General features: G+C 74.2%; 99 protein-coding genes, 2 tRNA genes, 1 other RNA gene and 1 riboswitch (1 of these 103 running past the window's edge). Of the genes, 54 read left to right on the top strand and 48 right to left on the bottom strand.

Annotation, left to right across the window (positions count from 1 at the left end; all coding sequences use genetic code 11):
* Positions 1 to 84: 84 nt before the first annotated feature.
* Entirely contained in the window at positions 85 to 399 is a 315-nt protein-coding gene (locus BM093_RS15645) for a hypothetical protein (protein ID WP_093343564.1), read from the top strand.
* A gap of 72 nt (positions 400 to 471) precedes the next feature.
* Here the strand turns inward: BM093_RS15645 and BM093_RS15640 are convergent, their stop codons facing one another.
* Both BM093_RS15640 and BM093_RS15635 read right to left on the bottom strand, forming a co-directional pair.
* A complete protein-coding gene (locus BM093_RS15640) occupies positions 472 to 786 on the bottom strand; it encodes a DMT family transporter (protein WP_093343631.1) in 315 nt (104 codons plus the stop codon).
* A 20-nt stretch (positions 787 to 806) separates the two neighbouring features.
* Positions 807 to 872: riboswitch (guanidine-III (ykkC-III) riboswitch) on the bottom strand.
* 61 nt (positions 873 to 933) lie between these two features.
* Positions 934 to 1,269 (bottom strand): YnfA family protein, encoded by a 336-nt coding sequence (locus tag BM093_RS15635; RefSeq protein WP_093343561.1) that lies wholly within the window; start codon positions 1,267 to 1,269, stop codon positions 934 to 936.
* Positions 1,270 to 1,324: 55 nt separating this feature from the next.
* Between BM093_RS15635 and BM093_RS15630 the strand changes: the two genes are divergently transcribed.
* The 7 genes from BM093_RS15630 to BM093_RS15605 are packed head-to-tail and all read left to right on the top strand — an operon-like array spanning position 1,325 to position 6,773.
* Positions 1,325 to 2,248 (top strand): metal ABC transporter substrate-binding protein, encoded by a 924-nt coding sequence (locus tag BM093_RS15630; RefSeq protein ID WP_093343559.1) that lies wholly within the window; start codon positions 1,325 to 1,327, stop codon positions 2,246 to 2,248.
* Complete coding sequence (locus BM093_RS15625; protein WP_093343556.1) at positions 2,245 to 2,967, top strand: metal ABC transporter ATP-binding protein; 723 nt, start codon at positions 2,245 to 2,247, stop codon at positions 2,965 to 2,967. The genes BM093_RS15630 and BM093_RS15625 overlap by 4 nt, the downstream gene beginning before the upstream one ends.
* The gene (locus tag BM093_RS15620) at positions 2,964 to 3,854 is read left to right on the top strand and encodes a metal ABC transporter permease (RefSeq protein ID WP_425439163.1); all 891 of its coding nucleotides are present in this window, start codon (positions 2,964 to 2,966) and stop codon (positions 3,852 to 3,854) included. Before BM093_RS15625 ends, BM093_RS15620 begins: the two co-directional genes overlap by 4 nt.
* Positions 3,851 to 4,267 (top strand): cupin domain-containing protein, encoded by a 417-nt coding sequence (locus tag BM093_RS15615; RefSeq protein WP_093343553.1) that lies wholly within the window; start codon positions 3,851 to 3,853, stop codon positions 4,265 to 4,267. Before BM093_RS15620 ends, BM093_RS15615 begins: the two co-directional genes overlap by 4 nt.
* 41 nt (positions 4,268 to 4,308) lie before the next feature.
* On the top strand, positions 4,309 to 5,142 hold the full coding sequence (locus tag BM093_RS35135) for a ferric iron reductase (RefSeq protein ID WP_143105398.1): 834 nt from the start codon (positions 4,309 to 4,311) through the stop codon (positions 5,140 to 5,142).
* Positions 5,143 to 5,165: 23 nt separating this feature from the next.
* Positions 5,166 to 6,200 carry an iron-siderophore ABC transporter substrate-binding protein gene (locus tag BM093_RS15610; RefSeq protein ID WP_177238501.1) on the top strand — a complete coding sequence of 345 codons (1,035 nt, stop codon included), beginning with the start codon at positions 5,166 to 5,168 and terminating at the stop codon, positions 6,198 to 6,200.
* 51 nt (positions 6,201 to 6,251) lie between these two features.
* A complete protein-coding gene (locus tag BM093_RS15605; RefSeq protein WP_093343548.1) occupies positions 6,252 to 6,773 on the top strand; it encodes a DinB family protein in 522 nt (173 codons plus the stop codon).
* 12 nt (positions 6,774 to 6,785) lie between these two features.
* Here BM093_RS15605 and BM093_RS15600 read toward each other — a convergent pair whose 3' ends face one another.
* Positions 6,786 to 7,862 carry a YeiH family protein gene (locus tag BM093_RS15600; protein ID WP_093343546.1) on the bottom strand — a complete coding sequence of 359 codons (1,077 nt, stop codon included), beginning with the start codon at positions 7,860 to 7,862 and terminating at the stop codon, positions 6,786 to 6,788.
* A 53-nt stretch (positions 7,863 to 7,915) separates the two neighbouring features.
* Here BM093_RS15600 and BM093_RS15595 point away from each other — a divergent pair, with 53 nt between their 5' ends.
* Positions 7,916 to 8,815 carry a LysR substrate-binding domain-containing protein gene (locus BM093_RS15595; protein WP_093343544.1) on the top strand — a complete coding sequence of 300 codons (900 nt, stop codon included), beginning with the start codon at positions 7,916 to 7,918 and terminating at the stop codon, positions 8,813 to 8,815.
* Positions 8,816 to 8,828: 13 nt separating this feature from the next.
* On the opposite strand, the gene BM093_RS15590 is transcribed toward BM093_RS15595, so the two are convergent.
* The 4 genes from BM093_RS15590 to BM093_RS15575 form a co-directional block, all read right to left on the bottom strand.
* The gene (locus BM093_RS15590) at positions 8,829 to 9,110 is read right to left on the bottom strand and encodes a helix-turn-helix domain-containing protein (protein WP_093343542.1); all 282 of its coding nucleotides are present in this window, start codon (positions 9,108 to 9,110) and stop codon (positions 8,829 to 8,831) included.
* 100 nt (positions 9,111 to 9,210) lie between these two features.
* Positions 9,211 to 9,705: an STAS domain-containing protein gene (locus BM093_RS15585; protein WP_177238500.1), complete on the bottom strand. Its 495-nt coding sequence runs from the start codon at positions 9,703 to 9,705 to the stop codon at positions 9,211 to 9,213.
* 19 nt (positions 9,706 to 9,724) lie between these two features.
* Positions 9,725 to 10,327 carry an Asp23/Gls24 family envelope stress response protein gene (locus BM093_RS15580; protein ID WP_093343538.1) on the bottom strand — a complete coding sequence of 201 codons (603 nt, stop codon included), beginning with the start codon at positions 10,325 to 10,327 and terminating at the stop codon, positions 9,725 to 9,727.
* On the bottom strand, positions 10,324 to 10,878 hold the full coding sequence (locus BM093_RS15575; protein WP_093343536.1) for an RNA polymerase sigma factor: 555 nt from the start codon (positions 10,876 to 10,878) through the stop codon (positions 10,324 to 10,326). Before BM093_RS15575 ends, BM093_RS15580 begins: the two co-directional genes overlap by 4 nt.
* Before the next feature lie 266 nt (positions 10,879 to 11,144).
* Between BM093_RS15575 and BM093_RS15570 the strand changes: the two genes are divergently transcribed.
* A complete protein-coding gene (locus tag BM093_RS15570) occupies positions 11,145 to 11,789 on the top strand; it encodes a dihydrofolate reductase family protein (RefSeq protein WP_093343534.1) in 645 nt (214 codons plus the stop codon).
* Between the two features lie 60 nt (positions 11,790 to 11,849).
* Here the strand turns inward: BM093_RS15570 and BM093_RS15565 are convergent, their stop codons facing one another.
* Together BM093_RS15565 and BM093_RS15560 are read right to left on the bottom strand one after the other, a co-directional pair.
* Positions 11,850 to 13,277: an ArnT family glycosyltransferase gene (locus BM093_RS15565; RefSeq protein ID WP_093343532.1), complete on the bottom strand. Its 1,428-nt coding sequence runs from the start codon at positions 13,275 to 13,277 to the stop codon at positions 11,850 to 11,852.
* 294 nt (positions 13,278 to 13,571) lie between these two features.
* Positions 13,572 to 13,660 (bottom strand) — tRNA-Ser (locus tag BM093_RS15560).
* Between the two features lie 80 nt (positions 13,661 to 13,740).
* On the opposite strand from BM093_RS15560, the gene ffs reads away from it, so the two are divergent.
* Positions 13,741 to 13,835, top strand: an RNA gene (gene ffs, locus BM093_RS15555) — signal recognition particle sRNA small type.
* An 87-nt stretch (positions 13,836 to 13,922) separates the two neighbouring features.
* Complete coding sequence (locus BM093_RS37325) at positions 13,923 to 16,859, top strand: DNA polymerase III subunit gamma and tau (protein WP_425439162.1); 2,937 nt, start codon at positions 13,923 to 13,925, stop codon at positions 16,857 to 16,859.
* Positions 16,860 to 16,910: 51 nt separating this feature from the next.
* On the opposite strand, the gene BM093_RS15545 is transcribed toward BM093_RS37325, so the two are convergent.
* Positions 16,911 to 17,708 carry an N-acetylmuramoyl-L-alanine amidase gene (locus BM093_RS15545; RefSeq protein WP_093343529.1) on the bottom strand — a complete coding sequence of 266 codons (798 nt, stop codon included), beginning with the start codon at positions 17,706 to 17,708 and terminating at the stop codon, positions 16,911 to 16,913.
* Between the two features lie 128 nt (positions 17,709 to 17,836).
* On the opposite strand from BM093_RS15545, the gene BM093_RS15540 reads away from it, so the two are divergent.
* On the top strand, positions 17,837 to 18,151 hold the full coding sequence (locus BM093_RS15540; RefSeq protein WP_093343526.1) for a YbaB/EbfC family nucleoid-associated protein: 315 nt from the start codon (positions 17,837 to 17,839) through the stop codon (positions 18,149 to 18,151).
* Between the two features lies 1 nt (position 18,152).
* A complete protein-coding gene (recR, locus tag BM093_RS15535; RefSeq protein WP_093343523.1) occupies positions 18,153 to 18,770 on the top strand; it encodes a recombination mediator RecR in 618 nt (205 codons plus the stop codon).
* A gap of 142 nt (positions 18,771 to 18,912) precedes the next feature.
* Here the strand turns inward: recR and BM093_RS15530 are convergent, their stop codons facing one another.
* A complete protein-coding gene (locus tag BM093_RS15530; RefSeq protein ID WP_093343520.1) occupies positions 18,913 to 19,116 on the bottom strand; it encodes a hypothetical protein in 204 nt (67 codons plus the stop codon).
* Between the two features lie 283 nt (positions 19,117 to 19,399).
* On the opposite strand from BM093_RS15530, the gene BM093_RS15525 reads away from it, so the two are divergent.
* Positions 19,400 to 20,308, top strand: a complete 909-nt coding sequence (locus BM093_RS15525) for a helix-turn-helix domain-containing protein (protein WP_177238499.1) — start codon at positions 19,400 to 19,402, stop codon at positions 20,306 to 20,308.
* Between the two features lie 47 nt (positions 20,309 to 20,355).
* The gene (locus BM093_RS15520) at positions 20,356 to 21,285 is read left to right on the top strand and encodes an ABC transporter substrate-binding protein (protein WP_218162785.1); all 930 of its coding nucleotides are present in this window, start codon (positions 20,356 to 20,358) and stop codon (positions 21,283 to 21,285) included.
* Between the two features lie 317 nt (positions 21,286 to 21,602).
* On the opposite strand, the gene leuA is transcribed toward BM093_RS15520, so the two are convergent.
* On the bottom strand, positions 21,603 to 23,399 hold the full coding sequence (gene leuA, locus BM093_RS15515) for a 2-isopropylmalate synthase (RefSeq protein WP_093343514.1): 1,797 nt from the start codon (positions 23,397 to 23,399) through the stop codon (positions 21,603 to 21,605).
* A gap of 286 nt (positions 23,400 to 23,685) precedes the next feature.
* Between leuA and BM093_RS15510 the strand changes: the two genes are divergently transcribed.
* Entirely contained in the window at positions 23,686 to 23,991 is a 306-nt protein-coding gene (locus tag BM093_RS15510) for a hypothetical protein (protein WP_245773542.1), read from the top strand.
* A 30-nt stretch (positions 23,992 to 24,021) separates the two neighbouring features.
* Here the strand turns inward: BM093_RS15510 and BM093_RS15505 are convergent, their stop codons facing one another.
* Positions 24,022 to 24,207 carry a zinc transporter Slc39a7 gene (locus tag BM093_RS15505; protein ID WP_093343509.1) on the bottom strand — a complete coding sequence of 62 codons (186 nt, stop codon included), beginning with the start codon at positions 24,205 to 24,207 and terminating at the stop codon, positions 24,022 to 24,024.
* A 64-nt stretch (positions 24,208 to 24,271) separates the two neighbouring features.
* Positions 24,272 to 24,481, bottom strand: coding sequence for a hypothetical protein (locus tag BM093_RS15500; protein ID WP_093343506.1), 210 nt, complete (start codon positions 24,479 to 24,481; stop codon positions 24,272 to 24,274).
* Between the two features lie 26 nt (positions 24,482 to 24,507).
* Between BM093_RS15500 and BM093_RS15495 the strand changes: the two genes are divergently transcribed.
* From BM093_RS15495 to BM093_RS15485, 3 genes are all read left to right on the top strand, one after another.
* The gene (locus BM093_RS15495) at positions 24,508 to 25,086 is read left to right on the top strand and encodes a CGNR zinc finger domain-containing protein (protein ID WP_093343504.1); all 579 of its coding nucleotides are present in this window, start codon (positions 24,508 to 24,510) and stop codon (positions 25,084 to 25,086) included.
* A 200-nt stretch (positions 25,087 to 25,286) separates the two neighbouring features.
* Complete coding sequence (locus tag BM093_RS15490) at positions 25,287 to 26,552, top strand: aspartate kinase (RefSeq protein ID WP_093343503.1); 1,266 nt, start codon at positions 25,287 to 25,289, stop codon at positions 26,550 to 26,552.
* Between the two features lie 15 nt (positions 26,553 to 26,567).
* A complete protein-coding gene (locus BM093_RS15485; protein WP_425439161.1) occupies positions 26,568 to 27,641 on the top strand; it encodes an aspartate-semialdehyde dehydrogenase in 1,074 nt (357 codons plus the stop codon).
* Between the two features lie 42 nt (positions 27,642 to 27,683).
* Here BM093_RS15485 and BM093_RS15480 read toward each other — a convergent pair whose 3' ends face one another.
* Positions 27,684 to 28,712 (bottom strand): endonuclease/exonuclease/phosphatase family protein, encoded by a 1,029-nt coding sequence (locus tag BM093_RS15480; protein WP_177238498.1) that lies wholly within the window; start codon positions 28,710 to 28,712, stop codon positions 27,684 to 27,686.
* A gap of 471 nt (positions 28,713 to 29,183) precedes the next feature.
* Entirely contained in the window at positions 29,184 to 30,431 is a 1,248-nt protein-coding gene (locus tag BM093_RS15475) for an MFS transporter (RefSeq protein WP_093343497.1), read from the bottom strand.
* Positions 30,432 to 30,522: 91 nt separating this feature from the next.
* On the opposite strand from BM093_RS15475, the gene BM093_RS15470 reads away from it, so the two are divergent.
* From BM093_RS15470 to arsC, 4 genes are all read left to right on the top strand, one after another.
* Positions 30,523 to 30,990: a Fur family transcriptional regulator gene (locus BM093_RS15470; protein WP_245773541.1), complete on the top strand. Its 468-nt coding sequence runs from the start codon at positions 30,523 to 30,525 to the stop codon at positions 30,988 to 30,990.
* Complete coding sequence (locus tag BM093_RS15465; RefSeq protein ID WP_093343491.1) at positions 30,987 to 32,483, top strand: catalase; 1,497 nt, start codon at positions 30,987 to 30,989, stop codon at positions 32,481 to 32,483. Before BM093_RS15470 ends, BM093_RS15465 begins: the two co-directional genes overlap by 4 nt.
* A 134-nt stretch (positions 32,484 to 32,617) precedes the next feature.
* Positions 32,618 to 33,955: an L-fucose:H+ symporter permease gene (gene fucP, locus BM093_RS15460; protein ID WP_093343488.1), complete on the top strand. Its 1,338-nt coding sequence runs from the start codon at positions 32,618 to 32,620 to the stop codon at positions 33,953 to 33,955.
* A 10-nt stretch (positions 33,956 to 33,965) separates the two neighbouring features.
* Positions 33,966 to 34,310, top strand: coding sequence for an arsenate reductase (glutaredoxin) (arsC, locus tag BM093_RS15455; protein ID WP_093343485.1), 345 nt, complete (start codon positions 33,966 to 33,968; stop codon positions 34,308 to 34,310).
* A gap of 1 nt (position 34,311) precedes the next feature.
* Here the strand turns inward: arsC and BM093_RS15450 are convergent, their stop codons facing one another.
* The gene (locus tag BM093_RS15450; RefSeq protein WP_093343482.1) at positions 34,312 to 34,758 is read right to left on the bottom strand and encodes a hypothetical protein; all 447 of its coding nucleotides are present in this window, start codon (positions 34,756 to 34,758) and stop codon (positions 34,312 to 34,314) included.
* A gap of 84 nt (positions 34,759 to 34,842) precedes the next feature.
* On the opposite strand from BM093_RS15450, the gene BM093_RS15445 reads away from it, so the two are divergent.
* On the top strand, positions 34,843 to 35,778 hold the full coding sequence (locus tag BM093_RS15445) for a TetR/AcrR family transcriptional regulator (RefSeq protein ID WP_093343479.1): 936 nt from the start codon (positions 34,843 to 34,845) through the stop codon (positions 35,776 to 35,778).
* Here the strand turns inward: BM093_RS15445 and BM093_RS15440 are convergent, their stop codons facing one another.
* Positions 35,779 to 37,617 (bottom strand): prolyl oligopeptidase family serine peptidase, encoded by a 1,839-nt coding sequence (locus BM093_RS15440; protein WP_093343621.1) that lies wholly within the window; start codon positions 37,615 to 37,617, stop codon positions 35,779 to 35,781. It lies immediately after the preceding gene.
* A gap of 77 nt (positions 37,618 to 37,694) precedes the next feature.
* Between BM093_RS15440 and BM093_RS15435 the strand changes: the two genes are divergently transcribed.
* Positions 37,695 to 38,096, top strand: coding sequence for a hypothetical protein (locus BM093_RS15435; RefSeq protein ID WP_143105393.1), 402 nt, complete (start codon positions 37,695 to 37,697; stop codon positions 38,094 to 38,096).
* 12 nt (positions 38,097 to 38,108) lie between these two features.
* On the opposite strand, the gene BM093_RS15430 is transcribed toward BM093_RS15435, so the two are convergent.
* Positions 38,109 to 38,705: a TetR/AcrR family transcriptional regulator gene (locus BM093_RS15430; protein ID WP_093343473.1), complete on the bottom strand. Its 597-nt coding sequence runs from the start codon at positions 38,703 to 38,705 to the stop codon at positions 38,109 to 38,111.
* 166 nt (positions 38,706 to 38,871) lie between these two features.
* On the opposite strand from BM093_RS15430, the gene BM093_RS15425 reads away from it, so the two are divergent.
* Positions 38,872 to 40,038: an LLM class flavin-dependent oxidoreductase gene (locus BM093_RS15425; RefSeq protein ID WP_093343470.1), complete on the top strand. Its 1,167-nt coding sequence runs from the start codon at positions 38,872 to 38,874 to the stop codon at positions 40,036 to 40,038.
* 89 nt (positions 40,039 to 40,127) lie between these two features.
* Here BM093_RS15425 and BM093_RS15420 read toward each other — a convergent pair whose 3' ends face one another.
* The gene (locus BM093_RS15420) at positions 40,128 to 40,559 is read right to left on the bottom strand and encodes a DUF1707 SHOCT-like domain-containing protein (RefSeq protein ID WP_245773540.1); all 432 of its coding nucleotides are present in this window, start codon (positions 40,557 to 40,559) and stop codon (positions 40,128 to 40,130) included.
* Positions 40,560 to 40,615: 56 nt separating this feature from the next.
* On the bottom strand, positions 40,616 to 41,578 hold the full coding sequence (locus tag BM093_RS15415; RefSeq protein WP_245773539.1) for a zinc-binding dehydrogenase: 963 nt from the start codon (positions 41,576 to 41,578) through the stop codon (positions 40,616 to 40,618).
* Positions 41,579 to 41,715: 137 nt separating this feature from the next.
* Here BM093_RS15415 and BM093_RS15410 point away from each other — a divergent pair, with 137 nt between their 5' ends.
* From BM093_RS15410 to BM093_RS15390, 5 genes are all read left to right on the top strand, one after another.
* Positions 41,716 to 42,411 carry a TetR/AcrR family transcriptional regulator gene (locus BM093_RS15410; protein WP_143105392.1) on the top strand — a complete coding sequence of 232 codons (696 nt, stop codon included), beginning with the start codon at positions 41,716 to 41,718 and terminating at the stop codon, positions 42,409 to 42,411.
* A 140-nt stretch (positions 42,412 to 42,551) separates the two neighbouring features.
* Positions 42,552 to 42,743, top strand: coding sequence for a hypothetical protein (locus BM093_RS15405; protein ID WP_093343464.1), 192 nt, complete (start codon positions 42,552 to 42,554; stop codon positions 42,741 to 42,743).
* An 88-nt stretch (positions 42,744 to 42,831) separates the two neighbouring features.
* On the top strand, positions 42,832 to 43,770 hold the full coding sequence (gene whiA / locus BM093_RS15400) for a DNA-binding protein WhiA (protein WP_177238497.1): 939 nt from the start codon (positions 42,832 to 42,834) through the stop codon (positions 43,768 to 43,770).
* A gap of 94 nt (positions 43,771 to 43,864) precedes the next feature.
* On the top strand, positions 43,865 to 45,106 hold the full coding sequence (locus BM093_RS15395) for an ATP-grasp domain-containing protein (protein WP_093343458.1): 1,242 nt from the start codon (positions 43,865 to 43,867) through the stop codon (positions 45,104 to 45,106).
* Between the two features lie 53 nt (positions 45,107 to 45,159).
* Positions 45,160 to 47,184, top strand: a complete 2,025-nt coding sequence (locus BM093_RS15390; protein ID WP_093343455.1) for a hypothetical protein — start codon at positions 45,160 to 45,162, stop codon at positions 47,182 to 47,184.
* Here BM093_RS15390 and BM093_RS15385 read toward each other — a convergent pair.
* Complete coding sequence (locus BM093_RS15385) at positions 47,099 to 48,202, bottom strand: GlxA family transcriptional regulator (RefSeq protein ID WP_093343452.1); 1,104 nt, start codon at positions 48,200 to 48,202, stop codon at positions 47,099 to 47,101. The two genes, BM093_RS15390 and BM093_RS15385, sit on opposite strands and share 86 nt — an antisense overlap.
* A gap of 63 nt (positions 48,203 to 48,265) precedes the next feature.
* Here BM093_RS15385 and BM093_RS15380 point away from each other — a divergent pair, with 63 nt between their 5' ends.
* A complete protein-coding gene (locus BM093_RS15380) occupies positions 48,266 to 48,814 on the top strand; it encodes a hypothetical protein (protein WP_093343449.1) in 549 nt (182 codons plus the stop codon).
* 34 nt (positions 48,815 to 48,848) lie between these two features.
* Here the strand turns inward: BM093_RS15380 and BM093_RS15375 are convergent, their stop codons facing one another.
* The 4 genes from BM093_RS15375 to BM093_RS15360 form a co-directional block, all read right to left on the bottom strand.
* A complete protein-coding gene (locus BM093_RS15375) occupies positions 48,849 to 49,904 on the bottom strand; it encodes a class I SAM-dependent methyltransferase (protein WP_177238496.1) in 1,056 nt (351 codons plus the stop codon).
* Positions 49,905 to 50,092: 188 nt separating this feature from the next.
* Positions 50,093 to 50,941, bottom strand: coding sequence for a phosphotransferase family protein (locus BM093_RS15370; RefSeq protein WP_093343446.1), 849 nt, complete (start codon positions 50,939 to 50,941; stop codon positions 50,093 to 50,095).
* A gap of 85 nt (positions 50,942 to 51,026) precedes the next feature.
* A complete protein-coding gene (locus BM093_RS15365) occupies positions 51,027 to 51,353 on the bottom strand; it encodes a GYD domain-containing protein (protein WP_093343443.1) in 327 nt (108 codons plus the stop codon).
* 113 nt (positions 51,354 to 51,466) lie between these two features.
* Entirely contained in the window at positions 51,467 to 51,670 is a 204-nt protein-coding gene (locus BM093_RS15360; protein WP_093343440.1) for a hypothetical protein, read from the bottom strand.
* Between the two features lie 213 nt (positions 51,671 to 51,883).
* On the opposite strand from BM093_RS15360, the gene BM093_RS15355 reads away from it, so the two are divergent.
* Both BM093_RS15355 and BM093_RS15350 read left to right on the top strand, forming a co-directional pair.
* Complete coding sequence (locus tag BM093_RS15355; protein ID WP_143105391.1) at positions 51,884 to 53,155, top strand: sensor histidine kinase; 1,272 nt, start codon at positions 51,884 to 51,886, stop codon at positions 53,153 to 53,155.
* Positions 53,152 to 53,826, top strand: coding sequence for a response regulator (locus BM093_RS15350; protein ID WP_093343434.1), 675 nt, complete (start codon positions 53,152 to 53,154; stop codon positions 53,824 to 53,826). The genes BM093_RS15355 and BM093_RS15350 overlap by 4 nt, the downstream gene beginning before the upstream one ends.
* A 3-nt stretch (positions 53,827 to 53,829) precedes the next feature.
* Here BM093_RS15350 and BM093_RS15345 read toward each other — a convergent pair whose 3' ends face one another.
* Together BM093_RS15345 and BM093_RS15340 are read right to left on the bottom strand one after the other, a co-directional pair.
* A complete protein-coding gene (locus BM093_RS15345) occupies positions 53,830 to 54,735 on the bottom strand; it encodes a CPBP family intramembrane glutamic endopeptidase (protein WP_093343432.1) in 906 nt (301 codons plus the stop codon).
* Between the two features lie 88 nt (positions 54,736 to 54,823).
* Positions 54,824 to 55,885: a Gfo/Idh/MocA family protein gene (locus BM093_RS15340; protein ID WP_218162784.1), complete on the bottom strand. Its 1,062-nt coding sequence runs from the start codon at positions 55,883 to 55,885 to the stop codon at positions 54,824 to 54,826.
* 127 nt (positions 55,886 to 56,012) lie between these two features.
* Between BM093_RS15340 and BM093_RS15335 the strand changes: the two genes are divergently transcribed.
* The 3 genes from BM093_RS15335 (at position 56,013) to BM093_RS15325 (ending at position 58,134) form a co-directional block, all read left to right on the top strand.
* The gene (locus tag BM093_RS15335; RefSeq protein ID WP_093343429.1) at positions 56,013 to 56,603 is read left to right on the top strand and encodes a TetR/AcrR family transcriptional regulator; all 591 of its coding nucleotides are present in this window, start codon (positions 56,013 to 56,015) and stop codon (positions 56,601 to 56,603) included.
* 202 nt (positions 56,604 to 56,805) lie between these two features.
* A complete protein-coding gene (locus BM093_RS15330) occupies positions 56,806 to 57,444 on the top strand; it encodes an SDR family NAD(P)-dependent oxidoreductase (protein ID WP_342743010.1) in 639 nt (212 codons plus the stop codon).
* A gap of 150 nt (positions 57,445 to 57,594) precedes the next feature.
* Entirely contained in the window at positions 57,595 to 58,134 is a 540-nt protein-coding gene (locus BM093_RS15325) for a pyridoxamine 5'-phosphate oxidase family protein (RefSeq protein WP_093343426.1), read from the top strand.
* A gap of 89 nt (positions 58,135 to 58,223) precedes the next feature.
* Here the strand turns inward: BM093_RS15325 and BM093_RS15320 are convergent.
* A tRNA-Pro gene (locus BM093_RS15320) sits at positions 58,224 to 58,300 on the bottom strand.
* 37 nt (positions 58,301 to 58,337) lie between these two features.
* A complete protein-coding gene (locus tag BM093_RS15315) occupies positions 58,338 to 59,288 on the bottom strand; it encodes a metallophosphoesterase (protein WP_245773538.1) in 951 nt (316 codons plus the stop codon).
* 37 nt (positions 59,289 to 59,325) lie between these two features.
* On the opposite strand from BM093_RS15315, the gene BM093_RS15310 reads away from it, so the two are divergent.
* Positions 59,326 to 59,799, top strand: coding sequence for a GatB/YqeY domain-containing protein (locus tag BM093_RS15310; protein WP_093343603.1), 474 nt, complete (start codon positions 59,326 to 59,328; stop codon positions 59,797 to 59,799).
* A 253-nt stretch (positions 59,800 to 60,052) separates the two neighbouring features.
* Here BM093_RS15310 and topA read toward each other — a convergent pair whose 3' ends face one another.
* The 5 genes from topA to BM093_RS15285 form a co-directional block, all read right to left on the bottom strand.
* Entirely contained in the window at positions 60,053 to 62,962 is a 2,910-nt protein-coding gene (gene topA / locus BM093_RS15305) for a type I DNA topoisomerase (RefSeq protein ID WP_093343420.1), read from the bottom strand.
* Between the two features lie 237 nt (positions 62,963 to 63,199).
* Positions 63,200 to 63,790: a hypothetical protein gene (locus BM093_RS15300; protein ID WP_245773549.1), complete on the bottom strand. Its 591-nt coding sequence runs from the start codon at positions 63,788 to 63,790 to the stop codon at positions 63,200 to 63,202.
* A 66-nt stretch (positions 63,791 to 63,856) separates the two neighbouring features.
* Positions 63,857 to 64,459 carry a hypothetical protein gene (locus tag BM093_RS15295; RefSeq protein ID WP_093343408.1) on the bottom strand — a complete coding sequence of 201 codons (603 nt, stop codon included), beginning with the start codon at positions 64,457 to 64,459 and terminating at the stop codon, positions 63,857 to 63,859.
* 83 nt (positions 64,460 to 64,542) lie between these two features.
* Positions 64,543 to 65,154 (bottom strand): hypothetical protein, encoded by a 612-nt coding sequence (locus BM093_RS15290; RefSeq protein WP_143105390.1) that lies wholly within the window; start codon positions 65,152 to 65,154, stop codon positions 64,543 to 64,545.
* 136 nt (positions 65,155 to 65,290) lie between these two features.
* A complete protein-coding gene (locus tag BM093_RS15285) occupies positions 65,291 to 67,591 on the bottom strand; it encodes a sodium-translocating pyrophosphatase (RefSeq protein ID WP_093343402.1) in 2,301 nt (766 codons plus the stop codon).
* A gap of 335 nt (positions 67,592 to 67,926) precedes the next feature.
* Here BM093_RS15285 and BM093_RS15280 point away from each other — a divergent pair, with 335 nt between their 5' ends.
* Entirely contained in the window at positions 67,927 to 70,551 is a 2,625-nt protein-coding gene (locus BM093_RS15280) for a DEAD/DEAH box helicase (RefSeq protein WP_245773537.1), read from the top strand.
* Between the two features lie 392 nt (positions 70,552 to 70,943).
* On the opposite strand, the gene BM093_RS15275 is transcribed toward BM093_RS15280, so the two are convergent.
* From BM093_RS15275 to ssd, 7 genes are read right to left on the bottom strand one after another with little or no spacing between them, the layout of a single operon-like run.
* A complete protein-coding gene (locus BM093_RS15275; RefSeq protein ID WP_093343399.1) occupies positions 70,944 to 71,372 on the bottom strand; it encodes an Rv3654c family TadE-like protein in 429 nt (142 codons plus the stop codon).
* Positions 71,369 to 72,112, bottom strand: a complete 744-nt coding sequence (locus BM093_RS35980) for a TadE family type IV pilus minor pilin (protein WP_177238495.1) — start codon at positions 72,110 to 72,112, stop codon at positions 71,369 to 71,371. Before BM093_RS35980 ends, BM093_RS15275 begins: the two co-directional genes overlap by 4 nt.
* A 40-nt stretch (positions 72,113 to 72,152) precedes the next feature.
* On the bottom strand, positions 72,153 to 72,347 hold the full coding sequence (locus BM093_RS15265; protein WP_093343396.1) for a DUF4244 domain-containing protein: 195 nt from the start codon (positions 72,345 to 72,347) through the stop codon (positions 72,153 to 72,155).
* A 55-nt stretch (positions 72,348 to 72,402) separates the two neighbouring features.
* The gene (locus BM093_RS15260) at positions 72,403 to 73,116 is read right to left on the bottom strand and encodes a type II secretion system F family protein (protein ID WP_093343393.1); all 714 of its coding nucleotides are present in this window, start codon (positions 73,114 to 73,116) and stop codon (positions 72,403 to 72,405) included.
* A complete protein-coding gene (locus BM093_RS15255) occupies positions 73,113 to 74,009 on the bottom strand; it encodes a type II secretion system F family protein (protein WP_093343391.1) in 897 nt (298 codons plus the stop codon). Before BM093_RS15255 ends, BM093_RS15260 begins: the two co-directional genes overlap by 4 nt.
* Positions 74,003 to 75,160: a TadA family conjugal transfer-associated ATPase gene (locus BM093_RS15250; RefSeq protein ID WP_093343388.1), complete on the bottom strand. Its 1,158-nt coding sequence runs from the start codon at positions 75,158 to 75,160 to the stop codon at positions 74,003 to 74,005. The genes BM093_RS15255 and BM093_RS15250 overlap by 7 nt, the downstream gene beginning before the upstream one ends.
* A complete protein-coding gene (gene ssd, locus BM093_RS15245; protein WP_093343597.1) occupies positions 75,157 to 76,248 on the bottom strand; it encodes a septum site-determining protein Ssd in 1,092 nt (363 codons plus the stop codon). The genes BM093_RS15250 and ssd overlap by 4 nt, the downstream gene beginning before the upstream one ends.
* A 674-nt stretch (positions 76,249 to 76,922) precedes the next feature.
* Between ssd and BM093_RS15240 the strand changes: the two genes are divergently transcribed.
* Complete coding sequence (locus tag BM093_RS15240) at positions 76,923 to 77,882, top strand: HAD family hydrolase (RefSeq protein ID WP_245773536.1); 960 nt, start codon at positions 76,923 to 76,925, stop codon at positions 77,880 to 77,882.
* A 612-nt stretch (positions 77,883 to 78,494) separates the two neighbouring features.
* Here BM093_RS15240 and BM093_RS15230 read toward each other — a convergent pair.
* Entirely contained in the window at positions 78,495 to 79,247 is a 753-nt protein-coding gene (locus BM093_RS15230; protein WP_093343382.1) for an oxidoreductase, read from the bottom strand.
* A 356-nt stretch (positions 79,248 to 79,603) separates the two neighbouring features.
* On the opposite strand from BM093_RS15230, the gene acs reads away from it, so the two are divergent.
* The 7 genes from acs (at position 79,604) to BM093_RS15195 (ending at position 86,719) form a co-directional block, all read left to right on the top strand.
* Positions 79,604 to 81,577 (top strand): acetate--CoA ligase, encoded by a 1,974-nt coding sequence (acs, locus tag BM093_RS15225; protein ID WP_093343379.1) that lies wholly within the window; start codon positions 79,604 to 79,606, stop codon positions 81,575 to 81,577.
* A gap of 72 nt (positions 81,578 to 81,649) precedes the next feature.
* Complete coding sequence (gene arfB / locus BM093_RS15220; protein ID WP_177238494.1) at positions 81,650 to 82,084, top strand: alternative ribosome rescue aminoacyl-tRNA hydrolase ArfB; 435 nt, start codon at positions 81,650 to 81,652, stop codon at positions 82,082 to 82,084.
* 127 nt (positions 82,085 to 82,211) lie between these two features.
* Positions 82,212 to 82,733, top strand: a complete 522-nt coding sequence (locus BM093_RS15215) for a phage holin family protein (protein WP_093343374.1) — start codon at positions 82,212 to 82,214, stop codon at positions 82,731 to 82,733.
* 18 nt (positions 82,734 to 82,751) lie between these two features.
* Positions 82,752 to 83,687 carry an alpha/beta fold hydrolase gene (locus tag BM093_RS15210; RefSeq protein WP_093343371.1) on the top strand — a complete coding sequence of 312 codons (936 nt, stop codon included), beginning with the start codon at positions 82,752 to 82,754 and terminating at the stop codon, positions 83,685 to 83,687.
* Between the two features lie 54 nt (positions 83,688 to 83,741).
* Positions 83,742 to 85,010, top strand: a complete 1,269-nt coding sequence (purD, locus tag BM093_RS15205) for a phosphoribosylamine--glycine ligase (protein WP_093343368.1) — start codon at positions 83,742 to 83,744, stop codon at positions 85,008 to 85,010.
* A 193-nt stretch (positions 85,011 to 85,203) separates the two neighbouring features.
* Positions 85,204 to 85,413 (top strand): hypothetical protein, encoded by a 210-nt coding sequence (locus BM093_RS15200; RefSeq protein ID WP_093343365.1) that lies wholly within the window; start codon positions 85,204 to 85,206, stop codon positions 85,411 to 85,413.
* 121 nt (positions 85,414 to 85,534) lie between these two features.
* Positions 85,535 to 86,719 carry a pyridoxal phosphate-dependent aminotransferase gene (locus BM093_RS15195; protein ID WP_218162783.1) on the top strand — a complete coding sequence of 395 codons (1,185 nt, stop codon included), beginning with the start codon at positions 85,535 to 85,537 and terminating at the stop codon, positions 86,717 to 86,719.
* Positions 86,720 to 86,741: 22 nt separating this feature from the next.
* Here BM093_RS15195 and BM093_RS37925 read toward each other — a convergent pair whose 3' ends face one another.
* From BM093_RS37925 to BM093_RS15175, 3 genes are all read right to left on the bottom strand, one after another.
* Positions 86,742 to 88,892: a YhgE/Pip family protein gene (locus tag BM093_RS37925; protein WP_093343362.1), complete on the bottom strand. Its 2,151-nt coding sequence runs from the start codon at positions 88,890 to 88,892 to the stop codon at positions 86,742 to 86,744.
* Positions 88,889 to 90,034 carry an ATP-binding cassette domain-containing protein gene (locus BM093_RS37305; protein WP_245773535.1) on the bottom strand — a complete coding sequence of 382 codons (1,146 nt, stop codon included), beginning with the start codon at positions 90,032 to 90,034 and terminating at the stop codon, positions 88,889 to 88,891. The genes BM093_RS37925 and BM093_RS37305 overlap by 4 nt, the downstream gene beginning before the upstream one ends.
* A gap of 341 nt (positions 90,035 to 90,375) precedes the next feature.
* Entirely contained in the window at positions 90,376 to 91,509 is a 1,134-nt protein-coding gene (locus BM093_RS15175) for a threonine aldolase family protein (RefSeq protein WP_281248710.1), read from the bottom strand.
* Positions 91,510 to 91,692: 183 nt separating this feature from the next.
* Between BM093_RS15175 and BM093_RS15170 the strand changes: the two genes are divergently transcribed.
* From BM093_RS15170 to BM093_RS15160, 3 genes are all read left to right on the top strand, one after another.
* The gene (locus BM093_RS15170) at positions 91,693 to 92,268 is read left to right on the top strand and encodes a TetR/AcrR family transcriptional regulator (RefSeq protein ID WP_093343356.1); all 576 of its coding nucleotides are present in this window, start codon (positions 91,693 to 91,695) and stop codon (positions 92,266 to 92,268) included.
* 63 nt (positions 92,269 to 92,331) lie between these two features.
* The gene (gene purB, locus BM093_RS15165; RefSeq protein ID WP_093343353.1) at positions 92,332 to 93,750 is read left to right on the top strand and encodes an adenylosuccinate lyase; all 1,419 of its coding nucleotides are present in this window, start codon (positions 92,332 to 92,334) and stop codon (positions 93,748 to 93,750) included.
* On the top strand, positions 93,747 to 94,604 hold the full coding sequence (locus BM093_RS15160) for a phosphoribosylaminoimidazolesuccinocarboxamide synthase (protein ID WP_093343351.1): 858 nt from the start codon (positions 93,747 to 93,749) through the stop codon (positions 94,602 to 94,604). The genes purB and BM093_RS15160 overlap by 4 nt, the downstream gene beginning before the upstream one ends.
* Here the strand turns inward: BM093_RS15160 and BM093_RS15155 are convergent.
* Positions 94,570 to 95,478: an SDR family oxidoreductase gene (locus BM093_RS15155; RefSeq protein WP_093343348.1), complete on the bottom strand. Its 909-nt coding sequence runs from the start codon at positions 95,476 to 95,478 to the stop codon at positions 94,570 to 94,572. The genes BM093_RS15160 and BM093_RS15155 overlap by 35 nt on opposite strands.
* A 44-nt stretch (positions 95,479 to 95,522) precedes the next feature.
* On the opposite strand from BM093_RS15155, the gene BM093_RS35975 reads away from it, so the two are divergent.
* Positions 95,523 to 96,260 (top strand): TetR/AcrR family transcriptional regulator, encoded by a 738-nt coding sequence (locus BM093_RS35975; protein WP_093343344.1) that lies wholly within the window; start codon positions 95,523 to 95,525, stop codon positions 96,258 to 96,260.
* A 15-nt stretch (positions 96,261 to 96,275) separates the two neighbouring features.
* Here the strand turns inward: BM093_RS35975 and BM093_RS15145 are convergent, their stop codons facing one another.
* On the bottom strand, positions 96,276 to 97,226 hold the full coding sequence (locus BM093_RS15145; protein WP_093343339.1) for a sugar-binding transcriptional regulator: 951 nt from the start codon (positions 97,224 to 97,226) through the stop codon (positions 96,276 to 96,278).
* A gap of 154 nt (positions 97,227 to 97,380) precedes the next feature.
* Between BM093_RS15145 and BM093_RS15140 the strand changes: the two genes are divergently transcribed.
* Both BM093_RS15140 and BM093_RS15135 read left to right on the top strand, forming a co-directional pair.
* A complete protein-coding gene (locus BM093_RS15140) occupies positions 97,381 to 98,478 on the top strand; it encodes an alcohol dehydrogenase catalytic domain-containing protein (RefSeq protein ID WP_281248709.1) in 1,098 nt (365 codons plus the stop codon).
* Positions 98,479 to 98,489: 11 nt separating this feature from the next.
* A protein-coding gene (locus BM093_RS15135) for an MFS transporter (protein WP_093343334.1) crosses the window boundary here: on the top strand, positions 98,490 to 99,188 show its 5' portion. It continues 615 nt past the right edge of the window; 699 of the gene's 1,314 nt are visible here — the first part of the coding sequence; it begins with the start codon at positions 98,490 to 98,492; its stop codon lies off the right edge, out of view.

Here is a 99,188-nt window from a genome sequence, read left to right as displayed (position 1 = left end):
TGCGCCTTCGCGGGCCACCGGCCGCGGACGTACGGCACCGCGGTGCCGTGCGGGGAATGCTCCCCGAACCGAAGGACGGATGCGATGAACAACCGGATGCGACGCTCGTTGGTCGCCGTCGGCGCCCTGGGTGCCGTGGCGTTCCCGCTGGCCGGGATGGCGGCCGCGGAGGAGGGTGACGGGCACGGCTACCCGAGTACGCAGAGCCCGACCCAGGCGGTGGACGCGGTCGGTGCCATCGGTGGCACGGCCGGGTACGGCGTGCTGGACGCGGCCGACAGCTACTCGCCGGGCAACCGGCCCGAGGGCGTGGCCGGGACCGAGGTCGAGTTCCCGGCACTGACCCCGGGCTACGCCGAGGGCCCGGTGGGTGGCCTGCTCAACGGACCCTTCGAGTAAGGGGCTCCCCCGAGCGGCGGGGCCGGTACCCCCTGGGGGTGCCGGCCCCGCTGTGCTCTCGGCCCGGGCCTCTCAGCTCAGCACCTTCAGGCCCACCACGCCGCCGACGATCGCGAGCAGGCACAGCAGCCGCGCGGTCGTCGCCGGCTCGCCGAGCGCCACCATCCCGTAGGCGGCGGTGCCGACGGCACCGATGCCGACCCAGACCGCGTACGCGGTCCCGACCGGCAGCTCGCGCAGGGCCAGCGACAGCCCGCCCATGCTCAGCAGCAGCGCCACCCCGAAGACGATCGAGGGGGTGAGCCGGGTGAACCCCTTGCTCTGGGACAGGGCGGCCGCCCAGACGGTCTCCAGCACTCCCGAGACGACCAGGTAGATCCAGGCCACGACGGACACTCCTTCCGGCGAGTGCGTCGTCTTGTCGGTCCGGGTACGGCGCGTCTCGTCCGGGGTGTGCCGCCGGTCGGCGGGTCCGGGTCCAAGATGCCCGATCCCCGTGCCCGGGCAAGCCGATCGTGACCGGTCTGACCATGTCTACACCGGACGGGGGCCGTACATGACCAGTGCGACGCCGGCCAGGCAGACCAGCGCCCCGGTCACGTCCCAGCGGTCCGGCCGGAACCCGTCGACGACCATGCCCCAGGCCAGCGACCCGGCCACGAACACCCCGCCGTACGCCGCCAGGATGCGACCGAAGTTCGCGTCCGGCTGCAGGGTCGCGACGAAGCCGTAGAGCCCCAGCGCGACCACCCCGGCACCGATCCACAGCCAGCCGCGGTGTTCGCGCACGCCCTGCCAGACCAGCCACGCGCCGCCGATCTCGCACAGGGCGGCGATGCCGAACAGGACCACCGAGCGCAGCACCGTCATGCCCGCATCCTGCCGGGTGTTGTGTTCCGGTCCGCCGGTCCGGCATGGTTTAGCCATGCCTAACAGCAGGGTTTCGGTGTGGCGAACATCGGCGGTCGTGCTCGTCGCCGGCCTGCTCCTCGCGGGCTGCTCCGGCGCGCCGGCCGACGACGACCCGCGCCCGGTGGTGCTCACGACGTTCACCGTGCTGGCCGACATGACCCGGCAGGTCGCGGGCGACCGGGTGCGGGTCGAGTCGCTGACCCGGCCGGGCGCCGAGATCCACGACTACGAGCCGTCGCCGGACGACCTCGTCCGCGGCGCCGGGGCGGACCTGCTGATCGAGAACGGGATGGGCCTCGAACGCTGGTTCTCCCGGTTCGTCGACCGGACCGAGGTGCCCGCGGTCGTGGCGAGCGAGGGGATCGAGCCGCTCCCGATCGCGGCCGGGGAGTACCGCGACCGGCCCAACCCGCACGCCTGGATGTCCCCGGCCGCGGGCGCGCGGTACGTGGGCACCATCCGGGACGCCCTGACCCGGCTCGACCCGGCCGGCGCGGCGTCGTACGCGGCGAACGCCGAGCGCTACGCCGGCGAGATCCGGGCCGTCGGCGAGCAGCTGAGCGCGGACCTGGCGGGGATCCCGCCGGACCGGCGCGTGCTCGTGACCTGCGAGGGCGCCTTCTCCTACCTCGCCCGTGACGCGGGGTTGCGCGAGGCCTACCTGTGGCCGGTGAACGCGGAGGGGGAGGGCACGCCCCGTCAGATCGCCGGCGTCGTGGGAGTCGTCCGCGACTCGGGGGTCCCCGCGGTCTTCTGCGAGTCGACGGTGAACGACGCCGCGCAGCGCCAGGTCGCCGAGGAGACCGGCGCGCGGCTGGCCGGGCCGCTGCACGTCGACTCGCTGACCGGGCCGGACGGTCCGGCACCGACCTACCTCGACCTGCTCCGCCACGACGCCGGGACGATCGCCGAAGGCCTGACCGGGGCCCGGCCGTGACCGCGCTCGAGATCGCCGGGCTCACGGTCCGGCACGGCGAGGTGCTCGCGCTCGACGACGTCTCGCTGCGGCTCGGCGAGGGCACCGTCTGCGGGCTGATGGGGGCCAACGGCTCGGGGAAGTCGACCCTGTTCCGCGCCGTGATGGGTCTCGTCCGTCCGGTGAGCGGCACGGTCCGCGTCCTGGGGGCGACCTCGGCCACCGCCCGCCGCCGGGCCGCCGTCGCCTACATGCCCCAGGCCGAGGCGATCGACCCGGACTTCCCGATCCTCGCCCACCAGGTCGTCCTCACCGGGCGGTACGCCGGCATGGGCACGATGCGCCGGGCGCGGCCGGCCGACCGTGCGGCCGTCGAGGCCGCGCTGGACCGGGTGGGGCTCACCGGGTACGCGGACCGGCAGATCGGGCGGCTGTCCGGCGGCCAGCGCAAGCGGGTGTTCCTCGCGCGGGCGATCGCGCAGGACGCGCCGCTGCTGCTGCTCGACGAGCCGTTCGCCGGGGTCGACCACCGCACCCAGGAGGAGATGACCGGCGTGCTGGGCGAGCTGGCGGCGGCCGGGCGCACGGTGCTGGTGTCCACACACGACGTCGCCGGGGTGTCCCGGCTGTGCGGGCGAGTGGTGCTGCTGGCCGGGCGGCTGCTCGCCGACGGGACACCGGACGAGGTGCTCACCCCCGAGGTCCTCGGCCGGGTGTTCGGCCTGCGGAACGCGTCGTGATCGCCTGGCTGGTCGAGCCGCTGCAGTTCGACTTCATGCAGCGGGCGTTGCTGGTCGCGATCGTCGCCGGGACGGTCGGGGCGCTGCTGTCGTGCTGGCTCACGCTGGTCGGCTGGTCGCTGATGGGCGACGCGGTCTCGCACGCGGTGCTGCCCGGGGTGGTGCTGTCCTACATCGTCGGGATCCCGTTCGGGATCGGGGCCTTCGTGTTCGGTGCCGGCGCGGTGGCCCTGATCGGGGTGGTCCGGCGGACGTCGCGGGTGAAGGAGGACGCGGCGATCGGGGTGGTCTTCACCGGCCTGTTCGCGCTGGGCCTGGTGCTGATCTCCACGACGCCGTCGGACACCGACCTGGGGCACATCCTGTTCGGCAACCTGCTCGGGCTGTCCGGCCCGGACGTCGCGCAGATCCTGCTCCTGGGCGTCCTCACGGTGGTCGTGGTGCTGGTCAAGCACCGCGACTTCACACTGGTCGCGTTCGACCGGACGCACGCCCACGCGGTCGGGATCGACCCGCGCCGCACCGAGGCGATACTGCTCGGGCTGCTGGCGCTGGCCGTCGTCGTGGCGTTGCAGGCGGTCGGGATCGTGCTGGTGGTCGCGGTACTGATCATTCCGGGGGCGACGGCGTACCTGCTGACCGACCGGATGGAGCGGATGCTGCTGATCGCGGTGCTCGTCGCCGTCGGCTCGGCGGTCGCCGGGACCTACCTGAGCTTCCACCTCGACGTCTCCACCGGCGGCTCGGTCGTCGTCTGTCTCGCCGTCGCGTTCACCCTCGCCTACCTGCTCGGACCGCGGCACGGCCTGCTCGCCCGCTTGGTGGGGCCCCCGCAGCGCGCTACCGTTGCCGGTTCCGGTCCGGCCGACGACGGGGGTGCCCGGTGACCGATCAGCAGCACGGCGCACGGCGACCGGTGGTCCTGGCCCCGGGCGCCGGTCGCGCGTACCCGCTCGGCCGCGGGACGGCCGTGTTCAAGGCCGACGGCGCCGAGACCGCGGGCCGTTACTCGATCTCCGAGTGGTGGCTCGACCCGCACACGCCCGGCCCCGGCCCGCACTCGCACCCCGAGGACGACGTCTTCTACGTCCTCGAGGGGACGATGAGCGTGTGCGTCGGCGGGGAGTGGGTCGACGCGACGACGGGCTCGTTCGTCCTCGTGCCCGGCGGGGTGGTCCACGACTTCGAGAACCGGACCGGCGAGCGGTGCGGCGCGCTCAACGTCTCCGCGCCCGGTGACTTCGAGCAGCACATGCCGGGGATCTCCGACTGGTTCGTGAACCGCGCGGTCCCGGGCTGAGCCGCACGACACCGGCGCGTGGGTGTGCCAGTGTGTGCCCGATGGTGATCGACGAGCTCCGCGCGCGGTGCGCGCCGCTGCGCTTCGCGCCGCTGCCCGGTGTCGTGACCGAGGCGCCGTCCGGGCCGGAGTGGATCACGGCCGCCGGCATCGCGGATCCCGCGGACCCGTTCCTCGGGCGTCTGCTCGACGCGGACGCTGCCGAACCGCCCGGCCCGCGGGCGGTGCACACCCTCCGGACCCTGCTCCGCGAGCTGATCTTCTGCACGGCCGGGGCGGTGTACCTGCTCGAGGCCGCGCCGCAGCTCGGCCCGGACCGGTACGTCTACCGTACGACCGGCCCCGGCCGCTCCGGCGGCGCCGACGACACCGTCGGGGCCGCGGTCCTGGACCGGGTGCTCGTCGTGGGCCACGAGGCGGTGATCGGGCCGGCCCGCGGCGGTGCGCTGCCCGTCACCGACCGGGCCGAGCTGGACGCGTGGCTGGCACCGGGTTTCGTGGCGACGGTGCGTCCGCTGGTGGAGCTCGTGGCGGCCCGGACCCGGGTGGGACCGCGCACGCTCTGGAGCTACGTCATCGACATGGTCCACTTCGGGATGCTCAACCTGGCCCGCCAGCTGGAGCGCGACCGCGCCGCGGCGTGGGAGCGGGCGGGCGAGCTCGCCGAGCAGCTGTTCGCCGCGGGTGTCCCGCGCCGTTCGGAGCCCGCGATGGTCCGCTTCGGACCGGAGAACGAGCAGGTCTGGGGCGTGCGCGGGGCGTGCTGCCTGGACTTCACCGACGGCGCCCACGGCATGTGCCTGACCTGCCCGCTGCTCGCGGCGGACGACCGGGCGGAAAAGTGGGCGGCGGCGGATCTCTCTGGACCCAGGTAAGCCTCACCTCTAGTGTCCGATTCGTGTTGCTTCGACCCCCGCAGCCCGGTGCGTACCTCGGTGACGACGCCGGCCACCCCCGCGCGGCGCTGACCCGGCGCGGTCTCCTCGCCGCCGGCGCCCTCACCGGACTGCTGACCGCCGCCGGGTGCGGCTCGTCCGGCGGCGCGGGAGAGCAGGCGCCGCCCGGCCGGACCATCGAGCATCCACTGGGGACCGCCACGGCCCCGGTGGCGCCCCAGCGGATCGTCTCGCTGGACAGCAACGGTGGCCTGCAGGTCGGCCTCGAGCTCGGCGTGCCGCTGATCGCCTCGGAGACCCTCCAGGGCGCGGTCGCGGTACCCCCGTACGTGCCGGGGCCGGTGCCGGGCTTCACCGAGCTCGGGTTCAACCAGCTCAACCTGGAGCAGCTGGTCGGCCTGAACCCGGATCTGATCATCGGCAACACCCAGCGGGTCCGGGAGCACTACGAGCAGCTCGCCGCGATCGCGCCGACCGTGGCCTACGAGAACGCCGGCAGCGGGGCCGCCTGGCAGGACGCGGTCGGGTTCCTCGGCGACGTTCTCGGCGCCGGCCCGGAGATGGAGCGCCGGCTCGCGGGCTTCCGGGAACGGGCCGACGCGGTGGCCGCCACGCACGCCGACCGGATCGGCAGGCAGTCGGTCGCGCTGCTGCGCTTCACCACCGACGAGCTGCGCACGATCCGCGGGGAGATCTTCGGTTCCGCCGTCCTGGCCGACGTCGGCCTGCGCCGCCCGCCGTCGACCGACGCGCCGTCTCCGCAGGAGACCTACGTGTCGGTGAGCGAGGAGACCGTCGGGACGCTGGCCGACGCCGACGTGCTGCTGTACGTCGTCGGTGGCGGCGGGATGGTGGACCAGGCGCAGGACACCTTCGAGCGCTACACGACCGGCGGGATCTGGGAGCAGCTGCCCGCGGTGCGGGCGGGCCGGGTCGCCGCCCTGGACCCGGTCGCGTGGTGGGACGGCTACTCGGTCTCCGCCGGGACGGCCTGCCTCGACGAGCTGGACCGGGTGCTGGGAGAGCTGCCCGCCTGACCAGCGCGAAACGTGATGCCCGGCGTGGGCCCGCGCTGACACGATCATCCCGTGCCGACGTCCCGTCTCGACGTCCTGCGCTGGCAGTTCGATCTCACCTGGTCGCTGTTCGAGTACCACCTCGAGCGGCTGGAACCCGACGACGCCCTGTGGGAGCCGGCCGGGCTGTGCTGGACGGTGCACCCGGGTGCCGACGGCGGGTGGGAGCCGGACTTCGCCGAGCAGGAACCCGACCCGGTCCCCGTCCCGACGATCGCCTGGACCACCTGGCACATCAGCTGGTGGTGGACGGTGACGATCGACCACCTGCGGGGGCGGACGCCGACCGAGCGGACCGACGTCCGGTGGCCCGGCGACACCGCGCGGGCGGTGGAGTTGCTGCGCCGGCTGCGGGCCGACTGGGTGGACGTGCTCGGCGGGCTCGGCGACGACGCGCTGGACGCACCCGCGAGCTTTCCCTGGCAGGGCGACCCGTCGTACACCGTCGGGCACACCCTGGCCTGGGTGAACACCGAGCTGACCAAGAACGCCGCCGAGATCGGGCAGCTCCGGCTCCTGCGCGCGGCGGGCTGACCCGCCCGCGGCTCACGGCCCACCGGTGACCGCCAGCGCGCCCAGGCCGACCGCACCGACCAGGACCGTGGACGCGGCACCCAGCAGCAGCCCCCGCCGTCCGGTGCGCAGCAGCGTGCCCACCCGCACGGCGCTGCCCAGCCCGAACAGGGCGGCCGCGAACAGCAGCGTGGTCGCGGTCGTCGTGGCCGACACGACCGGCTCCGGGACCGCGCCGGTCGACCGCACGGCCATCATCGTCAGGAAGCCGAGCAGGAACAGCGGGACCAGTGGCGGGCGCCGGCCGGTGCCGGGGGCGGTCCCGCGCCGGCGCCGCACGATGCTCACCGCGGCCACCATCGGGGCCAGCATGAGCACGCGGGTCAGCTTGATCACGATCGCCGTCGCGACGGCGGCGGCCCCGGCCGGGGACGCGGCCGCCACCACCTGCGCGACCTCGTGCACGCTCAGGCCGGCCCACGCCCCGAGGTGCGCGGGCCCCATGCCCAGCCACGACGCGAGCAGCGGCACCAGCGCGATCGCCGCGCTGCCGTAGAGCGTGACGAGGGTGATCCCGGTGGCGACGTCCTCCCGGTCGCCCTCGGTGACGCTGTCCATCGCCGCGATCGCGGAGGCGCCGCAGACGGAGAAGCCGGTCGCGACCATGAGGGTGAGCCCGGGGGAGACGCCGATCCACCGGCCCACGGCCAGGGTGCCGAGGAACGCGACGAGCACGGTCCCGACGACCGCGGCCACGGTCCCGGCGCCCAGACCGAGCACCTCACCCAGCCCGAGCTGGAGCCCGAGCAGCACCACCCCGAGCCGCAGCAGCGTCCTGGTCGCCCAGCTCAGGCCCGGCCGCGCGGCCCGGGGCAGGAACCGGCCGGTGCACACCCCCAGGACGACGGCCGCGGTCAGTGCGCTCACCACCGGGACCAGGTCGTGGACCGCGAACGCGACCGCCGTGCCGGTCGCGGTCAGCAGCAGGCCGGGCAGCAGCGTGCGGGCCCGCCGGGCCGGGCGGGCCGGGGGTCGTTCGGTGGCGGTCACGCCGACGACGATCGCGCCCGCGGGGCCCTCCCGGTAGCCGGTGATCGGACCTGAGGTCATTCCCGGCGGTTGGGTCCGGTCGCCCGTGGCGGGACGGCGCCTACGCTGCGTCCGTGGCCACCCCGCCGGATCTCGAGTCGCTGCGGTTGCTCGTGCTGGTCGGCCGGCGGGGCAGCCTCGGCGGCGCGGCGGCGGAGACGGGGGTCAGCCAGCCCGCGGCGAGCAAGCGGATGCGCGCCCTGGAGCGGCGGCTCGGGGTGCAGCTGGTCGAGCGCAGCCGTCGTGGTTCGACGCTCACCACGGCGGGGGAGCTGGTGGCCGCACGGGCCGAGCGGGTACTCGACGAGCTGCGCGCGCTGCAGGACGGCGTCGAGCTCCTGCGGCTGCAGGCCTCTGCGCCGCTGGTGGTCGCCGCGAGCCTGACCGTGGCCGAGCACCTGCTGCCGTCGTGGATCGCCCAGCTCACCCGCTCCGATCCCGGGGCGCGGGTGGGCCTGCAGGTGATGAACTCGTCGCTGGTGTGCGCGGCCGTCCGCGACGGCGATGCGTCGCTGGGCTTCGTCGAGTCGCCGGGGATGCTGCCCGGCCTGCGGTCGCGGGTGGTCGGGCGCGACCGGCTGACGCTCGTCGTCGACCCGGGTCACCCGTGGAGCCGGCGCCGGCGCCCGGTCGAGCCCGCCGAGCTCGCCGGGACCCCGTTGCTCTCCCGGGAGCCCGGGTCGGGCACCCGGGAGACGGTCGAGCGCGCGCTCGCCGCCGCCGGGCACCGGGCGGTGGAGCCGCTGCTGGAGCTCGGGTCGAGCACCGCGCTGCGCTCCGCCGTGCGCTCCGGTGCCGGGCCGGCGTTGCTGAGCGAGTTCGTGGTCGCCGACGACCGGGTCACCGGTGCGCTGGTCGAGGTGGCGGTGTCCGGCCTCGACCTGCACCGGGAGCTGCGGGCGGTCTGGCGTTCCGCGGAACAGCCGTCGGGCACCGCGGCCGCGTTGCTGCGGCACGCCCTGCGCGGACGGTGACGGGGGCCGGCGGTCAGGCGGGGCTGTAGCCGAGGGCCTCCAGGTAGACGGCGAACTGCGGCCTCGCGGGGACGACGCGTCCGGCCTCGAAGTCGAGGACGTCGTCGGCGGTGCGGTCGGTGCGCCGGGCCAGTTCGGCCACGCTGACGTCCTGCATCGCGCGGGCCTCGCGGAGGAGCCGGCCGAGATCCTCCGCGTCCTCCTCGGGGGTGAACGTCGGTGCGGACTCGGGCCCATTCGATCCGTTCCGTGCAGCCGATCCGTTCTGTGTAGTCGATCCGTTCTCTGCAGCCATGGGGCGGCTCCCTCTCAGACGACCACGCGGACGGGACCAGCCTGCCCCGGATCGACCCGCTCCGGCGCCGGCCCGGCGGCGGGAGGTGCGCTTCCCGCGGTCAGCGGCACCGGTGCGGGCAGGGACGGGCGGCGTCGGCGTCCTCGAACACGGTCCGGACCCCGGAGCGGGCGAGCAGCCGGTCGGCCGCGGGAGACGGACGCCGGCCCAGCCGCAGGTGCCCGTCGCGCCGCTCGGCGTGGTGCAGCCCGATCATCAGGGCGCTGAGCCCGGACGCGTCCAGCCGGTCCACCCCGGACAGGTCGAGCACCACGCAGCACGACACCTCGACCCAGTGCTGGATGTAGCGGGACAGCTCCGGGCCGGCCTCGTGGTCGATGCTCCCGAGGCAGCGCAGGCGCACGCGGTGGCCGGGGCGCGGCTCCGCGGTCACGCACAGCGTGCCCGCCGTCATCGGGGGCCCGAGGTCGTCCGGGTCCGGTCGCGGGGATCCGGACGGCCCGGTGCGGCGGCGGGGGCGCATGGCGGTGCGCGCCCGCCGCCGCGGGTGGGACACCCCGTACGGGCGGCCGTCACGTGGTGTCGGGCTGGGCATGGCGCACATCACGGTCTCCCTACTGCAGGACGTCGTCGATCACGACGGTCAGCTCGGTCGTCGACAGGCCGGTGATCTCGCGGATCCGGTCGGCGACCGTGGCCCGGACCCGGTCGGCCAGCGCGTTGAGGTCCTCGCCGTAGTCGGCGGCGAGGGTGATCTCCACGGCCGTGCTGGCCCCGGCGACGCCCGCGACGACGTCGCCGCCGGGCTCGTCGTCCCCGGACAGCGTGCGGCTCAGCGCGACCCGGACGCCGGGTACCGACTGCGCCGACCGGCGCGCGGTCACCACGACGACGCGCGCGGCGATCCGGGTGAGCCCGTCCGGTCCGGGGAGCACCGCGTAGTCCGGTTCGGACAGCGCACCGCGCAGCCGGCGCAGGACCTGGTCGAACCGGCCCTCCGGTGCGACGACCTCCTCCGCGGCGAGGTCGGCCATCGGCGCCCACAGCCGCCCGTACTCGCCCAGTGCGGCCTGGCAGTGCACGCAGCCCTGCTGGTGCTCGTCGCGGACGTGCCCTCGGCCGGCGGCGACCTGGTCCAGCAGCTCGTCGGCGGAGCGGCCGCAGAGCAGCGGGCGCTCGCGCTCCATCTCCTCGTCCCGCTCGTCGTGGATGCTCATGTCCACTCCCGCAGGGTGCCGAGGAGGGTGCGCCGACCCCGGGCCAGCCGGCCCCGGACGGTCGCCTCCGACACGTTCAGGATCGTCGCCACCTCCGCGTAGCGCATCTGCTCGACGTCGACGAGGACGACCGCGGCGCGCAGGTCCGGCGGCAGCGCGGTCACGGCGTCGAGCGCGGCGCGGGCCTTGCCACGGGCCACGGCCTGCATGTCGGCGCCGGGCGCGGTGGCCAGCGAGGGGTCCTCGAGCGGTTCGTGCTGCCGCCTGCGCGTGATCAGGTTGAGGCACCGGTTGACCACGATCCGGTACAGCCACGTGGTGAACATGCTGTCCCCGGAGAAGCCGGTCAGCGCCGTCCACAGCGTGAGGACGACGTCCTGCGCGACGTCCTCGGCGTCGTGCGGGTTGCCGACCATGCGCAACGCGATGCGGTAGATCCGGTCGCGGTGCCGGCGCACGAGCTCCTCGTAGGCGTCCGGGGTGCCCTCCTTCGCCTTGGCGATCAGCCAGTCGTCGGCGGCCGAGTCGAGCCCTGTGCGGCCGGGGCTCACCCGACCACTCCGTCCTGCACGTCCGCTCGTCCCCTCATCCGGCGCCGGGCCGGGCCCGCCCCCGCGGGTCCCGGCCACCGAGGCTCGTGACGGCCCCCGGCTCGTCACGCGGCGTCGTTCCCCCGTACCTCGACATCAGTACGACACCGCGCTTCGCAGATCATCACGGACCGGTTCGGTGAGCCGCGTCACACCCCCGGTCGCGGCGGGCGCGATCCGCGCACGGCAGAGCGATGAGTCCGCGCGTCGCATCCGGTCTGCCCTGCATGACGCAACTGCTCAGGGTCCAGAACTTCACCGTCTCGAGTGACGGGTTCGGTGCCGGTGAGGACCAGACCCTCGACCGCCCGTTCGGCCACGCCGACCCGGGCGAGCTGTTCGCGTGGGCCGGCGCCACGGCGAGCTGGCCGCACCGCACGGACCCCGGCGGGAGCCGCGGCCTCGACGACTACTTCACCCGCGACTTCCCGCACAACATCGGCGCCGAGATCATGGGACGCAACAAGTTCGCTCCCCGGCGCGGCCCCTGGCCCGACCCCGGGTGGCAGGGCTGGTGGGGCGACGAGCCGCCCTTCCACACCCCGGTCTTCGTGCTGACCCACCACGAGCGTCCGGCGTTGACCCTCGGCGACACGACGTTCCACTTCGTGAACGACGAACCGGCCGCGGTCCTCGAACGGGCGCGCCGGGCCGCGGACGGCAAGGACGTCCGTCTCGGCGGGGGAGCCTCGACCATCCGGGAGTTCCTCGACGCGGACCTCGTCGACGCCCTGCACGTGGTGGTCGCGCCCGTGACGCTGGGCTCCGGGGTCCGGCTCTGGACGTCGCCCGACGAGCTCCGGGACCGCTTCCACCTCGAGGTCGTGCCCAGCCCGAGCGGGGTCACACATCACCTGCTCTGGCGGCGGTGACGGGACCCGGAGCGGTGGCGCCGGGGCGATGGCACCGGGGCGATGGGACGACCGTGGGCGTCAGCCCGGCGGCACCACGAGCAGGTCCCGGGCCGCGAGCCGGATTTCGGCCCACGGCGCGGTCCGGCCCTCCAGCAGCCAGATCGTCGCCGACTCGGGCACCAGTCCGCCGTAGGTCCCCAGCGGCGTCGGGGCCGTGACCGTGGTCAACGCACGGGCTCCGGTGAACCAGGGCCGGAACGGGCCCGGGTCGCCGACCAGCAGCAGTCGGTCCTGGTGTTCCGGGGGCGGCGCGAACCAGCCGTAGGCCCGGTTGCTGCCGGTGGCGGGCGGCAGCCCGAGCTCCGGCGGAGCCGCGTCGAGATGGGTCGCGTAGACGTAGGGGTTCGCGCCCAGTGCGGTGCGGTCGCGCTGACCGGGCGTCAGCTCCCGGTGGACCCGGACGGTCTCGGCCACCAGCGCGTCGGCGAAGCGCGGTGAGGCGAGCAGCACCGACGACGCCAGTGCACCGGCGGCCAGCACCACCCCGAGCGTGACGGCGGGCCAGGCGGCCCGGGCCCGGCCCGCCTCCCGCCGGTGCTGCAGGGCCACCGCTCCGATCGCGACGAGCACCGGGTAGGCCGGGAGCAGGTAGTAGTGCCGCCCGGAGGTGAGCACGACGGCCACGGCGAGCAGCACGAACGCCACCCCGGCGAAGCGGTGGTCGTGCCACCGCGGGTCCCGCCACAGCCCGGCGAGCCCACAGGCTGCCAGCCCCAGCGTGAGCGGCCCGGCGACGGCCAGGCCGTGCAGCGCCACGACGAGCGGCCCGCCGTAGATCAGTGCGTTCTCGGTCGCCACCGCGTCGGCCATGGCGAGCTGGGGCCACCCGTTCGCCGCCTGCCACGCCAGGGTCGGCGCCGCCACGAGCAGGGCGATCACCGCCCCCGCCCAGAACGCCGGCGCGCGCAGCAGCGCCCGCGGACCGGTCAGCGCGACCGCGACGACGACGGCGACCCCGAGCGCCATCACCTGGAACCGGGTCAGCGCGGTGACACCGACGACCGGCCCGAGCGCCAGGAGCAGCCGCGGATCCCGGGTCCGGGTCCAGCGCAGCAACAACCAGAAGATCACCGCCCAGAGCGCGGGCTCCAGTGTGTACGGCGTGAGCCAGTGTCCGAACTGGGCGGCGGCCACGCCGGTCCCGGGGCCGAGTGCGGCCAGTGTCTGGGCGCGGGGGTCACCACCGAGCTCCCGGACGAGCAGCGCGGTCAGCAGCACCGTCCCGGCCGTCGCGAGGACGGCGGGTACCGCGAGCACCACCGGCGAGCCCGGGGCCACCGTGTCCGCGAGCCGGGCGAGCAGCGGGGTCAACGGCGGCTGGTCGACGGCGCCCCAGTCCAGGTGGTGTCGGCCGATCGCCAGCATCAGGTCCTCGTCGAACCAGCGCCGGGGCACCGCGGCCAGTGCGAGGTGGACGACGGCGACGATCCCGGCGATCGCGGTCACCGGGACCGTGGCGAACCGGCCGATCGGGGGGTGCCGCGGACGGCGTGACCGGCGTGGACTGCCGGGAGCAGTGCTCGTCACGGCGTTCTCCCTCCGGTGCAGTGCGACGCCTGCCAGGAGACGACGCCCGCCAGGAGACCCCGCCAGGAGACACTGTGCCGTCGCGGCACACTCAAGGTCAGCACACCGTGATCGGGGCGTCGCGGCGCCGGTGTGGTGGACGGGCCGAACCGCGACCGGAACGACGAACGCCGCGCCACCCTCTCGGGGTGACGCGGCGCCGGTCCGCTCAGGTGGCGGAGGATGCGGGATTCGAACCCGCGAGGGGGGATGCCCCAACACGCTTTCCAAGCGTGCGCCCTAGGCCACTAGGCGAATCCTCCGCGGAGAAGGTTACCTGCCGTCCCCGGCGATGCGGCACCGCCCCCTCCGCCCCCGGGCGTCCGCTCCGTGGCACACTGTCCGTGGACCCCGTGCGGCGTCCATCCTGTGAACTCCCCCAGGGCCGGAAGGCAGCAAGGGTCAACAGGCTCTGGCGGGTGCGCGGGGTCCCCTTGTGTCTGCAGCCGGTTTCTCTCCCTGTGCTTCCCCCCTGTGCTTCCCCGTCCTTCCGTGGCTGTCGGGGTCCCTCGGTAGCCTCGCGGCGTGGCTCTGGCTCTGTACCGCAAGTACCGCCCGGCCAAGCTGGCCGACGTCGTGGGGCAGGAGCACGTCACCGAGCCCCTGGCCACGGCCCTGTCCGCGGGCCGGATCAATCACGCGTACCTGTTCTCGGGTCCGCGCGGATGCGGCAAGACCTCCTCGGCCCGCATCCTGGCGCGCTCGCTGAACTGCGTGCAGGGGCCGACACCGGAGCCCTGCGGGGAGTGCGCCTCCTGCGTGGCGCTGGCCCCCGAGGGGCCGGGGAACATCGACGTCGTCGAGCTCGACGCGGCCTCCCACGGGGGCGTCGAGGACGCCCGCGAGCTGCGTGACCGCGCCTTCTACGCGCCCGCGGAGTCGCGGTACCGCATCTTCGTCGTCGACGAGGCCCACATGGTCACCAGCCAGGGGTTCAACGCGCTCCTCAAGATCGTCGAGGAGCCGCCGGAGCACCTGGTCTTCGTGTTCGCGACGACCGAGCCGGACAAGGTCCTGCCGACGATCCGCTCCCGGACGCACCACTACCCGTTCCGGCTGATCCCGCCGGGCACCATGCGGTCGCTGCTGGAGCGGATCTGCGGCGAGGAGGAGGTCACCGTCGCGCCGCCGGTGTTCCCGCTGGTCATCCGGGCCGGTGGCGGATCGGCCCGGGACACGCTGTCGGTGCTGGACCAGCTCCTGGCGGGGGCCGGCCCGGAGGGCATCACCTACGAGCGCGCGGTCGCGCTGCTGGGCGTCACCGACTCCGCGCTGATCGACGACACGGTCGACGCGCTCGCCGCGGCCGACGGTGCTGCCGTCTACGGCGCGGTGGACCGCCTGGTCGAGGCCGGGCACGACCCCCGGCGGTTCGCCTCCGACCTGCTGCAGCGGCTGCGGGACCTCGTGCTGATCCAGGCCGTGCCGGACGCCGTCGAGCAGGGTCTGATCGACGGCGCGGACGACGAGCTGTCCCGGATGGCCGACCAGGCGGCCCGGCTGGGCCCGGCGACTCTGACCCGGTACGGCGAGATCCTGCACCAGGGCCTGACCGAGATGCGGGGTGCGACGGCGCCGCGGCTGTTGCTCGAGCTGCTGTGCGCGCGGATGCTGCTGCCCGCGGCGACCACCTCCGACGGTGGGCTGCTCGAGCGGCTGGAGCGGATCGAGCGGCGCAACGCCATCGCCCCCGAGCCCGGTGCCGCCGGCGGCGGGGGAGCCGACGGTACGGACGCGCCTGCCAAGCGCTTCGTGCGCCCGAGCGAGCGGGCCGCCCGGGGCACCGGCCAGGAGGCCGCGGACGCCGGCGGCGCCGCCGCGCCGGGCGGCTCCGGCCCGGCTCGTGGTGCCGGCGCGCCGGGCGCCGGTCCCGAGCGGGGCGGGCCGCCCCCCTCCGAGGCGCCCACGAGGTCCGCCGAGGCACCCGAGGCGCCGGCCGCGGCGGGCCGCGGATCCGGGCCGGCGGGTGCGGACGCCGTCCCGCGCGGCGCGGCGCCGGCCGGCGCGGCGCCGGAGACGTCGCCCGGCATGTCGCCGGGCGCCGCTGAGCCGGCTGATGGCACCGGCCCCGCGGCGAGCGCTGCCGGGGCGGGAGCGGGTCGCGCGGAGCAGGCCGCCGCCGACGCCCGATCCGTGGGGGATGCCGGCGCGGAGGCCCGATCCGTGCAGGATGCCGACGCGGGCGGCCGATCCGTGCGGGAGGCCGGCACCCCGATGTCCGGGGGTGGCGCGGACGGAGCCTCCGGGGTCGGATCCGGCTCCGGAGCCGATGTCTCCGCGGGCGCGTCCCGGCCACCTGCGGGGGCGGGCGGGTCGCCCGCCGGCGCCGGTGAGCCGGTCGGGTCCGGTGCCGAGGAGGGCGCGGGCGGCTCCGCCCGGTCGGCCGAGGGGTCCGGCGCGGCCACCGGTGCCTCGTCGTCGCCCGCGGCGGCCGCGGGTGTTCCGGGGCCTGGTGACGCCGACTCGTCCGGAGCCCCGGAAGGTGACCCCAGCCCGCACCACCCGGTCGCGGAGTCCCCGGCCCCGCAGCACCCGGTGCCGGAGTCCCCGGCCCCGCAACGCCCGGCTCCGGAGTCCCCGGCTGCCCAGCCCCCGGCCGCGGAACGCCCCGCCGCGGAGAGCCCCACCCCGGAGCGGCCCGCCCCGGAAGGCCCTGCCGCGGAGAGCCCCGCCCCGGAACACCCCGCCGCGGAGCGCCCCGCCGCGGAGCAGCCCGCCGCGGAGCAGCCCGCGCCGGAGCGGCCCGCGCCGCCGCGGGACGGTGCCCCCGTGGACGCCGCCCCGCCGGCGTCCGCACAGCCCGCCCCGGCGGCCGCGTCGCTGGACGCCACGGCCGTCCGCCGGGTGTGGCCGGAGATCCTCGCCGCCGTCCGGCAACGCAGTCGCAGCACCGAGGCGCTGCTGGTCAACGCGACCGTCCGGGCCGTCGACGGGGACACCCTCGTCCTGGCCATCGCCGCGCCGCCGCTGGCCCGGCGGCTGTCCGAGCAGCGCAACACCGACGTGATCAGCGACGCGCTGCGCTCGGTCCTCGGCGTGCAGTGGCAGGTCCGCTGCGAGGCGGGCGAGGCCGGCGCGTCGCAGCGCCGCGCGGCCCCGGAACGGCCCCAGCGCCAGGTCCCGCAGCGGCCGTCACAGCGCCAGGGCGGGCAGGCGGCCGGACAGCAGGCCGCCCGGCCCGGACGACGCCCGTCCGGGGGCGCGGACTCCGACATCCCACTGCCTCCGGAGCCGCCGCCGGACGACGCCCCGCCGGACCCGCAGGAGTCCGGGCCGGGTCCGCGCGGTGGCCGCGCGTCCGCCGCGGCGCCGCAGCCGTCGACGCCGGCCGGTCAGGCCGAGGACGAGGAGGCGATGCTCGCCGAGGCCGCCGCCGAGGCCGCCTCGCCGGGCACCCGTCGGGACCCGGAGGCCACGGCACTGGGGATCCTGGAGGAACACCTCGGTGCCCGGCCGAAGTGACCCGACCGTAGTGACCCAGCCGTAGTGACCCGGCCGTAGTGACCCGGCCGGTCAGCGCCCCAGGTACGCGAGCACTCCGGAGCTGATCGCCGCGGCGTAGCGGCTGCGGCCCTCGGCGCTCGACAGCACCGCCGCGTCGGCCGCGTTGCGCATGTTGCCCGTCTCGACCAGCGCCGTCGGGACGGTCGACAGGTTCAGCCCGGCCAGGTCGTCGCGCCCGTCCAGGCCGGCGTCCCCGATGTAGTCGGCCGGTGCGAACCGGCCGGAGCTCAGCCCGTCGCGCAGGGCCGTCGCCAGCCGCAGCGAGCCGGGGCCGGTGCCGTGCACCGGGGGATCCGCGTAGGCGACGTGGAACCCGCGGGCCGAGGCGCCCGACCCGTCGGCGTGCAGCGACACCGCGGCCGCGGCGCCGGCCCGGCCGCCGGCCGCGCCGCGCTCGTCGACACAGGGGCCGACCCCCTCGTCGTCGTCGCGGGTCAGGACCACCCGGACACCGGCGGACTCCAGCCGCTCGCGGACCCGCTGCGCGAGATCCCAGGTGAAGGCGTGCTCGGGGTAGCCGGCGTCGGTGGCGGTGCCGGTCGTGTTGCACGGTTTCGTCCCGCCGCGGCCGTCCGGCACCGGACGGCCGATCGCGTCCGGAGCCGCCCCGTTGCCCCCGTTGTGTCCGGGGTCGAGCAGCACGACCGGGGCATCGGGGGTCGTCGACGCGGCCGCCTGGGCCGTGGCGCCCTCGGGGGCGGTCTGCTCCGGTGCCGGTCCGGCCGGGTCGCCGGGGGCCGCGCAGCCGCTGCACAGGACGGCGGCGGTCAGCACTGCGAGGGCTGCGGAACGGATCGGGGCGTGCACGGTGGAACAGCCTGACACGGCTACCCTGGACACCGGAGACGTCCGCGCCGGCCGTGTCGGGGTACACCCCCGGACGCGTGAGCCGGGACCGACAGCGAGGGGTACGCGTGCAACCCGGTCAGCCCGACATGCAGATGATCCTGCAGCAGGCCCAGAAGATGCAGCAGCAGCTCCAGGAGGCGCAGGCCGAGCTCGCCACCGCGGAGGTGACCGGGCAGGCCGGCAACGGCCTCGTCGAGGTCACCGTCACGGCCGGTCTCGAGCCGCGTTCGGTGAAGATCGACCCGAAGGTGGTCGACCCGGAGGACGTGGAGACGCTGCAGGACCTGGTCGCCGGTGCGCTCGGCGACGCCGTCCGCCGCGCACAGGAGCTCCAGCAGCAGAAGATGGGGCCGCTCGCCGGTGGCCTCGACATGGGCGGCCTGGGACTCCCGGGCGCCTGAGGTGTTCGAGGGACCGGTCCAGGACCTGATCGACGAGCTCGGCCACCTGCCCGGCGTCGGTCCGAAGAGCGCCCAGCGCATCGCGTTCCACCTGCTGGCCGCCGACCCGGCCGACATCGCCCGGCTCCAGGAGGTCCTGCAGTCGGTGAAGCAGGGGGTCGCGTTCTGCGAGGTGTGCGGCAACGTGTCCGCGGACACCCGGTGCCGATACTGCGCGGACGCACGTCGTGACCCGACGCTGGTGTGCGTGGTGGAGGAGCCGAAGGACGTCCTGGCCGTCGAGCGGACCCGGGAGTTCAAGGGGCGCTACCACGTGCTCGGGGGCGCGCTGGATCCGCTCGCCGGGATCGGCCCCGACACCCTGCGGATCCGCGAGCTGCTCGCCCGGCTCGGGGGCACCGGCCCGGCCCAGGACGAGACGGCGATCTCCGAGGTCATCATCGCCACCGACCCGAACACCGAGGGCGAGGCGACGGCGACCTACCTGGTCCGGCTGCTGCGCGACTTCCCGGGGCTCACGGTGACCCGGCTCGCGTCCGGCCTGCCGATGGGGGGCGACCTGGAGTTCGCCGACGAGATGACGCTCGGCCGGGCGCTCGCCGGACGCCGTTCGCTGTAGTCCGGGGCCGGGTAGTGCAGGGCTGCTGAAGTTCAGGGCCGCTGAAGTTCAGGGCCGCCGTAGTCCGGGGCCGCCGTAGTCCGGACGGTCGCAGCAACCCCCCGCCGCTGCGCCGCCCGCGTCCCCGGCGCGGCCGCCGTCCTCAGTCGGTGTCCTCGTCACCCCACGCATCGACGTGGTGCGGGCCGCCGTGCAGCTGATGCTGCCGTCGCTCCCACGCGCGGCGGCGTTCCGCAGCGATCCGGCGCCAGGCGCTCCGCTGCCGGGAGTCGGTCACGCCGAGCACGATCGCGGTGAGGACGATGGCCGCGACACCGGCCAGGGCGAGTACCAGCAGTGTGATCATGGCGTCCACCGCCCGACGCGGGCGCGTTCGCGCTTGCCGTTGTGCGGCACCTGTGCCTTGCGGATCATTTCGTGCTCCCTTCTGTTCTGCTCGTCCCGGGTGGACTGCGGCGAGCGGCGGAGCCTGTGTCCCCGGTCACCTCGCCGACTCCAGCATGCCGGAACTCCGGCTCGTCGTGCAATTGCAATTCTGATGAGAATTGCAGACGACGCGAGATTGCAACCGTGGTGTGATTGCATGGTGGCGCGCCGGAGCAGGCGCGAGCGGAGCATCGGGAGGCCGGGTGGAGCAGGAGCCCGTCGGCGCGCGCCGGCGACTCGGGACGGAGCTGCGGCGGCTGCGCGGCAACGCCGGCCTGAAGCTCGAGGACGTGGCCCGCCGGCTCGCCTGCTCGACCTCCAAGGTCAGCCGGTTGGAGAACGGCAAGGGCGTGCCGCGTGCCGCCGACGTCGACGCCCTGCTGCACCTCTACGGCGGTGTGGCCGAGGTCGAGGCCGAGATGCTGCACCGGCTCGTGACCCAGAGCCGGACCCGTGGCTGGTGGGAGCCGTTCACCGAGGGCCTGCGGACCGACCGCTACGCCCTGCCCGCGCCCGGGCGTTACGCCGCGGTGGAGACCGACGCGACGAGCGTCGACGCGTTCGACCTGTCGGTGCTGCACGGCCTGCTGCAGGCCCCGGAGTACGCCCGCGCGGTGCTGCGTGCCCGGCTGCCCGACCACGCCGCCTGGGAGATCGACCAGCTGGTCCACCTGCGCCGGCGGCGGCACGAGGCGCTCACCGGCACGCCACCGCTGCGGCTGCGGTCGGTGATCGACGAGTCGGTGCTCGTCCGTGCGACCGGCGGCGCGGGGGTGATGGCGGACCAGCTCGACCGGCTGCTCGAGCTCTCCCGGCTGCCGAACGTCACCGTGCTCGTCCTGCCGTTCACCGCCGGGGTCCAGCGGGCACACACCGGGCGGTTCGCGGTGCTGGAGATCCCGGACGAGCTCGGGTCCGACGTGGTGCACACCGAGGGGCACGCCGGCGAGGCGTTCCTCGACTCGGCCAAGGACCTCGAGGCCTACCGCAGGGTGCTGGCCGATGTGCGGGCGGACGCGCTCGGGGCGGACGCCTCGCGGGAGGTCGTCGCCGGGTACCGGGACCGGCACCGTGCGGCCGACGGGGCGCAGCACCCGGTCGCCGGGCTCTGAACTGATCTTCTTGCGGGAGTGAGGCGAGCCTTGCTTCACTCTCCCGCGTGACGATCCTTCTGCGGCGCTTCGCCGTACTGTTGGCCGTGGCCTCGATGGCCGCCACGGTCGCCGCCTGCGGTGGCGACGCGGCCCCGGCTGCCCCGGTGGAGGGCGGCCGTGAGGTCACCCACGCGATGGGCTCCACGACCGTCCCCGAGCAGCCGTCGCGCGTCGTGGTGCTCGACAGCCAGGAGCTGGACGCGGCGCTGTCCCTCGGCGTCACCCCGGTCGGGGCGACGAGCGCGACGGCCGACGGCGCGCTGCCGTCCTACCTGGAGGGCAAGGTCCCCGACGGGATCGCCCCGGTCGGTGCGATGATCACACCCGACCTCGAGGCGATCGCCGCGCTGGCGCCGGACCTGATCCTGTCCTCGAAGGTGCGCCACGAGTCGCTGTACCCGCAGCTCTCGGCGATCGCACCGACCGTGTTCGCCGAGCAGACCGGTGCCGCGTGGAAGGACAACCTCCGGCTCTACGCCACGGCCCTGAACAAGGAGGGTGAGGCCACCGAGCTGCTCGACGCGTACACCGCGCGCGCCGCGGCACTGGGGGAGCGGGCCGGCGCGGCCGAGCGCACGGTCAGCGTCGTGCGCTTCATGACCGACGAGATCCGGCTCTACGGGCCGCGCTCGTTCGTCGGCTCGGTCCTGGCCGACGCCGGGTTCGCCCGCCCGGACAACGTCCGCGACGAGCAGGAGATCGCCGTGTCGATCGGGCCCGAGCAGGTCGGGTCCGCCGATGCCGACGTCGTCTACGCGACGGCGTACGGGCTGTCCGGCGACGAGCCGTTCGCGCAGGTCGCGCCGTTGTGGGCCACGCTGCCGGCGGTCCGGGAGGGGCGGGCGCACACCGTCGACGACGACGCCTGGATGCTCGCCATCGGCCCGACCGGTGCGGGCATGATCCTCGACGATCTGGAGCGCACCCTGGGGTGATGCCGCAGCGTCCCGGGCCGGACGCACGCTCGGCGCCGCCGCCCGGGTCCGCGCCGATCCCGGTCCGGACCCGGGTGCAGCCCCGGCCCGGCGTCGGCCCAGCCGGCTCACGGTTCCGAGGGGCACCCTCGTGGCGCCATGTGCCCCGAGGGTGCCCCTCGGGGCATCGGGCGTTGCGGAAGCACTCATGGGGCCAACGGCATCGGGCCCCGAGGGTGCCCCTGGGAGCGCTGTGTGCCCCGAGGGTGCCCCTGGGAGCGCCATCTGCCCCGAGGGTGCCCCCGGGGGCGGCGGAAGCCCCCGGGAGCGGCGCTGTCTCAGCGCAGCGCGCGGTTGATCGCGCTCACCACGGCCTTGAGGCTGGCGCTGGTGATCGAGCTGTCGATCCCCACACCCCAGAAGACCTTGTCCTCGACGGCGCACTCGACGTAGGCGGCCGCGCGGGCGTCGTCCCCGCCGCCCATGGCGTGCTCGTGGTAGTCGAGCACCCGGACGTCGAACCCGATCCCGGCCAGCGCGTCGACGAAGGCCGCGATCGGGCCGTTGCCCGATCCGGTGATCTCGTGCAGGTCGGACTCGACCCGGACGGTCGCCACGATCTCGTCCTGGCCCTCGCCGTCGCTGGTGATCCGGTGCCGGACCAGCTTGAGCGGCGTCTCGCGGCCCAGGTACTCCAGGTCGAACGCGTCCCGCATCGCCTTCGGCTCGACCTCGCCGCCCTCGGAGTCGGTGAAGGCCTGGATGACGTGCGAGAACTCGATCTGCAGCCGGCGCGGCAGGTCCAGCTGGTGCTCGGTCTTCATGACGTAGGCGATGCCGCCCTTGCCCGACTGCGAGTTGACCCGGATGACGGCCTCGTAGGTGCGGCCGATGTCCTTCGGGTCGACCGGCAGGTAGGGGACCTCCCACGGGTGGTCGTCGACCGGGCGGCCCGCCTCGGCGGCGTCGGCCTCCATCGCGGCGAATCCCTTGTTGATCGCGTCCTGGTGCGAGCCGGAGAAGGCGGTGTAGACCAGGTCGCCGCCCCACGGGTGCCGCTCGGCCACCGGCAGCTGGTTGCAGTACTCGACGGTGCGGCGGACCTCGTCGATGTCGGAGAAGTCGATCTGCGGGTCGACGCCCTGGGTGAACAGGTTCATCCCCAGCGCGACCAGGTCGACGTTGCCGGTGCGCTCGCCGTTGCCGAACAGGCAGCCCTCGATCCGGTCCGCACCGGCCTGGTAGCCCAGCTCGGCGGCGGCGATGCCGCTGCCGCGGTCGTTGTGCGGGTGCAGCGACAGCACCAGGGCGTCGCGCCGGGCCAGGTTGCGGTGCATCCACTCGATGGAGTCGGCGTAGACGTTCGGGGTCGCCATCTCGACCGTCGCCGGCAGGTTGACGATCATCGGCTGTTCGGGCGTCGGCTGCCAGATCGCACTCACCGCGTTGGTGATCTCGACGGCGTACTCCAGCTCGGTGCCGGTGTAGGACTCCGGCGAGTACTGGAAGGTCCAGTCGGTCGACGGGTACTTCTCGGCGAACTTCGCGACCTCCTCGGCCCCGTCCGTGGCGATCTTCGTGATGCCCGCGCGGTCGGAACGGAACACGACCCGGCGCTGCAGGATCGAGGTCGAGTTGTAGAGGTGGACGATCGCGGAGTGCACGCCCTCGCAGGCCTCGAAGGTCCGCTGGATCAGCTCCGGGCGGGCCTGGGTCAGCACCTGGATCTGGACGTCCTCCGGGATCGCGCCCTGCTCGATGATCTCCCGGACGAAGTCGAAGTCGGTCTGGCTGGCGGCCGGGAAGCCGACCTCGATCTGCTTGTAGCCCATGCGTACCAGCAGGTCGAACATGCGCCGCTTGCGCTGCGGGCTCATCGGGTCGATCAGTGCCTGGTTGCCGTCACGCAGGTCGACCGCGCACCAGAGCGGGGCCCGGTCGACGATCTTGTCGGGCCAGGTGCGGTCGGGCAGCGAGACCGGCTCGACCAGCTGGTGGAACGGCTTGTACCGGTGGAACGGCATCTGCGAGCCGCGCTGGCGGTTCCATGCCGGCTGGCCGGAGTGCGCGGGGCCGTCCGGGGTCCGGACGTTGCTGGCGGCTCGGGAGGAGAAGGCGTCGGGGGACGTGCTCACTGGGGGTGCTCCCTGTGTGTTCGCTGGACGGTTGTCGACCGGCGGACACGCGAAACCCCGCGACGAGGGGCCGGTCGGTCAGACCCCGCCGCGGCGGCGAAGGAGCAGGCGCGCCATGCCCCCCACGGTAGACCCGAACCCCCGTTGCACGGCAACCCGGTGCCCCACCCGATCGTGGACGGGCAGCAACGAACTCATCACAACTCCCGGCCACGGCCGTCGTTGGACGGGTGGCGAGGGCGTCGCGATGCGATCATCGACGCCCGTCACGACGGGAGGGTGTGCGATGGCGACAACGGTGGGAACGACCATGCGGCAGGGGCTCGGCATCATCGCGACGATCGCGCGGGTCGTCGGGCTGGTGATCGTCGCGATCCTGGTGGCGCACATCGTGCTGACGCTGCTCGATGCGAACCCGCAGAACTTCCTGACCGAGTTCGTCGCGGACTGGGCCGGCCAGTTCAACCTCGGCCTCGGTGACCTGTTCACCCCCGAACAGCCGAAGCTGGCGGTGACGCTGAACTACGGCGTCGCCGCGATCCTGTGGATGGTGCTGACGGCGGTCGTCGTCCGGCTGCTGCGCCGGGTGTAGCGCACGGCGTCCCCGGCCGGGCCCGCCTGCTCAGTGGGCGTGCCCGTGCTCCTCGACGGCAGCGGCGTCGTGGCTGTGCCCGTGCGCGTGCGTGGTGCCGTCGGGGTGGGTGTGCTCGTGGCTGTGGTCCACGTGCTCGTGGCCGTGGCCGATGTGGGCGTGGGTGTGACGCACGCCCTCGTGGGTGTGTTCGTGGGTGTGCACGGCGCTGCTCATGGAGATCTCCTCGGAGGCGGTGGGCGCGGGCGGATCCCGGGACGGGACCCCGGCGCGAGCGACGCTAGACCGGCCGCCGACGCCCGCGGAAGGGCTGCGCGACTGTCTCCAGCACATCTCCATTGCGTCCCTCCTGCAACAGGAAATCGCTGGTCAGGGCCCGTTCCAGGCGGATGCGCCGGGTCCCGCAGCGACAGTGCTGGTACACCACGACGCCCTCCGACGACCGGTGCCGCGACGCCGTCTCCCACTCGTGTTCCAGGGGTGTGTCCACCCGGCCGAGCCTGCTGTAATGGCTTTGTGCACATCAACCCTTACGGCCGGGACCCCGTCCTGCTCGCGGTGGAGCTGGTCAACGACCCGCCGTCGTCGCTGGCGGAGCTGGTCGAGCGCTGTCTCGGCGCGGGCCTGGTCCGGGAGTGGGAGCCGGTGCCGGCCGATCTGACGGCGGTACGGGCGTTCCTGGACCGCTGGACGGCGGTGGTCGACGCCGAACCCGGCCCCGGGCGGGCCCACCTGCTGAACGCACTGCTCGCCGAGGGCACCGGGCCCCCGCGGCTCACCGACCACGACGGCCACTGGCACCTGCACCACCGCGACGACGACCTCGGCCTGGCCGGGGTGCTGCACGCGCTGATCGCCACCGGCACCGCGACGCACCTCGTCACCCGGGGCATGGACCGGCTCGGCCGGTGCGCCGCCCCGGGGTGTGAGCGGGTGTTCGCCGACGTCTCCCGCAACGGCCGCCGGCGCTACTGCAGTGCCCGGTGCGGGAACACCGACGCCGTCCGGCGGCACCGTGGCGCGCAGCGCCCGCCGGAGCCCACGGGCGAGCTCACGGGTGCGGCCGCGGGCCGGTCCTCCCGGGCCCGCGCGTGACGCGGGATACCGGATCGGGGGCGTCGCGGCCACGGCCGTGTGGGTTGAGTCATCGAGGCCGGGTCAGAGCCTGAAATCGGACGCCCCGCGCCGGTAGTGTGCCGTTCCGACCAGCGCCGCGGGTACGTCACCCACGTGTCCCCGTGGCCGAAGAGAGCACCCGACGGCTCCGGACCGCGGAGCCAGGACAGGAGGTCGGCGTGGCCCTCGTCGTGCAGAAGTACGGCGGCTCGTCGGTCGAGAACGCGGAGCGGATCAAGAAGGTCGCCGAGCGGATCGTCCGTACCCGCAAGGAGGGTCATGACGTCGTCGTCGTCGTGTCCGCCATGGGGGACACCACGGACGAGCTGACCGATCTCGCCGAGCAGATCTCGCCCAAGCCGCCGCTGCGGGAGATGGACATGCTCCTCACCTCGGGGGAGCGGATCTCGAACGCCCTGGTGGCCATGGCCATCCACGCCCTCGGCGCGGAGGCCCGGTCGTTCACCGGCTCGCAGGCCGGCATGCTCACCACCTCGAAGCACGGGGACGCCAGGATCACCGAGGTCAACCCCTACCGGCTGCGGGAGGCCCTCGACGAGGGCCACATCGTGCTCGTCGCCGGGTTCCAGGGGATGAGCGCGGACTCCCGGGACATCACCACGCTGGGGCGCGGTGGGTCGGACACCACGGCCGTCGCACTCGCCGCCGCGCTGGAGGCCGACGTTTGTGAGATCTACTCCGACGTCGACGGCGTCTACTCGGCCGACCCGCGGATCGTGCCGAAGGCGAGCCTGCTGGAGTCGGTGACCTACGAGGAGATGCTCGAGCTCGCCGCGTCCGGCGCGAAGGTGCTGCACCTGCGCGCCGTCGAGTACGCCCGCCGCTACGGCGTCCCGCTGCGGGTGCGCAGTTCCTACAACGACAAGCCGGGCACGCTGGTCTCCGGCTCGATCGAGGAGATTCCGTTGGAGAATCCGATCATCACCGGCGTCGCGCACGACCGGTCGGAAGGCAAGATCACGGTGACCGGCGTGCCGGACACGCCCGGCATGGCCGCGAAGATCTTCCGCACGGTCGCCGACGCGGAGATCAACATCGACATGGTCCTGCAGAACATCTCCAACGTCTCGGACAAGAAGACCGACATCACCTTCTCGCTGCCCCGCAGTGACGGCGACCGGGCCGTCGCGGCGCTGGAGAAGGCCAAGAGCGAGATCGGCTTCAGCGAGCTGCTCTACGACAGCGACATCGGCAAGGTGTCCCTGGTCGGTGCCGGCATGCGGAACCACCCGGGCGTCACCGCGAAGTTCTGCGAGTCGCTCTCCGACGCCGGCATCAACATCGAGACCATGAACACCTCCGAGATCCGCATCTCGGTGATCTGCCGCTCCGACCAGCTGGACACCGCGGTGCAGGCCCTGCACGAGGCGTTCGAGCTGGGCGCCGACGACGACGCGGTGGTCGCCGCGGGAACGGGCCGGTGAGCTGAGATGGCAGGCATGGACAAGCCCGTACTGGCCCTCGTCGGCGCCACCGGCGCCGTGGGCTCCACGATGATCGAGATCATGGACTCCCGCGAGTCGGTGCCGTGGGGGGAGATCCGCCTGGTCGCCTCCGCCCGCAGCGCGGGCAAGGTGCTGCGGGTCCGCGGTGAGGACATCACCGTGCTGGAGCTCGCGCCCGAGGTGTTCGACGGCGTCGACATCGCGATGTTCGACGTCCCGGACGAGGTCAGCGCCGAGTGGGCGCCGATCGCGGCCTCCCGCGGCGCCGTCGCGGTGGACAACTCCGGCGCGTTCCGGATGGACCCCGAGGTGCCGTTGGTGGTGCCCGAGGTCAACGCCGACAAGGTCACCGAGCGGCCGAAGGGCGTCATCGCCAACCCGAACTGCACGACGCTGTCGATGATGGCGGCAATGGGTGCACTGCACCGCGAGTTCGGGCTCGAGGCCCTGGTCGTGTCCTCGTACCAGGCGGCCTCCGGTGCCGGGCAGCCCGGCATCGACCAGCTCTACGCCGAGATCGAGGCGCTGGCGGGGAAGGGCGCGGGCAACGTGTCCGGCGACGTCGCCAAGGTCCTCACCGACGCGGGCGTGCCGGTCGGCTCCGAGGCGGGCTCGCCGTTCCCGGCGCCGCTGGCGCTCAACGTCGTGCCGTGGGCCGGCTCCCTGAAGGACGACGGCTGGTCGTCGGAGGAGCTCAAGGTCCGCAACGAGTCCCGCAAGATCCTCGGGATCCCCGAGCTCAAGGTGTCCGCGACCTGCGTCCGGGTCCCGGTGGTCACCACGCACGCGCTGGCGATCCACGCGACCTTCTCCCGCGACGTCCCGGTCGAGGCGGCCCGCAAGGTGCTGTCCGCGCAGCCGACGATCGTGGTGAAGGACGACCCGGCGGCGGGCGAGTGGCCGACTCCGGCCGACGCCGTCGGCGGGGACCCGACCGTGGTCGGGCGGATCCGGCAGTCGCTGGACTTCCCGAACACCCTGGAGCTGTTCGTGTGCGGTGACAACCTGCGCAAGGGCGCCGCGCTGAACACCTACGAGATCGCGGAGACGGTCGCAGCCGCAGGGTAGTGGCTCGTGAGTGGTTGTCGCGGTCCTGACCGCGACAACCACTCACGGGACGCGGAGCGTCGTCACGATCGCGCGGTGGTCGGTGCCCGGCACCAGGTGGGTCTCGAACGACTCGGCGACGATGCCCTCGGTGGACAGCACGTGGTCGATCTGCGGCCCCAGCCACTCCGGTGCCCAGGTCGGCCAGGTGCCCGAGAGCCCGTTGCCGGTCTGCGCCGCGGCATCGGAGCAGCCGGTGATCGCGTCCCGGAAGACCGAGTGGTCGAGGCTCGCGTTGAAGTCCCCGGCGACCACCGCCGGAGTGTCCCCGGCGCACCACTCGGACAGCGTGCCCAGGTCCTCGCGCCACTGCCCGACCGAGCGCGGCACCGGCGCGACCGAGTGGAACGCGACGAACCGCAGGTCGCCGAGCCCGCCGCCGGTCGCCTCCAGGTAGGGGAACTGGACGTCGTCGCCGACCCGGGTCTCGACGTCGCCGAGCCGGTCGGCGACCGCGATCGTGTTGCCCGCGACGTCGTCGCGGCGGGGCGAGATCGACGAGTGGAGCTCGTACCCGAGCGGCTCCAGCAGCGGTTCGAGCTCACTCTTGTACCGGCCGCCCGCCTCGGGGATCGAGACGATGTCCGGGTCCTGGCCGTCGATCAGCGCGGCGAGCGAGTCGGGGTCCGCCTCACCCTCGTAGACGTTGAGCGCGAGGACCTTCAGCGTGCTGCCGCCGGCCGGAGGCGTCGCCTCGGCGGTGGTGCGCGGCAGCACCAGGGACGCGCCGACCAGCGCGACGAGCGCGAGCACCACCGGGACCGGCCAGAACCGGCGGGCGAACACGGTGATGAGCAGCCCGATCCCGACGAGCACGGCCAGCGCGGCGACCAGGAGCGGCCGGAACGCGTTGAGCTGGGCGAACGGCGAGTAGGCGTCCAGGCCGACCAGGTCGGGCAGCGTGGCGAGGGCCGCGCCGGCACCGAGGACCAGCGCGACCGACCACCGCACCGGCCCGAACCGGCGACGGGGACGGGGACGCCCGTGGCGGATCGGCTGGGTCTCGGAGTCGGGGTGGGGCGGCGCGCTCACTCGATCCAGTCTGCCCCAGCGCGGAGCGCCGGCGTCGGGCAATCCGGCCTCCGTGCGCCGATCGCCTGTGGACGCTCTCAGCCACCGGCTTGCGTCCGCACGGCGCACGGTCCGGGCATCCTGCCGCGCACGGCACGCCGGGCCCGCCCGCGCCGGGGTCCGGCACGGTGCCCCGAGGCCCGACGCAACGCAACGCCCCGAGGGGCACCCTCGGGGCCCCTGGCGCTACGAGGGTGCCCCTCGGGCCACGGACGGGGCACGGCGCGGGCACGACGCAGGGGCACCGACGAGAGCCGGCACGGGGTCCCGAGGCCTGGTACGGCGCTCCCAGGGGCACCCTCGGGACCACTGGTGCTACGAGAGTGCCCCTCGGGGCACACGGGCACCGGGCACGGGACACAGCGCGGGCGCGGAGCGCGGGGCGCGGGGCCTGGCACGGCGCTCCCAGGGGCACCCTCGGGGCCTCCGGCGCTACGAAGGTGCCCCTCGGGGCGCTCGGGGCGCTCGGGGCACGGCATGGGGCACGGGCCGGGCGCGCATCAGCCACGCGGTGATCCCGGCGCACGCGGTCGCGACGGAGCCGCACACGACGATCGCCAGTGCGGGGGAGACCGCGTCGACCAGGAACCCGGACAGCGGGGTCGCGATCGCGAGCCCGATCGTCGTCGCGGAGCCCTGCAGGCCCGTGACGAGCCCGCGGACCCGGTCGGGCGCCAGCTCACCGACGGCGTCGCTGCCCGCGGCCAGGGTCGGCGCGGTGGCGAGGCCGGCCGGCAGGAGCAGGAACAGCAGGCTCCACCAGGACCAGGCGAGCGCGGCCGGGAGCGTCGCCAGCCCGAGGACGGCGAGCAGCAGCGGGAGCCGGACCGCCCGCCGCGCGGCACCGTAGAAGAACCCGCCGACCAGCGACGCCACGCACCACACGGCGTTGACCAGGGCGATCGCCCACGCCTGGCCGGCCTCGGTGAGCGCCGCGACGAACGCGAACTCGGTGCCCATGATCGCGACGACCCCGGCCGTCACCGACAGCAGCGCACCGACCAGCGGCCGGGACAGCCACGCACGCACCGGTGGCCGCTCGGTGTCCCCGCGGGGCGCCCCGTCGGCACGGACCGGCGGGTCCAGCCACCACAGCGCCAGGCCGGCGAGCACGAACCCGGCGCCGATCACGCGCATCGAGACCGCCGAGCCCAGCCACACCGTCAGCAGTGACCCGATCGCCGGCCCGGTCATGTAGGAGATCTCGACCGACATGGAGTCGAGCGCGAACGCGGGCCGCCGGTGCCCGGCCGGGACGATCGCCGCGAGCACCTGCCGCACCAGCGAGAAGACCGGCACCGTCAGCACCCCGGCGACGAACGCGGTGCCGAGCAGGCCCGCGTAGCCCAGCAGCGGTGCGACCGACCAGAACAGCGCCCCGGCCGTCGTCGTCAGCACCAGTACCGGGCGCAGCCCGTACCGGTCGATCACCGAGCCGAGCAGTGGCGCGCCGATCGCCATCCCGGTGGGCACGGCCGCCGCGACCAGACCCGCGGCGGCGAAGCCGTACCCGAGGGTCAGGACCGTGTGCAGGGTCAGGGTGACCCCGACGGCCGTCGCCGGGATCCGGGCCGCCATGCCGAGGCCGGTGACCGTCCCGACCCCCGGCCGGCGCAGGACGTCGGTGAAGGCTCCGATCCCGGCGCGGGGCGGCTCGGTGCTGCGGACGGCGTCGGACACCCGACCATCCTGCGCCGCAGTGTCCACCGAGTTCCGACCCGGCCCGAAGATTCTTGTTTGGTTCCAGAAAAACCCGGGAATGCGCCCGGCGATGGCACCCCTGAGCAGCACCACGGCGGATCGGCTGCGCGGCGTCGGCCTGCGGGTCACCGCGCCGCGGGTCGCCGTGCTCGAGGTGCTCGCGGAGAACCCCCATGCCACGGCCGAGACGGTGGCCGGGCTGGTCCGCGGGCGGCTCGACTCGGTGTCGACCCAGACCGTCTACAACGTCCTGGCGGCCTGCACCGACACCGGGCTGGTCCGGCGGATCGTGCCGGCGGACTCACCGGCGCTGTTCGAGACCCGGACCGGGGACAACCATCACCACCTGGTCTGCCGGGAGTGCGGCCGCACCGTCGACGTCGACTGCGTCGTCGGTGCCGGTCCGTGCCTGACCCCGCACGACGCCGGCGGCTTCGCGGTCGACGAGGCCGAGGTCGTCTTCTGGGGTCTGTGTCCCGGCTGCCGCGACGGCGGAGCGACCGCAACCACCACCCACCACGAGGAGGAACGGCAGTGACGAGCTCGCAGTCCCAGCCGACCACCACCGACTCCGGCAGCCCGGTTGCCAGCGACGAGCACTCGCTGACCATCGGCCCGGACGGGCCCATCCTGCTCAACGACCACTACCTGATCGAGCAGATGGCGCAGTTCAACCGGGAGCGCATCCCGGAGCGGCAGCCGCACGCGAAGGGCGGTGGCGCGTTCGGGACGTTCCGGGTGACCGGCGACGTCAGCGCGTACACCCGGGCCGCGGTCTTCCAGCCCGGTGCCCAGACCGAGATGATCGCGCGGTTCTCCACCGTCGCCGGTGAGCGCGGCAGCCCCGACACCTGGCGCGACCCCCGCGGCTTCGCGCTGAAGTTCTACACCTCCGAGGGCAACCTCGACCTCGTCTGCAACAACACTCCGGTGTTCTTCATCCGCGACCCGATGAAGTTCCAGCACTTCATCCGCTCGCAGAAGCGGCTGGCGGGCAACAACCTGCGCGACGCCGACATGCAGTGGGACTTCTGGACGCTCTCCCCGGAGTCGGCCCACCAGGTGACCTGGCTGATGGGTGACCGCGGGATCCCGCGGACCTGGCGGCACATGAACGGCTACTCCAGCCACACCTACTCCTGGGTGAACGCCTCCGGTGAGCAGTTCTGGGTGAAGTACCACTTCAAGTGCGACCAGGGCGTCGAGTGCCTCACCCAGGACGAGGCGGACCGGATCGCGGGGGAGGACGGCGACGCCCACCAGCGCGACCTGTACGACGCGATCGAGCGCGGTGAGTACCCGACCTGGACGCTGAAGGTCCAGATCATGCCGTTCGAGGACGCGAAGACCTACCGGTTCAACCCGTTCGACCTCACCAAGGTCTGGCCGCACGCCGACTACCCGCTGCACGAGGTCGGCAAGATGGAGCTCAACCGCAACGTCACCGACTACCACGCGGAGATGGAGCAGGCAGCGTTCCAGCCGAACAACCTGGTGCCCGGCACCGGCCTGTCCCCGGACAAGATGCTGCTGGGGCGCGGCTTCTCCTACTCCGACGCCCACCGCGCCCGGCTCGGCGTGAACTACCAGCAGATCCCGGTCAACCGCCCCCATGCGCCCGTCCACAGCTACTCGAAGGACGGCGCCATGCGGATCGAGAACGTCACCGATCCGGTGTACGCGCCGAACTCGCAGGGTGGCCCGAAGGCCGACCCGGCGCGTGCCGTCTACTCGAACTACTTCGCCGTCGACGGCGAGATGGTGCAGCAGGCCTACACGCTGCGCGCCGAGGACGACGACTACGGCCAGGCCAACACCCTGATCAACCAGGTGATGGACGAGGGCATGCGGGAACGGCTCGTGCACAACGTCGCGGGCGCCGCCGCGGGCGTGCGGTCGGACGAGATCCGCGAGCGCGTCTACCAGTACTGGAAGAACATCGACAAGGCCATCGGCGACAAGATCGAGGCCGCGATCAAGGGGCATCTGGCCCAGAACCAGTCCGACAAGGGTGGCGGCCGGTTCGACTGACCGGCCCACACGGCGACGGTCCCCGGGCGGTGCCCGGGGACCGTCGTGCGTTCTGGCCGTGATGCCCCCTCCCGGGTTACGTTGCGCCGCGACACCGCAGAGACCGACACCGACGTCGGCGCAGGGGGCGCACCGTGCTGATCCGGAATCCGGCCCGGCAACTCGGTTCGGGCTACCTCGACCGCACGCCGTGGTTCCAGTTCGTCCTGCTGTCGCTGCTGTTCCCGATGTGGGGTGCGGCGGCCGGGCTGAACGACATCCTGATCACCCAGTTCAAGCACGTGTTCACGCTGTCCGACGCGGCGACGGCGTTCGTGCAGTCCGCGTTCTACGGCGGCTACTTCCTCATCGCGATCCCGGCGTCGCGGATCATCCGGCGGACGTCGTACAAGGTCGGCGTCCTGATCGGGCTCACCGTCTACATCGCCGGCTGTGCGCTGTTCTTCCCGGCCAGCACGCTCGCGACGTACGGGATGTTCCTGTTCTGCATCTTCGCCATCGCGATCGGGCTGAGCTTCCTCGAGACCAGCGCGAACACCTACTCGTCGATGCTCGGCCCGCGGGAGACGGGCACGTTGCGGCTCAACATCTCGCAGACGTTCACCCCGATCGGCAACCTGCTCGGCGTCGTGCTCGGCAAGTACCTGATCTTCGGGACCGGGGACTCGATCGAGGCGCAGATGGACGCCGCCCCGACCCCGGAGGCGCGACAGGCGCTCGGCGAGGCGCTGCTGCTGAACACGCTGCGCCCCTACCAGTTCATCCTGGTCGTGCTGGTCTGCCTGCTGGTGCTGTTCCTGATCACCGACTACCCGCGGGGCACGCCCGCCGGGGACGACGGCACCCGACCGGCGCGGCTCGGTGACACGCTGCGGGTGCTCGCCCGCACGGCCCAGTACCGCAAGGGGATCGTCGCCCAGTTCCTCTACGTCGGCCTGCAGACGGCGGTGTGGTCGTTCACGATCCGGCTCGGCCTGGAGCTCTACCCGCAGCTGAACGAACGCGACGCCACCGACTTCATGATCCTCGGATTCCTCTGCTTCCTGGCCGGCAAGTTCGTCGCGAACGTGCTGATCGCGCGCTTCTCGGCGGCCCGGGTGCTCGTCGTCTACTGCGGGACCGGGGCGGTGCTCCTGCTGGCGGCCGCGTTCGGCCCGGCGGCGCTCGCGGTGTGGCTGGTGATCGCGTCCAACCTGCTGATGGGCCCGTGCTGGCCGACGATCTTCGGCCAGACCCTGGACACCGTCGACGACAAGCGCCACCAGGAGACCGCCGGTGCGGTGCTGGTGATGGCGATCGTCGGCGGGGCGGTCGTCCCGGTCGTGCAGGGCGCGGTGTCGGACGTGCTCGGCTCGCTGCAGCTCTCGTTCGTCGTCTCCGCGGCCTGCTTCGCGGCGATCCTGCTCTATTTCCGCAGCAACCTGCGCCACGGCGTCGCGGCCGGGGCCCCGGAACCGGCCGAACGGTCCTAGGCTCGGTGCCGTGGAGATCTGGCACAACCCGCGCTGCTCCAAGAGCCGCGCCACGCTCGCGTTGCTGCAGGAGCACGGCGTCGAACCGGAGGTGCGTCGCTACCTCGACGACCCGCCGACCCGGGCCGAGCTCGAGGACGCCCTGGCCGCGCTCGGCACCGAGGACCCGCTGGCGCTCGCCCGCACCGGCGAGGCCGCCTTCCGGGAGCAGGGCCTCAAGGGCGCCGACCGGGACACCCTGCTCGACGCCCTGGCGGCCGACCCGAAGCTGATCGAGCGGCCGCTGGTGCGCTCCGGCGACCGGGCCGTGCTCGGCCGGCCGCCGGAGAACGTCCTGCCCCTGCTGGAGGAGTAGGTCAGCTCCGCCGTTCCCGCCACAGCAGGACGACCGCGCCCAGCCCCACCAGCGACGGCAGCAGGCCCAGCACCCCCAGCCAGGCCGGGACGAGCGTGGTCCCGTACTCGGTCGCGGTCATCAGCGTGACCGCGGCGCCGAGGCCGAGCACCCACAGCGCGGTCCCGGCCGGCGCGGCCCAGCCGGCTCGCCGGCGGGCGCCGCGCAGGGTGAGCAGCCAGCCGGCGGCGCCGAGCACGGCGAGCCCGAGCAGGGTCGTGACGACGAACGACTCGGCGCCGGCGTCGAGCCCGGGGTACCCGGCGTAGGCGGCGGTGACCTGGTCGTGGATCGAGCCGATCAGGCCCTGGTCGACGACGACGGCGACGGCCGTCAGCGCGGTCGCGGCGAGGCCCGCCCACAGGGCCGCGGGCGCGGTAGTACGTGGCGTCGTGGTTCGAGCGGTCATGAGTTCCCCCTGGTCGTAGCATGGTCGCAACAGTCCAGACGTAATGTCTGAAACTTGGGACATCATGTCTCAACGGAGGTGGCGATGCCAGCGGATTCCGCTCCGGGTGACCCGGAGATCTCCCGGGGGCGACCCCGGATGCCGCAGCCGGACGGCCGGTCGTCGGTCCTGGGTGCCGGCCCCGGCCGGCCCCGGCGCCGGCGACTCTCGGACACCGAGACCGAGCGGCTGATGCTGGAGACGGCGGCCGGTGCGGTCGCCGATCTCGGGCTGACCGTGAGCCTGGATCACCTGCGGCTCGAGGACGTCATCCGGGAGGCCGGCGTCGCCCGCAGCGCGGTCTACCGCCGGTGGCCGTCCAAGGGGGAGTTCCTCGGCGACCTGCTGCTGGAGCTCGCCCGCGGGCAGGCGCCCCTGGCGGCCGTGGGCGTCGAGGAGGCGGGCGCGAGCGTGCGCCGGATCCTCGGTGAGCGCATCGCCGACCTGGGCACCGCGGAGGGCCGGCTGCGCACGGCGGCCGAGGTGGTGCGCGAGACCGCCGAACAGGACTTCGGCCACGTCCGGGCGTCCCGGGACTGGCGGACCTACCTCGCGCTGACCGCCACCTACGTCGGGATGGAGTCCGGGGACCTGCACGACCGGGTCGGTGCGGCGCTGGCGGCCACCGAGGCCCGGCTCACCGAGGGGATCGTGGCCTCGCACGACGCCGTGCTGCGGCTGCTCGGGCTGCGGCGCCGCCCCGGCGCCACGGCCGAGGACCTCGCCCACCTCGCCAACGCCCTGCTGCGCGGCATGGTGGTCAAGGTCGTCGCGCGCCCGGAGCTGGCCGGGCGCCGCCTCGCCGCCGGGCCCGGCGGCGAGCCGGGGGACTGGTCGCTCGTCGCGTTCGGTGTCGCGCAGCTGCTGCTGGGCAACCTCGAGCCCGATCCGGACCGGCCGTGGAGCGAGGAGCGCGCCGACCGGCTGCGTGCCGTGCTCGACAGCGGCGCCGACCTGCACGAGCTCGCCCGCGACCTCTGATCAGCCCAGGGCGCGGCGGACGAAGTCGACCTCGGTCGCGATGAGGTCCAGCTGGTCGGACACCACCAGCGAGCCGTGGCCGGCGTCGAACCGGCTGACCTCGTAGGCGAGGTCCCCGCGCGCGGCCAGCGCGTCCAGATAGTTGTCGATCTGGCGGATCGGGCAGCGCGGGTCGTTCTCCCCGGCCAGCACCAGCACCGGCACCCGGACGGCGTCCACGTAGGTCAGCGGCGACGCCTCGGTGTACAGCTCGGGCAGGTCCTCGGGGGACCCGCCGAACAGGGCCCGGTCGAAGGCCCGCAGCTGTTCCATCTCATCGGCGTAGGCGGCCACGTAGTCGGCCACCGGCACCCCGGCGACGGCGGCCGCCCAGCGCCCCGGCTGGGTGCCCGCGGCCAGCAGCGCCAGGTACCCGCCCCACGACCAGCCGTCGACGGCGCAGCGGGCCGGATCGACGGTGCCGTCGGCGACCAGCGCGTCCTGCACGGCGGCGACGTCGGCCAGCTCGGTCAGCCCCGGCCGGCCCTCGATCGCGTCCCGCCACGCCGAGCCGTACCCGGTGGAGCCGCGGTAGTTGACCTCGACGACGGTGAACCCGGCCTCCACCCAGGTGGCCCGGACGGCGTCGAACCGGTCCTCGTCGGCGGCGTGCGGGCCGCCGTGCAGGACGAACACCGCGGGCGCCGGCGTCGCGCCCGACCGCGGTGCCTCGGTGACCAGGGCGTGCACGTCGCCGCCCGGACCCGCGGTCCACACGTCGCGCACCGGCAGCGAGCCGGGCGGGCGCTCGCCGGGCGGGGTGACCAGGACGTCGTCGGTGCCATCCGTGCGCAGCCTGCGGATCTGCGACGGGGTGGCGGCCGAGGAGCTCGAGTACTCGACGGTGCCGTCGTCGCGGACCTCGGCGGAGCCGACGCAGCCCGGCGCGACCGGGAGCTCGGTGAGCGCGCCGGTCCCGAGGTCGTAGCGGAACAGCCGGGTCCGGGCGGCGTGGGTGTGCGCGACGAGCAGCGCGGAGGCGTCCGGGTAGAAGCCGCCGACGAGCTCGCCGGGCAGGTCGATCCGCAGTTCGGTGACCGTTCCGGTGCCGGGCTCCCAGATCAGCAGCTCCTCGCGGCCGCGGCGCTCGTGCGAGACCAGCAGGCGCTGGTCCCCGGCGACCGGGGAGAACTCCAGCGGGGCCAGCCCCTTGCCGGGACCGTCGTGCAGCTCGCCGACGACACCCCCGCCGTCGAGGTCGAGCACCCGCAGCGAGGGGTGGCGGGAGTCGCCGTGCTCGGAGTGCGAGATCGCCAGCAGGGTCTCGTCCTCGGACAGCGACCCGACCCCGGCGTCCTCGGTGTGCCGGTAGACGACGCGGGCGTCGGCGCCGGACCCGCGCTCGTGCACCAGCAGCGTCGTGCCGTCGTCGGTGGACACCCCGACCGCGGTGCGCTGCCGCCCGATCTCCAGCCCGGCCGGGTAGCCGTCGCCCGCCCCGGGCACGGCGGGGACGGTCGCGGCGCCGGGGCCGTCGGACCAGGGCTGCGCGACCCAGTGCCCGAACTCGTCGCCGTCGGTGTCGGCGAACCACCACACCTGCTCGCCACCGGGCGGCAGCGCGGCCGCGGTGGTGCCGTTGCGGCGGTCGGTGACCTGGCGGCGCTCGTCGGAGGTGCGGTCCCAGACGTGCACCTCGAAGGTCCCGGTCGCGTTCGAGACGTAGACCGAGCGCTGCGGTGCGTCGCGCGCCCAGGACGGTCGCGACATCCGGACCGCGGTGAACCGGGACCGCCAGCGCTGCTCGCGCTCGTCGTCGAAGAGCCGCTCGGGGACGGGTGCGCAGGGATGGGTGGTCACGGCTCCGATCGTGCCGAACCCCACGACCGGGTGTACCGGGCGGGGGTCACACCGGAGGTTCGTGCAGCATGGTCGGTATGCGGAGATCGACCGGTCTGCTGCTCGCCGGCCTGCTGATGGCGGTCCCCGCGACCGCGGGTTGCGGCGCGGTCGCCGGCGCCCGGCCGGTCGGACCGACCCTGGTCGCGGCGACCGACGCGAACGGGCTCACGCCGGTCCGTTTCGACTTCCGCTCGACGGACCCGGTCGAGGCGGTGCCGACCGTGATCGTCGCGCGGGGGACGACGGTGGTGCTCACCGTCGGCAGCGACGTGGCCCGCCGCGTGCTCGTCCCCGAGCAGGGGCGGGCGCTGGACGTGACGGCCGGCGGGACCGTGACGCTGCGGTTCCTGGCCCTGGGCACGCTCTCGGTGCGGGTCGCCGAGCCGGGGGCGAACCGCGGCGGGACCGTGATCGGTCACGTCCGGCCGCGGCACTGAGCGCTGTCCCGGTCAGGCGAACGCGTCGGCCCGTTCGGCGATCGCGCGCAGCCCCTCCGCGACGTCCACCCCGGTCGGGGCGGTGTCCGGGTCGAGCATCCACTGCACCATGACGCCGGTGAGCAGGGCCTGGTAGACCGCGCCGAGCACGTGCACCCGCCGGTCGGCGGCCTCGGGGTCGTCGTCCGGAAGCGTGTGGAAGGTCAGGGCGAGCCCCTCGCGGACCTCCCGCTGCGCCTCGGCGAGCTTGGCCCGCAGCTCCGGCAGCCGCTCGGCCTGGGCGAGCGCCTCGACGTGGGTCGCCCACAGTCGCCGCTGGGTGGAGAACAGCCCGATGACCCGGCTCCAGGTGTCCTCGACCCGCCGGTCCGGGTCGGTCGCCGGGGTGGTGCCGGGCTCGGCCAGCGCCCGGTCCAGCTCCTCGCCCCAGGCGCTGGTGGCGCGCAGCAGGGCCTCGGTGAGCAGGGCGTCCTTGGAGCCGAAGTGGTAGCCGATCGACGCGAGGTTCGTGCCCGACGCGGCGACGACGTCACGCGCGGTCGTGCGGCCGAAGCCCTTGTCGTAGAGGCACTGCGCCGCCCCGTCGAGCAGCTCCTCGCGGTGTCCCATGATCGGGAAACCTATCCGGTCGTCCCACACGCCCGTACACCGGCCGTTGATCGGCCCGTCGCCCCGATCGCGCCCGCCCGTTGCGTGAGGACGGTCACACCCGGTAGGCACGTCACAGGGAGGCGGCCGACGAGCGGGCCGCCCGTTCTCGACGAGGAGACAGCCCGTGACCCGACTGCGCTTCGGCACCTTCCTGGCCCCGTTCCACCAGCCGGGGCAGAACCCGACCCTGGCGTTGCAGCGCGATCTGGAGCTCGTCGAGCACCTGGACCGGCTGGGGTTCGACGAGGCCTGGATCGGTGAGCACCACTCGGCCGGGTCGGAGATCATCGCCTCGCCGGAGATCTTCATCGCCGCGGCGGCGGAGCGGACCCGGCGGATCAAGCTGGGTACCGGGGTGACCTCGATCTCGTACCACAACCCGCTGTGGGTGGCCGACCGGATGGTGATGCTGGACCACCTGACCCGGGGCCGGTCGATGCTGGGGTGTGGTCCGGGGTCGTTGCCGACGGACTCGGCGATGATCGGGTTGAACCCGACCGACACCCGTGAGCTGCTCGAGGTCAATCTCGACATCATCATGCGGCTGCTGCGCGGGGAGGTGGTCAACGCCGAGACCCGTACGCACACGTTGATCGATGCGCAGTTGCAGCTGGCGCCCTACAGCGACCCGTGTTTCGACGTGGCGGTGGCCGCGGTGGCCTCGCCGACCGGGCCGCGGATGGCCGGGCAGCACGGGGTGGGGCTGCTCTCGATCGGGGCGACGCTGACCCAGGACGGGTTCGACGCGCTGGCCCACCACTGGAGCGTGGTCGAGGAGCGGGCGGCCCACCACGGGCAGCCGGCGCCGGATCGCAGCTCGTGGCGGCTGGTGGGGTTGATGCACATCGCCGAGACCCGTGAGCAGGCCTACCGCGAGGTCGAGTACGGCATCGAGCACTGGTTCCGCTACTTCCAGAAGGTCGCGGCGTTCCCGCAGATGGCGGTCGAGGGCGGCGACCTCAAGGAGATGATCGACTTCATCAACGAGGCCGGGATCGGGGCCATCGGCACCGTCGACGACGCCAAGGCCCAGGTGCAGAAGCTCGTCGACCAGTCCGGCGGGTTCGGGGCGATGCTGCTGCTCGGTCACGAGTGGGCCGACCCGGAGGCGACCAAGCGGTCCTGCGAGCTGATCGCCCAGCACGTCGTGCCGGAGTTCCAGGGGCAGACCGCGGGCACCCTGGCCGCGAAGGACCGGGCCGCGTCGACCCGGGAGGAGCACGCACGGACCCAGCTCGACGCCGTCGACACGATGACCCGGCGCTACGAGCAGGAGAAGGCCGGCGGCTGAGCGGCCCCGTCCGGCGCAGTGATCGTTGTGCGTGGGCTCGTTGTGGGTGGGGCTCGTTGTGGGTGGGGCTCGTCGTGGGTGGGCGGGCCCTACCGGGTGCCGCGCCGCGCCCGGCCCACCCCGGCCAGCCACAGCGACCCCAGCACCGCACCCGTCGGTGCGGAGAGCACCAGGAACCACAGCGGGGACAGCTCGGTCAGCAGCGCGATCACGGCCCAGCCGGCCGCGGCCGCGGCCGTGATGCACAGCCAGATGATCGAGAGGATCCGCATCGCGACGCCGCCGGGCGAGGCGGAGAAGATCAGCCCGTCGGCGGGCCGCTGCTTCCGCGGCGCCGGCAGGTCCCGGGTCGCGCGGGCCAGGTCGCCGCGCGTGCGCATCCGCCAGACCTCGGCCACGCGTTCGTCGAACTCGGCCAGGTCGAGGTAGCCGTCGCCGTGTGCGGCGCGCAACCGGTCGGCGACCGCCTGGCGGTCGGCGTCCGAGATCCGGACCTGGTCGGGGTGCACCGCCTCGCTCACCCCATCGACTATGCCCGCGTGCGGTGGGGTTCTGCCAGGAGTTCCGCCCGCGGTGGTCAGGGCGTGAGCACCAGTTTCCCGACGGCCGTGCGCTCGGCGTAGCGCCGGGTGGCCGACTCGGCCGCGTCGAGCGGGAGCTCGGCGGGTGCCGGCGGGTGCAGCTCCCCGGCCGCGATCCGGCGCAGCACGTCCGCGGCCAGGTCCCGCGCGGCCGCCGGGTCGGCCCGCGACCAGTCGCCCCAGTCCACGCCGACGACCGTCCGGTTGCGCAGCAGCACCACGTTCGCCGGGAGGCGCGGGATCTCGCCGGAGGTGAAGCCGATGACGCAGAACCGGCCGCCGGCGCCGAGCGCCCGCAGCGCGGCCTCCGCGGACGGGCCACCGACCGGGTCGATCACGACGTCGACGCCGCCACCGGTCCGATGCCGCAGCGTGTCCTTGAGCGCGGCGGGGGAGTCGCCGTAGCCGGTCGCGTCCTCGGCGCCCGCGGCCAGCGCCGCCGCCCGCTTGTCCGGTGTGGACGCCACCGCGAGCACCCGGCCACCCGCGGCGCGGGCCTGGTCGATCGCGGCCAGCCCGATCCCGCCGCCCGCCCCGAGCACCACGACCCGGTCGCCGTCGTGGATCCGGACCCGGTGCTCCAGGGCGAACGCGACCGTCCCGTAGCCCTCCATCGAGGAGGCGGCGACCCCGGCGCCCACCCCGTCGGGCACCGGGACGAGGAGCGCCTCGTCGATCACGGCGTGCGAGGTGAACCCGCCGGTCAGGCCGAGCAGCGCGGCGACGCGCTCCCCGGCGCGCGGGCCGGAGTCGATCGTCCCGGCCACCGCCGAGCCCGGGGTGAACGGCAGCGGTGGCCGCAGCTGGTAGCCGCCGCGGGCGATCAGGCCGTCGACGAAGCTGACCGCCGCCGCCTCCACCCGGACCAGCACCTGGCCCGGGCCGGGCTCCGGTGCCGGTTCCTCCACGACCTCCAGCCGTTCCGGATCGGTGAACTCCCGGCAGAGCACCCGTCGCACCAGCGCCTCCTCGTGTCGTCTCCTGCGGACGAGCCTGCCACGGCGCCGCGGCGTCCCTGCGGGCGCGCCCGAAACATGATCAACTATGGTGCGGCGACCCCGCGCGCACCGCCGCCCGATGGAGGAGCATCGCGACCGTGTCCGACGCCGACCGTCCCGCCCGCACGGGACGCCCGACCGACGGCCGCAGCGCGCGCTGGGACGCCCACCGTGCCCGCCGTCGCGAGCAGCTGGTGGACGCCGCGCTGGTGGTGCTGGGCCGCACCGGCCAGGAGTTCGGACTGGACCAGGTCGCGCACGAGGCCGGGGTGACCAAGCCGGTGATCTACCGGCACTTCGGGGACCGGGCGGCGCTGCTCGACGCGATGGCGGAGCGGGCGACGAACCGGCTGATGGAACGGCTCATGCCGGTGTTGTACGACGAGTGCGCGCTGCGCCGGCGCATCCACGCCTCGGTGGACGCGTTCCTGGGGTTCCTCGACGAGTCGCCCCACGTCGAGCTGCTGTTCCGGCGCCGGCTGCCCGGGCAGGGCGGCGCGGTCGTCGACGCCGGCCGGGCGTTCATCTCCGACGCGCTGGGCCGGCTGCTCGACGGCTACGTCCGGTTCCTGGGTTTCGACGAGCCGGAGCTGGTGCAGGTCTGGGCGCAGTCGCTGGTCGGGTCGGTCCAGGCGACCGCGGAATGGTGGCTGACGCACCGCGGTATCGCGCGGGCGGTCGTCGCCGAGCACCTCACGACCCTGATCTGGGCCCAGGTCGACGGCATGGCGCGCGGGTACGGGCTGGTCCTCGACCCCGACGCGCCCCTCCCGACGGGTGTCGAGGCGAAATAGGCGTTACCCGACGTATACGGTAACCTGCGCCCGGGTGACCGACTGATCCGTTACGCTACGACATCAGTCAGTTACTGTGTGTAGACGCGCTGGGCCGCTCGCGGGTGGCCCGGGGGCACCGCGTGTGCGGAGGGGGACCCATGACGGAGGGGACGAGCGGGCAGGCGGCCACCACGCCGGACGACCTGGCGCCCGGTGGCTCGCGGGCGAAGGCCCGGGGCTGTCTGTGTTCCGTGCTGGCCAACGCCGCGTACCGGGCGGGGGCGCCCGAGGATCCCTTCGTCGATCCGCGCTGTCCCCTGCATGCCGCCGCCCCGGACGGGGCGGTCTGACCGGTTCCTCCGTCCTCGCCCACCCGGCGGGTGCGGCCCCCTCCGACCGAGGTGGCGTCCCGCCCGTGTGTCCGCCCAGGAGAGGTTCGTGATCGACCCCGAGCGCATCACCGCGGAGCTGCACCGCGAGCTCGGCGCCGTCCGGGAGGAGCGCCCCGCGGTCCGGCACGCCGGCGTCGTCGCCCAGCTGCGCCTCGCCGGCGACGTCACGACGGCCGGTGGCCGGGCCGTCGTCCGGGCCGAGTTCCCGGCGCCCGAGCTCGCCGTCCGGCTGCGCCGCGACCTCGTCGAGCTCTACGGCCACGCGGCGGCCCGCACGGACGTCGTCAGCGCGAGCGGGCGGCCGCTGCGCTATCTGGTCAGGGTGACGGGGAACGGCTCCGACCTGGCACGGGCCACCGGGCTGGTGGACCGGCTCGGCCGGCCCGTGCTGGGGCTGCCGCCGGCGGTCGTGGGCGGCGGCGCCGCGGTGGCCGCGGGTGTCTGGCGCGGTGCGTTGCTGGCCCGGGGCCGGGTGGTGCGCCCGGCCGGGCGGACCCGGATCCAGGTGACGTGCCCGGGGCCGGCCGTCGTGCTCGCGCTGGTCGGTGCGGCCCGGTCGCTGGGCGTGCTGGCGGCCGGGCACGAGACGGCGACCGAGCACCGGGTCGTCGTGCGGGATCCGGAGAGCGTGGAGACCCTGTTGCGGGCGGTCGGCGCGGCGGGGGTGGCCGACGTGCTGCAGCGGTGCGCCGAGGTCGCCACCCCGGCACCGCCCCCGCCGAGCGCGTCCCTGGAGAGCGTCAACGCCCGTCGCGCGGCCGAGGCCGCCGACCGGACCACCGCGCGGGTGCGCTGGGCGCTGGACGTGCTGGGCCCCGAGGCCCCGCCGCACCTGCGTGCCGCCGGCCTGCTGCGGGTCGAGCACGCGACACTGTCGCTGTCCCGGCTGGGCCTGCTCGCGGACCCGCCGCTGTCGAAGGACGCCGTCGCCGGACGGCTGCGGCGCCTCGTCGCGTTCGCCGAGGAGCAGTCCGCCTCCCACTGATCGGCCACGACCGGCCGGGGAATGGCGTTCGCGGTATGGTGCGGGCCGCACGACCCATTGAATGGGAATACCCACACCGCGGAGGAATTGTTGTATGCCTCGTCCCGAATCGGTCAGCAAGGATCCTGAAAAGGGCTTCGTCGCGCTCCTCGGATGGAGTCTGAGCGCGGTCGAGGCGCTCGACCGGTTCGACCGGCGCTACGTGGTCGTCGCGCCGGACTGGGCGGAGGAGTACTGCTCCGAACACGAGATCCCGTACGTCCCGTGGAACTTCGAGCGGCTCAACGACCGCTCGCTGGAGATCGCGGAGACGCTCCAGGAGATGGGCGTCGACGTCGCGATCCCGCTGTTCGAGGAGACCGTCGAGTGGGCCGGGGCGATCAACTCCGTGCTGCTGGAGAACCCGCGGCTGTTCGGCCAGGCGATGCTGCTCCGGGACAAGGCGCTGATGAAGCGCCGCGCGCAGCTGGGCGGCATCCGGGTGGGCATCTTCGAGGAGGCCCACGACCGCGACGACGTCATCCGGTTCCTCAAGCGGGTCAACCAGACCCTGCTCAAGCTCGACGGAGACCCGAACGACCCGATCCACCTCAAGGCGTTCGACAAGGCGGGCTGTCTGGGGCACCGGGTCATCCGCACCCCGGACGAGGTCGACACCATTCCGGACGAGGAGTTCCCGGTCCTGATGGAATCCCATCTCGACGGGTGGGAATTCGCCGTCGAGGCCTGGGTCCACAACGGTAAGATCAAGTTCCTGAACATCTCCGAATACGTCACCCTCGGGTATTCGGTGTTCGTTCCGGCCACGCCCGAGCTCGAGCGGTACCGGCCGCAGATCACCGCCCAGATCGAAAAGCTGATCAAGACGTTCGACATCGAGTTCGGGTTCGTGCACCCCGAGTACTTCGTGACCTCCGACGGAGAGATGTACTTCGGTGAGGTCGCGTACCGGCCGCCGGGCTTCAAGGTCTTCGAGCTGCTGGAGCGCGCGTACGGCTTCAACGCCTACCAGGCCCTCGTGCTGGCGTTCGACCCGCGGACGACCGAGGAGGAGATCGACGCGTTCTTCCCGACCGAGGTCGAGGACGCGTCCGGGGTGGCCGGCTGCTTCGGCGTCTACCCGCGCCGGCGGGTCGTCAGCGAGCTGCAGATCCCGGAGGAGACCGAGGACGACGACTACTACGAGTCGCACGACCTCTCGGCCCCGCTCGAGGAGACGGTGACCAAGCGCACGGCCTTCGGTACGCACTGGGGTCTGCTCTACTTCTTCGGTGATGATCCCTACCGGATGCGTGATCTGCTGAAGAAGCAGGAAGAACTCGACTTCTACGTCTGAGGTCCCCCGCAACGGGAACCTGGACGGAGAAGACCCCGAACGAGGGAAGCCTTGTGAAACCGACCGTCGACGTCGCAGGTGGGGCCTCGGTGCTGGACAAGCGCCTGGCCTCGCTCGACGACGCCACCCGGGACCTGGCCCGGACCGCCGACTTCGGCAAGCCGACGAAGCTGCGGCGGGTCCTCGAGCAGCTGCGCCGGGTCCTGCTGCAGCCGGGCGGCGCCGCGGCCGTGCAGGCCAGGGCGCAGGAACTGGAGGAGGCCGGTCTGTTCCTCGGGACCGACTGGGCCACGCCGGAGATCCTGGTCCCGTCCCTGGTCGGGCCGGGACTGCACAGCGGGGAGGCCGACACCGTCGTCATGGAGGCGACCAGCGAGCTGCGCACGCTCGCGGTGGCCCAGGGCGACTACGAGCACCCCACGCTGTCCCCGGAGGACGCGCGCCAGTTCCTGTCCCAGGTGCTGGCGATGAACCTCGAGCTGCTGTTCACTCCGCCCAGCGAGGCGGAGCGAACCCGGCAGGGGCGGACGGCGCAGCTGATCCGGGACCTGTTCCGGCACGTGGCCGAGGAGGTCGGCTACGACGTCGTCCTCGACAAGCTGGTCGACGAGATCTGGCGGATCCTGCGCCAGCGCCCCATCCAGGTCGACCAGGTCACCTCGCTGATCACCCGGCTGTCGATCTGGCGCGGGGACCCGGACGTCGACCTGTCGTCCGGGCAGGGCCTGGACCGGTTGATCACGGCGCTGTTCGGGACGACCGAGGCGTGCCGGGAGGACCCGGGGTTCGACGTCTTCCGGTCCCGGCTGGAGGCCATGGACGCCGGCGGGTTGCAGTACGAGGCGTCCGGGTTCGCCCGCGCGATGCACGACACCGGCCTGGTGTCGCCGTACCACGCGGAGCTGCTGCAGTTCCTGCGCCACGAGGGCGACTACCTCCTCGCCGAGGCGCTCGGGCTCTCCGACACCGGCAAGAACTGCCTGCTCCGCTACAGCGACCTGGTGCACCGGCTGATCGAGGTGGCGGTCACGCCGCAGACGGCGCAGGCCATCTACGGGCTGGCCCTGCTGCTCGACCGCGGGATCCTGCACGAGCCGCCGATCGTCCCGTCGCTGTGGCGGCAGATCGCGCTGGAGCTCTCGCCCGCGGCCCGGGAGCGGCTGGTGGCGGCCTTCGGCGAGGAACCGGCGCCCGAGGCACGGCTGCTGGCCGGGGTGCTGTCGATGCTCGGCCTGCCGCTGGGTGTCGGGCAGGGCGACAACCCGACCTGCCAGTCGGCGCGAGCCCTGTCGATGTGGGCCTACAACGACCCGGACTACCTGCTGCAGATGGTGGTCTGGGCGGCCCGCGACGACGAGATCATCATGCACTTCGAGGGCCAGCGGATCTCCTCGCAGGAGAGCGCAGGCGGGGTCGCGCAGACGCTGCCGGTGGACCTCGACCCGGTGTCGCTGCTGGTCGTGCCGCATCTGGACCGGATCTACGCCGAGATGGGACGCCGGTGCGCCGACCGCCCGGGGGACCCGCACCGCTGGGTGAACCCGGAGTTCCACGGCTGGTGGGCCGCACGCGGGTTCCACATCAACGTCGACGTGGCGACGGGGAACCTGGTCGACCTCGACGACTTCCTGCGCCAGTTCCACGCGAGCTACCACCCGGCCTACAACGGCGGGCAGCCGCTGATCCACCCGCAGCCGGCGGGGGTGGCCGTCACCGACAGCGCCGCGCGCTACGTCGGCTGGCACGCGATCACCGTCCTGCGGGTCGCGGCGGACCCGCAGGAGGTCATGCGGGTCTACTTCTACAACCCGAACAACGACAGCGGGCAGGACTGGGGCGACGGGCTCGTCGTCTCCACCGCGGGCAACGGCGAGCGCTTCGGTGAGGCGTCGCTGCCGTTCGACCAGTTCGCGTCGCGGCTCTACATCTTCCACGTCGACCCGCTCGAGCACGGGGAGAAGGAGAAGGTGCCGGCCGGGGACATCGAGCGGATCATCGGCTACATCGAGCGCAGCTGGGGCTCCGACCGGCTCCCGGGCGGGGAGCTGCAGGCGTCCGACGGGCCGGCGCCGGCCTGACCGTCCGGGCGGCCGGTGCGGCGTCCGGCCGGGCCGCCGGGCCGCGGAAGTGGCCCCGGTAGCCGGTCGGCGAGATGCCCAGCGCCTGCTGGAACTCCCGGCGCAGCGTCTGCGGGGAGCCGAAACCGACACCGGCCGCGACCGCGTCGACACCGAGGTCGGTGGTCTCGAGCAGGGTGCGGGCCCGCTGCACCCGCTGGTCGATCAGCCAGGACCGGGGTGAGCAGCCGAGCCGGTCGCGGAACAACCGCTCCAGCGACCGGCGGCTCATCGCGGCCCGGGTGACGAGGTCGTGCACCGTGCGGACCTCGCCCAGGTCGGCCAGCACCTCGCCGAGCAACCCGCCCAGCCGGTCGTCGGCGGTGCCCAGGGGCTCCACGGCCGCGAACTGGGACTGTCCGCCGGAGCGGTGCGGCGCGGTCACCATCGAGCGGGCGACGATCGCGGCGGCGTCCGCGCCGTGGTCGGTGCGCACCAGGTGCAGGCAGCAGTCCAGGGCGGCGGCGCTGCCCGCGGAGGTCACCACCGCGCCCCGGTCGAGGTAGAGCGGGTCACGCTCCCACCGGACCGCGGGGAACCGCCGGGTGAACTCGTCGGCGTAGCGCCAGTGCGTGACGGCCCGGTGCCCGTCCAGCAGCCCGGCGGCGGCCAGGACGAACGCGCCCAGGCACAGCCCGACGATCCGGGTGCCGTGGTCGTGTGCCGTGCGCAGGCCGGTGACCAGATCCTCCGGCACCGGCCGGTCGTCCACCGGCCAGGTCGGCACGATGATCGTGTCGGCGTCGTGGGCGTGCGCGCCGAACGGGGCCAGGCCGGTGAGGGACAACGGCGGCAGCGCGGTGCCCGCGGAGCCGGTACGGCCGGGCGCACCGGCCGGGCCGGCGGTCGCGGTGCACACGATCAGCTCGGTGTCCGGCCAGTCCGGCTCACCGGGATCGCGGCCCCAGACCCGCAGCGGGGTGGCGATCTCGAAGAGGCTGCCGCCGTCCGGCACGACCACGACCACCTTCTGGCGCATACCGAGCGATCCTAGGCGTTCACGTCACTGGCCGGTCGCCGCCGGGCGCGACAGGATCGCCCCATGCCGACCGATCCCGCCGTCGACCGTGCCCACCGGGTGGCCGACGAGCTGCTCGAGGAGCACGCCCCGGTCTTCGGTACCGACCTCGCGATCTACGCCGGGCACGTGCACCGGGTGATCGGCCTGGTCGGGCTGCAGACCCCGGTCCCCGACGCGCTGGCCGCGCCGCTGGGGCACGCCGCGTTCTTCCACGACGCGGGCATCTGGTTCGACGACACCTGGGACTACCTCGGACCGTCGGCCCGGCGGGCGGTCGCGGCATTGCCCGCCGACCAGGCCGAGCACGCGGAGCTGGTGACCGCGCTGATCGACGAGCACCACCGGCTGCGCCCGGCGCGGCACGCCGACCCGTTGGTGGAGGCGCTGCGGCGGGCGGACCTCACCGACGTCACGGCCGGGCTGGTCGGCGCGCCCGGTGTGCGCAGGCAGCAGTACCGGGAGCTGACCGAGCGCTACCCGGCGAGCGGGTTCCGGCCGATGCTGCTGCGTGCGTTCCGGTCCGGGCTGCGCGAGTCGCCGCTGCACCCGGTGCCGATGATGAAGCTCTGACCGGTGCCGGCCGGCCGGGCGCTGCGACCCGGGGTCAGGGGCGCGCCTCGAGGACGAGGTTGAACGGTGTCTCGGCCGCGCGCCGGACCCGGGTGAAGCCGGCCTCCTGCAGCAGGTCGGTGAGCCGTGCCTCGCCGGCCTGGGCGCCCAGGGCGGTGCGGGGCTCCTCGGTCATCGAGTGCGCGACGCAGATGACCGTGGACGCGCCGTAGTACAGGCGCCCGACCGGGTTCAGGTTGTCCTCGAGCCGGTCCTCGGCGTAGGGCTCGACCAGCAGGAACGTGCCGTCCGGAGCGAGCACCTCGCGCACGTGGCGGGCGGCGCCGAGCGGGTCGGGCATGTCGTGGAGCGCGTCGAAGACCGCGACGAGGTCGTAGCCGGTCCCGGGGAAGTCGGCGGCGCCCGCGACCTCGAACGTGACCCGGGCGGCCACCCCGGCGTCCGCGGCACGCTTGCGCGCCTGCTCGACCGACGGGCGGTGGTAGTCGAACCCGGTGACCCGCGACCGGGGGTACGACCCGCCGATCAGCAACGTCGACGCGCCGTGGCCGCAGCCCACGTCGGCGACCCGCGCCCCCTCGGTCAGCTTCTCCTCGACGCCGTCGAGCGCCGGGATCCACGAGGACACCAGGTCGGCGACGTAGCCGGGCCGGAAGAACCGCTCGGTGCCCTCGAACAGCGCGGGGTCGTGCTCGTGCCACCCGAACCCGCTGTTCGTCCGCACCGACTCGGTGATCCGCTCGATGTTCCGCCCGGCCGCGACCGGGATGTGGAAGGCGGCGGCGATCTGCATCCCGTCCGGGTCGGCGAGCGCGAACACCTGCTCCTCGGTGAGCGAGAAGCGCGCGGTCGTCGGGTCGTAGGTGACGTAGCCGCCGGCGGCCTGGCAGCTCAGCCACTCGCGGACGTAGCGTTCGCCGACACCGGCCTCGGCCGCGACCTCGGCCGGTGTACCCGGCATGACGGCCTGCAGCGCCCGGTACAGGCCGAGGCGGTCGCCGAGCACGGCACCGAGTGCCTGGAAGCTCCCGCCCGCGTCGGTGACGAACCTGCCGAGCAACTCGTGCAACCTGCCCTCGTCGATCGTCATCCCCGGCCGTCCTTCCCGCCTCCGCGGCTGCTCGTGTCGTGGCACCGGGCCGCCATTGCGGGCGCTGCGCCGCGCACCGTCAAGGCCGGGGGCTTTGCGATAGACAGGCCTGGGAGCGGCGCTGCCGTCCGGGCGACCCGGCCGTGGGCCACGCAGCCGCCACCGCGGTGCTCCGGTCGCCGCGGGTGTCAGCGGCCGGTGCCCGCGAGCGCGTCGGCCACCATCCGGCGGCCCTGACGCTCGAACCGCTCGTCGCCGACCCGGTGGGCCCACACCGCGGTGCTGATCGCCTCACGGAGGAGCTCCCTGCGCCAGGCCGCGGGATCGCGCGGGTCGCCGCCGTAACCCTCGAGGAACGCCCGTTCCAGGTCCGGGCGGCCGCGGAACTGCTGGACCGCCAGCCGGCACAGGTCGGTCGGGGCGGGCCGGAGGTCCGCGCGCCCGAGGTCGATGGCGGCGACCACGCCGTCGTGCACCAGCCAGTTCCGCGGCTGCCAGTCGCCGTGGGTGGGGACCAGCGTCGCCGGTGCCTCCGGCCAGGACGCGATCTCGGCGCGCAGCCGCTCCTCGGTGCCGGTGGCGATGCGGTGCGGGCCGTCGAGGTGGCCCAGCGCGCGCTCGCGCATCCGGGTCTCGTAGCCGTCGTCGACGGTGGCGGACTGGGCGTGCAGCAGCGCCAGCAGCCGTCCGGCCTGCCGGTAGGTGTCCGGCGCGGACTCGGCGGGCCGGCCCTCGACGAGCACACCCGGCAGGTACCGGGTCACCAGCAGCTTCGCGTCGTCGTCGGCGTGCAGCAGGCCGGGGACGCGGCCGCGCCACGGACCGAGCCAGCGGCGGTGGGCGCGCAGCTCGCGGGCGATGTGGGTGTCGGCGTCGTCGCCGGCCTTGACGACGACGTACCGCCCGGCGTGCCGGAACCGGAGCACGCTCGTCCCGGTGATGCCCCAGCTGTGGTCGTGGACGAGTTCGGCACCGGGCAGCCAGGCCGCCACCAGCGCGGACTGCCGCGGAGTGAGCCGGGGCGCGGCGGTGTGCACGTGGACCCTCCCGGACGGCGACGAGCTCCGCGGCCGTGGACGATCGACACGATAGGACGCCGGTGGTCCGCCCGGACCGTGCGACTCACGCCCCCGGCGGCTTGTACCGGATCTCGCCGGCGCGGGCCATGGCGTCCACCGTCTCCTCGACGGTGAGCAGCACCGTGGTCTCGTACGTGGCGAGCGCACCCCCGCCCGAGATGGCCAGGGCGACGGCCGCCATCGAGACGTTGTCCGGTGCCTCCCACAGGTTGTAGCCGTCGTGCTCGCCGAAGGCGTACCAGAACCCGTGCAGCGTCCCGCCGACCGACTCGACGTAGGCCCGGGCCGCGTCGCGCCGGTCCTCGGGGTTGCGGGACAGCCTCGCCCAGGTCTCGGGCGTGTAGCGGAACCGGGTCAGGTACATCGGCATCGTCGGCCCCCGTCCGTGCGGCAGCGAGGACCGGACCGTACTGGAGCCCTCGGCGGCCGGACATCGACAGTTCCGGGTACGTGCTGCTCGGGCGGGCGCTGCGACGGCGCCGGTCAGCGGCCGGCGGCGGTCCGTGCGCGGCGCCGGTAGTGGTCGCGCACCAGCAGCCCGCCGGACACGAGCGCGAGCAGGCCGAATACCGACCCGGCAACCGGCAGGGCCAGCAGCGAGCAGGTGCCGTTGGCGACGACGGCGAGGACCAGGAGCACCCACAGGACGGGGCGGTGGCCGGCGGTGGTGGGCGCGGTGCTGGACATCGATGGTCACCTCTCGTGGTGGGGACGGCCCGTGTGCCGTCCGATGTGGTCCAGTCTCGCCGCGGCGGGACCGCGGCACATCGTCCCGAGGTGCGCAGTCCCCGGCCTCCGTCCTTCGATGGAGGCGGCCCGGGTGGTGATCGCCGGAGTGCGGCCGTACCCGATGATGGGCGAGCCACCCGGCGACGACCGACGAGGAGCACGCGGAGGACCGTGTCCCCATCCACCCACGTTCCGCGCGGGCCGGCCCCGTCCCATCCGGTGGTCGCGATCGGGTGCGGCCTGATCGCGATCGCCCTGCTGCTGGTGCTGCCGGCCCTCGCCGCCACGGACCCGGCGATCGGGCCCGTCCCGGGCCCCGGGCAGGCCGGCTGGTGGACGGTGGCGGTCGTGGTGCTGCTGCAGGCACTGGTGGTGTCCCGGGTCGGCCGGCGCCCCACGACAGCGCTGCCGGTGCTGGCCGCGTTGCCGCTGGTGGCGGCGTGGGCCGCGCCGGGGGCGGCGTTCAGCCCGACCGTCGTCGCCGAGCTGGCCGGGGTGTTCCTCGCCGTCGTGGCCCGGCCGCCCCGGCGACGGCTGCGGGGCGCGCTGGCGGTCACCGCGCTGCTGCTGGCGGCCGGGCAGTTCCTCAACGAGGTCCTCGGCAGCGGGGCGGACCCCGCCACCGCGTCCGCGTCCGCGCTGCTGCAGGCGGTCGCCGTCATCGGGCTCCCGCTGCTGTTCGGGCTGGTGATCGCCGCGCAGCGCGACACCCACGACGCCCGCCGCCAGGAGGTCCACGCGCTGCGGCGCGAGCAGGACGCCCTGCTGCAGGCGGCCGTGTCACGGCAGCGCGTGTCGATGTCGCGGGAGCTGCACGACATCGCCGCCCACCACATGTCCGGCATCGCGCTGATGGCGGCGGCCATGGAACGGCAGATCGACTCCGACCCCGGCACGGCGAAGGACTCGGCGCGGCGGATCCGTGCGCAGAGCAGCGCCGTCCTCGACGACCTGCGACGGCTGGTCGGGTTGCTGCGCGAGGAGCCGGACGCCGCCCGCCCGGTGGAGACGGTCGAGGCCGTCGCCGCACTCGTCGAGACCCGGCGGGCCGCCGGAGCCGAGATCGACCTCGTCGCGCCGGCGCCGGACCCCGGTGCGGGGGTGGGCCCGCTCGCCCATCTCGTCGCCTACCGGATGGTCCAGGAGTCGCTGGCGAACGCGGCCGCGCACGCACCGGGCGCACGGTGCGCGGTGGAGATCGGTGAGGTGCGGGAGCGCCGGCTCACGATCACCGTGCGCAACGGCGTGCCCACCGGCCCCGACCCGGGGCCGGGCGGCGGGTTCGGCCTGGTCGGCATGGCCGAGCGGGCGCAGCTGGTCGGCGGCGACCTCGCCCACGGTGCCACCGCCGACGGTGGCTGGGAGGTCCGGCTGACGCTCCCGGTCGAGGACACGATCAGTACGACGCGCGCCGCCGCGCCGCTCCCGGAGGACACCGCATGATCCGCGTACTCGTCGCCGACGACCAGCACCTGGTCCGCGCCGGCCTGTCGGCGCTGCTGGGCGCCGAACCCGACATCGAGGTGGCGGGTGTGGCCGCCGACGGCGCCGAGGCGCTGACGATGGCGCGCGAGCTGGTGCCCGACGTCGCCTGCCTCGACATCCGGATGCCCGGTCGCAGCGGCATCGAGGTGGCCCGGGAGCTGTGCGCCCCGGACGCCGACCCGCAGGTCCCGGTCCTCGTGCTGACGACGTTCGACCTCGACGACTACGTCTTCGGAGCGCTGGAAGCCGGGGCGTCGGGTTTCCTGCTCAAGGACGCGGCGCCGGAGACGATCGTGGCGGCCGTCCGGCAGGTCGCCGCCGGTCAGGGCACCATCGACCAGACGCTGACCCGGCGGATCCTGCAGGAGTTCGTGCACCGGCGCGGCCTGCAGCCGGTCACGGGCCGGCGCGTCGACGAGCTGCTCACCCCGCGCGAGCACGAGATCCTCATGCTGCTCGCCCAGGGCATGTCCAACGACGACATCGCCCGCACGCTCGTCGTCGAGGTGTCGACGGTGAAGTCGCACCTGGCGCGGATGCTGCCCAAGCTCGGGGTGCAGTCGCGGCTGCAGGCGGTCGTCTGGGCGTACCAGAACCACGTCGTCACCGTCCCCGGGCCGGGAGCCTGACGCTCACGCCGGGCCGGAGGGCCGGTAGCCGAGCCGGCCGCGGGTCCCGGCCAGCACCAGCACCGCGGCGACGACCGCTCCGGTCGCCATGGCGTGCGAGGCCAGGTTCTCGCCGATCGTCGGGAACATCTCCGACCAGACGATCGAGGCGAAGTTGTTGACGCTGACGTGCAGCAGCATCGACAGCGGCAGGCTCTCCCCGGTGCGGTTGAACACCCAGGTCATGACGATGTTGAACGCGATGCAGAACACGGTGAACGACACCGGGCGGGTCCAGTCCGCGTCCGGGAAGCCGCCCCACTCGGTGAGGAACAGCGGCAGGTGCCAGACCGCCCAGAGCGGGCCCAGCACCATCGAGCCGGCCAGCGGGCCGAAGCGGCGCTGCAGGCGGGGCAGCGCGAAGTCGCGCCAGCCGGGCTCCTCGGCCAGCCCGGTCGTGACCATCTGCAGCAGCAGCCCCGGGACGTAGGCGGCGAGGACCATCATCGACGGCGCGCTCACCTGCCCGCCGGAGAAGACGTAGCCGGTGGCCAGCATCGCCGCGGGCACCCCGAGCAGGGTGATCGCGTACCAGTGCCACCGGACCCGCCAGCGCCACATCCGCCCGACCCAGCGCCGCAACCCGGCGCGGCCGTCCGCGACGGCCGTGATCAGCACCGCCGACGCGATCGGGCCCAGGTAGGCCCCGGGCAGCACCCCGAGCAGCTGGCTGGTGCCCAGCAGCTCGGGGAACCGGTAACCCCAGATCCCGAGTCCGTTCTGGGACAGGATGTAGGGGATCCAGGCCAGCCAGCTCATCACGTTCGCGAGCACGAAGAAGCTGAGCAGCGGGTGGCGGCGGATCGGGCCGAGCACGCCGCCGTGCCGCGTGGGGCCGGTCCGCTCCGGGGTGCGCTCCGAGATCGTCATGGCGGCAGTCTCGGAGCCGGCGGGGTGCGGTCACGAGATGCGAAGGATCGAAGGTCCCCGGTGCCGTCGAAAGGTGGAGGCGGGTGGGTCAGAGCGCGGGCACCGGGACCGGCGCCCCGCCCTCCGCGAGGGAGCGGGCACCGACGACCCCGACCAGCGAGGCGTCGACGGCGGTACGGACCGGCACCAGCGGCGGCGCTCCCTCGTCGATCGACGCGCGGAAGGCCTGCAGGACCCGGACCGTGCCCGCGGCGCCGGGCTCGACCGGCCGGCCGTCGAGTACGAGGCGCTCCGGCAGCCGTACCTCCTCGCGGACCGCGCCGGTCGGGCTCGCCCACGGCTCGGCCCGCAGCCGCACCGACCACGCGTCGTCGCCGGGCAGGCGCCGGGACTCGACGAGCCCGCGCGTCCCGCGCACCGAGACCCAGCTCCAGTGGCTGTCCGGCTCGCCCTGCAGGAACCCGTGCCGGGTCACGGCCACCGCGCCGGTGGACAACCGCACGACCAGGACGACCGCCGTCGCCCGTTCCGCCGGGCCGATGCCGTGCGCGGTCACCGTGACCGGGCGCGCGCCGGTGATCGCGAGTACCGGGCTGAGCGTGTGCGTGCAGTACGCGGTCGGCGGGATCCGGTTGCGCCAGTGGCCGGAGGCACCGAGCAGGCTCCGCAGCGCCTCCGGAGCCAGGCCGTGCAGGTACTCGGCCTCGATCAGCTCGACGTCGCCGACCTCGTCCGCAGCGACGGCGTCGGCGATCGTGCGCACGTGGGGCAGTGCGACGTAGTTCTCGGCGAAGGAGTAGGTCGCGGACGAGCGGTCCGCGGCCGCGACGAGTCGGCGTCCCTCGTCCTCTCCGGTGCAGGCGGCGGTCTCGGAGAGCACGTGGACGCCCGCGTCGAGGAACGCGATCGCCCGCGGGGCGTGGGTGTCGAAGTCGTCGGCGAGGATCACCCCGTCGAGTGCCATGCCGAGCAGGTCGGTCCAGTCCCGGGTGTACCGGGGGAGTGCGGTGCCGGCGTCGGCCTCGCCGGGTTCATTGCCGGTCTCACGGATGTCGCAGCCCACGACGACCTCGAAACCGAGCCGTTCCGCCCACCGGGCCAGGTGCATGCCCTGCACCCCGAGCCCGACCACTCCGATCCGCCGCCCCACCCCGGTGACTGTCGTCGCGGGCCGGGCGCGGTTCAACCCGATATCGACGGTGCTCGACGTCGACCGGCCGCCGGTCCCTCGCGGCCCAGTGATGGACCGGTCGGTCCATTATCGATAGCATCGGCCCATGCCGCGTCCACGCCAGTTCGATGAGGTGCGCGTCCTGTCGTCGGTGCAGGCGGCGTTCTGGGACAACGGGTACGCAGGCACCTCGCTCGAGGATCTCCTGACGGCCAGCGGGCTCGGCAAGGGGAGTCTGTACGGGGCGTTCGGGGACAAGCAGAGCCTGTTCCTGCGCGTGTTGCGCGAGTACGACGAGGCCAACGACCGGATGCTGCGGGCCTGGCTCGAGCAGGCCGACCGCGCCGTCGACGTGATCCGCGGCTTCGTGACGGGTCCGCTGCGCGACCCCGGCGGGGCAGAGGCCCGGCGGGGCTGCCTGCTCGCCAACACGGCGATGGAGCTGTCCGTCAGCACTCCCGAGGTGGCCACCGAGGCCCGGCGTAGCTACGCCGCGACCACCACCCTGCTGGCCGAGGCGATACGGCGGGCGCAGCGCGAGGGTGATGTCGCGTCCCGTGTCGACCCGGACGAGGCCGCCCATGCGGTGCTCGCCGGCCAGCTCGGCCTGCTCGTGCTCGGCCGGGTCGGGCAGGACCCGGCCGCCTTGTCGGCCATGGCCGAGACCCTGGTCCAGGGGTTGCTGCCCACCCCCTGAGTGCTCCCGGGAGAGCGTGAGTCACGACACTCCACTAGTTCTTGACCGATAGGTCCATATCCACTGTTATGGACGGATCAGTCAATAACAGTGGAGAGGACGAGACCATGACGGTTCTGGAGGGCAAGGTCGCGGTCGTGACCGGCGCGAATGCGGGCATCGGCTGGAGATCGCGCGGTCCTACCGTGCCGAGGGTGCGCGGGTGTTCGTCGTCGGCCGTCGGCAGGAGCAGCTCGACGAGGTCGAGGCCGAACTCGGGCCCGGGGTGACCGGAGTCCGATGCGATGTGGGCCGGCTCGAGGATCTCGATGCGCTCTACTCGACGGTCGCCGAGCAGGCGGGCCGGATCGACATCCTGGTCGCCAACGCCGGGATCGGGATCGTGGCGCCGTTGGGCGAGATCACCGAGGAACAGTTCGACGCGATGTTCACCACCAACGTGAAGGGCTCGCTGTTCACCGTGCAGAAGGCGCTGCCGCTGCTCTCACCGGGAGCGTCGATCATCCTCACCGGATCGACGGCGGTCTCGCGGCCCGAGCCGTACCTGCCCGTGTACGGGGCGACCAAGGCGGCGATCCGCAACCTGGTGCGCGGGTTCGCCCACGTCGCCGGGGAACGTCGGTTCCGGATCAACGTGCTCTCTCCCGGCGGTACCCGCACGCAGGGTCTGATCGACCTGCTCCCGTCCGATGAGCTCGCCGCCGCCGGGGCGTCGGTTCCGCTCGGCCGGTTGGCCGAGCCCGAGGAGATCGCCGCGGCCGCTGTCTTCCTCGCCTCGGACGCGTCGAGCTACGTCAACGGCTCCGAGATCGCCGTCGACGGTGGCTACGCCCAGGTCTGAGTCGGCGACCCGGCTCGGGAGAGCACCCGGTCGTGCCGGGGCCCGACGGCCCGGCGTGGACACGAGTCGATCACCACGACGCGCTCTGCCCGCCCCGGCACCACCTCCGACGGAACCGAGACTGTCGGTGGGGGCTGATTGCCTGGCCGGATGTTCGAAACTCCCGACGAGCTCGACAGCCTCCAGGTCCTGCTCGACACGTCCCTGTCCGGCTCCAGCAGCCACCTCAAGTCGATCATCCGGCCGGGTGAGAGCACGCTGGACGCCGAACAGGTCGTCCGACTCTGTCACGGCATGTGCACCCTGGCCGTCGCCACGGTCACCCGGCGCGGCGAGCCACGCATCAGCGGTGCCGACGGGCACCTCCTGCACGGCCGTTGGATCGTCGGCACCCATCGCCGGGCCGCCAAGGCCCGCCACCTCGCGGAGCGGCCCGGCATCAGCGCGACCTACCTGCGCGGCGAGCAGCTCGGCATCTTCACGCACGGACGCGCGGTTCCGCTGAACCCCGAGGGGGCGGACAGCGACCCGACCTGGCCGGCCGTCCGCGACTACCTCGTCGACCACTACGACGACGACGGCGACAACCCGTTCTGGGACGAGAACGTGTGGTACCGCATCGACCCCGACTGGATGGTCGCCTACAGCGCCGACCCCGCCGGACTGCTCGGGCACCGCCCATCGGTCTGATGCTCCGGACATGCTCCGGAAGCGACCTCGGAGACGACGAAGGCCCTGGTCCTCGACTCGCGTGTGAGTCTGTGACCAGGGCCTTTGTGTGGTCGGGGTGACAGGATTTGAACCTGCGACCTCTTCGTCCCGAACGAAGCGCGCTACCAAGCTGCGCCACACCCCGAGTGGCTTTCCGGTGTCCCCGTGAGCCGTTGAAGACTCTACCCGATGCCTTCGACGGCCTGCGCGGGGGTCGGGATTGCGGTGTCGGCGCCGGTCGGGCGGGCGACCAGGGTCAACAGCGACGCCTCCGGCGGGCACGCGAACCGCACCGGCGCGTACGGCGAGGTCCCCAGCCCGGCGGACACGTGCAGCCGGGTGTGGCTGCCCCACCGGCTCGCGCCGCGGGCCCGGGTCCGGTCGATCCCGCAGTTGGTGACGATCGCCCCGTAGCCCGGCAGCCGCAGCTGCCCGCCGTGGGTGTGCCCGGCCAGGACGAGGTCGTAGCCGTCGGCGGCGAACCCGTCGAGCACGCGGGGTTCGGGGGAGTGGGTGAGGCCCAGGCGCAGGTCGGCGTCCGGGTCGTGCCCGGCGATGCGCGGGTAGCGGTCCCGCTGCAGGTGCGGGTCGTCGACGCCGGCGATGCGGATGCTGCGCCCGTCGATCTCCAGCAGGTGCCGGCTGTGGGTCGCGTCGACCCAGCCGCGTTCCCGCAGCGCCGCGCGCAGGTCCGTCCACGGCAGCGGGCGGCCGTTGATGTGCCGGGGGCCGGTGCGCCGCAGGTAGCGGGCCGGGTTCTTCGGCGTCGGCCCGTAGTAGTCGTTGCTGCCGAACACGAAGGCGCCGGGCCGGTCCAGCAGGGGCCCGAGGGCACCGAGGACGCCCGGGACGGCGTCCGGGTGCGCGAGGTTGTCCCCCGTGTCGATCACGAGGTCCGGGTCCAGGGCGTCCAGCGAGGCGATCCAGCGGATCTTGCTGTGCTGTCCGGGGGTCAGGTGGAAGTCCGAGAGGTGCAGGATCCGCAGCGGCCGGGCGTCCGGTTCCAGCACCGGGAGCTCCACGCGGCGCAGCGTCCAGTGCCGCCGCTCGATCCCGGCCGCGTAGCCGAGGCCGGCGGCACCGGCCGCGACGGTTCCGGTGGCCAGGCGGGCGAGGGCTCGGACGGTACGCACGAGGTCAGGGTACGGCGCGCGACTATCGTGACGCGTCGTGAGCACACTCAAGGAGCAGCTGCGGACCGATCTGACCGCCGCCATGAAGGCGAAGGACGAGCTGGTCCGGACCACCCTGCGCTCGGCGCTGACCGCCATCGGGAACGCCGAGGTCGCCGGGGACACCGCGCGCGAGCTGACCGACGACGACGTCCGCGCCGTCCTGACCAAGGAGTCGAAGCGTCGCGCCGAGTCGGCCGAGGCGTTCGCCGGCGCCGGGCGGGACGAGCAGGCCGCGCGGGAGCGGGCCGAGGGCGAGGTCCTGGCCCGCTACCTGCCCACCCAGCTCGACGACGACGAGGTGGCCGAGCTGGCCCGCGCCGCCGCCGCGGAGGTCGCGGCCGAGACCGGGGAGCAGCCCGGGATGAAGCAGATGGGGCAGGTCATGAAGAAGGCCAACGCCGCCGCGGCCGGGCGGGCCGAGGGCGGGCGGGTCGCCGCCGCCGTGAAGAAGGCCCTCTCCGGGGCCTGAGCCGCCCGCCTCGTCCCGCTGGGCCCGCAACCCTGCCCCCGGGAGCACCGAAGGGGGCCCGGCCGCCTGGGCGTGCCTGAGGGCGCTACGAAGGGGCCCCTGGGGGCAGGGTGCGTCGCCTCGGTGTCCGGTACCGGTGTCGTGGCTTCGTGTCCGCCGCCGCGAGATGCCGCGAGGGGCACCCCCGCGGCGCCCGGCGCTACGAGGGTGCCCCTCGGGACACGGGTGGGTCGGTACCCGGCGGGTGCCCGGATCAGTTCGTCGGCGTCTTGCGGGCCCGCGACGTGGTGGTCTTCTTGGTCGTCGACGTGCCGGTCTTCTTCGCCGTGCTGCTCCGTGCGGACGTCCCGCCGCTCTTCGACGCCGCCGCGGTCCGCCGCGTGGTCGTCGTCGTCTTCTTCGCGGGCGCCTTCGCGCGCCGCTCGGCGAGCAGCTCCGAGGCCCGCTCGTCGGTGAGCTCCTCGACCGAGTCGCCCTTGCGCAGGCTGGCGTTGGTCTCCCCGTCGGTGACGTACGGCCCGAACCGGCCGTCCTTGATCACCATCTTCTTGCTGGTCGACGGGTCCTCGCCCAGTTCACGCAGCGGTGGCTGGGCAGCGCCCCGGCCCCGCCCGCGCTGCTTGGGCTGCTTGTAGAGCTCGAGCGCCTCCTCGAGCGTCACCGTGAACAGCTGCTCCTCGTCGGCCAGCGACCGCGAGTCGGTACCCTTCTTGAGGTACGGCCCGTAACGGCCGTTCTGCGCGGTGATCTCGTCGCCGGACTCGGGGTCCTTCCCGACGACGCGCGGCAGCGACAGCAGCTTGAGCGCGTCGGCGAGGGTCACGGTCTCCACCGACATCGACTTGAGCAGCGAACCGGTCCGCGGCTTGGGCTTCGCGGGCTTCTTCTTGGCGCCCTCGGGCACCTCCGGCTCGGGCAGCAGCTCGGTCACGTACGGGCCGAAGCGGCCTTCCTTGACCACGACCTCGTGCCCGGTCTCCGGGTCGGTGCCCAGCTTGCGACCCTCCTGCGGCACCGAGAACAGCTTCTCGGCGATCTCCTCGGTGAGCTCGTCCGGCGGCAGCTCGTCGGGCAGGTTGGCCCGCTGCGACTCGCCGTCGACGATCCGCTCCAGGTAGGGCCCGTACCGGCCGACGCGCACGACGACGTCGCGGTCCTGCGCGTCGGTGAACATCGTGATCGAGTTGATCGTGCGGGCGTCGATCTCCTCGAGGTTCGCCCCCACCAGCTTCTTCAGCCCGCCGGCCTTGGCGATCTCCGAGCCACGGTTCTCGGCGCCGAAGTAGAAGCCGTTGAGCCAGTGCACCCGGGAGTCGTCGCCGGACGCGATGGAGTCGAGGTCGTCCTCCATCTCGGCGGTGAAGTCGTAGTCGACGAGCTGGCCGAAGTGCGCCTCCATCAGCCCGACCACGGAGAACGCCACCCAGGACGGAACGAGCGCGGAGCCCTTCTTCCAGACGTAGCCGCGGTCGAGGATCGTCTTGATCGTCGACGCGTACGTCGACGGGCGGCCGATCCCGAGCTCCTCCATGACCTTGATCAGCGCCGGCTCGGTGAACCGGGACGGCGGGCTGGTCGAGTGCCCGTCCGGGTTCAGCTCGGCGGCCGTGAGCGCCTGGCCCTCGGTCAGCTCCGGCAGCCGGGACTCGGCATCGTCGGCCTGGGCGGACGAGCCGTCGTCGACGGTCTCCACGTAGGCCTTGAGGAAGCCCGGGAAGGTGATCGTGCGGCCGGAGGAGGCGAACACGACGCTCTCACCGGTGGCGGCGGTACCGCCGATCCGGACGCTGACGGTGGTGCCGCGGGCGTCGTTCATCTGGGAGGCGATGGTGCGCTGCCAGACCAGCTCGTAGAGCCGGAAGTCGTCACCGTCGACCTCGCGGGCGATGTCGCCCGGGGTGCGGAACGACTCGCCGGCCGGCCGGATCGCCTCGTGCGCCTCCTGGGCGTTCTTGACCTTGCGGGTGTACTGGCGCGGCTTGTCGGCGACGAAGGCGTCGCCGTAGAGCTCGCGCGCCTGGGCCCGGGCCGCCTGGATCGCGGAGTCCGACAGCGTGGTCGAGTCCGTCCGCATGTAGGTGATGTAGCCGTTCTCGTAGAGCCGCTGCGCGCTGCGCATCGTGCGCTCGGAGGAGAACCGCAGCTTGCGGCCGGCCTCCTGCTGCAGCGTGGAGGTCATGAACGGCGGGTACGGCTTGCGGGTGTAGGGCTTCGACTCGACCGAGGTGACGGCCAGGTCGCGGCCCTGGAGGCCATCGGCGAGCCGGCGGGCCTCGGCCTCGTTCAGCACGACGACCCCGGCACCGTCGCCGCTGCTCGGCCGCGAGGCCTTCTTCAGCTGCCCCAGCGAGTCGAAGTCGCGGCCGGTCGCGACGCGGGCGTCGTCGACCTGGACCAGGCGGGCGCCGAACGTGCGCGGGGTCGCCTCGGCCCCGGCGTCGAGGGTGGCGGCGATGTCCCAGTACTCGGCGGACCGGAACGCGATCCGGTCCCGCTCGCGCTGCACGACCAGCCGGGTCGTGACCGACTGGACCCGGCCCGCCGACAGCTTCGGCATGACCTTCTTCCACAGCACGGGGGAGACCTCGTAGCCGTAGAGGCGGTCCAGGATGCGCCGGGTCTCCTGGGCGTCGACCAGGTTCTGGTCGAGCTCGCGGGTGTTCTCCGCGGCGGCCCGGATGGCCGACTCGGTGATCTCGTGGAAGACCATCCGGCGGACCGGCACCTTGGGCTTGAGGGTCTCGAGCAGGTGCCAGGCGATGGCCTCGCCCTCGCGGTCGGGGTCGGTGGCGAGCAGGAGCTCGTCGACCGACTTGAGGGCCTCGCGCAGGTCGGAGACGGTGCTCTTCTTCTCCGGCGTCACGATGTAGAGCGGGCTGAACTGGTTGTCGACGTCGACGCCGAGGCGGGCCCAGGACTCGCCCTTGTACTTGGCCGGCACGTCCGCGGCGCCGCGGGGCAGGTCACGGATGTGGCCGACCGAGGACTCGACGACGTAGTCGTCGCCCAGGTAGGGCTGGATCTTCCGGGCCTTGCTCGGCGACTCGACGATCACCAGGCGGCGGACCGGGCGGCCGGACGCGGTCGCCGTCGAGGTGGGCGTGCGTGTGCTGCCCCCCGACGTGCGTGCCGAGCCGGTCTTTCCCGCTGTCGCTGCTGCCACGTGGTCCTACCTCATCTCCTCGGCCGCGTCGCGCCTGGTGCGACGCCTGTGCCGTTGCGCTCCCGCAGTGCTCGTCCGTGCGGTCGGTCACTGCCGGAGCGTGCCGGAACCGTCGCGTTCTGCGACGTCCTCCGGTCGACGATCGCACGATCTCACACCGTCGCCACCCCGCGCCGTGGGTTGCACCACCGGGCCCGTGACGAGCCGACAGCGTAGCCGGGGGCGCGGTTCACCTGGTCAGGCGGCCGGTCGGCCATGGTGCCGGGGCCACTCGGCGGTGCCCAGCATTCGTGGCGCGGGTCCCACCAGTTCCGCCAGGCGGGCCATCCGGCGCGCTCCGTGCAGTCGCAACGCCGGACCGGGGGCGCCGTGTTCCCCGGCCGCCAGGCGGGCCGGCGGCAACCCGGCCCGGGTCGCCGCGGCGATCAGGGGGCCGTGGGTCCACGGCGCATCCGGGTCGAGCAGCAGCAGGTGACCGCCGCGCAGATCCCCCACCCCGGCGGCGAGCACCCACAGGCGCAGGGTGGCGCCGTCGAGCTGGAAGTCCGGCGGAACCTGCTTGTGTCCGTCCGGGGTGCACCAGGTCCGTGCCAGCGGCACGAGGTCCTTGCGGAACGCGCTGCGCATCCCGGAGGCCCCCGGCGCGAGGGCCACACCGCGGGCGGCGGCCAGCGCGGTGAGGGCACGCTCGCGGTCGTCGAACGGCAGCGGCAGATCGAACCGGGCGGTGTCCCCGGCGCCGAACCGCTCGATCCGCCCGGGCCCGCAGAGCAGCCCGGCCAGGTCGGTCAGCCCGGCCGGCCGGGCCTCCGCGGAGAACAGCGACATCTGCGGCACCCGCGCAGCATAGAACTGATGTTCGACATCGCCCAAGTCCGGCACGCCGGACGGGGGTCAGCTCGGGGCCGTCAGCTTGTTCAGCTCGCCGCACTTGGGGGCGGTCGCGACGGCCTTGTCGAGCCGGGGCGTGGCCCCGAGCTTGTCGAGGCCCTCCGCGGCGCCGATCGTGCGCAGCTTCTCCTCGGCCGAGGTGAGCCGGCCCTGGAACCCGGGGACGTCGTTGGGGTCGGCCTGGTCGACCTCGGCCTTGGCCTGGTCGATGGTCGTCCCGGTCCGGTTGAGCAGGTCGTTGATCGAGGTCTTGAACTGGTCGCCGCCGCTGACCGGGGCCTCACCGGCGTCGGCGAGCTGCTTCTTGCCGGCGTCGATCCCGCCCTTGACGTTGGCGAGGTACTCGGAGAGCCGGGTCTTGATCCCGGGCAGGTCGGCACCGCCGTAGTCGGGCCGGGCGCTGAGCGGCTGGTAGTACGACAGCAGCGCGCCGCACACCTTGTCGCCCCAGGCGACCGGGTCGGCACCGACGCCCTCGGTGGGGCGTGGTGCCGGGTCCGGGGCGGGGGTGCCGGCGACGGTCTGGGCGCAGCCGCCGGCGAGCAGCGTGGCGAGCAGGGCGGGGAGCAGGACCCGGGCGGCGCGCGCCGGGCGGAGGGTGGCCATCGTCGGGCTCCAGGGTCGGGGGCCGTGGGGAGCAGGGCCGCTGAGGCTGGGGACAGGTGTCGACGGTAGGACGCGGGTGCTGGTCAGCCGCCGTCGCCCTCGATTCTTCCGTCGTTCGGAGCAGTGTCGGCTGGGCCGTTCGGGGGTTCGGCGGGATCGCCGGACAACCGGGTGAGATCGCCGCACGAGGCGGAGGAACGGAAGGCCGCGGCGAGCTCGGGGTCGCCGGTGACCTGGGCGAGCGGGCCGGTGGCCGTGCCGAGGCGCGCCACCGGTTCCAGCGCGCCCGGCAGGTCGCGCTCGACGGCGGCCGGGTCCGTGGGATCGAGGGCGTCCACCCGGCCCCTCGCACCGGAGAACGCCGAACGCACCTCGCCGAGGCCACCGGTCAGCCGTGCGGTGAGGGCCTCGCCGTCGTCGACCGGGGCCGGGCCGAGCCGGTCCAGGTCGCCCAGCGTGCGGTCCAGCGCCTCGGTGGTGCGGCCCAGGTAGTCGCCGAGACCGCGGAGCCGGTCGCCGGTGCCGGCCTCGGGCGCGGGTGCGGGTGCCGCCACGGCGGTGCGGACGAACGGCAGGACGGCCGTGCACATCTCGTCGGTCCACTCCTGGGGTGTGGGCCCGGAAGCGCCGCACCCGGCGAGCAGCACCGTGGCGACGGCGGTCGCCACCGCCGCGGTGACCGGTCGTCTCCGCATCGCACCTCCACCGGAGGATCACGGGGTCCGGCCGGGGCAGGGTAACCGAATCGGGTGACGGAACGACGACGGCCGCTCGCCCCGGTGGGACGAGCGGCCGTCGGTGCCCTGTGTGAGGTCGTCGCGGCGACGGTGCCTAGCCGACCGCGCTCTCCGCGGGGGCGTCGGTGATCGTCGAGCTGCGGCGCTTCGACACCACGACGGCGGCGGCGATGATCAGCACCGCCACGACCGCGATGGCGATCCGGATGAGCGGGTTGGCGTCCGGGGTCGAGAGCAGCACGATCGCCGGGGCGATCAGCACCGAGACCAGGTTCATCACCTTGATCAGGGGGTTGATGGCCGGGCCGGCGGTGTCCTTGAACGGGTCGCCGACGGTGTCGCCGATGACCGTGGCCTCGTGCGCGTCGGAGCCCTTGCCGCCGTGGTTCCCGTCCTCGACCAGCTTCTTGGCGTTGTCCCAGGCGCCACCGGAGTTGGCCAGGAAGATCGCCATCAGGACGCCGGCGGCGATCGCACCGGCCAGGTAGCCGGCCAGTGGGCCGACGCCGAGGCCGAAGCCGACCGCGATCGGGGCGAAGATCGCCAGCAGGCCGGGGGTGGCCAGCTCGCGCAGCGAGTCCCGGGTGCAGATGTCGACCACGCGGCCGTACTCGGGACGCTCGGTGCGGTCCATGATGCCGGGCTTGGTCGCGAACTGGCGCCGGACCTCGAACACGACTGCACCGGCGGCGCGGGTCACCGCGTTGACCGCCAGGCCGGAGAACATGAACACGACCGCCGCACCGAGGATCACGCCGACCAGGGTGTTCGGGCTGAACACCTCGTAGGCGAAGGACGAGCCCGCGTCGGCCAGGGTGACGCCCGCCTGGTCGAGCGCCTGGCTGATGGCGTCGCGGTAGGAGCCGAACAGCGCGGTCGCGGCGAGCACCGCGGTCGCGATCGCGATGCCCTTGGTGATCGCCTTGGTGGTGTTGCCGACCGCGTCGAGCTCGGTGAGGGTGTCGAAGCCGTCGCCCTCGACGTCGCCGGACATCTCGGCGATGCCCTGGGCGTTGTCGGCGACCGGGCCGAAGGTGTCCATCGCGACGATGACCCCGACCGTGGTCAGCAGGCCGGTGCCGGCCAGCGCGACCGCGAACAGCGAGACGACGATCGAGCCCGAGAGCAGGAAGGCGCCGTAGACCGCGGCCGCGATGACGATCGCGGTGTAGACCGCGGACTCGAAACCGATCGAGATCCCGGAGAGGATCACCGTGGCCGGACCGGTCAGCGAGGACTCGCCGACGTCGCGGACCGGACGGTCCTCGGTGCCGGTGTAGTAGCCGGTGATCTTGAGGATCACCGCGGCCAGCACGATGCCGATCACGACCGCGACGCTGGCGATCAGGCGCGGGTCGCCGGCGAGGGTGGCGACCTCGCCGTCGGTCGGGTTGACCAGGTCGCCGAACGAACCGGGCAGGTAGACGTACGCCGCGATGATCGACAGCACGCCCGCGAACAACGCCGAGAGGTAGAAGCTGCGGTTGATCGCGCGCAGGGTGTTCTCGCCCTGGCGGGCCCGGGTCAGGTAGACGCCCAGGATCGCGGTGACGACACCGATGGCGGGGACGATCAACGGGAACAGCAGGCCCTGCAGGCCGAACGCGGCGGTCCCCAGGATCAGGGCGGCGACCAGGGTCACCGCGTAGGACTCGAACAGGTCGGCGGCCATGCCGGCGCAGTCGCCGACGTTGTCGCCGACGTTGTCGGCGATCGTCGCGGCGTTGCGCGGGTCGTCCTCGGGGATGCCCTGCTCGACCTTGCCGACGAGGTCGGCGCCGACGTCGGCGGCCTTGGTGAAGATGCCGCCACCGACACGCATGAACATCGCCAGCAGGGCGGCGCCGAATCCGAAGCCCTCCAGCACGCGCGGTGCCTGTCCGGCGTAGACGAGCACGACGATCGCGGCACCGAACAGCCCGAGACCGACCGTGAACATGCCGACCACGCCACCGGTGCGGAACGCGATCCGGGTCGCGATGTCGCGGCCGCCCGGCTCCCGTGCCGCCGCGGCGACCCGGATGTTCGCGCGGGTCGCGAGCCACATGCCCAGATAGCCGATGATCGCCGAGAAGACCGCACCGACGACGAAGAAGATCGATCGTCCGATGCGCTCGCCGAGGTCCTCGGCGGGGAGCGCGAACAGCAGCACGAACACGATGGCGGCGAAGACAGCGAGGGTGCGGAACTGGCGGTTGAGGTACGCCGACGCGCCTTCCTGGACCGCACGGCCGATCTCCTGCATGTTGGAGGTCCCCTCGCCGTGGGCGAGTACCTCCTTGAGCAGCAGACCGCCGACGGCCAGGGCGACGAGGGCGACCACCGCGACCACACCGACCACGGTGAGATCTCCCGCACCGAGCTCGAGGCCCTGGGCGAGGGTGGACTGGGACATCCGTCCTCCTGGTTCAGCGGAGTTCGACCAGGTCGGCCGTGCCGGGAACGCGCCGTGCGGCGCCCCCGCCGACGACGGCTTCACTGGCGTCGACTGGGCCCGGATGCGGTGGCCACGGGTGGTTCACCGGCGGCCGGGCGAGTGCAGTGTAGAAGTGTGGCCGAACACTCAGTGCGACAGGGATCACAACAGATAACGATCTCCGGAAAGTGATCGAACACACAGCTGATCAACAGGTGAGGTCCGAACGGACGCATCCGTTGGGGCGCACCGCCGTTCGGGTGGTGGGCCGGCGCGCGGTGCGGCAGTCGCGTGACGCCGGGGGACACGCTGCGATGTGTTCGAACGTCTGTGCCAACCTGCTGGCCGTGGGGCAGACCGAGCGGAGCGCAGGCGGAGCGGGGACCGGTACCGGGCCGGGTGCGCGCGGAGGGCGTATCGGCACCGACGACCGCCCCGACGGCTCCCAGCGGGGTGTCGCGTTGCTGCGCCGGGTGCTCGCCGGATCCGGGGTGGACCCGGACCGTGCGGAGACGACCTGGCTCGGGCCGGGCGGGGTGGCGCCCGCCGTCCCCGGTCCCGGCTCCGGGACCGAGCCGGGGCGCGACACCGGGGAGCCGGGCGCCGCGATCCCGGAAGCTGCGGAGCCGGAGGTGGTGTCTCCGGAGGACCCGCTGCGGCACGTCGCGCGGATCCCCTCGCGGCCGGGCCGCACGGCGGACTGGCCCGGCTGGACGCCGGAGGAGCTCCGGACCGCATGGGTGGACCGAGGGATTGCGCGGCTGTGGTCGCACCAGGCGGAGGGCGCGGGACTCGTCCGCTCCGGGGCCGATGTCGTGGTCGCGACCGGGACGGCCTCCGGGAAGTCGCTGATCTACCAGCTGCCCGTGCTCACCGGGCTGGTCGAGGACCCGCGGGCGACCGCGCTGTACCTCGCGCCCACCAAGGCACTCGCCGCCGACCAGCTGCGCGCACTCGACGGTGTCGCCCCGGACGGGGTGCGGCCGGCCGCGTTCGACGGGGACACCCCGATGGAGGAGCGCGACTGGATCCGGCGGCACTGCCGGTGGATGTTCTCCAACCCGGACATGCTGCACCGTTCGCTGCTGCCCCGGCACGGGCGCTGGTCGACCTTCCTGCGGCGGCTGCGTTACGTGGTGATCGACGAGTGCCACACCTACCGCGGGGTGTTCGGCTCGCACGTGGCGTTGCTGCTGCGCCGGTTGCTGCGGGTCGCCGCCCGCTACGGGGCCCGGCCCACGATCGTCCTGGCCTCGGCGACCGTGGCCAAGCCGGCGGAGTTCGCCTCCCGGCTGACCGGTCGCGACGTCGTGGCCGTCACCGACGACGGGTCCCCGCACGCGGGGCGGACGGTCGCCTTCTGGGAGCCGCCGCTGCTGACCGAGATCACCGGGGACAACGGGGCGCCGGTCCGCCGCTCGGCCGGGGCGGAGACATCCCGGATGCTCGCCGACCTGGTGCTGGAACGGGCCCGCACGCTCGCCTTCGTCCGGTCCCGGCGAGCGGCCGAGCTCACCGCGCTGGGAGCCCGGCGCGAGCTCGCCGACGTCGACCCGGACCTGGTCGAGCGGGTCGCCGCCTACCGCGGCGGCTATTTGCCCGAGGAGCGGCGGGCGCTGGAGGGTGCGTTGATGTCGGGGGAGTTGCTCGGGGTGGCCACGACGAACGCGCTGGAGCTCGGCGTCGACATCTCCGGACTGGACGCGGTGGTGCTGGCGGGCTTCCCGGGCACCCGGGCATCGTTCTGGCAGCAGGCCGGCCGGGCGGGCCGGTCCGCCGACGAGGCGCTGGTCGTGCTGGTCGCCCGGGACGACCCGCTGGACACCTACCTGGTGCACCACCCGCGGACATTGCTCGGGGCGCCGGTCGAGACCTGCGTGCTCAACCCGGTCAACCCCTACGTGCTCGCCCCGCAGCTGGCGTGTGCCGCCGCCGAGCTGCCGCTCACCGCGGACGACGTCGAGGACGTCTTCGGTGGCGCCCCCGCGGTCGAGGTCCTCGACGCCCTCGTCGACGAGGGCGTGCTGCGTCGGCGCCCGCACGGCTGGTTCTGGCCCGACACCGGGGACGCCCCGGCGGCCCAGGTCGACATCCGGGGGTCCGGGCTCGGTCAGGTCGCGATCGTCGAGGCGGCCACCGGACGGATGCTGGGCACCGTGGACGGCGGTTCCGCACCCGGCACCGTGCATCCCGGCGCGGTCCACCTGCACCGCGGTGAGAGCTACGTCGTCGACGAGCTCGACCTCGACGGCGGTATCGCGCTGGTCCACGAGGAGGAGCCGGACTGGCGTACCGAGGCGCAGTCGGTGTCCGACGTGACGGTGCTGGCGACCACCGCCTCCCGCCGCCACGGGCCGGTCCAGGTCTGCTTCGGCGAGACGACGGTGACCAGCCAGGTGGTCGCCTACCGGCGGCGCACCGCGGACGGCACGGTCCTCGACCAGACCCCGCTCGACCTTCCTCCGCAGAGCCTCGACACCCGTTCGGTCTGGTACACGATCGATCCGGACGCGCTGGCCGCCGCCGGGATCGACGACGCCCGGCTGCCCGGCGCGTTGCACGCCGCCGAGCACGCCGCGATCGGGCTGCTCCCGCTGTTCGCGATCTGTGATCGCTGGGACATCGGGGGCCTGTCCACGGCGCTGCACCCGGACACCGGGCTGCCGACGGTGTTCGTGCACGACGGCCACCCCGGCGGCGCCGGACTGGCCGAGCGCGGGCACGCCGTGCTGGCCCGCTGGCTCGTGGCGACCCGGGCCGCGGTGCGCGACTGCGAGTGCCGTACGGGGTGCCCGTCCTGCGTGCAGTCGCCGAAGTGCGGCAACGGCAACAACCCGCTGGACAAGGCCGGTGCCGTGCAGGTGCTCGACCTGGTCCTGGGCGCGTTGGCCGAGAGCGGCGATCCGGAGGCCCGGGCGGCGGTGCCGGCCGGGCGGTGAGGGGCGGGGGCCCGGGGCGGGTGCCGGCCGGGTGCCGGGAGCGACGAGGCACCACCGGCCCGCCCGTCGGGGGCGTGAGCGGGCCGGTGGCAACCACGTGCGACGGAGTCGGACGGGGGCGCGTGATGCGCTCCGACCCCATCGCGGCCTGGGGAGCGTGGCCGGTGCGCCGCGGCCGGGCCGGACCCTGCCCGTTCCCGCGACGACATCCAGTAGGCCCGAGAGCGCGGCCGGTGACCAGTCCGGGACCCTCCGACGTCGGTGATCGGTCAGGTCGCGACGGTGAATCGTCGCGCGACCACCGTCGTCGCCGGTACGGGCCGTGACGGTGCCGTGCTGTGCCGGCAACCGTCCGTTCACCCGGGTCCGGGAACCGTTCATCGAGAGCATGATCACTTCCTGGTCGTGGTGGGTCGTGCTTGTCGGGGTGCGGTCCCGGCCGCGTCGGTGACCGGTGCCGGCCCGGCCCGTGCCCGGGCGGAGGCCGGTCGGTGGACCGGGAGCAGCCCGGAGCGGCGGACCTGCGTCTCGACCAGGGCGTCCCAGCCGTCGAGCCGGCATCCGGTGAGCTCGGCGTCGTTGCGTGCGGCGAGGTCGGTCGCCACCCGGCAGGCGATGTCGGGGCCCTCCACCGCCCGTCCCGCGGCGGCCAGTGCCGACAGGTCCGCCGCTGTCGACGCGACGTGCCGGGCCCGGACGGCGGCGGCGACGTCGACACAGACGGTCGCCGTCAGCAACAGCACTGCGGCCGCGGTCGCCGCCCAGACCGAGGCGACACCGCTGTCGTCGCGCCCGGGGCGGGCCGGTGGCCTGCCCCTCATCCGGACCGTCCGGGTTCCGGCACCGCCGGCACCGGTGGCACCGGTGGCACCGGTGGCACCGCCGGCACTGGTGGCACTGACAGCGCCGACGGCACTGACAGCACGGACGGCACGGACTGCGTGGACGGCAGCGGCGGCACGGTCGGCGCAACCGGGACCGGTACCCCGCCGACCGGGTTGGTGACCGGTGGAGGCGGAGGCGCGTCGGAGCCCCCTGGGGCGCCCACGGCACTGCCGGAGCCCGGCCCCGCAGGCCGGACGGTGTCCGACGTGGTGGTGGATGCGGGCGGCGGGGACCGTTTCAGCGGTGCGATCCCGGACGCGGCCACCGGTGGCGTTGCGGCAGCGGTGCCGGCGGGAGCGCGTGCGGGGGCGTCTCCGGGCTCGGTGGGGCCCACCGGGGACAGCGGCGGTGGAGCGCCCGCGAGCCCGTCGGCGGACAGGCCCGGCTCGACGACGGCCGTCGCCGAGCCGCTGACCGGGATCGGGAGCAGGGCGACCGGGCGTGCCCGGACGGTCGCGACCACGACGTCCCCGTCGATCCGGAGATCGGATTCGGCGCCGGTGGGGGCCAGGGCCGCGGCGGCGCTGCGTCCGCGGTCGGCGTCACCGCGAGCGGCCTGGCGTGCCAGCTCCCGGGCGGCGTCGGTGCACCGGACCCCGGCCGCCACGGCGGCGACCGCCGCGACCGCGGCCGCCGTGACGAGCACCAGGGTGCCGAGCGCCAGTGCGGCCTCCACGGTGACCGCTCCGTCGTCGCGCCCGGCTCGCGGACCCGGGTCAGAACGAGGTCGAGAGCGCACGTTCCACGATCCCGGTGAGTGCGCTGAGGACGTCGTCGCCGCTGACGATCGCGTAGAGCAGCGCCGCGAACGCCGCAGCCGCGACCGTCCCCACGGCGTACTCGACGGTGGACATGCCGTCGTCGTCGGTGGCGAGCGCGGCCAGGCGGCCGGACAGGGCGGTACGGGTCATCGGACTTCTCCTCCGTCGGGGGCCCGCGGGGTGCGGGCCCGGTCGTAGCCCGGTGTCACCACCGGGCGAACGCCTCCCCGGCCAGCCCGATCACGACCGGCACGATGCCGAGGACCAGGAAGGCGGGCAGGAAGCAGAGCCCCAGCGGGGCGGTGATGCGGACGGCGGCACGCTGCGCGCGTTCCTCGGCGCGGTCGGTCAGGCCTGCCCGCAGCCGGGCCGCCTCGGCCGAGGCCGCTCGGCCGAGCGCGGAACCGGTACGCGCGGAGCGACCGGCCGCCCGGGCGAACCCGGCGAGCCCGGGCGTCCCGGCGGCAGCCGCCCAGGCGTCCTCCGCGGAGGCGCCCAGCGCGAGCAGGCCGGACACCGTGCGCAGCGTCGCTCCGGCCGGGCCGGGCAACCGGTGCCCGGCGGCGTCGAGTGCGTCCGGGACGGTCAGCCCGGCGGCCAGACAGGTGGCCAGCAGGTCCCAGACGGCGGCGAGGTCGGCGTCCTCCGCCCGGTCCGCGCGGATCCCCGGCAGCCGGCGGGCGAGCACGAGGGCCCCGGTGCCGGCCATGCCCCCGACGACCGCTCCGGTCGAGCCGCCGACGGTCCAGCCCAGTGCTGCACCGGCCGGGACCAGCAGCGCGAGCACCGCGGTGCGGGGCGGCCCGGTGGCCGTCGCGCACCGCTCGCGTGCACGGAGGGCCCGTAGCCGCCCCGGCGCGGGGCAGGTGGCACCGACGAGCAACGCCGCGGCGGCGAGGCCGAGCGCGGTCGCGCTCACGACGGCACCGCCGAGCGCAGGATGTGGTCCGACCAGGCGGCACCGGCCGCGGTCAGCAGGACCCCCAGCACCAGCAGCGCCGGCCCGTGCAGGCCGGTACGGAGCACGGTGAGCGGGGCGATGCCCATCAGCTGGCCGAGGCCGATCCCGGCCAGCGGCAACGACGTGAGCACGGACGCGGTGGCCCGGGGTCCGGCGAGCTGCGACCGGACCCGGGCGGCATGGGCGAGGCGCCAGCGGAGGTCGTCGACGAGGCCGGTCAGCAGGTCGGCCAGCGGGGCGCCGTGCCGGTCCGCCAGTTCCCAGGCGGCGGCGACACGCTCGACGTCCCGGCCGCTCGGACCGGTCGCCGCGCGGCGCAGCGCATCGGGGACCGGTTCACCGACGCGAGCGGCCACGGCCGCGGGGGCCAGCAGTGCCCGGGCGAGCGGGCCGTCGTGGCCGCTCCCGGCGAGCGCGGTCGCCGGGTGTGCGCCGGTGCGCAGCTCGTCGGCGATCCGGGCGAGCGCATCGGCCAGTTCCGCGGCGGCCTCGGTGCCGTGGGCGGCGGCCCGTCCGGCGACCAGGCGGCGCCGGACGAACCATACGGCCGCGACCGCGCACCCGGCGCCGACGGGACCGAGCAGCGCGAACCCCGCGCCGGCCGCGGCCGGGACGGCGAGCACGGTGAGCGGCACCCGCGCGCGCCGGGACGGTGTCGCCGAGCCGCCGGTGAGGCCGGCGCTGAGACCGCGCAGGCGCCGCCGCGGGCCCGCCCCCGGGGCTCCGAGCACGGCCAGCGCCAGCACGGACAGGGCGAGCGCGGTCCGGGGTGCCGACCACCCGGACGGGTCCGCACCGGAGATCGCCGGGAGGCCCGCGGCGACCCCGCCGACCGGCAGCGGGGTCAGCACGGCGCACCGACCCCGCGCTCGTGCAACAGGGTGCGCAGCTCGTCCAGACCGGGGCCGGGTCCGTCGCTCCGCGTCCAGGCGGCCGCGACGGCCGGGCCACCGCCGTCGCCACGGCGCAACACCCCGATCTCGTCCAGCACCCGGCCGGCGCCGGGACGCCTGCGCATCTGCAGCACCACCTGCACGGCGGCGGTGAGCTGACCGTCGAGCGCGGCCGGGGACATCCCGCCCAGCCCGGCGAGCGCGCGCATCCGCGCCGGGATCTCGCGCACCGAGTTGGCGTGGACGGTGCACGCGCCACCGTCGTGTCCGGTGTTCATCGCGGCGAGGAGGTCCCCGACCTCCGCGCCGCGGACCTCGCCGACCACGAGCCGGTCCGGCCGCATCCGCAGCGCCTGCCGGACGAGCTCGCGCAGCGGCACACCGCCGGAGCCCTCGATGTTCGGCGGCCGTGCGACGAGCCGGACGACGTGCGGGTGCCGGGGACGGAGCTCCTCGGCGTCCTCGACGGTGACCAGGCGCTCGCCGGGGTCGACCGCGCCGAGGAGTGCGTTGAGCACGGTGGTCTTGCCACTGCCCGTCCCGCCGGCGACGAGCACCGCGAGCCGGGCGGCGACGATCGCGCGCAGCAATGTCTCCCCGGCGGCGTCGAACGTACCGCTGCGGCGCAAGGCGGTCAGGTCGTGGCTCGCGGGACGCAGCACCCGCAGGGAGATCGCGGTCCCGCCGGCGGCCACCGGAGGCAGCACGGCGTGCAGCCGGACCCCGGCATCGGCGAGCCGGCCGTCGACACACGGGCTCGCGTCGTCGAGCCGCCGCCCGGCGGCGAGCGCCAGGCGCTGGGCGAGCCGGCGGACCGCGGCCTCGTCCGCGAACGTGACGGTGGTCCGCCGCAGCCCGTCGCCGCGGTCGACCCAGACCGCGTCCGGCGCGGTGACCAGCACGTCGGTGGTGGCCGGGTCGCGCAGCAGCGCATCGAGCGGACCGGCGCCGGTGAACTCCTGGCGCAGCGTCCGCAACGCGGCCAGCACGTCGAGATCGGAGGCGACCCCGCCGGACTCGGCGCGGACCGCGGCGGCGACGGCGGCGGGCCCGGTCCCGCCGCCGGCATCGGCGAGGCGGGCACGGACCCGGTCGACCAGCGGGTTCACGACGCGGCCCGGGCGGGTGCGCCGGCTGTGTGGAGGCGCTCGTGCACGGTGTGGGCCGCGGCGGCGAGCGGACCGCGGCCGGAGCCGGGGGTGCGGCCCCGTTCGAGTGCGGCGGCGAGGTCGCGCTGTGGGCGCATCGCGAGCAGCAGCGGCAGTCCGAGCGACGCGGCGACCTGGTCCGGGGTGATGCCGCCCGGGGACGGGCCGCGGACGACGAGCTCGACGTGCCGGGCGTGCTCGGCGAGGACCTCGGCGACCCGGGCGGCGGCAGCACTTGCGCGCAACGCGGACGGGATCAGCAGCACCGTGAGGTCGGCCGTGCCCAGCGCGGCGATCGCGGCGTCGGTCGGGTAGCGGGGCAGGTCGCAGATCACCGTCCCGCCGGCCCGCCGCCCGGCGTCGAGCACCGCGGTGACCGCGGCCGGTTCCGGACCGTGCGGGGACCGGGCGCAGGACAGCACCGACAGCACCGCCCGGCCGGCCGTGGCCCGAGGGAGCGCCGCGTGCAACGACGCCGCCCGCACCCGGCCGTCACCGACCGCGAGCTCGGGCCAGCGCAGACCGTCCTCCTGCTCCAGGCCGACGAGCAGGTCCAGCCCGCCACCGAGCGGGTCGCAGTCGACCAGCAGTGCCGCGGAGCCGGCCCGGGCGGCGGCGACGGCCACCGCGGTCGCCAGCACCGATGCGCCCGCGCCGCCGGAGCCGCCGACGACGGTGAGGACCCGCCCGGGCCGGCTGCCGGCACCGGCCCGTTCCCGGACGTCGGCCAGCATCCCGGCGAGACCGGCCTCGCCGTGCGGGAGCTGCACGACCCGGTCGGCGCCGAGCGCCACGGCGGCGCGCCAGTCCTCGGCCTCCGGTTCGCCGGACACCACGGTCACCACCGACTCGCGACGGGGGAACCCGGCGGCCCCGCACCGGGCGGCGCCGGCGCGGTCGAGCAGGACGACCGGTGCCCGGGCCCAGGCCCGCCGGGCGTCCGCCGCGTCGGCCGCACGCTGGGTGTCCATGTCGGCCGCGGCCGCGAGGCGCAGCAGCGCGTCCAGCAGGTCCGGGTCCTCGGCCACGATCAGGCACCGCCGGTCCATCGCCTCCACCTCCCACCGGCCCGCCGATGCGGGCCCCGGTGTCGAGCGTGCGGCCGGCGAGGCCCGTCGCCGCGACGAGTTGCCCGCCTGTGGACAACTCGTGGACAACCGGCGTTCCTGTGGATGGATGCTCCGGTGCGCGCGGGAGATGTCGGACCGGAGTGGCAGGATCCGCGCCCGCCCGGCCGCGTCCGGGACGACCGGCGAGGCCCGGGCTGAGCGCGGTGCCGACCGAGGAGTGCGGTGCCGACCGAGGTGCGCGGTGCCGACCGAGGAGCGCTGGCGGCCGAGCAGAGTCGGACGGGGCTGCACATGAGGACGGCCCCCGCCAGGGGGGATTGGCGGGGGCCGTCGGTCGGTTCAGCCCCGGGGGGTCGAGCTGAACCCGCCCGGACCAGGTCCGAGCTCACCCAACTGTAGCCGGAATCCGGCTGTCGCGCCCATACCTGGACCGTGGCCTGCGCCGACCGGTTCCGGGCGGCGGGTACCCGGCCGCCCCGGCCGGGCGACGCGCGGTGGCCGTCGGTGAGCGCGTACGGGCGACCGGCGGTACCGGGCCGATCACTCCGTGCATCGGTGAGCGGGCCCGTTCGTGACGCGGGAGGTGGCGGGAGCCGCGACGGTGGCCCGGGCCGCGCGCCGGACGGGGCGCCGGTTCGGGCACGCTGGGGTGCGTGCCAGCCGTCCCCGCCCCGACCGGCCCCTCCGTCGTGCCACCGTCCCCCGCCCCGCTGGACCCGCCGCCGGGCACCGCGACCGAGGCGGCGCCGCAGGCGGTGTTCCTCGACCTCGACAACACGATCATCGCCGGATCCAGCGCCCTGGCATTCGCCCGGACCTTCGCCCGGCACGGTCTGATCGACCGGGGCACGGTGGCCCGCGGTGCCTGGGCACAGCTCATGCTGCTGTTCTCCGGGGCCGACGCGTCGACGATGGACACGTTGCGCCGGCAGCTGACGCTGATCTGCCAGGGCTGGGAGGTCGAGCGGGTCCGCGCGATCGTCGCGGAGACGCTACAGGAGGTGATCGGCCCGCTCGTGTACCCGGAGGCGGTGCGGTTGATCGAGCGGCACCGCGAACACGGTGCCGAGATCGTGCTGCTGTCGGCGTCGGGGCTGGAGGTCGTCGGGCCGATCGCGGAGCTGGTCGGAATCGAGCGGTTCCGCGCCACGACCATGCGGATCGAGGACGGCCGCTACGCCGGGGAGATCGAGTTCTACTGCTACGGCGACGGCAAGGCGGAGGCGGCGCGGCAGATCGCCGCGGAGTCGGGCCTCGACCTGGGGCGGTGCGCCGCCTACACCGACTCGATCACCGATCTGCCGCTGCTCGAGGTGGTCGGCGCCCCGGCCGTCGTCAACCCGGACCGCGAGCTGCGTGCGATCGCCCGGGAGCGCGGGTGGCCGGTGCTCGGGTTCGTCCGGGAGACGTCGCGGCGCGACCGGCTGTTCCGGCTCCGGGACCGGGTCTCCGACCGGTTCGGGCCCGGGCGGGCCCACGGTGGACCGGGGACCGGTCGGGACGGGGCCGGGGAGCGGGTCGCCCGGAACCCCGCCCTGCTCGGGGCGGCCGCGACCGGCGGTGTCCTCGCGGCGTTCGCCGTCGGCGTCGCCGCCACGCGCCGGAGCAGGTGACTCCGGAACCAGGCCCCGGGGAGCCAGGACTCGAGGGAGCCGGGGCTCCGAGCCGGTGACCGCCGAGCCGGTGACGCCGGAGCTGCCGACCGTCGGAACCGGTCACGACCGAGCCGTCGACGGTCGGGTCCGCTGTGCCGGCCGCCGGGCTCGACGTCCGTCGGGGCCGCGCCCGCGACCGGCTGCCACCAGCGGTGATGCCCGGACGGCCACACACGTGGTGCCGGAGCCGCGACCGCCGTCCGGGCGTCGTCGCGGGTCGTTTCGTGGCCGGATCCGGTCACCCACCGCTGCTGAACCGGTGCACCTCGGTGCGAGGGTTGCTCACCGCGGACCCGCACGACTAGGAACGGAGTCGCGGACCCCGGTCAGGCCAGGGGCGGTTCGGAGGAGAAGAGCCCGCCTCCCCCGTCCGGGCTCCGTACGCGGGAACCGGGTGCTCCGCGCCGAGCACGCCGCGGGAGGCATGTCGTCGTGGGCCTGCGCACCGGGACGCCGGGCGCCTAGGCCACCCAGCACGACACGTAGTGCACGCCAGGACCCCGGTTCCCGCGTCGAACCGGGCGGTGCCCCCGAGGGGGCTCCGCCCGGTTTCATGTGCGGGCCCGCCGGTCAGCCCGACTGGGCGGCCGCGATCGACAGCCCCTCGCGTCCACCCGCCTCCCACTCCGCGCAGGTGTGGACGATCCAGCGGGCGATGCCGTCCGGGGTCCCGCTCGCGAACGCCGCGGCGGCGTCGCGGTACTCGGCCGGGCGGCGCAGGAACCCGACCTCCGGTACCGAGAGCCCGCGCGGGTCGAGGCCGGTGGACATGGCCGTCAGCCGGGCGGCGGCGCGGGCGACGACCCCGTCCGCGGTGCCGAACGGGCGCAGGGCCAGCAGCTCGCCGTGCACCACCGCGACCAGCACCGGTGCCGCCACACCCGTCGCACCCCCGAGCAGGTCGGCGAGCAGCGACAACCGCGACGACGCCCCCGGGCGCGGCCGGCCCAGCTCGGTCTCGTGGGACGCGGCCGGCACCAGGTCGGTCGCGGCGAGCACGTGCACCCGGGCCAGCGCCTGCAGCGGGGCCCGGCGCCACACCTCGAGCAGCTTGGCGCGCTCGTCGGCCACCCGGACCGCGCCCGCCAGGACCGGGTCGGACACGTGCTCGGCGGTCGCCGGCTCCAGCGGGGCCCCGTCCAGCGCCGCCGACGACCGGGCCGCACGCAGGGCAGCCTCGGCCGCCGTCGCCGGCCAGCCCCGCCGGTTCACCGGCTGGTTGTGCACCTCGGTGGCCGCGTCCCGGGCCCGGGCGACCGCCTCGGGCACGCCGGGCAGCTCCGCGAGCGGGGCGAGCGGGTCGTCGGTCGAGGTGCGGGCCATGGCGGCATCGTGCCAAGCCACGACGCACCGTCGGGTGGCGACCCGTCGGCAGGCCGGGTTCCCTCCCGTCCGGGAGCGACGGTCCGGCCGGGTGAACCGCTCGCCGACCGCCGGACGACCGCCCGTCGGCCGTCCTCCGCGCCCCTCGGCGACGGCCCGGACCCGAACCGGCCCGCCGACCTGCGGTGACGGCGGATCCGGCCGGGTGGGTTCGTCCACACCTGACCCCTCAGACGGTGCGGACGGCGACCGGGTTCACTAGCGTCGGAGCGCACACGTGCGCGCACGATGGGAGTGCGCCAGTGGCCGTCAGTTCGAGGCCCGTTTCACCGCCGCGTCGAGGAGGACACGAGGACATGGCCGAGTCCGAGAAGAGCAGCGCCCTGAGCGCACTGTCCACCGAGAGCCGGACGTTCCCGCCGCCCGCGGAGCTCGCGGCGCAGGCCAACGCCACCGAGGACTGGTACGCGCGCGCCGACGCGGACCGCGAGGGGTTCTGGGCCGAGCAGGCGGACCGCCTGCTCTGGACGAAGAAGTGGGACACCGTCCTCGAATGGGAGGCCCCGTTCGCGAAGTGGTTCGTCGGCGGCGAGCTGAACGTCGCCTACAACTGCGTCGACCGCCACGTCGACGACGGCAACGGCGACCGGGTCGCGATCCACTGGGAGGGCGAGCCCGGCGACAGCCGCGCCATCACCTACGCCGACCTGCAGCGCGAGGTCTGCAAGACCGCGAACGCGCTCGCCGCGATGGGCGTCGGGAAGGGGGACCGGGTCGCGATCCAGCTGCCGATGATCCCCGAGGCCGTGTTCTCCATGCTGGCCTGCGCCCGCCTGGGCGCGATGCACAGCGTGGTCTTCGGCGGGTTCTCCCCGGGGGCGCTCAAGGCCCGGATCGAGGACGCCGAGGCGAAGGTCCTCATCACCTCCGACGGCCAGTTCCGCCGCGGCAAGCCCGCGCCGATGAAGGAGAACACCGACCAGGCCGTCGAGGGCACGACGATCGAGAAGGTGCTGGTCGTCAAGCGGACCGAGACCGACGTGCCGTGGACCGACGGCCGCGACGTCTGGTGGCACGACGCCGTCGACTCCGCCTCCGACCAGCACACCGCGCAGTCCTTCGACGCCGAGCACCCGCTGTTCATCCTCTACACCTCGGGCACCACGGGTAAGCCGAAGGGCATCCTGCACACCTCCGGCGGGTACCTGACCCAGGCGGCGTACACCCACCACGTGACCTTCGACCACAAGCCGGGCGAGAGCGTCTACTGGTGCACCGCCGACATCGGCTGGGTCACCGGGCACACCTACATCGTCTACGGGCCGCTGGCGAACGGCGCCACGCAGGTGATCTACGAGGGCACGCCGAACACCCCGCACGAGGGCCGGCACTGGGAGATCGTCGACAAGTACGGCGTCACGATCTACTACACCGCTCCCACCCTGATCCGGACGTTCATGAAGTGGGGTGAGGACATCCCGGCGAAGTACGACCTGTCCTCGCTGCGGGTGCTGGGGACGGTCGGTGAGCCGATCAACCCGGAGGCCTGGATGTGGTTCCGGACGAGGATCGGCCGGGAGCGCTGCCCGATCGTCGACACCTGGTGGCAGACCGAGACCGGCGCGACCATGATCGCCCCGCTGCCGGGCGTGACACACGCGAAGCCGGGCTCGGCGATGCGCCCGCTGCCGGGGATCAGTGCCGCGGTCGTGGACGACTCCGGCACCCGGGTCGGCAACGGCGAGGGCGGTTACCTCGTGATCGACAAGCCGTGGCCGTCGATGCTGCGCGGGATCTGGGGCGACACCGAGCGCTACCAGGAGACCTACTGGTCTCGGTTCGCCGAGCAGGGCTTCTACTTCGCCGGTGACGGCGCGAAGTACGACGACGACGGCGCCATCTGGCTGCTCGGCCGGGTCGACGACGTCATGAACGTCTCCGGCCACCGGATCTCCACCACCGAGGTGGAGTCGGCGCTGGTCAGTCACTCGACGGTGGTCGAGGCGGCGGTCGTCGGTGCGGCCGACGAGACGACCGGCCAGGGCATCGTGGCGTTCGTCATCCTGCGCGCCGGGTCCACCGACGAGGCCAAGGGGGCCGAGGCGATCAAGGCGCTGCGCGACCACGTCTCGTCCGAGATCGGGCCGATCGCGAAGCCGCGCCAGATCATGGTCGTCGAGGAGCTCCCGAAGACCCGCTCCGGCAAGATCATGCGCCGGCTGCTGCGCGACGTCGCGGAGAACCGGGAGGTCGGTGACGTCTCGACGCTGGCCGACACCTCGGTGATGGACCTGATCACCTCCGGCATGCAGGACTCCAAGGAGGAGTGAGGACCGCCCCGCCGGCCCCGGGCGCGCGTGCGTCCGGGGCCGGCGGCATATCGGCAGTAGGGTCCCGGGATCGTGGACGGTCCGGACGGCGGAGTGCAGGTGCGGCGGGGATTCGTGGTCCCCGAGCGCGAACTGCGATGGCGGTTCTCCCGGGCCTCCGGGCCGGGCGGGCAGGGCGTCAACACCACGGACTCCCGGGTGGAGCTGTCGTTCGACGTCGCCGGGTCCCCGAGCGTCCCGGCCGAGCTGCGCGAACGCGCGCTGGAGCGGTTGCGGAACCGGCTCGTCGAGGGGGTGCTCACGATCACCGCCGCCGAGCACCGCAGCCAGCTGCGCAACCGGGAGGCGGCGCGGCAGCGGCTCGCGACGACCCTGGGCGAGGCGACCGCGGCCGGCCCCCGCACGCGGCGTCCCACCCGGCCGACGGCCGGCTCGAAGCGCCGGCGGCTCGAGGCGAAGACGCACCGCGGCCGGATCAAGAAACTCCGGGGACGCCCGGACGAGTGAGGGCCGATCGTCCGGACGGGGTCGGCGTGGCGTAGCCGAGCAGGTGCCGGGCACGCATGGCACGATGACGACTCACCGAACGACGGCCGTCCGGGGGACAGGAACCGGGGACCGAGGCGCAGGAGGGATGACGGTGGCCAGCAACAGCCAGTCCGGCAACGCGGAGGTTCCGCCCGTCCTGCCGTCGATTCCGCTCACGCCCGAGCCCGGACCGCGCGAGGCGTCGCTGGGCACGCTCGCCAAGGACGTCACCACGCACCTGTCCACCCTGGTGCGCTCCGAGGTGGAGCTCGCCAAGGCCGAGGTCACGGCCGAGGTCAAGAAGGGCGTGCAGGGCAGCGTCTTCTTCGTGATCGCCGCGGTGATCGGGCTGTTCAGCCTGTTCTACCTGTTCTTCACCCTGGCCGAGTTCCTGTCGCTGTGGCTGAACCGCGCGGCCGGGTTCGGGATCACCTTCCTGTTCATGTTGCTGGTGGCCGGGATCTTCGGTTTCCTCGGCTACCTGCGCGTCCGCAAGATCCGTAAGCCGGAGCGGACCATCGACTCGCTGAAGGACTCGGCCCAGGTGCTGGCCCAGCGCGGCCGGAGCGAGGACAACGTCCGGGAACTGGCCGACGGCCCGTCCGGACGGCACGCCGCCGCGGGCTGACGGTCGCGGGAGACGGCTGTGCCGCCGCCGGATCCGGCGATCGTGCGGGTCCCGGGCCCGTGGACGCACCGTGCGGTGTCGGCCAACGGGATCCGCATCCACGTCACCGAGCACGGTCCGCCAGGAGGCCCGCTGGTCGTGCTGCTGCACGGCTTCCCCGAGTTCTGGTGGACCTGGCGCCACCAGCTGCTCGCCCTGGGCGACGCCGGGTTCCACGCCGTCGCCCCCGACCTGCGCGGCTACGGCGACACCGACAAGACCCCGCGCGGCTACGACCTCTGGACCCTCGCCGGTGACTGCGCCGGGCTGATCCGGGCGCTGGGGGAGCGGCGGGCCCACGTAGTCGGGCACGACTGGGGCGCCGCGATCGGCTGGAGCGTCGCGGCCCTGCACCCCCGGCTGGTGGTCTCGCTGACCGCCCTCGGTGCCCCGCATCCCACGACGATGCGCGACGCCCTGCTGCGTGACCCACTCGGTCAGGGCCGGGCCAGCCGCTACATGGCCGGGTTCCAGCTGCCGCGCCTGCCGGAGCGGTCGCTGCGTGCTGACGAGGGCGCCCGGGTCGGGCGGATCATGCGCGCCTGGGCGGGCACGGACTGGGCGTCCACCGCGGACTTCGCCGACACGGTCGCCCGGAACCGGGAGGCGATCCGGATCTCCACGGTCGCGCACTGCAGCCTCGAGTACTACCGGTGGGCGATGCGGTCCCAGGTCCGCTCGGACGGCCGCCGGTTCGCCCGGGCGGTCGCCGGCCCCGTCGGCGTCCCGGTGTTGCAGGTGCACGGCGCCGACGACCCGTGCGTGCTCGACGAGACGATGCGCCGCACCCGGCGGTTCGCCGGCGCCGGGTTCACCCATCACGCGCTGCCGGCGACCGGCCACTTCCCGCAGCAGGAGCACCCGGCGCAGGTGACGGACCTGATTCGCGCCCACCTGGGGGCCGCCGGGGACTGACCCGGACCATGCCGGTTCCCCGGCCCCGGACGTGCGCAGATACGCTCGACGACCGTGCGAGTCCTGGTCGTGGGTAGCGGCGCGCGTGAGCACGCCATCGCGGTGTCCTTGGCGCAGGATCCGGAGGTGACGGCCCTGGCCTGCGCCCCCGGCAACGCGGGGACGGCGGCCGTCGCCGAACAGCTGGGTCTGGACGTGACCGACAACGACGCCGTCGTGTCGGTCGCGCAGGCCTGGCAGGCGGATCTGGTCGTCGTCGGGCCGGAGGTGCCCCTGGTCAACGGTGCCGCGGACGCGGTGCGGGCGGCCGGCATCCCCTGCTTCGGTCCCGGCCGGGAGGCCGCCCGGATCGAGGGTTCCAAGGCCTTCGCGAAGTCGGTGATGAGTTCCGCCGGGGTGCCGACGGCGTCCTCGGTCGTCGTCGACAACCCGGCGCACCTCGACACCGCGCTCGGCGTGTTCACCCCGCCGTACGTGGTGAAGGACGACGGCCTGGCCGCCGGCAAGGGCGTCGTCGTGTCCGGTGACGTCGAGATCGCCCGGGCGCACGCGCTCGGCCTGCTCGACGCCGGCCACCCGGCGCTGCTGGAGTCGTTCCTCGACGGTCCGGAGGCGTCGCTGTTCTGCCTGGTCGACGGCAGCACCGTGGTCCCGCTGCTGCCGGCGCAGGACTTCAAGCGGGTCGGCGACGGCGACTGCGGCCCGAACACCGGTGGCATGGGCGCCTACTGCCCGCTGCCGTGGGCCGGGGAGGGACTGGCCGACGAGCTGGTCGAGCGGATCGTCCGACCGGTCGCCGTCGAGCTGGAGAACCGTGGCGCGCCGTTCTCCGGCCTGCTCTACGCCGGGCTCGCCCTGACCTCCCAGGGCCCGGCGGTGATCGAGTTCAACTGCCGGTTCGGTGACCCGGAGACCCAGGCGGTGCTGGCGCTGCTGCGCACGCCGCTGGCCCGGCTGATGCACGCCACGGCCACCGGCACGCTCGCCGAGCAGCCGCCGCTGGAGTGGGCCGACGGTGCCGCGGTGACCGTCGTGGTCGCGGCGGACGGCTATCCCGGCACCCCGCGGCTCGGTGACGTGATCACCGGCGCCGACGGCGAGGGCGTGCTGCACGCCGGTACCCGGCGCCGCGAGGACGGTGCGGTGGTCTCCTCCGGCGGGCGTGTCCTGTCGGTCGTCGGGACCGGCGCGGACCTGAAGGCGGCCCGCGCCGAGGCCTACGCGCGGCTCGAGCCGGTGCACCTCGCGGGGTCGCACCACCGCACCGACATCGGCCTGCGGGCCGAGAACGGCGAGGTCAGCATCCCGGTCGTGCGGGCCTGAGTGTTTCCCCGGGGTTGCGGCCACATGGCCGAGTGACCGGCTCCGGGGCCGCGGCGACGGGTGCTGTGTACCGGGCTCGTGAACACCCGGTGAAACCGGACATCGGCGTTTGATCATGCTCCGGGCGGCGGGGAATCGTGCGTGGCACTGGCGGGCACATCCGGTGTCCGCGAGAGCCACAGGAGGATCCATCATGGCCAACGCTCCCCGCCCGGCCCGTCGTCACCGCGCCCTCACCCTCGTGGGCGCCGTCGTCGCGGCACCGCTGGCCACCCTGGCGTTCAGCGGATCGGCCCAGGCCGCCGAGCTCACCCCGGTCGCCGAGTACCTCGACGAGACCGTCGCCGGCACCAGCGCCCAGGTGGGCGCGGTCGTCGACGCGCTGGGGTTCGCGGCCGAGTGAGCCCGCGCGCACGGCATCTGCACGTGTGACCACCGGACCCGGCACCTCCCACGGCGGCGGCGGTGCCGGGTCCGGCCGGGTGAGCGGATCCCCGTCCCGGCGCCCGGCCTACCCTCGGGGCGTGACCGGATCGACCGCTGCCCAGCTCACCGTCGCGGCCCGCGCCGCCGTCGCCCCGTTCCACGTCATGGACGTGTGGGCGGCCGCTGCCGAACGGGACCGCACGCACGGCGACCTGATCAACCTGTCCGCGGGGCAGCCGTCCACCCCGGCGCCGGAGCCGGTCCGCGCCGCGGCCGTCGCGGCGCTGCAGAACGAGGTCCTCGGCTACACCGTCGCGCCGGGCATCCCGGAGCTGCGCACGGCCGTCGCCGGGCACTACCGCCGCACCCGCGGCGTCGAGGTGGACCCGGCCGACGTCGTCCTGACCACCGGCTCCTCCGGCGGGTTCCTGCTGGCCTTCCTGGCCGCCTTCGACGCCGGGGACCGCGTCGCCATGGCCCGCCCCGGCTACCCGTGCTACCGCAACATCCTCTCCGCGCTGGGCTGCGAGGTCGTGGAGCTGCCCTGCGGGCCGGAGACCCGGTTCCAGCCGACCGTGCAGATGCTCTCCGAGCTCGACGAGCCGGTGAAGGGTCTGATCCTGGCCAGCCCCGCGAACCCGACCGGCACCGTGCTCGACCCGGCGGAGCTGGCCGCGCTGGCGGGCTACTGCGAGGAGCACGGCATCCAGCTGGTCAGCGACGAGATCTACCACGGCATCACGTTCCCGGGCAGCCCGGCGACGGCGTGCGCGTGGGAGACCTCCCGCGAGGCGGTGCTGGTGAACTCGTTCTCCAAGTACTTCTCGATGACCGGCTGGCGGCTGGGCTGGCTGGTGTGCCCGCCACGGCTGCGCCGCACCGTCGAGGGCCTGGCCGGCAACTTCACGGTCTGCCCGCCGGCGCTGCCGCAGCACGCCGCGCTGGCCGCGTTCGACGAGGCGAGCTACGCCGAGGCCGACGCGCACGTGGTGCGCTACGGCCGCAACCGTGACCTGCTGCTGGCCGGGCTGCCGGAGATCGGCATCGACCGGCTGGCCCCGGCCGACGGCGCGTTCTACGTCTACGCCGACGTCGCGCACCTGCTCCGCCCCGGAGAGGACTCGATGGGGCTGACCTACCGGCTGCTCGCCGAGGCCGGCATCGCCGTCGCCCCTGGCGCCGACTTCGACCCGGTCGACGGCGGCGCCTACATCCGGTTCTCCTGCGCCGGGACGTCCGAGGGCATCACCGCGGCGCTGGAGCGGCTGCGCGCCTGGGTGTGAGCCGGGAGCGGCGCCGGGCCGGTCACAGCACGAGTTCGGGCTTCACCGTCGACGGCGTCCAGACCCGCTGCTTCCGTGCCGAGAGCGTCGCCACCGCCAACGCGGCCACGAACCAGGCGACGAGCACCGGGACGGCCGTCCCGACGACGCCGGTCAGCTCACCGCCGTACAGCAGGTGGCGCAGCGCGTCGACGGCGTAGCCCATCGGCAGTACGTGGTGCACCGGGTACAGCGGGTCCGGGATGGTCTGCCACGGGAACGTCCCGCCCGCCGACACCAGCTGCAGCACCATCAGCACCAGGCCGAGGAACTGCCCGACGCTGCCGAGCCAGGCGTTCAGGGCGTGCACGATCGCGGTGAAGGTCAGCGAGACCAGGCAGAGGAAGCCGAACGTCGCGACCGGGTGCACCGGGGTGATCCCCAGCCCGAACACGACGATCGCGTACATCCCGGCCACCTGCAGCATCCCGAGCAGACCGGCCGGGAGCCAGCCCCCGAGCGCCACCCGCAGCGGGCTCTGCCCGGCCGCGATCGCCCGCCGCGACAGCGGCTGCAGCAGCAGGAACAGCACGTAGCCGCCGATCCAGGTGGCCAGCGCCATGAAGAACGGTGCCAGTCCCGCGCCGTAGGTGTCGGCCTGGGAGTGCGCGACGTCGCGGGTCGCGACCGGGTCGCCGATGGTCCGCGCGGTGGCGTCGCGGACGTCCGGGGAGGGGTTCGGGATCTGCCCGAGCCCGTCGGCGAGCCCGTCGCGCAGCTGCCCGGCCCCGCCGGCGAGCTCGGCGGTGCCCGAGTCCAGCCGGTGGGCCCCGTCGGCGAGCCGGTCCGTGCCGTCGACGGCCGTGCGCTCGCCCTCGGCCAGCCGGTCCGCCCCGGCCTGCAGCGTCGTCGCCCCGGTCGAGAGCGCGTCGGCGCCGTCGGAGAGCTTCCGGACGCCGCCGGACAGCTCGGACGCACCGTCCCGCAGCGTCCCGGCGCCGTCGGCGGCACTCGCGATCCCGGTGCTCAGCTGCGGGGCCGAGGCGGCGAGCCGCTCGGCGCCGTCGGCGACCCGGTCCGCACCCGATCCGAGCCGGTCGAGCTGGGAGGAGACCTCCTGGACCCGGGTGGTGCCCTGCTCGAGCGGCTGCTTCGCCTCCGACAGCACGGCCAGGGCCGCCTGGACCTGCTCGTCGGTGAACCCGCGTTCGCGCAGGCCGGCGGCGATCGTGCCGTCGGCGGCGTCGAGCTGTGCGGCCAGCTCGGCGCTCGTCTGCGCGACCCGGTCGCCGGCGGCGGCGACCTGCGCGTTGCCGTCGGCGACCTGGCGGGCCCCGTCGGCGAGCTCGCGGGACTGCTGCGGCAGCTGCGTGGTCGCGTCCCGCAGCGTGCCGAGCCCGCTCGCGAGCTCGCCGGCGCCGGAGTGCAACCGGTCGGCGCCGGTCGCGGCGGTCCCGGCCCCGTCGGCGAGGGTCGTCGCCCCGGTCGCGAGCTCGCCGGCGCCACCGGAGAGCTGCTCGGCCCCGTCGAGCAGCCGGCGCTGCCCGGACGCGAGCTCGTCGGCACCCCCGGCGAGCTGCTCGGCCCCGTCGTGGGCGCGGACCGCCCCGTCGGCGAGCTCCCCGGCGCCGTCGGCCGCCTCCCGGGTCTTCGTGTAGATCGTCGAGAAGCCGGTGAGGAAGTTGTCCGCCGCCTCGGTGCCGACCTGCTGGGCCACCGACTCCTTGACCCGGCCGGTGACGGTGTCGGCGATCGTGCGCACCAGGTAGTTGTTGGCGTCGTTGGTGGTCAGCACGAGCACGCCCTGGCGCGGGGCGAAGTCGGCCGAGGACCGCAGCGCCGCGGTGAAGTCCTGCGGGATCGTCAGGGCGAAGGTGTAGTCGTTGTCGCGCACACCGCGGTCGGCCTCCGCCGCCGGGACACGGTGGAAGTCGAACGAGCCGGACTCCTCCAGGCTCGTCGCGACCTCCTGCCCGACGTTCTGCGGGGCACCGTCGGCGTCGGTGCCACCGGTGTCCTCCACGACGAGCGCGGCCGGGACCTTGTCCAGACGGGAGTAGGGATCGGCGTTGGCGTAGAGGTAGAAACCCGCGTACAGCATCGGGATCAGCAGCAGCGCGAGCACCGCCAGGACCGGCAGGCGCCCGGCGGTGATCCGCCGCAGCTCGCTGATCGCCATCCGGATCGCGCTCATCGGGTCGGCTCCGGGTCATCGAGGTCGGCCGGGTGCTCAGGGGCGGCCGGGCGCTCGGGGCCGGCCGAGTGGGCGGGGGCTGCGGACACGTCGGGAGCGGCGGGCCTGCCGGGTGGCGGAGACCCGTCGGGCGGCGGAGACCCGTCGGGTGTGGCCGGCTCGTCGTCCGGTTCGCCGGGCACCACGGTGAGTGGCCCGGTCGGGTCCTCCGGGCGCGCGTGCCGGCCCGCCGGTTCACGCACCGGCAGCGGGTCGGCCGCACCGAGCCGGGCGGCCGGGACCCCCAGCAACGCGGCGGACGCCTCCGTGCAGGTCACGACGACGGTCGCGCCCGCCGCCGCGTGCACCCGGGCCGTCTGCCACCAGGTCACCGGGGTGCCGCCGTGCCGGTCCGGTGCGGTGAGCACCAGCACCCGGACCCCGGGGCGGTACGCGGCCAGCTCGGTCATCAGCGCGATCCGCACCGGGGCGGGCACGTCCTCGAACCGGGTCCGCGCCCACTGGCCGGCGCCGCGCTCGGTCAGCCACGCCACCACCGCCCGCGGCAGCGTCCCGCGGCCCGCCATCGCCAGCTCCTCCCCGACGACGGTGCGCAACGGCAGCACCGGGTCGGGCTCGCTGACCCCAGGGGTGTCGACGACGGCGACCGCGCGCCGCAGCCGGGCCGGGGAGCTGTCGCCGTCGAGGGTGACCCGGCCGTGGGTGGGGTGCATCCGCCCGGACAGCGCCAGGGCCAGCGCCGTGTGCCCCGTCCCCGGGGCGCCCGCGACGAGCAGCACCTGGCCGGGTGTTGCGTGCAGCGAGGTCGGGGTCAGCAACGGGCCGTGTGCCCCGTCGACGGCGAGTCCGTCGGCGACCAGGCCGTCGGTGACCGGGCCGTCGGTGACCGGGCCGTCGGCGACCGGGCCGTCGGTGACCGGACCGTCTGCGCCCGGGCCGTCGGGAGCCGGCGCGGCGGGAACAGGGACGTCCGGGGCCGGGCCGGTGTGGACTCCGTCGGCGGCAGAGCCGGCGGCAACGGAGTCACCGGCGACCGGGCCGCGGTCTCGATCGTGCGGGGTGGGCTCGGACGGGGCCGGGTCCCACCGGGCCGGATCACGCGGCGCCGGACGGTCGTGGGCGGGTGGGGGCGGGCTGGTCATGGCGGTCCTGCGGTTCGGTGGCGCGCGGGGCCGGCGGAACCGCGGATGCGGTCCCGCCGGGTCACCGGCGCCGGGATCCGGGTCGGGCCACCGGCGACGACGGCGGGGAGGCACGACGACCGGTGGCACCGGACTCCGAGCGGCGCCGGGACGCTCCCATCGTCGGCGGAAGCCGGCCCGGCATCCGCTACGACATCCGGCCGCAGCCCAGTGTGGACCCGATCGTGCAGACCGACTTGACCTCACACGACATCGACTTGACCCGGCGCGACACTGTGATACGCGGCTCCGCCGCCCGTGAGTGGTTGTCGCGGTCCGAGCCGCGATAACCACTCACGGGGTCAGCCGAGGGCGGTGCGCGCGGGCCGTTCGGGCTCGTCCGGCCGGGAGAACTGGGCGGGCGGCCCGCCGGGTGATCCGGTGCTGGCCGGGCCCACCTCGCCGATCCGGTCCAGCGCCGCCGTCAGATGCTTCTCGGTGACGTCGCGGTGGGTCATCAGGCGCAGCTTGCCGCCGATCGCGCCGGCCATCACCCCGGCCTCACCGAACGCGGCGATCGTGCCACGCAGGTCCGCCACGTCGACCAGCACGATGTTGGTCTGCGGCTCCCGGACCCGCCAGCCCCGCTCGCGCAGCCCGGCGGCGAGCCGGGTGGCGAGCGCGTGGTCCTCGGCGAGCCGCTCGGTGTTCTCGAGCGCGACCAGGCCGGCCGCGGCCATGATCCCGCCCTGCCGGACACCGCCACCGAGCATCTTGCGCAGCCGCCGGGCGTGCTCCACGAACTCCGACGACCCGGCGACGACCGAGCCGACCGGTGCGCCGAGACCCTTGCTCAGGCAGACCGACACGGTGTCCGCGCCGACCGTCAACGCCCCCGGCGGCACCCCGAGGGCGACGGCGGCGTTCCAGAGCCGGGCGCCGTCGAGGTGCACCGCGAGCCGGGCGGCGCGGGCCGCCGCGGCGACGGCCGCGTGCTCCTCGGGGGCGGTGACCGTCCCGCCCGCGGCGTTGTGGGTGTTCTCCAGGCACAGCAGCGCGCAGTGCAGCGCCGTGTAGGAGCCGTAACCCTGGTCCGGGTCCAGCCCGGCCGCCCGCCGGACCGCGTGCGGCGTGACCTTGCCGGGCCCGCCGTCGTGCGGCAGCGGCCGCGGCATCCCACCGGCCAGCCAGGCCGCCGTGCCCAGCTCGAAGTCGAGGACGTGCGCGCCCTGCGGTGCGAGGAACGACTCCCCGCGCCCGAGCCGGCTCATCAGCGCGATGAGGTTCGCCATCGACCCGGTCGGGGTCCACAGCGCGTCGGCCGCGCCGAGCAGGCCGGCGACGCGCTCCTCCAGCTCGCGCATGGTCGGGTCGCGGTCGAGGACGTCGTCGGCCACCTCGGCGTCGGCCATCGCCTTGCGCATCGCCGCCGACGGGGCCGTGACGGTGTCCGAGCGGAGATCGATCGGCTCGTCGTCGGGGACGGCGGCACGCAGCGGGTTGCGGGGCGCTCGGCGGCTGCGAGGTGACGGACGCACACCCTCAGTGTCGTCCATCGGCGGCCCGACCGACACGGGTGGGTCACGAAAGGGTCACGGGACGGGCCTGACCCGCACGTCGCGCCGGGTGTGTCGGTCAACTCGCTCGGACGACGCGCCCACCGCGGGCAGGATGAGCCCATGGCCGCCCCGAAGCAGACCGAGAAGGGCGAGCGGCGACGGGCGCTGCTCGTCGCGGCCGCCGCCGAGCTCCTTGCCGAAGGGGGCTTCGAGGCGATCCGGCACCGGGCGGTCGCCGAGCGGGCCGGGGTGCCGCTGGCCGCGACCACGTACTACTTCTCGTCGCTGGACGAGCTCGTCGGTGCCGGGCTGGACAGGCTGGCCCGCGAGGAGCTCGCCGACGCCCGGGCCTGCCTCGACGTCCGGGACGACCCGCACGAGATCGTCCTCGACCTGCTGCTCGGGCCGCGTTCCCGGGCCGAGGGGCTCGACGCGGTGCTGCGGCGGTTCGAGCGGCTGATCGGCTCGGGCCGGCGCCCGTTCCTGGCCGGGCTGTTGCGCGATCAGCGGGTCGAGTTCGACGCCCTGCTCGACGAGGCGCTCACCCGGGTCACGGGGCGGCGGCCCGCGCCGGGGGAGGTGCGGCGGGTGACCGCGCTGGTCGACGGCGTCGTGCTCACCGCTCTGATCGAGGCCGAGCCGGACCCGCGCGGGATCGCCCGGGCGGCGCTGCGGGAGGCCGTCGCGGCGGTGTGACGCTGCACGGATCGGCGCTCCCACCCGCCGGTCGGGCCCCACCGGCGATTACCATCGCGCCACGTGATCCCCAACGTTCTCGCCGGCCGCTACGCGAGCCCCGAGCTGGTCCGCCTCTGGTCCCCGGAGTACAAGATCCAGCTGGAGCGCCGGCTGTGGATCGCGGTGCTGCGGGCCCAGCGCGACCTCGGTATCGACGTGCCGGAGCAGGTGGTCGCCGACTACGAGGCCGTCGTCGAGCAGGTGGACCTGGCCTCGATCGCCGAGCGCGAGCGGGTCACCCGGCACGACGTGAAGGCCCGCATCGAGGAGTTCAACGCCCTCGCCGGCCACGAGCACGTGCACAAGGGGATGACCAGCCGGGACCTCACCGAGAACGTCGAGCAGCTGCAGATCCGGCTCTCGCTCGAACTGGTCGCCGACCGCACCGTCGCGCTGCTCGCCCGGCTCGGCCGCCGCGCCGGCGAGTACGCCGAGCTGGTGATGGCCGGGCGCAGCCACAACGTCGCCGCGCAGACCACCACGCTGGGCAAGCGCTTCGCCACCGCTGCCGACGAGCTGCTCGTCGCGCACGCCCGGCTGGAGGACCTGCGCGCCCGCTACCCGCTGCGGGGGATCAAGGGCCCGATGGGCACCTCGCAGGACATGCTCGACCTGCTCGACGGCGACGAGGCGAAGCTCGACGCGCTGGAGGAGCGGGTCGCCGCACACCTCGGGTTCGCCACCGGGTTCACCAGCGTCGGCCAGGTCTACCCCCGTTCGCTGGATCACGACGTCGTCAGCGCGCTCGTGCAGCTGGCCGCGGCGCCCTCGTCGCTGGCGACCACGATCCGGCTGATGGCCGGTGCCGAGCTCGCCACCGAGGGCTTCGCCCCCGGCCAGGTCGGCTCCAGCGCGATGCCGCACAAGATGAACGCGCGTTCCGCGGAACGCATCAACGGTCTGATGGTGATCCTGCGGGGGCTGTCGGTGATGACCGCGGACCTCGCCGGGGCGCAGTGGAACGAGGGCGACGTGTCCTGCTCGGTGGTGCGCCGGGTCGCCCTGCCGGACGCCTTCTTCGCCCTCGACGGGCTGTACGAGACCGCGCTGACCGTGCTCGACGAGTTCGGTGCCTACCCCGCGGTGATCGCCCGCGAGCTCGACCGCTACCTGCCGTTCCTGGCGACGACCGCGGTGCTGATGGCCGCCGTCCGCGCCGGGGTGGGCCGGGAGACCGCGCACGAGGTCATCAAGGAGCACGCGGTCGCCGTCGCGCTGGCGATGCGCGAGCAGGGCCAGACCGACAACGACCTGCTGGCGCGCCTCGCCGGCGACGAGCGGCTCGGCCTGCCCGCCGGGACGCTGGACGGACTGCTCGACGACCCGCTCCGGTTCACCGGGGCGGCATCGGCCCAGGTCGCGGCCGTGAACGAGCAGATCGCCGGGATCACCGCCAAGCACCCCGAGGCCGCCGCCTACACCCCCGGAGGGATCCTGTGAGGCTCGTCCACTCCGGCAAGGTCCGCGAGCTCTACCTCGACGAGTCGGTGGACCCGGCCGAGCTGCTGCTCGTCGCCTCGGACCGGCTCTCGATCTACGACGTCGTGCTCCCCACACCGGTCCCGGACAAGGGCGCGATCCTCACGGCGCTCTCGCTGTACTGGTTCGAGCGGACCGCGGACCTGGTGGGAAACCACGTGCTCGGCACGCACGACATCCCGGAGGAGTTCGCCGGGCGCGCGGTCCGCTGCCGGCCGCTGGAGATGCTGCCCGTGGAGTGCATCGCCCGCGGCTACCTGACCGGCCTGGGCCTGAAGGAGTATCAGCGCACCGGGGCGGTCTCCGGGGTGACGCTCCCGGACGGCCTGGTCGAGGGGTCGAAGCTGCCCGAGCCGATCTTCACCCCGACCACCAAGGCGCCGGTCGGCGAGCACGACGAGTTCATGACCTTCGACGAGGTCGTGGCCCTGCTCGGCGCGGACACCGCGACCCGGCTGCGGGACCTGACCCTGGAGGTCTACCGCCGCGGCGCCGAGTCCGCCGCACACGGCGGGATCCTGGTGGCCGACACCAAGCTGGAGTTCGGCCGGGACACCGACGGCGAGATCGTCCTGGGCGACGAGGTGCTCACCCCCGACTCGTCGCGGTTCTGGCCCGCCGACTCCTACGAGCCGGGCCGGGTGCAGTACTCCTTCGACAAGCAGTACGTGCGCGACTGGTCCTCGTCGCTGGACTGGGACCGCACCGCGCCGGGGCCGGAGGTCCCGGACGAGGTGGTCACCGCCGTGCGGGACCGCTACACCGAGGTGTACGAGCGGATCACCGGGACGCCGTGGGTGTCGCCGTCGGTGTGACCGTGGCCCGTCCGGTCCGGGCGGCGACGGCGGCGCGGGCCATCCGGACCAGCGCGGCCGGGCCGTACCGGACACCGTCGCGGTAGGGGCCGTCCCCGCGCAGCGCCGCGTCGGCGCCCCCGTCGACGTGGACGATCTGCCCCACCGTGAACGCGTTCGCCGGGTTGAGGGTCCAGGCGATCGCCTCGGCGACGGCCTCGACCGGCCCCGGGAACCCGAGTGGCTGCGGGAGCGCCTCGGCGACGACCGCGGTCCGCACCGGATCCCCGAGGATCGACGCGCGGGCCGAGGCCGTGTCGACCACGCCCGGCGCGACCACGTTGAGCGGGACGCCGCTCCCGGCCCACGACGGGCCGGAGGCGTGCCGCCGGACCCACCGGTTCAGCGCGATCTTCGTCGAGCGGTAGACCGTGCCCCCGCGGCCCCACCGGGCGAGCCGGGCCGCCCGGGCGATCGCCCGCTGCTCGTCGCCGCGCAGACAGGCGCGGACGAGCGCGGAGTCCCCGTGGGAGAGCGCCGACGCGGAGGAGACGGCGACCGCGCGCGGTGCGGAGGAGCGCAGCAGGAGCTCGCGCAGGCCCTCCAGGACGGCGAGCGTGCCGAAGTAGTTGACCCGCACCGTGGCGGGGGACGGCGCACCGATCCCGGCGACCAGCGCGAGGCCGTCGATCCCCGCCGGCGCCCGCTCGTGCACCGCGGCCCGCAACGCCGCACGCCCGGCCGGTTCGGCGATGTCGGCACGGACATCGCTCCGGCCGGAGATCCCGCAGGTGATCACCCGCGCCCCGCGGTCGCGGAGCAGCTCCGCCGTCCGCGCCCCGATGCCGCTGTCCGCCCCGGTCAGCACGTAGACGCGGTCGGTGTGCTCGGCCATGTCGCCCCCTTGAACTCTCGATGCATTAATGCATTAATGCAGTAGTGCAGGAGAAAGTCGATACCGGGCTGCGGGAGCGGAAGAAGCGCGCGACCCGGGACGCGATCGTGGCCGCTGCGACCGAGCTGTACCTGGCCGACGGTCCGGCCCGGACCTCGGTCACCGCGATCGCCGCCGCGGCGGGTGTGGCCCCGCGGACGTTCTTCCTGCACTTCGCGTCCAAGGAGGAGGTCCTGTTCCACCACGTGGAGGAGTTCGCCGCCACCGGTGTCGCCCGGGCGCGCGCCGCCGACGGACCGTGGGAGGCCGTGCAGGCCGGGGTCGGCGCGATGATCGACGCCTTCACGACGACCGGTGCCGACCGGCTCGCGGGGTTGCGGGTGGAGCTGGTCGCGGCCGGGCCGCCCGCCTCGCTCGCCGTCCGGCTCGGCGCGGTGCACGACGACCTGCTCGTCGCGGTGTGTCAGCGGTTCCCGGGCGCCGACCCGGAGCGGTGCGCCGCGCACCTCGGCGCGGCACTCGGCGCGGTCGGGGCGGCCGCGGTCGCCACCGTCCGCGGCAGTGCAGCCCGCGACAGTGCAGCCCGCGACAGTGCAGCCCGCGGCGGTGCGGCCAGCGGTGGTGCGGCCAGCGGCGGTGCAGCCCGCGGCGGTGCGGCCAGCGGCGGTGCAGCCTGCGACAGTGCGGCCCGCGGTGGTGGGCCTGCCGGGACGGAACGGGCCATGCGAACGGCACTGGCACGCGCGGGGGCGGGCTTCCGGGAGCCGGAGCCCGCAGCCTGACGGTGCCGCTCCCGGTCAGGCGCCGTCGAGTGATACCAGCAGCGCCTGCGCGGTGGGGGCGTCGGTGACCAGCCGGTTGAACATGCCGGCCCGGGCCGCGCCGACGATGCTCGGCACCTTCTCCGGCCCCACGGCGACGGCGATCGTGCGCGGCACCTTGTGGAGCTGCCCGGGGGCGATCCGCACCATCCGTTCGCTGCCCGGGAAGTCGATCGGGTCGCCGTCCGCGCGGTAGAAGTTCAGGCAGACGTCCCCGGCCCCGGCGCGCAGGCCCTCGTCGTCCAGCGGGACCGAGGTGGAGATCGAGTCACGGCCGGCGGGCGGGGCGCCGACGCCGACCAGCGCCGCGTCCGCCCGGTTCCAGAACCCGGTGACCCGCTGGAACTCGGGGTCCTCGGCCAGGGTGTGGCGCATCGCAGGCGACGGCATCGCCTGGGTGAACAGGAAGTGCGGTCGGCCCTGCATCCGCTCGGCGACCGCCCGGGTGATCTCGTTCGTCTGGTGCCAGGCCTCCGGCTCGGACACCCCGCCGACGGTCGGGACGATCTCCAGGCCGGGCACCGCGGGGAGCGCCTCGTGGCTCAGCTCCCACACCGTGCGGCCGGACGACACCAGCAGCACGTCGCCGGCCTCGAGCCCGGCCTCGCGCAACGCCTCGCCGACCGGCTCGGCGAGCGAGGGGCCGAGATCGGTGGCGGCGAACGGGGCCAGCCACACCTTCTCGATCCCCAGCAGCTCGGCGAGCCGTTCCGCCTCGTCACCGCCGGTCCCCAGCGTGTCCGGGTCGTGCACGGTGATCCGCACGATCCCGATCCGCCGCGCCTCGGCGAGCAGCCGGGACACGGTCGGCCGGGACACCGCCAGCCGCTCCGCGATGCCGGCCTGGTTGAGCTCGTCCAGGTAGTACAGCCGAGCGGCCCGGTGCATCAGGGCCAGGTCGCGGCGGGTGAACTCGCGCGGCGCCATCGCCGGCCTCCTTCCGTCCGGAGGATCCTCGCAGAGCAGCGTACTGCACTTTTGTTCACGATGGAACCGATGTGTTGACAAATGTTCACGAGGGAACGCATGCTCAGAACATTCGCTCATGCAGTTGTTCGCATGGCACCAACGGAGGTACGCCGTGGCAGTCGCCGCAGAGATTCCCGCCCGGATGCAGGCCGTGGTCGTGCACGGTCCGGAGGACTACCGGCTGGAGGAGGTGGACGTCCCGAAGCCGGGTGCCGGCGAGCTGCTGATGCAGGTCGAGGCCGTGGGCGTGTGCGCCAGCGACCTGAAGTGCTACCACGGCGCCGCCAAGTTCTGGGGCGACGAGAACCGCCCGGCCTGGGCGCAGACCGGCGTGACCCCCGGCCACGAGTTCGTCGGCCGGATCGTCGACGGTGACGCGGAGGGCCTGGCCCTGCACGGCGTCGAGATCGGTGACCGGGTCGCCTGCGAGCAGATCGTCCCGTGCGAACAGTGCCGCTACTGCCTGCGCGGGCAGTACTGGATGTGCGGCCCGCACGACATGTTCGGCTTCCGCAACTTCAACGGCGCGATGGCCCAGTACATGGCCGTCCCGACCCGGGCCCGCGTGCACAAGGTCTCGAAGGACCTCGAGCCCGCCCACGCCGCGTTCGCCGAGCCGCTGTCCTGCGCGCTGCACGCCGTCGAGCGCGCCACCATCTCCTTCGACGACGTCGTCGTCGTGGCGGGCTGCGGCCCGATCGGCCTGGGCCTGATCGCCGGTGCCCGCGCCAAGAACCCGCGCCTGCTGATCGCGTTGGACCTCGACGACGACAAGCTCGAGCTGGGCCGCCGCACCGGTGCCGACCTGACGATCAACATCGGCACGGAGGACGCCGTCGCGAAGGTCCGCGAGCTGACCGAGGGCTACGGCGCCGACGTCTACCTCGAGGGCTCGGGTGCCGTCCCGGCCGTCGCGCAGGGCCTGAACCTGCTGCGCAAGCTCGGCACCTTCGTCGAGTACTCGGTGTTCGGCTCGGACGTGACCGTCGACTGGTCGATCATCTCCGACGACAAGGAGCTCGACGTCCGCGGCGCCCACCTCGGCCCGCACTGCTGGCCGGCCGCGATCAAGATGCTGGAGGACGGCAAGCTCCCCGTCGCCGACATCTGCACCCACCAGGTGCCCCTCGCGGAGTTCCAGAAGGCCCTCGACCTGGTCGGCGACACCTCGGGTGCGTCGGTGAAGGTCTCCATCCTCCCGAACGCCTGAGGGGAACACCGATGAGCAGCGCTGCCATCAACCCGTCCCAGGAGACCTTCCTGGACCGCATCGGCATCCCGCACTCGCTGCGCTGGGGTTTCCTCGGCGTGCTGGTCTTCATGACCGGCAACGGGACCGAGTCGAACTTCATCTCGCCGCACATCGAGACGGTCCTCGGCTCGCCCGAGGCCACCGTCGCCACGATCATCACGGCCTACAGCCTGTCCGTGCTGATCGCCAGTTACCTCTCCGGTGCGCTCGCCGACCTGTGGGGCCCGCGCCGGGTGATGACCCTCGGCCTGGTCGTGTGGGTCGTCTTCGAGGTGCTGTTCCTGCTGAGCCTGCAGCTGGGCAGCATGCCGCTGGTCGCGCTCACCTATTTCCTGCGCGGCTTCGGCTACCCGCTGTTCGCGTTCGCGTTCCTGGTGTGGATCAACGTGGTGATCCCGTACGAGCGCAACGGCGTCGCGGTCGGCTGGTTCTACGTCATGTTCACCGGCGGCCTGCCCACGCTGGGCTCGCTGTTCGCGCTCGGCATGATCCCGGCCTTCGGCGGGTCCACCGGCGGTGAGACCGCCGCGATGATCGGTTCCACGGCGCTGGTCGTGCTCGGCTACCTGATCGCCCGGTTCGGGGTGAAGGAGGAGCACGGGGACCGGCGGCTGGCCCCGGCCGGCGAGTCGAGCGCCCAGGTGATCACCGCGGGCCTGCGGCTGACC

This window comes from Pseudonocardia ammonioxydans (genome assembly GCF_900115005.1).
In the GTDB taxonomy this organism is placed as follows: domain Bacteria; phylum Actinomycetota; class Actinomycetes; order Mycobacteriales; family Pseudonocardiaceae; genus Pseudonocardia; species Pseudonocardia ammonioxydans.
Note: the sequence above shows the minus strand (reverse complement) of the source record. Positions and strands in the feature narration are given on the sequence as shown.

Coding starts and splice junctions, on each gene's coding strand:
- BM093_RS15645 (WP_093343564.1), top strand. CDS start 85: ATGAACAACCGGATGCGACGCTCGTTGGTCGCCGTCGGCGCCCTGGGT.
- BM093_RS15635 (WP_093343561.1), bottom strand. CDS start 1,269: ATGACGGTGCTGCGCTCGGTGGTCCTGTTCGGCATCGCCGCCCTGTGC.
- BM093_RS15630 (WP_093343559.1), top strand. CDS start 1,325: ATGCCTAACAGCAGGGTTTCGGTGTGGCGAACATCGGCGGTCGTGCTC.
- BM093_RS35135 (WP_143105398.1), top strand. CDS start 4,309: ATGGTGATCGACGAGCTCCGCGCGCGGTGCGCGCCGCTGCGCTTCGCG.
- BM093_RS15600 (WP_093343546.1), bottom strand. CDS start 7,862: ATGACCTCAGGTCCGATCACCGGCTACCGGGAGGGCCCCGCGGGCGCG.
- BM093_RS15590 (WP_093343542.1), bottom strand. CDS start 9,110: ATGGCTGCAGAGAACGGATCGACTACACAGAACGGATCGGCTGCACGG.
- BM093_RS15585 (WP_177238500.1), bottom strand. CDS start 9,705: ATGCCCAGCCCGACACCACGTGACGGCCGCCCGTACGGGGTGTCCCAC.
- BM093_RS15580 (WP_093343538.1), bottom strand. CDS start 10,327: ATGAGCATCCACGACGAGCGGGACGAGGAGATGGAGCGCGAGCGCCCG.
- BM093_RS15570 (WP_093343534.1), top strand. CDS start 11,145: ATGACGCAACTGCTCAGGGTCCAGAACTTCACCGTCTCGAGTGACGGG.
- BM093_RS15540 (WP_093343526.1), top strand. CDS start 17,837: ATGCAGATGATCCTGCAGCAGGCCCAGAAGATGCAGCAGCAGCTCCAG.
- BM093_RS15530 (WP_093343520.1), bottom strand. CDS start 19,116: ATGATCACACTGCTGGTACTCGCCCTGGCCGGTGTCGCGGCCATCGTC.
- BM093_RS15510 (WP_245773542.1), top strand. CDS start 23,686: ATGGCGACAACGGTGGGAACGACCATGCGGCAGGGGCTCGGCATCATC.
- BM093_RS15505 (WP_093343509.1), bottom strand. CDS start 24,207: ATGAGCAGCGCCGTGCACACCCACGAACACACCCACGAGGGCGTGCGT.
- BM093_RS15485 (WP_425439161.1), top strand. CDS start 26,568: ATGGACAAGCCCGTACTGGCCCTCGTCGGCGCCACCGGCGCCGTGGGC.
- BM093_RS15470 (WP_245773541.1), top strand. CDS start 30,523: ATGGCACCCCTGAGCAGCACCACGGCGGATCGGCTGCGCGGCGTCGGC.
- BM093_RS15450 (WP_093343482.1), bottom strand. CDS start 34,758: ATGACCGCTCGAACCACGACGCCACGTACTACCGCGCCCGCGGCCCTG.
- BM093_RS15445 (WP_093343479.1), top strand. CDS start 34,843: ATGCCAGCGGATTCCGCTCCGGGTGACCCGGAGATCTCCCGGGGGCGA.
- BM093_RS15435 (WP_143105393.1), top strand. CDS start 37,695: ATGCGGAGATCGACCGGTCTGCTGCTCGCCGGCCTGCTGATGGCGGTC.
- BM093_RS15430 (WP_093343473.1), bottom strand. CDS start 38,705: ATGGGACACCGCGAGGAGCTGCTCGACGGGGCGGCGCAGTGCCTCTAC.
- BM093_RS15405 (WP_093343464.1), top strand. CDS start 42,552: ATGACGGAGGGGACGAGCGGGCAGGCGGCCACCACGCCGGACGACCTG.
- BM093_RS15395 (WP_093343458.1), top strand. CDS start 43,865: ATGCCTCGTCCCGAATCGGTCAGCAAGGATCCTGAAAAGGGCTTCGTC.
- BM093_RS15385 (WP_093343452.1), bottom strand. CDS start 48,202: ATGCGCCAGAAGGTGGTCGTGGTCGTGCCGGACGGCGGCAGCCTCTTC.
- BM093_RS15380 (WP_093343449.1), top strand. CDS start 48,266: ATGCCGACCGATCCCGCCGTCGACCGTGCCCACCGGGTGGCCGACGAG.
- BM093_RS15375 (WP_177238496.1), bottom strand. CDS start 49,904: ATGACGATCGACGAGGGCAGGTTGCACGAGTTGCTCGGCAGGTTCGTC.
- BM093_RS15365 (WP_093343443.1), bottom strand. CDS start 51,353: ATGCCGATGTACCTGACCCGGTTCCGCTACACGCCCGAGACCTGGGCG.
- BM093_RS15360 (WP_093343440.1), bottom strand. CDS start 51,670: ATGTCCAGCACCGCGCCCACCACCGCCGGCCACCGCCCCGTCCTGTGG.
- BM093_RS15350 (WP_093343434.1), top strand. CDS start 53,152: ATGATCCGCGTACTCGTCGCCGACGACCAGCACCTGGTCCGCGCCGGC.
- BM093_RS15345 (WP_093343432.1), bottom strand. CDS start 54,735: ATGACGATCTCGGAGCGCACCCCGGAGCGGACCGGCCCCACGCGGCAC.
- BM093_RS15335 (WP_093343429.1), top strand. CDS start 56,013: ATGCCGCGTCCACGCCAGTTCGATGAGGTGCGCGTCCTGTCGTCGGTG.
- BM093_RS15325 (WP_093343426.1), top strand. CDS start 57,595: ATGTTCGAAACTCCCGACGAGCTCGACAGCCTCCAGGTCCTGCTCGAC.
- BM093_RS15300 (WP_245773549.1), bottom strand. CDS start 63,790: ATGTCGCTGTTCTCCGCGGAGGCCCGGCCGGCCGGGCTGACCGACCTG.
- BM093_RS15295 (WP_093343408.1), bottom strand. CDS start 64,459: ATGGCCACCCTCCGCCCGGCGCGCGCCGCCCGGGTCCTGCTCCCCGCC.
- BM093_RS15290 (WP_143105390.1), bottom strand. CDS start 65,154: ATGCGGAGACGACCGGTCACCGCGGCGGTGGCGACCGCCGTCGCCACG.
- BM093_RS15285 (WP_093343402.1), bottom strand. CDS start 67,591: ATGTCCCAGTCCACCCTCGCCCAGGGCCTCGAGCTCGGTGCGGGAGAT.
- BM093_RS15280 (WP_245773537.1), top strand. CDS start 67,927: ATGTGTTCGAACGTCTGTGCCAACCTGCTGGCCGTGGGGCAGACCGAG.
- BM093_RS15275 (WP_093343399.1), bottom strand. CDS start 71,372: ATGAGGGGCAGGCCACCGGCCCGCCCCGGGCGCGACGACAGCGGTGTC.
- BM093_RS15265 (WP_093343396.1), bottom strand. CDS start 72,347: ATGACCCGTACCGCCCTGTCCGGCCGCCTGGCCGCGCTCGCCACCGAC.
- ssd (WP_093343597.1), bottom strand. CDS start 76,248: ATGGACCGGCGGTGCCTGATCGTGGCCGAGGACCCGGACCTGCTGGAC.
- BM093_RS15230 (WP_093343382.1), bottom strand. CDS start 79,247: ATGGCCCGCACCTCGACCGACGACCCGCTCGCCCCGCTCGCGGAGCTG.
- acs (WP_093343379.1), top strand. CDS start 79,604: ATGGCCGAGTCCGAGAAGAGCAGCGCCCTGAGCGCACTGTCCACCGAG.
- BM093_RS15215 (WP_093343374.1), top strand. CDS start 82,212: ATGACGGTGGCCAGCAACAGCCAGTCCGGCAACGCGGAGGTTCCGCCC.
- BM093_RS15200 (WP_093343365.1), top strand. CDS start 85,204: ATGGCCAACGCTCCCCGCCCGGCCCGTCGTCACCGCGCCCTCACCCTC.
- BM093_RS37925 (WP_093343362.1), bottom strand. CDS start 88,892: ATGAGCGCGATCCGGATGGCGATCAGCGAGCTGCGGCGGATCACCGCC.
- BM093_RS37305 (WP_245773535.1), bottom strand. CDS start 90,034: ATGACCAGCCCGCCCCCACCCGCCCACGACCGTCCGGCGCCGCGTGAT.
- BM093_RS15170 (WP_093343356.1), top strand. CDS start 91,693: ATGGCCGCCCCGAAGCAGACCGAGAAGGGCGAGCGGCGACGGGCGCTG.
- BM093_RS15155 (WP_093343348.1), bottom strand. CDS start 95,478: ATGGCCGAGCACACCGACCGCGTCTACGTGCTGACCGGGGCGGACAGC.
- BM093_RS15145 (WP_093343339.1), bottom strand. CDS start 97,226: ATGGCGCCGCGCGAGTTCACCCGCCGCGACCTGGCCCTGATGCACCGG.